Here is a 115,343-nt window from a genome sequence, read left to right as displayed (position 1 = left end):
TTTATTTCAAATGGAATATTTAGCTTGAATTTATTTATTTCTTCTTTTAAATATGGATTTAGTTGTTCAATTCTTTTTAGAGTGTTTAATTTTAATTTTCTATTGTTATATGGCTTTTTGCCTGTTATTTTTCTTAGATATTCTTTTATTATACTATAATCATAAGGTAATTGGTCGTAGTTAGATGATTTTATTCTATCCTTCTTATATTTTGGAATTATATATTCTCTCAAAACACTTGTATATCTCTTGGTAATTTCAATTTCATAAAGTTTGTAATTTTGTTTAGTATTATATCCATTTATATTAATATTTTCTCCTTCTTCCTTAATTTTGGATATTGTATATAACATTTCTAAACTGGACAACAATAAATGCAATTGACCCAATAGTTGTTCAGATGTTATATATATCTTTATTCTTCCATCTTTACTAACATATCCATCTCCACTAATCAAACCTCCTAAGAATGCCAATCTCATCTCTTTGTCTCCTTTTAATATAAACTCAGGAATGTTTTTGTTTATTGCCCCTCTATTTATATGTTTCTTTAAGAACTCATAAAATCCTTTATTTACAAACCTTATTGAATCGTCATATCTTTTAACTGTAATATTTTCATTTATATTTCCTTTTACAAATTTTTCAACAAATTTGGCGATTTCATCATCTTTTGTAGTTATTAAAATACCATTTTTAATGTAACTTCCTTCAGCAACAAATAACCCTATAAATTGGCAAAGTTCTTTAGTTATTTTTAATTTCTCTGGAATATCATTCTGTCTGCTGTTGTATTTTGAATCCGTTCTTTTATAGTTAGTTTCTATATAATCTCCAATTTTATATTCAGTATTGTATGGATTATCGAAATTTCTAATAATATGTTTCATTTCCAATGGCTTAACACAGATTAAGTTTCCATTTTCATCATAGTTAAATAGAGAGTGGTCTTCAGTTACAGTTATTGACGTTCCATCTTTACCAATAACTTTATATAGTTTCCCTATAGGTTTGTGTCTTGATAGAGCATAAACTTTTTTAAATTCTGCCTTTCCTGTTTTTATATTCACAGATATTGTATAAATGTCAGCAATTCCATCCAAATAAAGGATTTCCGTATCACCATTCATCATTATTTTATCTTTGTGTTTTTCCATAAATTCATCAATTATTTCCCCTATTTTACAAACCTTTAATTTATCTCCTTCTTTTATGAAAATTAATTCATCTTTAGCAAGAGATTGTCCTCCTCTTGCCACATACATTTGGTTTAATTCATAAATAAACATCTGCATCAATTGTTTTATCTTTTCATAACTTAATCCTCTAACATATGGGGCTAACCAAACATTAAATTCGTCTATACTTTGACCACCACTCATATTTGTCTGTGCTGCCATCATAACCTTTGCCGCATGTTGAATAGCAACTTCAGGATGCTTTGCAGGCCTTGAAACACTTGTATGTAATCCTGTTCCATCTACTTTTAATCCATACATAAAAAATGGTCTTAAATCGTGTTGTAGGCAAACAGGTCTTGTAGCGGCATACTCTAAATCGTGTAAATGAATATCCCCCTTTATATGGGCATCGGCAATATGCTTTGGAAATATTGCCAACAGTGCATACTGTTTCATAGTTTCGTCAGCAACCCATTTGTGAATAGATTCAGGATTATACATTAAGTTGGCGTTTTCTCTACTACCTTGCTTAATTAGTTTAGTGATATCATATACAGGTAGTCCTAATCTTGTATGCTTATGTCTTAAATCTTCATATCCATACTCTATTAATTTGTAATTAACAATTTCTCTAATCATTGGAGCAGTTAAGTATTTAACATTTAACTTTTTTAATTCTCTTTCAACTTCATCAGCTATTTTTTCTGCAGTTTCTTTATCTGCTCCTGCTTCTCTAATTAATGCTTTAACTATCTTCTCTTTATTGAATGGCTCAAATTCTTTTTCTGAAGTTCTAACTTTTAAAATAATTCCTTTTTTATAGTTATCAGCTACATCTTTATCAATCTTTTTTAAAACATTATAAACAATATCTTTTATCTCATCAGTAGTGATTCCATTGTAAATTTTAGAGCAAACCTCAGCTAAAACTCTATCTAAATCTCCATAATTTACCCCACTGTTTATTAAGGATTTTGCCAATTTATTTATGTTAAAATTTTCCTTTTTTTTGTTTCTTTTTATTACAGTCATGTTTGTAACTTTTTCATTAATGTCTTTAATACTTATCATATAACCACCTAAAAAATATATTATTAATATAAATTAATTTATCAATATATTAATGATATTCAAGAACAGTATGTAATATTTCACTATCATCATTAATAAAGATAACGGAAGTATTTCAGAGATTTATTTAAATAGGGTGTAACGATTTCTTAAAAGAGTATATAAAGGTATAAAAATCCTTTATTAAATTAAAGAACAATTTATATTAATTTATTAGATTAACGATATGTGATTATATGATTATATAGTTCCAAAATTTAATGATTTATTTTTTTAGTTGCTCTCCTATAATCTCATCTACCCTATTTAAGAAATCTTTAACTTTATCTTTTGGAACAACTGCCCCAGAGGCAACATTATGCCCTCCCCCAGTGCCTCCAAACTCTTTAGCCACAGCCATAGCAATACTTAAATCTAAACCTCTCTCAACTAACTCTCTATTACCTCTTGCTGAAAACTTAGCTAAATCACCCTCAATATGATACCCTATTACTGGCTTATCATCAACCAATATTGAGGCAATAATTCCAATCATCCCTTTTTTACCTTCAAAATAATAAATATTATTTAATTTCTTTAGTTTGACATTTTTTAACTCATTAACTAAGTTCTTTTTATATTCCCAAAGAATTTCATATCCTTTTTTTATACATTCATCATCTTCTAAGCAAATTCCTATACCTATAGCAAATAAACCACTTCTACCTACGGCATTTAACATTTCAGACAATAGCATAGCGTCATTAACTTTATGATTTATTAAATATCTGTCAATTATCAAATTTTCAATTTTTGGATACTTAAATATTATTGCAGATAGAAACTTTTTTCTATCAGAATCGTCAAATCTTTTTTTATTTGGATCTATACCTATATCTTTTAAGAATTTAAATGCTTTTACTTCAGAGGCTAACTCTGGAATATAAGGTTTAGTGCAGTATGCTATAGATTTATGTATCTCGACATCATAAATATTATAAATTAAGTCACTCACAATCTTAACATATCTATGCTCTCTTGCCTCATTTACTATAAACTTGTTTAATCCTAACAATGGACGATACTGCATATCTCCAATAATTCCTACAATTGCTAAACTACTCAAATCATAATATCCAAATTCTCTTGCTACTAAATAGCAAACTCCACTTGCAGTTAATTCTTTAGAGCCATCAACTCCAAAAATATGTGGATTTAGTTGAATGATATTTTCATTTACAAAACTTTCTTTAATTATTGGAGGGTGATGATCTAATATTATTGCATTAAAGTTATTCTCTATAATATTATCTATCTGCCCACTTCCCATATCTGCAAATATAAATAGAGGCTTATTTACTTCATTTTCTTTTGCTAATTTTTGAATAACATTATCCGACAAATGTTCTACAACAGTTAAATGAAACAATTTATTGGATCTCATCAACATCTTGGCTAAAATTCCTCCACTACTCAATCCATCAGGGTCATGATGAGTTATAACTCTAATATATCCATTATGATTAAGAATTTTTTCTTTAATTGATTTAGTAACATTTTCCATTTCTTTAATTTTTTCTATCATCGTACTCTCCCCACAAGTTTTTATGATTTTAAAATTAAGTTACATGTATATTTAAACATTTCTATAGTAATATATAAAAGTAATTACCATATAAACATTACTATACTATATGAATATGAAATAGGTGAATTTTTTGGAAAAATTAAATTTATTAAAAAATAATCTTAGAGAATTATTTAAAAACAAAAAAGTTATCGTTGCATATTCTGGAGGAATTGATAGCTTACTTTTATCAATTTTATTAAATAACATTACAGAAATATTGTGTATTTTTATAAAAACTCCATATATTTCAAAGTGGGCTTTAAATAATGCCATTATTAATGCAAAAAAGTATAACTTAAATCTAAAAATTGTTGAAGTAGATAAAATTATAGAAAATGTTCCAGAAAGATGTTATTTATGCAAAAAAATGTTTTTTGAAATTTTAAATAAGGAGAAAGAATATTATAGTTATGATATTATAGTTGATGGAACGAACTACGATGATCTTTTTGATGATAGACCAGGATTAAAAGCTAAAAAAGAATTTAATATAATTTCACCATTATCTGATTTAAAAATTCGTAAAAAAGATATAATTGAAATAGCCAAGTATTTAAATATTAACCATCCTCCAAAAGAAACTTGTTTATTAACGAGATTTGAATTTAATAGAAAAATATCAATTGAAGATTTAAGAAAAATTGAGTGTTTAGAAGATTTTTTAAGAAATTATACTAATGGAGCAATTAGAGTTAGAGATTTTGGAGATTTAGCAATAATTGAAGTAGAAAAAGATTTTGATAAATTTATTGAAAATAAAGATAATATTGTTAAAAAATTTAAAGAATTTGGATATAAAAAAGTGTGTATAAATTTAGAGGAATATATGAGTTATTGATTAATCTTAAATCTCAATATTGCCGCTATTCCTTTAAATGCATTTAATATCATTGCCCCTTCTTCTGTTTCTGAAGATACAGTTACAAGTTTAGTTCCACTTTGCTCACATAGTTCTGAAAGATATTCAATATAATCTTTTTTCTCAACTATACTTAACGCTCCTCCACACTTAGGACATTGAGCATTTTTAAGATCTTCCTCTAATTTAATAAGTTCGAGATTTGTGACTGTCTTTTCTTCCATATAATCACAGTTATTACATGCAATTTTTACTTTATATTTTTCTAAGTCTTCTGAGACAATTAAAGTATCAACTGCACCCATCATCAATGCCTCTAAAACCTCTTTCTCTCCATAACAGGCAAGTCCTCCATCTTCTTTAATTAGTTCTTTTAAAAATCTTTGAACAGCCTCTCTCTCTTTCATTAATTCAACATCTTTAAGTAATGGGGCAGCTTTCTCTAAGAGTTCCCTTATTCCAAACTCTTCAGTATAACATAAATCAAAAGTATCTAAAACAATCTTTTTAAGTTCGTGATGCAAGTAATCTCCTTCAACGAACTCATTTTTAGTATGTCCTGGTCCTCCAACTAATATTCCTCTAAGTTTTTTCTCCTGTAATAATGGCAAAAATTGCTCATTGGCCTTTTGCCCAACTCTCTGTAAAAATTCGTGAGCCGCTAAATCGATAAGCCTCTCTAATCTTCTTGCAGACTGCCCTCCAGCCTTAAACTTTCCGGGAACTCCACTTGTTAATTTCTTTAAAATGTTTATGTTTCTTCCTTTAACTGTTGCAATTGTTGCTTCATTTCTATCTACTAATATAATTCCATAAACATCTTTATCTTCTAAAAATTCCTCTAATGGCTCTAAATAAAATTCTGAATCACACCTATATATGTATGTTTTTATTGGTTCTGGTGGCTCTATAACATAAGTTTCCATTTTTTCAGTTCCAGGACCACTTCTTGGAATCATTCCTGCAAATATAACAACTCCTTTTTCAAGAGGCTCTTTTAATAATTTTAATCTCTGCAAAATTGCCTCTATTGCTGATTGAACATTTTTTCTTGTACTTTTACTTTTAATGTTTGATGCTTGAGACATCTCTTCTCTCAGATGTTGAGCTACATCAGATATTCTTCTACCTGCTGGGATATATAAACTGATTAGTTCAGTACCTTTACCTTTCTTAGATTTTAATTCTTTTAACATTTTTTTAAACATATATAATTGTTTTGAATCTTTTGAAGCCATAAATATCACCATTGTTTGAATTTATTTAAAATGACTTGTATCTTTTTACTTTAAAGGTTGTATAAAGGTATCCACTTTAAATTTAATGTGTTTAGTGGTTAGAATAGCAAAATATAAAATCAATGAACTAAAATTTAAAAATATGAATTAATGTTTTAAAAAAGATATAATTTATATAATTTTACTAAAACTATTTATTCTTTTCCATTCTTAATGAAATTTTTGACAAGATTTAATACATTTTCAGATATAACATATTTAGTGTTATCTTTTAATACATTGTTTGCTACTTCCAAAGCTTTGTAAAGTTGAGCTTCATCTTTAAAGTAATTTCTTGCTGCTTCAGCGACTATTTGTATTGCTTTAGCTTGTCCTTCAGCTTCAATTCTTAAACTTTCAGCGATACCTTCTGCTCTTAATATTCTACTTTGTTTTTCACCTTCTGCCTCTAATATTGCAGCTCTTTTTAGTCTTTCTGCCTTCATTTGCTGAGCCATAGCATTTTTAATATCTTCTGGAGGATCTATTTCTTTAACTTCAACTTTTTCAATTTTTACACCCCAAGCATCAGTTTCTCTATCTAAAATTTCTAATAACTTGGAGTTTATATATTCTCTTTTATTTAATACTTCATCTAATTCCATACTACCTATTATAGCCCTTAATGTAGTTTGTGCCAAATTTATTATTGCGTATTCGTAATCTTCCACTTCTAAGATAGCTCGCTCTACGTCTACTACTCTATAATAAACTACTGCATCTACTTTTACGACTGCGTTATCCTTTGTAATCATCTCTTGGGGGGGAATATCAGTAACTCTGGTTCTCATATCAACCTTAACAGGCACATCTAAGAATGGAATTACTATATTAATCCCAGGTTTTAGTTTTCCAATAACCCTACCTAATCTAAAAATTAACCCACCTTCATATTGATTAACGACAATTACTGACTTAACAACTATAAATAATAGTATAAGTCCTAATATTAACCAAAACCAGAATTCCATAATAATCTACCTCTATGCTTTTTTAACGATTAGTGAGACTCCTTCAATTCCAACAATTTCAACTTTGTCCCCATTTTTTATTTTATCATCTGACTTTGCCAACCATTTTTGATTTTCTATTTCTACCCATCCATATCCATTTTCATCAAAATCTTCTACTGCTTTTCCAATTTTTCCCACAAATCTTTCAGCCCCAATTTTTATATCCTTTCCTACTCCATAAACAAATTTATTTAATAATATAATTGTTATAATTCCTGAAATTATTGCTGAAATAAATGCATACTGGGGAAGTATCAACAATACAACACCATATATTAATAAGGCTATTCCTAATGCAGGAAGATATAAGCCAGGAGTTACAGTCTCTAATGCCATTACAATAAAACCTACAAGTATGAAAAAATATCCTAAGCCCTCCATAGAACATCACATATGTTAATTGTTTATTATAATATTTAAAATTTTTTGTTCTTTGTCGTTATATTTATATATGGCTTATATTAAAAATTATGAAAACCTTTTAACTAACTAAAAGGTGAAATAAATGGTAGAAAAAGGAAAATTAGTTAAGGTTAGTTATGATGGATATGTTGAAGGAAAACTATTTGACACTACTAATGAGGAATTGGCTAAAAAAGAGGGAATTTATAATCCAGCAGTAGTTTATGGTCCTGTTGCTATTTTTGCTGGAGAAGGACAGATACTCCCTGGATTAGATGAAGTAATATTAGAAATGGATGTTGGTGAAGAAAGGGAAGTTGTTTTACCACCTGAAAAAGCATTTGGTAAAAGAGATCCATCAAAAATAAAATTAGTTCCTATATCTGAATTTAAGAAAAGAGGAATTCAGCCAATAAAAGGTTTAACTGTATATATAGACAATATACCAGGAAAAATTGTTAGTGTAAATAGTGGAAGAGTTTTAGTTGACTTTAATCATGAATTGGCAGGAAAAGAGGTAAAGTATAGAATAAAAATTGAAGAAGTAGTTGAAAATAAAGAAGACATAGTAAAAGAGATTGTAAAGATGTATGTTCCAAGATTAACAGATGTAAATGTTACTATTGAGAATGAAACTGTTAAAATTGAATTACCAGAATTTGCTCCTTTTATTCCAAACATTGAAAGATTTAAAATGGCTATAGCAAATGAGATATTAAAGAGATTAGAAGATGTAGATAAAGTAGCATTTATTGAAACTTTTGAAAGAAAAAAAGAAAATATGGAAAAAACTGAATAATTAATATTTGAATATTTAGTTTAATTTAAAATAGTTACGGTAGCTTTTTATAGATTAAATTTTTATAATTAAAATTGTCCTTCAATTTTAATTTTTCATTTTTGTTCAGTTTAATTTTATAATTTTAGTTATATCAATATAGTGGATAGTTATGAAAGATAGATATGGAAGGGAAATAAGGTCGTTTAGAATTTCAGTAACTAACAAGTGTAATTTGCAGTGCTTTTATTGTCATAAAGAAGGACATAATTTAGATAACAATAATAATAGATATATAAAACCAGAAGAGTTTGGAGTTATAGTAAAAACTTCAACAAAATTTGGAGTTAGAAAAGTTAAAATTTCTGGGGGAGAGCCATTAATAAGAAATGATATTTGTGAGATTATTGAAAATGTAAAGGATAAAAAAATAAAAGAGATTTCTTTAACAACTAATGGAATTTTCTTAGAAAAATATGCTGAAAAACTTAAAGATGCTGGATTAAATAGAGTTAATGTGAGTTTAGATACTTTAAATCCAAAATTATACAAAGAAATTACTAAGTTTGGTGATGTAGAAAAAGTTATAAATGGAATAAAAAAAGCAATAGATGTTGGATTAACACCGCTAAAAATTAATTTTTTAGCTATGACTTTAAACATTAAAAATTTACCCGATATTATGAAATTTTGTAGAAATATTGGGGCTATTTTACAAATTATTGAATTTATTCCTTTAAATGAAGAACTTAAAAAATATTACTATGACATTTCTACAATAGAAAATGAAATTAAAGAAAAATCTGACAAGGTTATAACAAGGAAATTTATGCATAATAGGAAAAAATACATTGTAGATAATTTAGAAATAGAGTTCGTAAGACCCATGGATAACAGTGAATTTTGTATGCATTGTACAAGGATTAGATTAACTCATGATGGCTACTTAAAGCCATGCCTATTGAGAGATGATAATTTAGTTGATGTTTTAACTCCTTTAAGAAATGGAGAAAATTTAGAACCATATTTTATTGAGTGCATAAATAGAAGAGAACCCTATTTTAAATTCAATAAATTAAAAAATAAAAATAAATAAAAGTTAAATATTTTTCTTCAACTCTAAAATACGATTAAATATTTTTTCTATTTCTTTTGTAGATTTAGAATCTAAATTAATTGGTTTTCCTAAAAACTCACCTTCAATAACATTTTCATCATAAGGAACAAATCCTAAAATCTCTAAACCAAGTTCTTTCTCAACAATATTTTTTAATAATTCTTTATCTTCATTCCTAACTTTATTGATAATAACTTTAATATTTTTTATTCCTAAATCATTAGCCAATTTTTTCATTCTTTTAGCAGTTATTAATGACTTTTTAGTTGGTTCAATAACAATTAGCATTAAATCTACATCTTCAATGGTTTTCCTTCCAAAATGTTCTATTCCAGCCTCCATATCTAATATAACTACTTCATCTCTTTTTACTATTAAATGCCTAAGTAATCTCCTCAACAAAACAGACGCAGGACATACACAACCCTCCCCTCCCTCCTCTATAGTTCCCATAACTAATATAGTGATATTTCCTATCTTATATCCAACTTTATCGATTAAATCATCCACTTTTGGATTTAATTTAAAAATACTTCCATAAGTTCCAGGCTTTGCCCCAGTTCTTTCTTCTATTATATCATGCCTTTTTGATAAGGGTATAAGGGTATCTTCAATTCCAAAAGATAATGCTAATGTAGGATTAGGGTCACAATCGACTCCAATAACTTTAAAACCTTTTTTTTCAAATAATCTCATTAAAGTTGAAGCAATAAATGTTTTTCCTACTCCACCTTTTCCAGTTATTGCTATCTTCATTTTTATCACAAATTTATTATTGTTTTTAGAACTATTTCTTACAAGTTTTTTTATAAATTTCTATTAAATATTCATATTTATCTATATAAATTTTTATTCTTTTTAAAAAGTTGCAAACATTTACAACCTTTTTATTTAACAATCTAAAAATAATTTTATAGTCAAAATAAAATATAAAAAGATAAACTAAATTTTAAAGTATGAAACAATCGTTATAACCGTTTCATATCGTAAGGTATATATATTAGTTCACCTAAAGTTATAATCCGTAAAGTAAAACAACTATAAAAAATTTAGGTGATAAGATATGGCAATGAGTTTAAAGAAAATAGGGGCAATTGCAGTTGGAGGAGCAATGGTAGCTACTGCATTAGCAAGTGGAGTAGCTGCAGATGTAAATGTTGTTGGTGGAGATATAAAAGATATAAAAGATATTGTAGTTAAGGATGGACAGCCAAACTGTTATGTTGTTGTTGGAGCTAACGCTCCATCAACAATGGATGTAGTTTCAGCAGCAGACATCGCTGCAAAAATAGGTTCATTATGCTACAAAGAGGGTACTGTCGAAGATGGTAGTGCTGACTTAAAGATTCACGCTGAAGCTAATTCAGATGATTACAACATACTAAAGTCAGGAAATAATATTCCTCAAAACAACTATACAGTATTTGTTGCTGCTTCAGATAGTGACTATTCCGATGACATTAATGAAACTCTTGCTGATGCAGGTAACCTTACCGTAAATATGTTAAACTTAAATGGTTTAGGAACCGATGTAAATAAAGTCGTTAGCTTGGGAGATGTTTCCACAATGTTAAAAATTGAAGATATTGACCCATCAGATTGGTATGGTAGTGATGATGACGCAGGAGAACTTGTTGCTGTAGCATTAAAGAATGATAGTACTGATGAATTAACTATAGAGAAAAAAAGTGCTATTTATATGTCATTAGCATACAAAGATGACGAAAGTAACTTTACTAATACTATCCCATTAGATAGAGGTATGAGAATACCATTTTTAGGTCAAGAACAGGCAGTAATTGACATTGACGCTGATGAGGACACTATATATCTTGGTACCCCAGTATATGATGGTGTTTTAAAAGAGGGAGATACATACAATGTAGGAAATGGTTATGAAGTTAAAGTAGATTCAGTATTAAAATCCACAAAAGAGGGAGAATACAAGGTAACTATTGACATATTAAAAGATGGAAAAGTTGTTGCTACAAAATCTGATACTATAACAAATACAACATCAATGAAGGTTATATATGGAGATAAGGTAGGTGTTGTAGTACACAGTGCTTGGATGGATATTGGAGAACATTATGGATATGCTGAATTATTAATTGCAAGAGATGTTAAAGAATTAGATCTTGGAAAAGAATACATACCTGATTGGAAAATTTATGCAGTTGTAAAAGGAAGTAATGGGCTTACATTAGAAAAGAGTATAAGTAATAATGACAATGTAACAGGTATTGCTTTAAGATATGAAGGAGATAAATTAGACAATTTAGATAGTGGAGATGAGCTAGATATTGCAGATTATGTAACATTCAAATTAGACGATAAAGACAAAAATGACAAGCTATATGCATACTTCTCAATGGATAAAAGTGTTGAAACTACTTTAAATATTGGAGAAACAGTATCAGCATTAAATGCAGATGTTAAATTAAAAGGTATTAAAGCATTAGCAGTTGAACCATGTGCATTAACCGCACCAATCGCAAAATTAGATACTGAAGTTAGCTTAGACACAGCAGACAAGAACTTAGTCTTAGTTGGAGGACCAGTTGCAAACAAATTAACAAAAGAACTCCAAGATAGTGGTAAGTTACCAGTTCCAATTAACAACACATCAGGACCAGTTATCGAAATTGTCAAAGGTGCAGCAAACGGATACGATGTTGTTGTAGTTGCTGGTGGAGACAGAGATAAGACAAGAGAAGCTGCAGAGTACTTAATTAAAAACCTCTAAATCCTTTAACTTTTCTTTTTTTATTTAATTTTTTAATATAAAAGGATGGGATTTAATAAATAATTTTTATCTGTGAGCATAACAACAAATAATTTCATCATCTTTTTTATCAACTCTAACAAATCCAAATCTTTCAAATTGAACAATATCATCTACATTAACTATTTTAAAATCTTTTTCAGCAAAGCCCTCTTTTATTTCACCAGTAGGCATTAAAACCTTAACTTTTAGACTATCTTTTATAGGAATCCAATGTATAATTTTAGCCTTATTTTTTCTTGCTATTTTGAAGTCATCTGAGTGATATTTTGCTTTAATTATATCATTAATTTTTTCAACGACTATATTGAAGAGTTCCATTAATCTATACATCTTACCCTCTTCAATCTCATCTCCAACTACATAAACTTCTCCATCAAATATTAGTTCTCTTTTACCAAACTCTGGTCTGTCAGGATGCATTCTAAGATTTAAAATTCTCTTTTTAGCATTTTCAATAACGAGTTTTTTAGGATTCCAAACGAAGAAAAATCTTCTTGCATCTTTATCAATTAATTCTTTATTTATTGCATATAAATTCTCCCACGAAAATTTAACATCTGCCTGCTTAATACCAATTCTTTTCATTATCTCATATATCGCCTCCGCTTTAATTCCTCTCCTTCTTAAAGCTCTTAAAGTTCCCAATCTAACATCATCCCATCCACTATAAAGCCCTTCTTTAATTCCTTTATAAATTGATGATGTGCTTAAAACTGTATCTTCTATTTTTAAAATTCCATAATGTATAAATTCTGGCATCTTCCAATTGAAGTATTTATATATATAAGATTGCTTTTCAGTATTTACAATATGATCCTTTCCTCTTAAAACATGTGTCATTCCTAACAAGTAATCATCAATAGGCACTGAGAAGTTCATTAATGGATAAACAACATATTTATCTTCAGTTCTTGGGTGAGGGGTCTTTTCAATTCTAAATATTGGAAAATCTCTAATTGATGGATTTTTATGCCTTATATCTGTTTTTAACCTAACAGCAACATTTTCTATTTTTCCATTAAGCATTTTTTCCCAAAGGTCTAAATTTTCCTCAACACTCCTCTCCCTACATTTACAAGGAATTCCTTTATTTCTCAATTTTCTAAATTCTTCTGGCTCACATTCACAAACATAGGCATATCCCATTTCTATTAATTTTTTTCCATATTCGTAATAAATTTCCATTCTGTCTGATTGTATTACAATTTCATCAACTTTAACTCCCAACCAATCCAAATCTTCCTTAATCATATCATAAGCTTCAGGTAAAACTCTTTTTGGATCAGTATCTTCTAATCTCAAAATTAATTTTCCTCCATACTTTTTGACAAAGTAATCGTTTAGAACTGCCGCTCTTGCGTGTCCTATGTGTAAAGGCCCAGAAGGATTTGGTGCAAATCTCATAACAACCTTATCTTTTACATTTGGTAACTCTAAGTCCTTCTCCTTCTTACCTTTTTCTTCAACATTTACTCCCAAATCCTTTAGCATTTTTTTCAGATCATCTATAGATAAATTTTCTATTTCTTTGACAACTTTTTCTACAACTTGTGAAACTTCCTTAGCTTTTTTTCTATATTCTGGATTTTCTGCCAAAAATCTACCCAAAACTGCCTTAGGATTAGCTTTACCATTGTGATCTATAGCGTTTTTTAATGCAATTGCTAAAATCTTTTTTTTCACATTTTCCATATTCATCACCATTAACTTTAAAAACCTTAACTGATTATTATGAAAAGGATACTCTTATTTGAAGTTTATATATTTTAATTAGGTTTAATAAGTGTGGTGAATATTGATGGAGAGTATTAATAAAGTTATGGTTTTTGGTTCTGGACCAATAGTTATTGGACAGGCAGCAGAGTTCGATTTTTCTGGTTCTCAGGCTTGTAAAGCTTTGAAAGAAGAGGGAATTTATACTATTTTAGTTAATTCAAATCCCGCAACAATACAAACAGATATTGAAATGGCTGATAAAGTTTATTTAGAGCCATTACATCCAAAAATAGTTGAAAAGATTATTGAAAAAGAGAGACCAGACGCTATTTTACCAACAATGGGAGGACAGACTGGGCTTAATTTGGCTTTGGAGTTACATAGAAGAGGAATTTTAGACAAATACGGAATAAAATTATTAGGTTCAAATATAAGAACGATTGAAATAGCAGAAGATAGAGAGCTTTTTGCTAAGGCAATGGCTGAAATTAACGAGCCAGTTACAAAGTGTAAGGCAGTTAATTCAGTTGATGAGGCATTAAAATTTGCTGAAGAAATTGGTTATCCAGTTATTGTTAGACCTGCATTTACATTAGGAGGAACTGGTGGAGGAATAGCCCACAATGAGGAGGAGTTAATAGATATTACATCAAAAGGTTTAAAATATTCTATAATTAACCAAGTTTTAATCGATGAGAGTGTTTTAGGTTGGAAAGAATTTGAGTTAGAGGTTATGAGAGATAGAAAAGATACATGTATTATTGTTTGTGGTATGGAAAATATAGATCCAATGGGAATACATACAGGAGAGAGTATTGTTGTCTCTCCAATACAGACATTACCAGATGAGTTTTATCAAAAATTAAGGAATGCGGCTATAAAAATTATAAGACACTTGGGAGTTGAAGGAGGTTGTAATATACAGTTTGCTGTAAATAAGGAAATGACTGAGTATAGAGTTATTGAAGTTAATCCAAGAGTTTCAAGAAGTTCAGCTTTAGCAAGTAAGGCTACTGGTTATCCAATAGCAAGAATTGCCGCTAAAATAGCAATTGGAAAAACATTGGATGAAATATTAAATGATGTTACTAAAGAGACACCAGCAAGCTTTGAGCCTACATTGGATTATGTAGTTGTGAAAATACCAAGATGGCCATTTGATAAGTTTAAAACTGTAGATAAGAGATTAGGAACGAGTATGAAATCTACTGGGGAAGTGATGGCAATAGGTAGATCTTTTGAAGAAGCTTTACAAAAGGCTATTAGAAGTTTAGATATCGGAAGATTGGGATTAATTGGAGATGGAAAGGATAAGGATTACAGTGAGGAAGAAATTGAAGATATTTTGAAAAATCCAACTGATGAGAGGATTTTTGTTATAGCAAAGGCATTAGAGAAAGGTTGGAGCGTTGAAAAAATCTGTGAATTAACAAATATTGACGAATTTTTCATTAGAAAGATTAAGAATATTGTTGATATGAAAAATGAGTTAGAAAAACTTAAAGAGAATTTTTAAATATGGTGGTTCTATGGATAAAAAGAATAAATTGAAAGAAATTTTATTAAAGGCAAAAAAATTAGGATTTTCTGATAAACAGATATCTCATTTGTTAGGATTAGATGAAAAAGACATTAGAGAGTTGAGAAAGAAACTTGGAATAGTTCCAGTATATAAAATGGTAGATACCTGTGCCGCAGAGTTTGAGGCTAAAACTCCTTATTACTACTCTGCATATGAAACTTATGTATATAAAGAACAGGATGAAAGTAATCCCTCAGACAGAAAAAAGGCTATTATTTTAGGTTCTGGTCCAATAAGAATTGGTCAGGGAATTGAGTTTGACTATTCAAGTGTTCATGCAGTCTTAGCATTGAAAGAAATGGGAATTGAGGCAATAATTATAAACAACAACCCAGAGACTGTTTCAACAGATTATGATACATCAGATAAACTCTATTTTGAGCCAATAACTTTTGAAGATGTTCTAAATATAGTTGAAAAAGAAAAAGAGAGAGGAGAGTTTTTAGGAGTTATTGTCCAATTTGGAGGACAAACAGCAATAAACTTAGCTATGAAGTTAAAGGAGGCTGGTGTTAATATATTAGGAACGAGCCCAGAAAATATAAACGTTGCTGAAGATAGGGAAGAGTTTTCTAAATTGTTAAAGAAATTAGGAATTCCTCAAGCAGAAGGTGGAACAGCTTTTACAAAAGAAGAGGCTTTAAAGATAGCTAAAAGAATTGGATATCCTGTCTTAGTTAGACCTTCCTATGTTTTAGGAGGAAGGGCAATGCAGATTGTTTATAGTGAGGATGAGTTAATAGAATATATGGAAGAGGCTGTTAAAGTTTCAGAGGAACATCCTGTATTAATTGATAAATTTTTGGAAGATGCTATTGAGTTAGATGTCGATGCTGTTTGTGATGGAGAGAGTGTTTTAATTGGAGCAATAATGGAACATATTGAAGAGGCAGGAGTTCATAGTGGGGATTCAGCAACAGTAATTCCTCCTCAAACACTACCTAAGGAAATTATTGATAAAGTTATAGATTATACAGCAAAGTTAGCAAGGGAGTTAAATATAGTAGGATTATTAAATGTTCAGTATGCAGTTAAGGATGGAGTTGTTTATGTTTTAGAGGCTAATCCAAGAGCTTCAAGAACTGTTCCTTATGTAAGTAAATCTATTGGTATTCCTTTGGCTAAGTTGGCTACAAAAGTTATGCTTGGGAAAAAGTTGGAGGAGTTGATTAAAGATTACAACAATGTTGTAGAAGTCTCTGAGAAAGTTTGGATTGCAAAACCAAAGTATGTATCAATTAAAGAGGCAGTGTTCCCATTCCAAAAACTGCCAGGAGTTGATCCTGTCTTAGGACCAGAGATGAAATCAACAGGAGAGGCTATTGGAATAGATAAAGACTTTGGTAAAGCGTATTATAAAGCTCAACTATCAGCAAATATGGAGCTGCCAATAGTTGGGAATGTATTTATTAGTGTTAGAGATAAAGATAAAAAACATATTGTTGATATTGCTAAAAAATTACATGAACTTGGATTTACAATATATGCAACAGAAGGAACTGCTAAGGTTTTGAGAGAAAATGGAATTCCAGCAATATTAGTTAAGAAAATCTCTGAAAGTCCTAATGACAACATTTTAAAGTTAATGAAAGATGGAAAGATACACTTAATAATAAACACTTCCTCTGGTAAAAAGGCTAAATCTGATGGATATTATATAAGAAGAGCGGCGGTTGATTTAGGAATTCCATATATAACTACAATTCCCGGGGCAAAAGCGGCTGTAAAGGCAATAGAATCTGTAAGAACTGGGGAGTTAAATGTCTATTCCTTAAATGAACTTGATGCAAGTATAAAGAAAAGAGAATAATTATTACTATGGATGGAATGGGTAGCTTTTTATCATCTTTTCTCTGTATTGGGATTTATTTATTAAAATGCCCTCTCTTTCATAATAGTCGATAAATTCATCCACAATGTTTTTTACATCTTCTTCATCAATTCTTTGGAATAACCTTCTTCTTATAACTTCATAGATTTCCTCTCCAGAAACTGGAGTGTAGATTTTCTCTATTTTTCCAACAACCTTTTGGAGTTTTGCTAATAGTTCTTCTGCAACCTCTTCATCTGCATATTCAAGGACACTTGCTGGTAGAGTTATGACAAGGAGGGTATTGCTGAGAGATTTAACTGTTTCAGTTAGTTCTTGAAGGAATGCAATTGTTTGAGAGGCTAAGTTTATATCTCCAACTTTTATTCCTCTTGCTTTAACTACGTATGCTAAAACCTCATCCATTAAGATTAAAACAGTCTCATGCTTTTTTAACAATGCCCTTAACTTCTCACTTCCTGGAGATATTGGTGAGTTTAAGGTTTTTATTTCTCCTTCAAGCTGTTTCTCAATCTCTCCCCATAGAGTTCCTGTTATTTTATTATCTACATTCTCTGGAGTTATTGCAGTTCCAACAATTATGGTAATCTTTGCCTTTATTGGTTCTATATCTGGGATATATTTTTTAGCAATCTCTGGGTTTTTGAATGTGTGGTAGAGGACAATTAACGAATGGGTTCTCCCGCCCCCAAATGGTGTTTGTATTTGAATTATTGGCTCTCCTCCTTTTCCTTTCAATATCTTTGAGGCAATTTTTATTAGAGATTTTAGTCCAGAGGTTAGATATGTCTTTTTGAAGAATAACTCTGGGTCTCGGTAGTCTTCAGCACCCTATTTTAATAAACCTCCCACAAATCAGCAGCAAATCCATTCTTAATCTTCCCTCTAAGATATTAAGATATCTTTGTGTGGGACAGCTACTAAGTGGAACGGTTTCATAATCTCCCACTTAAATAACTTTTCTTATAGCATACCATTTTTTTATTGAAGTTGGTTTAATTATAAATTATACCATTGATAACATCATAAAATAAAATTTCATTTTTTATCAAAAATTTAACCTCATCCATAAGATTGTTTTTTATTATATCGTTGATATCAACTTTTATTTTATCTTCAAATAATTTCAAAGCTTTTTCTAAATTTTCAATCTCAAATTCCTTTTGAGTAGATATTAAATACAAAATCTTATTTCTCTCAATATTAATCCACTGTTTTATTGCTTCTTTAACAGATAAACGTAATTTTTTATTGTTTATTAACTGTGCAATTTCATAAGGTAAAATGTAGAATTTTGATAAATCTCTTCAATGAATAGAGTGTCAGAGGTTAAGCATATAACGTGGCAGAGATGTCTAACCTTTGTTAAATGGACAAATAGATTAAATAACTCATTTAATAATGATTTTCCATTATCATTTCCATTGAAATAGATGTTTTTTAATTTCTGCAATTCATCTATTATTAAAATTGGTTTTTTACCATCTTTTATAACAGTTTCAATACTTTCATAGATTTTATCAAAAACATCATTTAAAGATAAATTATTAAAGTCAAATTTATTTAAAAGATATTTCTTATCTCCTTTTTCAAAAAATATTTTTAAAAATTCTTCCTTTGTAGGAGTGGCATATCTCCTTAAATCATAATAGAAAAATACTATATCCTCCCTTTTAGATAGTTCCTCTATAACCCTAAGCATTACTGTCGTTTTGCCAGAAGATTTTGGCCCATAAACAAACAATATTGAATTCGGCTCTAATAAACAATAAATTTTTTAAAAAATTTACTTCTTCCTCTCGATTATAAAATTTCATTATTTCCACCCGAATATTTATTAAAAAAATAAAAATACAATCTTATAGGGAAGTATCCCAACCATAGGGGGCTATGCCCCCTATTGGTATACCCCCGAATATTTGCCTTTTTTGTTTAATTTTGAGTATCTCAATAGGGCGAAGCCCTATGGTTCGGGATACTCCCGATGCATTGCTTCCTTTAGGAAACAATGCCTCTTTTTATTAAACTAATACAATCTTATGGGGGAGTATCCCAATAGAGGGGGCATAGCCCCCTCTATGGTTATTTATTCTATATTTAACTTAAACAACTCTACAGCATTTTTATGAGCTACATTTGTGATAATCTCCTTCTCAATATTGTTAATTTTCATTTTTAAAACAGTTCTTGGAACTGCTAAGACATCAGATGCATTTGAAGAGCAATCACTATTTAACAATATCTTGTTTGCAAAATCTTTATATTCTTTAACTATTTCAACAGCTTCTAATGGAGTTAATTTTCCTGGCTGTATAGTTAATCCTACATAAAACCCTTTATCTAAAACCCATTTTGTTGTTTCTTTATTGCAATGTTCTATAACTATATTTTTATTTTTTAGATTTAGAGTATCTATTTCCTCCAGTATTATTTTAGTTACTTCTTCCTTATTTCTTCTTGGGGTATGAACTACAGCAGGCATGTTTAATTCTTCTGCCAACTTTAACTGCTTTATAAAAACTTCTTTCTCTTCCTTTGTGGCTTTTTCTAAACCAATCTCTCCAATACCTACAACTTTATCATATTTTACATATTCATTTTTTATTTTATTTAATGCTTCATCTATCTCTGGTGGAATAGCTCTTGGATGAACCCCAACACAAATAAATAAATTTAATCCTACTTTTTTAGCCCTCTCCAACTCATTGATTAATATTTTTTCAACATGTGCCTCCCAAACTTTAACATTTTTCATTTCAAATGGATCATGTGCCAATGTTATAACAGCATCTAAGCACATTGCCATTAACTCTAAATCCTCTAATCCCCTTGTATCTGAATGGATGTGAGTGTCTATCATATTCTCACCTATTTTTTTAAATACATTTTATTCCTCTGAAAGTGGAACTCCTACGGGCATTAATAGTAATGGATATTCATCAATGCCCAATATATTTTTTATTTCACTGTCATAAAATGCTCCTACTGACACAGTTCCCAATCCTAATGATGTAGCCATTAAATAAATATTCTGAGCTACATGTCCCACTTCCATATAAACATATCTAAATCCTCTATCTCCATAAACTCTTGTGGTTCTTTCAAAATCAGCGGCTATTATTATAACAATTGGAGCTACGGCAATAAACATCTGTTTTAATGATGCCAACGCTAATTTTTGCCCTACTTCTTCATCTAAAATTCTAACTATTGAATGTTTCTCTGGGATGTACTTATAAACTCCCTCCTCAAGATTTACAACATCCCTAACATTTACATAAATTTCTAATGGATATGTAGCTCCAGCAGATGGGACTGTTTTAAATCCTCTACTGTCAGTTATTCCATATGCGGCAAATAACAAATGGGATAGTTCCTTTAAAGTTAATGGAGTAGAACTGTATTCTCTAATAGACCTTCTTTTTAATAGAACATCTTCTAACTTTATCTCTTCAATTTCTGGTAGTAATATTTCCATATCTATCACTCTCTGATTATTAAATAAACAAAATATTTATTCCTTAGTCTTTATAAATATTATGTGATTGACAATTTTTAATTTTTTTGGTTTAACAGAAGAAAAGAATTTTTAATGATATTTTAAGAGCAATAAAATTTTTAAATGAAATATTTATATATAAGATTAACAAAATTAAATTGAAAATTGCAGAATATTATAGAAACTTAATATCTTTTGAAAATAACAGAACATATATTGAAGCATCTAATTTATTTAAAAAAGAAATGGAATTAATAAAAGGAAAATCTGGACTATTAGAGAAAATTATTATCAACCTATATGGGTTTATATCTGATTATGGAGAATCATTAGCAAAACCAATTTCTATATCGATAATTTTCATTTTTATTGTATACCCAATATTATTGTCTAATATTAGTTTAGGGTCAGTAATTAGTAATTGTATAAAATTCATAATTAAGCCAAATTATTATATTCACCTTTCATTAGAGCCTTTTAAAAACTTAATATTATACTATAACATATTACTTGAACAAACATTAAGAGCATTTTTCCAGTTAGGAATTAATTATGATGCTATAAATCAAACATCTGATAAAATACTAAAACACCAATTAAAAACATTATACTCTTGAGAGCCTGTTATAAGAATCATCTCATTGAGTTTGTTAGGTAGTTTATTTATAGCAATTAAAAGAAAATTAGAAAGAAAATAATAAATAATTTAATATAACACTATTTTAATATTGAATAATTTTTTGGTGATAATATGAAATGGAAAATTTTTCTTTTAATTTTTGTAATTTGTTTTGTAGCTTTTTGTGGATGCACATTTAACAAAAACAACAATGTAGAGGAAAATCGTGAATTCAAGGTGGTTCCTGCAAATGAAAAAACATTTAAAGAATTTGTTAAAAAATCAACAAATAATAATTATTATGGAGTTTATAATATATTTAGTGGTTTTAAAGTAGCGGCAACTAATGTAAAACAAAATGTAAATATAGAAGATATAAAATTTGGAGTTTCTCTAGATTCAAATATTGTAGAAAGATATTCAAAAACCAATGTGCAAGTAGAAGGAATTGATGAAGCAGACATAATAAAAACTGATGGAAATTATATTTATTTCACACCATTATGGAGTTATATTGTAAAATCTAATCTAAACTATCCCTATTCATACAGAGTAACATATATAATAAAGGCTCTTCCACCAGAATCAGCAAAAGTTATTAATAACATTTCAAAAGGAGGAAATCTATACCTATACAAAGATAATCTAATAATAATTAACTATAACAAAATATTAAACTACAATGTCTCAAATCCAAAAAATCCAGTATTAAAGTGGGATATGGATTTAAATGGCTCTTATGTGGATTCAAGGGTTTATAATGGAAAGTTGTATTTAATTGTATCAAAAAATGATTTAATCTGCCCAATCATTTGGAACGATGTAAAGATAAACTATAACAAATATTACATTCCAATAGTTCCAAACTCTATATTAAATAATTTTGATAGAACCTATATAATATCATCAATTGACATAGATAGCGGGAAAATAAATAATGTAATTGCCACATCCGGAACTTATGATACAACAGTGTATATGTCTAAAAATAATATATACTTTGCATATCATCTAATACCAAACGAAAACAAACTATTCCTTAACTTTTTAAAAGAAAATTCTCATAAATACTTCCCAGAAAATATTGCCAATCTAATTGATAAAATTTTAGAGGATAAACTCTTTGGAGATGAAGCAAAGTTTGTTGAAATTAGAACAATATTGAATGCATACTTCAAAACACTCCCAAGTGAAGAAAGATTAAACTTAATAAATAAAATAAACAAGGATTATGAAATATACCTTGAAAAACACTGGGAAGAATTGGAAAAAACTGGAATAATGAAAATAGATATAAATACATTCGAAGTTAAAAGTGGAAGCGTTCCCGGAAGATTAATAAATCAATTTGCAATGGATGAACATAATAATTATTTAAGGGTGGCTACAACAATTGGAAACTATTGGAAATTCAGAGATAAGACTACAAATAACATATATGTTCTCGATAAAAATCTAAATATAGTTGGAAAACTCACCAATCTTGAAAAAGGAGAGAGAATATATGCAGTTAGATTCTTAGGAGATAAGGCATTTGTAATTACATACAAAGAGACAGATCCATTACTTGTGATAGATTTGAAAAATCCAAAATCTCCAAAACTACTTGGAGAATTGAAAATTCCTGGATATACAACATACTTACATCCAATAGGGGATAATAAACTTATAGGCATAGGAAAGGATGATGATGGAAGAATAAAAATATCCTTATTTGATGTGAGCAATTACAGTAATCCAAAAGAGTTAGATAAATACAAACTTCCTGAATATTGGTCTCCAGCCCTTTACAATCATCATGCGTTTTTATGGGATGAAGATAAAAATATAATGGTAATTCCAGTAGAAACTCACGCTTATATATTCAAAATTGAAAATGATAGAATAACAATGGTAAAAGATGATAAACATAAATCAAATGTTTTAAGGTCTTTGTATATTAACAATTATATCTATACTTTCTCAAACAATGAAATGCATATAATTGATGAAAATAATTGGAGTGTAATTAAAAAAGTTGATTTTACATAAAAAATCAAAGAATAGAAGCTGTTTATAATCAACTTCTGGAATATATTCATAAATTTCTCTTTTAACTACATTCTAAGGAATAATGTCATTAAATTTTCTCAATTTTTACAGCACATACTTTAAACTCTGGAATCTTACAGTTTGGATCAAGGGCTGGATTGGTTAATTTATTTACAGGAGTTTCTGCAAAATGGAATGGCATAAATACAACTCCCTTTTTAATATCTTCAGTTATTCTTGCTTTTACTATAACTTCACCTCTTCTTGATGACACCTTAACTAAATCATTATTTTTAATGCCTAATTTTTTAGCATCTTCTAAATTTATTTCAATAAATCCTTCATTTATCTCATTTGTTATATGCTCACATTTCCTTGTCATTGTTCCTGTATGGAAATGGAATATTATTCTTCCAGTCGTTAAAAAAAATGGATATTCTTTATCTGGTAACTCATCTGGTTCTTTGTATTCAACTGGAAATATATTTCCTAAACCATCTGGAGTTAAGAATTTTTCAGTATATAAGATAGGAGTTCCTTTATGATTTTCATCTGGACATGGCCACTGTATTCCATCAACTCCCAATCTCTCATAAGTGATTCCTGCATATTGCGGAGTTACTTTTCTAATCTCCTCAAATACATCTCTTGGAGAATTGTAATTAAACAACTCTTTATATCCCATTTTTTCAGCAAGTTTTTTTATTATTATCCAATCCTCCAAAGCCTCTCCTGGTGGATTTACAGCCTTATTAATTTTTTGGACTCTTCTCTCTGTATTTGTGAATGTCCCATCTTTCTCCGCCCAGCATGCCGCTGGAAGAACAACATCAGCAAGTTGAGCAGTTTCAGTTAAGAATATATCCTGAACTATTAGGAAGTCAAGGGATTTTAATGCTTTTTCTACATGATTTATATCCGGATCAGAAACCATAGGATTTTCTCCCATTATATAGAGGCACTTTATCTCTTTTCCAGCTTTTTCAATCATTTCAGGTATGGTTAAACCAGATTCATTATTTAACTCAACTCCCCACAGATCTTCAAATTTTTCATAAGCAATATTTACTTTTTGATAACCTGGGAATACATCAGGTAAAGCCCCTAAATCGCAAGCTCCTTGAACATTGTTTTGTCCTCTTAGTGGATTAACTCCTGTTCCTCTCTTTCCTATATTTCCAGTTATCATTGCTAAATTGCATAATGCTTTAACAGCATCAACACCATGTGTGAATTGAGTAACTCCCATACAGTAAAGTATTGAAGATCTCTCAGCACTTCCATACATCTTCCCTGCTTTTATAATTAATTCAGGAGAAATATTACATATTTTTGAAACATACTCTGGGGTGTATTTTTCTACAACCTTTTTTAAATCCTCAAATCCTTTTGTTCTATTTTTTATAAATTCCTCATCTATTAACCCCTCTTTAATTATAACGTTCATTAAACCATTTATAAGTGCTACATTTGTTCCAGGATTTATTTGAAGGAACAAATCAGCATTTTTTGCAGTTATCGTTTTTCTTGGATCAACTACTATTATCTTAGCTCCTTTTTCTTTTGCTCTAACAACTTTTCTTGCAATTAATGGGTGTTGTTCAAAGGTGTTAGAACCAATTATTAATATACAGTTGGCATCTTCAATATCTTCAATTGAATTGGTCATGGCACCAGACCCAAAGGCTTCCCCCAAACCTTTAACAGTTGCTGAGTGTCAAAGCCTTGCACAGTGATCTATGTTGTTAGTTTTTAAAACAGTTCTTGCAAACTTTTGGAAAACATAGTTGTCTTCATTTGTGCATCTTGCAGATGCGATAAAACCAATCTCATCTGAAGAATATTCCTTTAACTTACTTGCAATGAAATCTAAAACTTCTTTCCAAGTAGCTTCAACAAACTCTCCATTCTTCTTAATTAATGGTTTTTTTAATCTATCTTTGCTATGTATAAATTCATAGCAGTAATTTCCTTTAATGCAAGCTTTTCCCTCATTTATAGGATGCCTTTTGAATGGATAAGTTCCTACAACCTTATTATCTTTAACAATTAAATCAATTCCACAACCTATTCCACAATATGGACATATTGTATGAACAATATTTAATTCCACAACTATCACCAATTTCTATTTTTGTAATTGGGAAGCCTTTGGGTCTTTTTTCGCCACCTGCTCCCAAAGAGGGTTCGCAGAGTGGCGGGTGCCCTTAGTATTAAAAAAGAAAAAATAAAAAAATTTTTAATTTAAAAATATAATATAGAACTATCAAAAAAGTTTTTAAACTTTAGAGATTAATCCAGTATTTTGTGAATATTCTTTATAATCTTTTATAAAAATTCTATATATGCTTCAGTTTCATTTTTTATGTATTCCTCAATTTTATCATATTGTTTATTTTCATACCACTCTTTTATAAATCCTCCATTATATTTCTTTTTTGTAAATCTATTCAAACTCGCTCCTCTAAATTTTCCATTGTTTAATAAAACAACAATCGGTTTTAGATCAATATATGGTCTATTATAGTAAATTTCTCTACTTGTAAGTTTAACTCCAAGATATTTATTAAATTTTGTCATTAAAAACTCCCATTCAAAATTTAAATTAAATCCTACTGGAATAAAGTCCCAAATACTTTTATCTTCACTAAAAAATTTCTTATAAAATTTAAAAACAATATCCCTCTCTGAAGATTCCCATTCTTTTAGTATTTTCAATTTTCCTTTTGGTTTTCCAGATCTTAAATCTATCCTTTGATACTGTATCGTTATAATTTTATCTGTTTCTGGATTTGACTTATCATTTGGAGAGTACGTCTCTATATCAAAATAATATTCAGCCATGTTCTCCCATTTTATTAAGTTTTATTTTAATTTTTCTATTTAAAACAAATCCTTTAAAATCCTAAAACCTAAATCAAAACTTAAAGATTTAAAAATTTTCATAATCAAAGGAGTTTGTATGTCCATATCTCCATAATTATTTATATAATCTATTAAATCACTTTTTGCCAATTTTTCTATAATTTTGTCTAATGTGTCATTTTCTAACTTTAAAAAAACATTTCTAAGAAGTAATCCTCTTTTTATTTCTTTTCCAAAACTTTCTTTCCACAGTTTGTCATAAAGCTCTAACCCCTCAATCTCTCCATTTAAATACTTAGTTATTACTTCTCCAGCAATTTTTCCTCCAATTGCTCCAAAACATAACCCTCCCCCACTCAAAGGTTTTATATGGCATGCGGCATCTCCAACTAACAAAACATTGTCTTTAACTGTTTTATCTAAATAACCAATTGGTAAAGAACCAGTAGAAAATTCAGTTATTGTTGCTTTCTCCAATATCTCCCTTGCAACTTCATTTTCATTTATAAATTTTAAAAGTTTGTTGTAGCAGTTTCCTTTATCTACTAATCCAACTCTAACTCTATCATTTCCCATAGGTATTATCCAGGCAAAAAAATTTTTTGAATACTTTTTATCCAAAAAAACATAGACAAAATCATCATCACAATTAGCATTAACCATCTCAAACTGACAACTTGACAAAATCTCCCTTTTTTTATTATTAACCAAACCTAACTTTTTACCTGTTAAACTTTTAGAGCCATCAGCTCCAACTATAACTTTTGGATGCAATTTTATCTCTTCTCCCAAGTGATTTATTTTCACATAATAACCATTTTTACACTTTTCAATCTCACCATAAGCTTTTAATAAAAAATCACATTTTTTTGACGCTCTTATAGCAATATCTTTGTCCATAACTTTTCTCTCAAAAACATAGGCTCTAATCTCTTCATTACCTATTTTTATCATATTATTTTTTGAATAAACACAAGCCCCTCTTACTTTATTAATGCAACCTTTTGGATTTCCCAATTCCTTAACTCCTCTTTTGCTTATCAAACCTGCACACTGCAGAGGAACTCCTATACTTTGATGCTCCTCAACAATAAGAACTTTATAGTTTTTTATGTTTTCTCCTGTTATACAGCCAATTGGACCTCCACCAATAACAACAACATCGTAATCTTCTTTATACAAATTTATCACCAGCATAGAAAGATTTATATTATAGTTAAATTTAGTTCTAATAGTAAAATCCAAGATTACCTAAAAATTGTTTAAATGGTGAAATTATGGATATTGCTCTATTTCTTGGATATATGTCAGTTCTTTTTGCTGGGGGTTCTATAATAGCAAAAATTGCTAAAAAGATAGGAATTCCAGATATTCCTCTATTGTTAATATTTGGACTTATTTTATCAGCTTTAAATGTTATTCCAAAGAATATTGTTGCAAGTTCTTTTGACTTTATAGGAAACTTTGGGTTAATAATTTTATTGTTTATAGGTTCTTTTGAAATGGAATGGAATGTTATGAAGAGAGTATTGGACGTAATTGTAAAACTTGATATATTAGCGTTATTAATTGTCTGGATTTTATCTGGAGTAGTATTTAACTTTGTCTTCCATCTTCCAATTTTATCATTAATTGGTTTGTTGTTTGGTGCTATAGTCTCTGCTACTGACCCAGCCACTCTAATACCAATATTCTCTAAGATGGACATAAATCCAGAAGTAGCAATAACATTGGAAGCAGAGAGTGTCTTTAACGACCCATTAGGAATTGTTGTAACGTTAATATGTCTATCAGCTCTTGGTTTAGCTAAATCTGAGAATCCAATTCTTGAATTTATCTCATTGGCTGTTGGAGGAATTATATTGGGACTAATTGCTGGTAAGTTTTATGAATGTATTATATCAAAAATTAAGTTTGAAGATTATATTGCTCCATTTACATTGGGTTTGGCTATTGCTTTTTGGTATTTTGCTGAGGGAATATTTCCATCAATAACTGGCTATGAAATTAGTGGATTTATGGCTGTGGCTATAATGGGGCTTTATATTGGAAATGTTATAGCAACTAAAAAAGAACATAAAGAAGATATGAAAAGAGTCTCAATATTTTTGGATGAGTTATCAATATTCATTAGAATACTAATCTTTATATTATTGGGAGCAAGTATCTCAATGCCTCTATTAGAAAAATACGCTGTTCCAGCACTTATATGTGCATTAGGTTCAATACTCTTAGCAAGACCAATTGGGGTTTTAATAGCTACAGCTATTCCACCAATTAGACCACTTGCTGAAAGAATCTACATAGCCTTAGAGGGACCAAGGGGGGTTGTTCCAGCAACATTATCAGCGATGGTTTATACTGAAATTATGAAGCATCCCAATATAGTTCCAAAGAGCGTGGCAAGTTTGATGCCCCCTACAGAATTAGCTGGAACTATATTAGTAGCAACTTTTATGACAATAATAGTTAGTGTTATATTGGAAGCTTCTTGGGCAAAACCTTTGGCAGATATATTACTTAAAAATAAATCATCTGGAAATAAATATTAATTTATATTAAATTTCTTTTAATTCATTTAAATTTAATTTTTTATAAACCAAAATTAAAAGACCTGTGAAATTATGATCTACATCGTTGGAATAGGACCAGGAGATAGAGAGTTTTTAACTCTAAAGGCATTAAAAATTGTTGAAAATGCTGATTTGATTGTAGGAAGTAAAAGAGCCTTAGAGTTGTTCAATATAGATAAGAATAAAAAAATAACTCTATCAAAAAATTTAATTGAGGAATTAAAAAATATCTTAAAAAATGAGAATATAAAAAACAAAAAAATTGCTATACTCTCTACGGGAGATCCATGCTTTAGTGGATTGCTAAAAACATTATTGAAAATTGGAGTTAGTGAAAAAGACATTGAAGTAATTCCGGGAATTTCTTCTGTTCAAATAGCAGCTGCAAGGTTAAAAATATCATGGGAAGATTACAATATTATAACTCTTCACGGAAAAGAAGAAAACTTAAAGAATCTATTAAATTTGCTAAAGAAAAAAGAAAAAGTTATTTTTCTACCAAACGATTTAAAAAAAGACGTAAAATATTTAATAGAAAATGGAATAGACCCAAATACTAAAATTTGGGTACTTGAAAATATAACATATCCTAATGAGAAAATTAGTTTAAAGTCATTAAAAGATATTACCAAAGAGAATTTTTCTTATTTAACAGTCTGTATATATAGGGGAGAAGATGATTAGAGAATTACTATTAATAGGAATTGGTGGATTTATTGGGGCCATATTTAGATTTTTAATTTCTGGGATTATCCCTACTAAATTTAATTTACCTACAGGAACATTGTTAGTTAATTTAATAGGTAGTTTTATATTAGGTTTTTTAATGTATAGTTCTATACTGCTTCCTATATCTAACGAATATAAATTGTTACTTGGAACAGGTTTTTGTGGAGCATTAACTACATTTTCAACATTTTCTTATGAGACATTTAATTTAATTTCTGAAGGTTTATTTTTAAATGCTTTAATAAACATATCAGTCAATGTCTTAGGATGTCTAATTATGGTTTATTTTGGAAGGGTTGTAGCTTTAGCTATCTTTAAATAATTGTTTAAATAATTAAATATTTTTAACTTAAATTAGGTGATATCTGTGAGAATAAATGCAAAAATCTTAAGAATATTTCTAAAAGAAGGGGATAAATATGAAGGAAAAGTAATGTATAAATATATTGTTAGTATGCTAAAAAAAGAGGGTATTAGTGGAGCTACAGTTTATAGAGGAATATACGGTTATGGTGTTAGAGGCATTAGTGACTTTGACATATTTAGATTATCAATAAATCTACCAGTAGTCATAGAATGTGTTGATATTGAAGAAAACATAAATAAAGTTTTACCTAAGCTATATGAAATCATAAAAGAAAATGGTTTAATAGTAATAACTGATGGATATGTTTATAAAGGTGAAAATTATGAGCAAAATGTTGGAGAAAATAAATAATTTATTTAAAGAAAAAGGTTGGATAAAAATTTTATTAATTGTATTAATGTTAATGTTTATTAGTTTTCAACTAAGGGCACAGCCAGCAGATATGAAATTCGCCCAAGATAACGAATTTTTAAAAAAGATGTTTTCTGATGAGCATGGAAGGATGTATCTTTTAGCGTTGGATCCTTACTACTATCTAAGACTAACTGAAAATCTCTATAATCATGGACACTGTGGCGAAACAATAAAAATAATAGATGGAAAACCTATGCCCTATGACTTATATCAATATGCTCCACCAGGGCATCCTATTTCCTGGGAACCTCCAGTAATTTGTTTAACTACGCTATTTATCTATTATATGTGGCATTCTATCGACGCAACAGTAACAATTATGAATGCCGCTTTCTGGGTTCCAGCTGTCTTAGGTATGTTGTTGGGAATTCCAATTTATTTCATAGTTAGGAGAGTTACAAACAGCAATATTGGAGGTATAGTAGGGGCTATTGCTTTAATATCCTCTCCTTCATTACTATACAAAACTTGTGCTGGCTTTGCAGACACTCCAATATTTGAAGTACTTCCAATATTATTCATAGTGTGGTTTATTCTTGAAGCAATCCATAATCAAGGAAATACAATATTATTCAATAGAGATATAAAAAATAATTTAAAAAAACCTATTTCCTTATTCGTAATTGTTGCAATATTATTTGAATTAATTGTTGGGTTTTATCTAAATATAACTACTGGAGAGAGCATAGTCTTTGCATCAATATTATTCTACGCAGTATCCTTAGCATTTGTAATAGTTGGTTTAATAGTATCTGGAATTAAAAAATTAAAAAATGAAGATGTAGGCTTTGAATTATTTGCTACAATGGCTTTAATATTGACAGTTGTGGCACCAAAAATGTGGGGTGCTTGGTGGTATGGATTTGATGTTATAACAGCTTTCTTAATAGTTTATACAATAGCGTTGATATTATTAAAATCTCAAACTACTATAAAAGAGATTATGGATGTTAAAAACTTTAAAAATGTAGTTTATTTATCAATCTTCTACATAGTAGGTTCTTTTATTCTATTAACGGCAACTTATGGTTTAAATATAGCAATTTCTCCAATTACAATGCCTTTAAGTATGAGTCAAGTTCTTTCAACTTACTCATTAACAACTGGATGGCCCAATGTATATACTACAGTTGCAGAGCTTGCAAAACCAAGTTCATTTAATGAAATATTTATAAATGCTATTGGGTCAACAACTATAGCGATTGCTGGAATTCTTGGAACTATACTGTCATTTATTTCATTAAGACAAGAAAAAATTAAAATTGATATAAAATATGCAATTCTATTGGCAATATGGTTGGGTGTAACACTATATGCGGCAACAAAGGGTATTAGATTTGCTTCCCTGGCTACTTCTCCATTGGCTATTGGTTTAGGAATCCTTGTAGGACAGATAGATAGATTACTAAAAATGAAAAATGAAATGGCATTGTTTGGATTGGGAATCCCAGTAGGAATATTTGGATCAATAGTATTATTAAAATACATTAACAAAATTCCTGAAATATTACTTCCTACAACTTATGTTCCAATAACTGCCTATGGATTTTTAATAGTATTAGGTTTATTGGCTATTTATAAAATTTTAGACATCTATACTTCAATAAACAATAAAAAGGATGCTATAATTAAAATATTATCAATATTACTATGCATTGGAGTGGTAATCCCTCCTCTCGCTAACGCAGTTCCATTTTCACCAGCTCCAACATTCAACAATGGATGGAAAGAGGGCTTAGATTGGATAAAAGAAACTACTTCAAAAAATTCAGTAATAACATGTTGGTGGGATAATGGGCATATTTATACTTACGAGGCTCGAAGGATGGTAACATTTGATGGAGGTTCCCAAAATAGCCCAAGAGCTTACTGGGTCGGAAGAGCTTTCGCTACATCTAACGAAAACCTATCTATTGGTATAATTAGAATGCTTGCTACAAGTGGAGATGCGGCATTTGAAAAAGGTAGCGTTTTGATGAATTATACTCACAACAATGTTTCAAAGGTTGTAAAAATATTGAACGAAATTTTACCAGTAAATAGAAGTTATGCCTATGAAATATTAACTAAAAAGTATGGTTTAAGTGATAAAGAGGCTAAGATGGTTTTAAATGCTACTCATCCAGAGCATCCTAATCCTGATTATTTAATAACTTACAATAGAATGACTGATATTGCCCCAGTTTGGAGTATGTTTGGTTTCTGGAACTTTTCTTTACCACCAAATACACCAAATGATAAAAGAGAAAAAGGAGCTTTCTTTAAGGGAAAATCATTTGTATTAAATAACCATAACAACACTGTAATACTTGCAAAGGTAAATCTAAATGGATATGATTATATTACCCTAATAAATGGTACAAAAATAACAACAATTATCATTAAATATATTAATGGACAACCTCAACCTGTTGGAACATTCAAAATCCATAAATTGTATATTAAAACTCCATACGGTGTAAAAGAGTTTATAATAAATAAAGATGGACAGTTATCAGAGTTTATTAGAATAGAACCATACGGTAGAGGTTGGGCGTGGTTATCAACAAGAAACTTAGAAGATAGTATCTATGCTAAGTTACATTTCTTAGATGGATATGGATTGAGGCATATAAAATTAGTCAAAGCTACAATAGACCCAACAAACTTTGGAGTTCAGCCAGGGTTTAAAATATATAAAGTAGATTATGGAACTGACTACTTAAAATAAATTTTTAAATTTTTTAAAATTTTATTTTAAATTTTTACTTTTTTATTTATTTAAAAAATAGAGGGGATTTTATGTATATTTTGGATCCTTTTTCAGGAATTAGTGGAGACATGTTTTTATCAGCTATGATAACCTTTGTTAATAAAGAAGAACTTGTAAATACTATTAAAAAAGTTGTTGATGTAGATATTGAAATAAAAAAAGTTAAAAAATGCCATATTATTGCAAACAAAGTTAATATAATTCCAAAAGATAAAGATTATAAAATGAACTCTTACAAAGAAATTGTTAAAGTTATTAAAGGGGCTAATATTTCAAAGAATATTAAAAATATTTCGTTAGATATATTAAAAATATTATCTGAGGCGGAAAGTAAAGTTCATAATGTTAAAATTGATGATGTTCATTTTCACGAAATTGGAAATTACGATACAGTTGCCGACATTGTTGGAGCGTCCTATATTATAAATAAATTAAAGTTAAAAGATAACTGCTTTTATAGACCAATAAATGTTGGAAACGGTTTTGTAAAAACAGAACATGGTTTATTCCCAGTTCCTGCTCCAGCAACATCTGAAATATTAAAAGGAATGAAAATATTTTTTTCAGATATTAATGAGGAATTAACTACTCCAACAGGAGCGGCGATAATAAAATATCTAAATCCAAAATTAATTGAAGATAGTTTTATAGTAAAAGAAATTTCTTATGGTGCTGGAGATAAAGATCTAAAAATTCCAAATGTTTTAAGAGTATTTAAAATAGAAGATAAAGTATTGGAGGAAATTGTATTATTAGAAACAAATGTAGATGATGTTTCGCCAGAAGTTTTAGGATATTTATATGAGGTTTTAGAAGGGAAGGTTAAAGATTTGCACTTTATTCCTACATATATGAAAAAAAATAGACCATCTTATACAATAAGAGCTATTGTTAAAAAAGATTTAGTTAATGAGGTTTCTAAAATTATAATGAGAGAGACAGGAACTTTGGGCATTAGAATTTATAAAATAAATAGAATAATTGCAAATAGAGAATTTAAAACAGTCAAAGTATTTGATGATGATGTCAGAATAAAAATAGGAAAAATAGATGATGAAATAATTTCTGAAAAACCAGAATATGAAGATTTAAAGAAAATTGCTAAGAAATATAATATTCCATTAAAAGATTTATATAAATTTATTATAAAGGGGAATTAATATGGTTGTTGAGGTTTTAAGATTAGGACATAGAGGAGATAGAGATAAGAGGATATCTACACATGTTGCCTTAACTGCAAGAGCTTTAGGGGCTGATAAAATAATATTTACAGTTGAAGATAAAGATGTTGAAAGTAGTGTTAAAAAAGTCGTTGAAAATTGGGGTGGTGATTTTAAATTTACTGTTGAAAAGAATTGGAGAAGATATATTAGAGAATTTAAAAATAGAGGAATAGTAGTTCATTTAACGATGTATGGTGCAAATGTTAATGAGATAATGCCAGAAGTTAGGGAGTTGAGTAAAGATAAAGATATATTAGTTATAGTTGGTGCAGAAAAAGTTCCAAAGGATGTTTATGAGTTGGCAGATTACAATATATCTATTGGCAATCAACCTCATTCTGAAGTAGCCGCTTTAGCAATTTTCTTAGATAGACTATTTGAAGGAAAAACACTTTATAGAGATTTTGAAAATGCAAAAATAAAAATTATTCCATCCAATGATAGAAAGGTAGTGATAAGAAATAAGTGAATTTTTAATAAAATATTAAGAATGAAAGATAAAAAGTTTATAATATTGAAATTATCTCCTCAGAAGCATCCGTAGGTTCCTTAAATCCATTATATACATCTTTAACTACTTTCCTTATAAATTTAATCTTATTTTCTTTAATTTTACAACTTTGAATACATAGAGGGCAATAATTTAAATAGAATTCATCTTTTTTCATCTTCATTGGAAAGAGTTCAAAAAAGTTTATAATTATTCCATTAGAATATTTAAATATCTTATAATCTAAGCAAGATGTAAAAATATACCCCTTTAAATTACTTTCAATTATTCTATCCTTTAAAAATCCACATGGAAATTTATTTATAAGATATTTGATTTCTTCTTTTGTTAAATTTAAGTCTAAAAATTCATAATTAACATTTTTTTGTTTTAAAAAATTTAAAATTTTCTCCTTAGATTTATTAGGGACTAAAGCAGGAAAATTGTAAATTATTACTTTAACATTAAAAATATTATTTAAAATATTAAGAGTATGTAAGTCATACTGACAGTGAATTAAGCATATTATATCTTTCTTTTTCTTAGGGATTTCATTGTATAAAAAATAGTTACAGATATCTTGAATTACCTCATCATCTCTAAATAAGGATTTTATTAATTTTACTCTCTCTTTAAACAACATATAGTCAGTGATATCTTCAACTTTTATAATTTCAAAATTTTTCAACTCTTCTTTTAGTTTTCCAACTACCCATCCTCCAGGTCCTATAATCGTAGATTTGTCACTTCTATTTTTTGTATAAATTGTTAATATATTATTATCAATTTTAACATCTACTATATCAAACAAAGCTTTATTTAACCCTAAACTTTCTCTAATTTTTAAGACTTTCTCTTTAATTTCATTAATTATTTGTATTTTTGACTGCGATAATTGTCTGTCCTGCATAAACTCTCTCTCCTATTTTAACTTTTATAGTGTAATTAGTTGGGATTATTACAGCTGTTTGAGAGCCAAGTTTTATTTTACCAATTCTTTCTCCTGCATATATATAATCTCCCTCTTTTATATTTAAAACACATCTTCTTGCTACAAAGCCAGAAATTTGTGCAACTCCTATATAGTCAGAACCATTTTTTATTATAACAATGTTTCTCTCATTAACTTTTTCAACATCATCTAAAAATGCTGGGTAAAAACTACCGTCTATATGCTTTATATATACAACTTTTCCACTTATTGGAGCTCTATTTACATGCACATCCAAAGGAGACATAAAAATGCCTACAATATAACAACCATTAGGAAAGTACTTTGAAACATTTAAAACATAGCAATTACCATCTTTAAAAACTTCAGCATTTCCATCTTTGTAGTATTTGATATACTCTACAGTTCCATCTGCTGGAGATAAAATAATATTATTACCTTTAGTTATATCCCTATCTGGATCTCTATTAAAATAAACCGTAAATAACAATAATGAACAAACAGCAATAGCAAAGAATTTTTTATACTTCATAGATATTCACCGTTTATTATTTAGATGTCTCATGAGATTCACACCATTTACATTTCTCATAGCCTAATGCTTTAGCATCTTCTTCAGAATAAAAATATATAATATTACTTTCTTTTAATCTTTTCCCATAGGGACAGTTATTTAAAGTGTGATACTTTTTACCATACTTTGAAGCATATATATTTGTAGGAGTTGGAGATAGATAAATGTCTCTATTAAAGTTTCTCTTTTCAATTAGTTTAAAGTTATTAATATTACCTAAAATAATTTGATATTTTCCATTATATACTGTAACCTTTCCTCTAACTTCTACATAATCCCCTTCTTTAATCATTGGATTATAACTCAATATATAATTTAATAAATCCTCTCTTGTTTTACCAAACGCTACAATATCTAAGTTTCCAGTTCCATCATTTATTACGATTCTTGAAATATTAATTACATGCCTATATTTGTCTCTCTTTAATTTTAAATCTTGGATATATCCTTTTATAATAACATAGTCCCCTTCTTTAATATCACATATTTTACTTTCTTTTGGTTGTATAGGGTTTAAAAATAGATATGTAGTAGATAGAATTACAAAACAAGTTAAAGCAAAAAGGATTATATTTTTCTCATTTAGTTTCATTTAAACACCCTTTTTTAATAGGAACATAATCTATAAAACTCTCTTTATAGCGTTCCAGACTAAAAAGCTTTGTGGTTTTAAATTGCCATCTATTGGATTTAGGAATAATATATTTTTTTTAATTAAAAACTCTCTAATTTTTTTAGGGATTTTAATATCTTCGATTATGTAATTTTCCTTAAATAGTGATAATGCCTTAACAACTTCTTTATAAAATTCTTCATTATCTTCTTTTACATCTTCTAAAAAATATTTCAATTTCGAAACTTCTATTTTTAACATTTCATTTAAAATTTCTCTCAAATCCTTAAACTTACTTTCCTCAATAACATATTTTATATCTTTTGGTTTTCCACCGACATAAGAATAAATTAATTCTCTCTCTTCATTAGTTAATTTTATATTATTTATTTCAGATAAAAAATCTATAAATTTTAAGGCAGTATCTTTATCAAAATCATCAACTAAGATATATTTGGCTCTTCCCTCCAACTCCCCAGCGTTATAAACATACTCAATAAACAAACTATCGGAAGAGATACAAAAGACATAACAGAGATGTTGGACTTTAGTTAAGGTAACTAAGAATTGGAACAAACTCCATAATAGTAATCTATCCCCATTTAGAGTTATTTCTTTAATCATCTGCAATTCATCGAATATTAGTATTGGCTTTTTCCCCTTTTCATTTAATTTAGCAAATAAATATTCTATATATTGATAAACATCTCCTGATTTATCTTTTTTATTGAAAATTTTATCAAAAAATGATTTGGGAATTTTTATCGGCATGCCTAAATAGTAGTTAGTTAATTCCTCAGAACCTTTAACTAACAAATCAGCCAAAGATTTAGCATACTCCCTAAAATCATCTACTTTCGATTTTTCATCCACTTCAAATAGGCATTCAATAAAGTTATCTACATTTACTATATTCCTCGCTCTAAAATCTATAAAAAATGGTATATACTTATTTTTATCCAATCTATTCGTTATAATCTCCCTTATCAGAGTTGATTTCCCACTATTTATAGGTCCAAAAATAAAATAAATATCATCTGGCTCTCTTTCTATAATATGGAGGATTTCATTTATCTCCTTTTCTCTATTGAAGAGTTTCATAATTATCTACCTGAATATTTCTAAAAAACAAACTAATATTTAAATCTATATTTAGGTTGAAAAATAGTTAGTTATGTATTTTCTTTTATTTCTTCTGTTTCAATTTCTTCTCTATAAGATTTAGGCATCCATTCTCTTATTCTTTCCAGTCTTAATGTAAGTTTGTCGTCCCATCTTCTATATATATCGTCTATAGTTAATTTTTTAGGTGGTCTTCCGTTTAATATTTCAAATTCGTCAGGAGGTATTTCATATACATCTTCTGTATATCCGGGATTCATTCCAACTTCATTCAATACAGGAATTAATTCTGCCAAAGTAAAATCTTTTAGTGCATCTATGAATCCGAGTTTTTTCAACAATGGATGTGCCATATATGTTCTAGCTCTTTCCCATCTTTTTTAAATTCTTTAACTACTCGTATATAATCTCCGACCTTAGCAATGTTTAAGTAATATCTTAGTTTTGTTAGATCTTTGGGTTTTCTATATAAAGGTTCTATATCACCTTCATAATCTCCTTTTAAACATTGCATAAAGTCTTCCTTATATTTAATTAAATGTTCAAAGTATTCTTCCAATAACGGTTCCCCCATAGGTTCAAATTCAGGAACGTATACTGGCTTTTTATATTCGCCTTCTAAGGCATTTTTAATTTCAGAATCATTTTCTAAGTATTTAAAAACATCTTTATATTTTTTACAGTATCCTTTTTCTAATATATACTTTGCGAATAAGTATTCAAATTGATTTAAGATTGTTCTATATATATCATATTTATTTCTATTATCATATTTAATACTTTTTACTATTTGTCGCATTGCTTGGATTTTGTTATGGTCTATTGAAGTGTTATCCTTCGTTGTATTAACTGCTTGTGTTTGATGTGTATTTCTCCTTTTCATTTCTTCGGTATTTTTGTATATTTTATATATAAAGTAGAAAAACGCAATTGTTGCTGCTAATGGAAGTATTATAAACAAAGAACCAAGTCCAATACCGAGTATTGTTAAGGTATCCATAATCACCCCCATTTAAGGAACTATTTACATTAATAATATAATTTTTACATATTTTAGAGTTATTAAAGTTTTCGATTATAAAACTCTTTTTATTGCATTCCAAACTAAAAAGCTTTGTGGCTTCAAAGTTCCTTCAATTGGATTTAAGAATAAAATATTCTCCTTAGCCAAATACATATACACTGGAGGTGGAATTTCTCTTTTTGAGATTTCATATTTATCTTTAAACATTTTTAATGCTTTAATTATATCATCGTTTTTAACCTCTATGATTTTATTTCTTATTTTTATTTTTGGCTCAATATAATCTAAAATATCTAAAAACATCTCCAACTTCGAAATCTCATCCTTAAGCATAAAATTTAATATCTCATCGAAATCCTCATACCTCATTTTATCGATAACTTTATAGATTAAAACTGGCTTCCCACCTACATAAGAATAGATTTTCTCTTTCTCTTCGTTAGAGAGATTTTTATTTAATATTTCTTTAGCTAAGAAGTCCATAAACTTTAAGGCAGTATCTCTATTAAAATCATCTACTAATATATAATCTGCTCTTTCTTCTAACTCCCCTGTATTATAAATATATTCGATAAACAAACTATCGGAAGATAAACAAAAAACATGACATAGATGTTGTTCCTTAGTTAAAGAAACTAAGAACTGGAATAACTCCTTTAATAAATATTTTTGTCCATTTACAACCACATCTTTAATCATTTGCAATTCATCTAATATTAGTATTGGTTTTTTACCGCTATTTTTCGTTTTTAATAAAATATCGTTAAGGTATTGAAAGACATCATTAATTCTCTCTTCAAACAATTTATTAAACTCCACTTCAGGGATTGGAATGCCCGTTAAAACCTTAGCCCCTTTAATTAACATATTTATAACTTCGGATTTACTCTTTATTTCTTCCAAAATATCTTCTTTTTTCGTGGTAAATATCGCTTCTATAAACTCTTTCTTCTCGGAAATTAAGTATCTCCTAAAATTTATATAAAATACCTTATAATTATCATCCAACCTATTGTTTATTACTTCGTTAATTAAGGCAGTCTTACCACTATTTATAGGACCAAAAATAAAATAAATAAAATTTGGCTCTCCTTCTATAATGGATAAAATCTTATTAATCTCTTTTTCTCTGTCAAAGAATTTCATAATTATCTACCTGAACTAATATTACAATATTAGCATAATATAAGTTTTTATTTTTGGAAAAATGGAAAAATAACTTAAAAAAATAAAATATATAATCAAAAAAATTAAAAGTTTCTTACTCCTCCCTCTTTTCAGCTGCAACTATAAGTAACATTCCAATTAAATCTCCTTTCTTTACTTCTCCATCAAATCCACAAGCAAAAGCTGCCATATCTACTTCTCTTTCAGCTTCTATAGGCATTGGAACTTCTTCCCCAACAGCAATAACATGTCCTACTCTATGCCTTCCATATGGACAAATTAAAAGGACTGACATTGGAGGTATTTTAATCTTTTTAATTCTTATTGGCTTTATATCCCCTTGCTTGAATTCTTTGTCTTCATCTGCAACTATTGGCTCAATTTTTGCTTCATTTTTAATTATTAAATCATATTTTAATTCTTCTTCTCTAATTTCCTTCTCTATTTCAGTTATCCTTCCAAGTATTCTAAATACCATAAACACCACCAAAAATAAGAAAATTATTATTAATTATTTAGTTTTTAATTCATTTATACTGTCTCTCCTTCAGCCTCTCTTTTCTCGATTCTTGATTTAATTAACTTCAACCTGAAGAAGTTCTCTCTTTCCATCTCATCCAATCTCATAGATATATACTTCTTCAATTCTTTTAACCTTGGAATTATAACATACTCCAAAGCATTAACTCTTCTCTTTGTTGTAATTATCTCTTCAGCTAATAATCTAATTGATGTTTCTATTTCTGCTAATTCAGTAATTAATTCCAAAGATTCTTCAAATTTCTTTGCCGCTTCGTCTAATTTTGAGCTAACGCCATAAGGTGAATATCCCCTTTCTCCAACTTTTCTTCTAACATTGTATATTTCAAAAGTAGGAACAGTAACTCCCATTATATTCTTTGTATCCATATCAACTTCTAATTTATCATTCTTTGCGGCAAATGACGCCTCTTTAACTGCCAATGTCCCCATAACAGTTTGAGCCATTATTAAATCTTTATAAGCCTCTGCCAATTTTTCTTCAACTTTATTTCTTAAATCTGATGCCTGCTCTATTATTTGAAAAAACTCCATAATTAAAGCGTCTCTTTTCTGCTTTAATAGTTTATGTCCTTTCTCTGCTAATTTTATTTTATTTTTTAACTTTAATAGTTCCATTCTTGTAGGATTAACTTTCTGCATATTAAATCCCTCTTTAAGATTTTAACAATCTTTAATAAAATGTTACAAAATAAAAATTTAATGGTTTGATTATTTAAACATTTCTCTAACTTTTTCATCAGACATATAGACTTTTTTCTTCATATTTTCCCTATACTCTTTTAATTTTTTCGCAAGAGTTTCATCTTTTAGAGATAAAATTTCTAAAGCCAATATTGCTGCGTTTTCTCCTCTATCAATTCCTACACCTGCAACAGGAATTCCAGGAGGCATTTGAACTGAGCTTAATAAAGCGTCTAAACCATCTAACTTTGCATCAACAGGGACGGCAATAACAGGCTTCGTTGTTAAACTTGCTATAACTCCTGGCAAGTGGGCGGCTAATCCAGCTATTGCTATGAAAACATCTGCCTTTGAATTTTTTACAATTTCTTCAACTAACTCAGGTGTTCTATGGGCAGATGCCACTCTAACCTCAAACTCTACATTAAATTCTTTTAAAACATTTACAGCCTTTTCTGCTATTTTTAAGTCACTTTCACTACCCATTATTATACATATCATTGCTACCACCAAAAATATCTTTGATTTTAGTTTTTACAATAAATTAATTATAAATAAATTATGGTAAAAATTATAAGATTAAAAACAATTATGTGAGGTGAATCTATTGGAATATGTGTTTAATGGGTTATCAAAAAAGGATGTTAAAAAGTTAAAAGTAGGAGATATAGTATATTTAAATGGAAAAATATATACTGCAAGAGATGAGGCACATCTAAAAATTATTAAAATGATAAAAAATAATGAAAAACTTCCTTTTGATTTAAATGAGGCAATAATATATCACGCTGGTCCAATAATGAAAAAAATAAATGATTCTTGGAAGTGTATCTCTATAGGGCCTACTACATCTGCAAGAATGAATAACTTAGAGGGAGAATTTATAAGATTAACCAATATCTCTGCTATTATAGGGAAGGGAGGAATGAAAAAAGAGTTATTAAGAGATTTTAAAAAATTTGGAACAGTATATTTAGCCGCTCCGGGAGGATGTGCCGCTCTGTTGGCTAATTCAGTAAAAAAAGTTAATAATGTATATTTCTTAGAAGAGTTAGGAATGCCTGAGGCTGTTTGGGAGTTGGAAGTTAATAACTTTGGTCCGTTAATTGTTGCAATGGATACCTATGAAAACAGTTTATATGAAGTCGTAAATGAAAATGTTTATAGGAATCTTCAAAAAATATTACCAGGTTATAAAAATTTATAAAAATAAAATTAAAAATTATAACAACTCTTCTAATTTTTTAATAACTTCATCTTTTTTAATATCTCTAATTAATATAGTTTTTTGAGGATTTAACTTGCCAGAGACAATTTCAACATCTTTTTTAAAGATATCTTTAAAGAATTTGATTATCTCCTTATTTGCCTTCCCTTCTATTGGTGGGGCTTTTATTTTTACATTTAACCTTTTTCTCCATTCATTTATTCCAGTAATCTCATTTTTTTTAGATCCTGCTTGAACATCTATGTCAATTAAGATTCCTTCTTTACTTTCTTTAATAATCTTCTCTATCATCTTCATCATTTCCCATTTTATGCATTTTCTTCCATTCTTCTAAAGGAATTGAAAATTTCTCCTCTACTTGTGGTCTATATATTGTATTATAGGAACAGAATGGAATTATTCTATTGTCTGGAGTTGCGTAATGGATACAACATCTACTAACTCTCCTTACATCGAAGTTATATGGATCCATAAAGTGCATACAGCTTATCATTAGCATATGATAATGTAACTTAGCCAATGCGTTATAATCACTTTTTAAAACTCCTATAATTAACTCAATTATTGTTTTGATATTTATTGACTTTGGTGCCTTACTCAAATCAATTAAAGATGGTAATTTTAAAGCAATTTCTCCTAAAACTTTGGCGTTATGTATTTTTGAATCAGTAATTTCATCAATCTTTTCCTTAACTAATTCTAAGAATCCTTCAACATCTATAAATCTTGGTAATGGAATTAATTTTCCATCTTCATCAACAAAAACATAGGTTGATGTTCCACAGTGTTGATGAGAACTTAATACTGGCTTTTTATCGTTGGTTAGTTTTTCAACTAATACAGAAATTGGAGCAACAGATGGAACAGGATAGAAATCATCTACACAAATTTCTCCATCAGTTTGTTCTTCAACTAACTTTATAAAGTCAGGAATTGTAATTCTTCCCTCTAACCTCGTCTTTTCATCAACTCTTCCAGTAAATGAAACTGGTTGGAAATTAACTCCTCTAACTATATCAACATTTTTAGCAGCATATTTTATAATTCCTCCAACCTCATTATCATTAACTCCTCTAACTAATGTAGGAACCAAAACAACACTATCAAAACCTACTTTTCTACAATTTTCAATAACTTTTTGTTTTAAAGGTAGTAAGTTTCTACCTCTTGCAACTAAGTAAGGTTTTTCAGAGATTCCATCAAACTGTAAATAAATGGTGGATAAACCAGATTCTTTTAATTTTTTAAGGTAATTTATATTTTTTAATTTTATTCCATTCGTTGCCAATTGAATATGTAAGAATCCTAATTCTCTTGCTGTTTTTATTAACTCTGGTAAATCATGCCTAACCGTTGGCTCTCCCCCTGCAAATTGAATTGCCGGTGTTGGAGGAATTTCATTTCTTAAATTTATCATCATTCTCTTTATATCTTCAAATGATGGCTCATAAACCTTTCCTGATTTATTGGCGTTGGCAAAACATATTGGACAGTTTAGATTACATCTATTAGTTACATCTATATTAGCCAATATAGTCGTTGATTTGTGATTTGGACATAATCCACAATCAAATGGACAGCCATTTTTTATTTCTGTATTGGTCACTACAACTTTGTTTATAAATTCATATCTATCAAATTTTTTATATAGTTCTGCATTTCCCCAATACACATCTTTAAATTCTCCATGCTCTGGACAGGTTTTCTTTATAATAATTTTTCCATCTTCTTCAGTAATTATTGCTGGAATTCTTTTTAAACATACAGGACAAAGTGACAATGTTTTTTTCTTCATCTCATTCACCATAACCATAATTGAATCATATTATTCATTTTCTAAGATTAATAAAAAGTTTAATTATAACTAATACTTAAACTTAATAGTTGTTATGTTTATTGTATTTTTTATTTAATTTTTAAGGAGGGATATATGTGAAACTTGGTATTATTAGTTTAGATAGAGATGACATTATTAATGATTTAATAAAATCTTGTAATAAGTTTGGAGTAGATTATAGAGTTATAAATCCCAAAAATATAGTGGCAGGGTTTAACCTAAATTTTAATATAAAGTATTATAGAACATTGTTAAATACTTTTGATGTTTTCTTTGTTAGAAATCTTGGTTGGGACAGTTTTTTTAGATTTGATGTTTTAAAATATTTAAATAAATATGTTCCTGTTATTAATCCTCCTAATAGTATAGATATTGCCTCAAACAAGTTTTTAACATCAATGTATTTAGAGTTAAATAATCTTCCTCAGCCAAAAACTGTTGTTACAGAGAATATAAATGAGGCATTACATTGGATAGACACTTTTGAAGATGTCGTTATAAAGCCAATATTTGGATGTGGGGGAGAGGGAATTATTAGAATCAAAAAAGATATGCCTATAATAACTAAACTACAGATGTTAAATGAATTTCAGAAAAAATACAAAACATTCTATATTCAGGAATTTATAGAGCCCGTTGGGAAATATTATAGAGATATAAGAGTTTTTGTTATAGATGATGAAGTTGTAAGTGCTATGTATAGAATTGGTGGAGAAAATTGGAAAAATAATGTTTCGCAGGGGGCTAAGATAGAAAAATGTAAAATAACTAAAGAAATTGAAGATTTAGCATTAAAAGCAAAAGATGCTATAGGTTTATTTTATGCAGGAGTTGATTTAATAGAGTCAGATGAAGGTTTAAAAGTATTAGAGGTTAATTCTACACCATCTTGGAGAGGTTTATCTAAACTTTCAGATGTTAATATATCTGATAAACTTTTAGAAAAAATAATTCAGTATATAAAAAAATAAATATAAAAACAATTAAAAATATTTATTCATTTATTTTTTTTACAATAATTTCCAATGCATTCATAAATGCATCTTTTTCTGGGATTATAACTGCAACAGGGATATTAACAATTTTTTCAATTGTAGCACTAACGATAGGAGCACATACTATTCCTTTAACTCCCTCTCTCTCTGCCCTAACTGCGGCAACAATACACTCTTCTAAAGAACCTGCAGGATACTCTTTTAGTAAATAACTTTTTCCATTAATTTCAATTTTTCTTGTAGTAATTCTATTCAATGCAGGTCTCGCTGCAATAATCGCTATAGTATTAGTATCTTCCTCTTTCTCAAAGGATCTTATAGTTTTTAAAATTTTTACAAGGGTTGAAACTCTAAAATCTTTTCCTTGAATTATTTTATATAATGTGCTGTATGGTATTCCAGAAATTTCAGAAAACTCCTTCAAAGTTAGACCCATCTCAAGTAAAATCCTTTTAAACTCTTCTACAAATTTTTCAGGAGATTCTATCTTTAATAACAATCTCTCACAAGCCTTCATATAAATCCCTATCTTAAAATCTTAAAAAATTATCGAAACAACGTTATAACCTAAAAAATACAAAAATTATAAACAAAATCTGTAAATAAAAATTTTTATAAAAAAGTAGTATCTAATAGCCAAAAAATTAAATAATAGTCTGTAAATTATTATACTATAAAGTCTATGTTGCATTTTTTATATTCTTTTTTAGTATTTTTATTATTATTTGTTTTAGGTATTAATCTCTTTGGTTTTGTATCTTTGCCTATGATATTTGGAGATTTTACTCCTGTAATTATAGCCATAACTCTTATACAACCTTCCATCTCTGGATCTATTCTTGCACCCCATATAACATTTGCATCTGGATCAAGTTCCTTAGTTATTCCTTCACCAATGTCATTAGCCTCTTTTAATGTTAAATCTGGCCCTCCTGTTATGTGGATTAAAGCTCCTTTAGCTCCTCTATAATCAACATCTAATAAGGGACAACTTAATGTTTCTCTTACTACATTTTGAACCCTATCTCCTCTATCATTGCCATCCACTTCTCCAACACCTATCATCGCTACTCCTCCACCACCCATAACTGCCTTGACATCTGCAAAGTCAATATTTATTAAACTTGGAACTGCTATAGTTTCTGTTATTCCTTTAACTGCCTGTGCAATAATTTCATCAGCCACTTTAAACGCATCATTTATTGGTAAATTTGGGACTAAATCTAAGAGTTTATTATTGTCAATTATAATTACAGTATCGCAAACTTCAGACATTCTTGCAATACCCTCATCGGCCTTTTTCATTCTTGCTCGTTCAATTTTAAATGGATAGGTGACAACACCTACAACTATTGCTCCATTTTCTTTGGCTATTTCAGCAACAACTGGAGCTGATCCCGTCCCTGTTCCTCCACCCATTCCTGCAGTGACAAATACTAAATCAGCCCCTTTTAACTGCTCTTCTAATATATTTTTAGCCATTTCAGCTGCTTTTCTACCAATTTCAGGATAACCTCCTGCACCTAAACCTCTTGTTAATGTAGAACCTATTAAAATTTTTTTATCTGCCTGTATTACTTCTAAATGTTGTTTATCAGTGTTAATCGCTATTGTTTCTGCTCCTTGAATTCCAATTTCCATTAATCTATTAATTGTATTGTTTCCTGCACCACCACATCCAACTACTACAATTCTTGCCTCTCCAAATTCATCCTTCAAATATCTTGTAGTATCATTTCTTGATAAAGCATCTTTTACAAGTTTCATAATTATCATCCTTGAATTAAATTTAAATTAACTATTTTTAAATTTAAATTACACAATAATTATAATAATCAGTTTTCTATCGAAATCTATATTTTTTAGTTTTTGACATTAATATTATATATATTTAACTTTCATTAATTAAAAATTAAATAATTTTAATATCTCCATAATAATTTCTGTATATTATTTTATGTTTATATTTAAATTATAAATTCTGTATGTTTATATATATGTTTATATATTTAGTAAATTATTAATAATTAAATTAATAGATATATATTAAATTATGCACTATAAACAAAGGGGAATTAAAATGATTGGAGATATTCCAGTTTTAGTTTTAATGAAAAAACCTATAGTTGTTGGTGGAAATATATCAGTTTATGATGTTGCTAAACTCATGGTTAAGGAAAATATTCATTCTGTTCTTGTATTAACTCATAAATTAAACTATGAAAAAATTGAAGTTGCTACAGATAGAGACATAATAAATAAAGTATTAATTAAAAAACTACATCCTGGCAAAATAAAAGTTGAAGACATATCATCAGATAAATTAATAACCATCTCTTCAAATACTACTATTGACGAAGCATTAAAAATTATGAGTAAGCATAAAACTAATGAATTGTATATAGTTGATGAAGAAGGAAAAATTATCGGATTGATATCTGACGAAGATATTATACATATTACTCCTGAAATTATTTCTACCTTAAGGGAACTCGTAGATTATTTACTAAAAATAATTAATGAAGTTACTAATGAAAATATTCCTAAAATTAAAAATAATAGCCAAATAAACTACAAAAAGTGTAAGAATATAAAAAAAATAGTTAGTTTCAAATGATAATAAATAATTTTTAAAATTTATTTATGGTGAATCCTTTTGGTGAAAGTAAAAATTTGTGGAATTACAAACAAAGAAGATATGGAGTATATATCAAAAAAAGTTCATGCAGTTGGAGTTATAATAGATGTTCCTGTAAAAACTCCAAGAAAAATATCCTTAGATAAAGCTATAGAATTAAAGAAATATATGGCTCCATTTACATCTTTAGTTTCTGTATTAATGCCAAATGATATAAAAGAAGTATTAGAAGTATATGATGCTTTAAAACCAGATGCTATACAACTACACGGTTTTGAAAGTTTAGAATTTGTTAAAGAGCTTAGAAATTTAAAAAATAATAGTATATTAGATTCATATATAATTAAAGTCATTCATATCCCAAAAGACGAAGAAATTGAATTTAAATATTTATTAAGCATTGCTAAAGATTATGAAAAATATGTAGATGCAATTTTAGTAGATACAAAAATAGAAAATGTAAAATTTGAGGGAAAAACTCACAACTGGGCAGTGTCTAAGAAGTTGAGGGACTCCTTAAAAAAACCATTAATCTTAGCAGGAGGTTTAAACAAAGACAATGTATTAGATGCTATAAAAACAGTTAAACCCTATGCCATAGATGTATCTTCTTCATTAGAAAAATATGGGGGAAAAAAAGATTTTAAAAAAGTTGATGAATTTTTAAGTATGATTAAAGCACATATATAAGACTGTATATTCTTTTACAAAAAGGCTCATATTCAAAATTATTCTAAAAAGTTCAATTCAAATTTTACATAAATTTATGTATTTAAATTTATTTAAAATATATTAAAATTAATCAATATATCAAAAGGTTTAAATACCTTTAAATACAATTATATATTTTGAATTTAGTATTAAAAAAACTTATTATGGTAATAATATGGCAAAAATATTGGTAGTAACTGACGGAGTGTATGGATATAGAATCCAAGGAACTGTAAATTCATTTGGGAAGAAAAATAAGTTTATAGGAATATATAAAATAGAAAAACCACAAGATATAATAGTAGATGAAATAGAACTTCCTGAAGAGTTAATAGAAAAATTCAAAGAAGCAGATATTTTACTTGTTTATACTCAACATCCTGACAATACTTATGAAGTTTGTAGAAATGCAAGAGAAAAGAATCCAAACATTGCTATAATTGTTGCTACCTGTAGTGGTGAGGGGCAGAAAAAAGAATTATGTAAATTTGACGCTATATGTCCAGAAGAGATGTGCCTGTTAGATGAAAACATGGTTGGAGATTTAATAAACAAATATCCAAAATTAAAAGAGTTCTTAGAAGAATTTGGCTCTCCAAAGGTTGAAGTATATATAAAAAATAATAAAGTTGAAGAAGTTAAAGTTATTAGAACATCTATATGTGGCTCAACTTTATTTATGGCTAAGTTGATGAAAGGACTTGATGCAAGAGATATAGAAGAGCTAAGCAGGAAATCTGCAATGTTTATACAAAGATACCCTTGCGTTGCTGGAAAAATAAAATTATTCAAAAAAGAGTGTAAAAAACAGATGGCTTTGGAGATTCACAGAAAGGCTGTGTTAAATGGCATAAAAATAATCTAAGATTTTTCTAAATAATAAAGATTTAAATAAAGCTCTCTGCATTAACTTTATTCTTTATCTTCAAAATTATCTCAGGAATCATAGAACATATATATGTTTTGTCTGCATTTTTAACAACTTCATTATCATTACCATTGCATTTATAGGCATTTATTCCAAATTCATTTAATATTTTAACTGTTGCCTCCTCAACCCACTTATTTGCATCGCTAACATAAACTTCCTCTGGCATCGTTCTTTTTACAATACCCCATGCTATGTATCTTCCACCCAATAATCCCAACTTTTCTCCATTATACTCTTTTTCAACATCTTCCAAATTTTTTCTTATTTTAACTTTATCATGCAGTTTGCTGTTTTTAACTGCAACCCAATGAGCATCTCCAATAAACATACCCCCAAACATTTCTGGATATATAACATTGCCTAAAAACTTGCTACTCCTTGCTATGGCAATTAAGTCATTTTTATTTATTAAATTCACATCATTTATATTTTTTAATTCTTCTTTAATTATTCTCATAACTCTCGGCAAACCAAAATTACCCCTCTTCGCTGTTTTAGGAGAATAGCCGCACATATAACCGTGGTGGTTTCCACTAAATCCACTTATAATTACATTAAGCCCACTTCTTAAACCAATTCTACATTCGTCCTCATAAGCCCCATTAGTGGCAACAACTCCTCCCTTAACTAAAATCCTCGAAACTGCTATCGCCTTAGCAAATGCCTTTAATCTATCCTTAGCCCTATTAAATGGAGCCCCTTCTATAACTAAAACATCTACATCTAAGTCAATGCATGCTTTTAATCCGGATATTAAATCATCATACCCATCTCCAACATGAAAAATTCCCTCCAACCCTTTTCCATATTTTTTTGCCGCCTCTGCAACGATAGCCATCTCCTCTAATGGGGCTGCATGCTCTTCTCCTCCTTGCTCTTCAACTACATTTATACATACAGTTGAAACTAACTTTATCCAATCTTCAAATTCATGAGCATATAGTTTTTCTTTATCAATTAACCTCTTGTGTATCCTTCCTCTTGGACATCCTTTATATGGTGGGCCATTGTAGTAACACTCCCCCATACAGTGAGTTATCTCCCTTGGAAATCTCATAGGTCCATATTTACCAAAGTGATCCAAATCTAATGGAACATCAACAGTTTCATAAACCTTTTTTAAAACCTCTAATGGTGTAATCCCCTCTTTCTCACCAATATCAGCCAACGCATAAGCACAAACATGTAGAGGTAATCCCATATAGTCAGTTAAGATACAGTTCTCTATGAATTGAGTTAATGTTAGAGATGAAGCACATGCCCCTACAGCTACCTCAATCAAATCACATCCCATAGGAAATTTTCTTAAGTTACTTCCCAATTTTTGAATCTCATTTAAAGATAAATCATCAACTGCATCAACAATCTCAATTATGTCACTTTCTTTTAATTTTTTCTCCATTAATTTTTTTATAACTAATTTTCTTAACTCTAATGCTGAATTTAAATCATTTACTGCGTCTTTGATAAGTTCTCTCATGAAAATCCCTCAACTTTTGTATAATTTGCAAATATCTATCTTCAATTCTTTCTATTAATCTCAAGTTATAATTATGAGTTTTTAAAATTATGACTTTTGCATTATTTTTATTATTCTTATAATTTTGATTTTTTAAAAAGTAGTCTGGGACTATTAAAACTCCATTTTCAGATATTTTCAAATTTAAATCTTCTACAATTTTTTTAACGAACTCTGTTATTGGATTAACCTCCACATTTAAATCTTTTAATAAATTCTTTGCCAATTCTTTTATTTTCTTTTCTTTGTATTTTAGAAGTTTAATTGAGTAATTTATCTTATTCTCATCACCAATTTTTAATTTTTTTATATCCTCAAGGGTTTCAATTAAATCTCTAAAAGTGGCTGACTTAACTTCAAAAATTTCTGAATTAGGATTTAATCTCTTAACTTTATCTTTGTATCCCTTAGATATAATTAATAAGTCGCAATCTACTTTCTCATTGTAAGGATTAACAATTTTATAATCTTTTAAGCCGATCAATTCAGATATTTCTTCATACATTTTAGTAATTCCAATTTTCATATTTCCACTATCATTTATTTCCATATTTCTCTAAATATTCCTCATATTTCTTCCAATCCAATTTTGGTTTTACCCCTAATTCTTTTATTAACTTAACAACCTCCTCTAAATTCCCAGTTTTTGGATTTCCAACACCTTTAATGTTTATAGGATGATTTCTTGGAATTACTGTTGCCACATTACTCGCTCCTCCCAATAAAGCAAATTGAACTAATTCAGCCCCAATTGTTGGTGTTGGTGAAGTTATTCTTATATTTGGAAATAACAATCTTGTTATTGCTATAGTTTTTGCCTGTTCTAATGCAGAACATCTTGGATGATTCTCCATTGGAGTTCCTTTGTAAGGATTGAAGCCCATTATTGGAATTTCTCCAACATTTAACTCATTTTTTAAATAAAATAAATGCTCTACTCTGTCCTCATAACTCTCTCCAATCCCTATTAATAAACCAGACGATAACTCTATATTATATTTATTAACCAATTTACAAACTCTTATTCTATCCTCCAATTCCTCTCCTGGTTTTACTTTTTTAAAGAGATTTTCATTTATAGTTTCTAAATTACAACATATTGTATCAATGCCATATTTTTTAAGATCCTTTATAGATTTTTCAGTTAAATCTGCCCCTGCATTTATCAAAACTTCCAAGTTGGTATTTTCTTTAACTATCTTTAAAGCTCTTAAAACTTCTTTCCCTTCATAACCATGTGCAGAAGAACAACTAACTCTATAAATTCCACTTTCCTCAATAGCTATTGCCGATTTTTTAATTTCTTCATCACTCAACCTAAATGGTTTATAGTATCCCTCTTTTGATGTCCCAGCGGCAAATCCACAGTATAGACATTTTGGATTAACTTTACAAATGTTAGTTATGTGAATTGTTGATGTAATCTCAATCTCTTTTTTAAAATAATCTCTAACTCGTGAGGCAATGTCAAATAATTTTAAATAATCCCTCCATTTATCTATTTTAAATAATTTCAATGCTTCATCTTTATCAATTAAGCCCTCTTTAATTATTTTTTTATTCCCCTCTTTTAATTCTTTAAAATTCTCATATATCTTTTCAAATACCATTAAACCACCATTTTCAGAAAAATAATGTGCATAATTTAAAATATAACTTAAAATCTTTAAATTAATAAATATTTCACACAAAATAAAAAAATAAATTTATTAATGTAAAAAATTAACAATAATTATTTTATTTACTCTTTTTTGTATTTCTCTAATACTTTCAATGCAGTTGGTAAAATATCTGCTAATGGACCAAAGCACATACTGTCAGCTGTTCCTAATAATGCAGCTGGGTCTAAAGCTTCTTCCATGTTTGCAATTCCTTTTTCTTTCATTAAGTTGTGTATTTGAGTTAAAGCCTCGTCTGCCATCATTTGAGCGAAGTCTGCTGGAGCTCCTAAAATCTTTGTTACTGCTTCTCTGTAAGCCAATAAACCAGCATAGACTGTTGCTGTAACTGCTGAACACATGTCACATACTGGACCTATTAAGTTTGCAGGCATCTTAAATGCCTGTCCTCTTGCTTTTTTACCTATTTCGTATAATTTATTAATTGCCTCTTCACTTGCATAACCTTCAGCGATATAAACTTGACCTTTCATTTCTGGGACACATCCTGGGTGGTATGAAGTTATGTTTAAGTCATCTCTTCCTAAGTCTTTGAATATTTTAGCGAATTTTGTTGTAGGAATTGTACATGCGTGAGTTACAATAGCTCCTTCTGGAATAGCATCAGCAAATTTCTTAATAATTTCTGGTTGTTTATTTCCTTTTGGTAACCATGTTATAACTATGTCTGCATCAGCTACAGCCTCTCTATCATCTGCTGTTACTTTTAAACCTACATCTTCTGGATGGACTAAATGGATACATGCCTTTGGTGGTTTTGGCAATTCTTTTGCTTTTGCTTTAACTACTTCTCTAATTTTTGGCATTATACTTTCTGGATTACCACTTAAGTGTGCTTCCATAACTTCTTTAGGATCAAATTCGTCAATAACAACTAATCCTGGCTCTTCTGCAAAGCATGGATCTGAAACAATAACTTCATCAACTTCTGGAATTAAGTGTAATAACTCTGCTCCATAGGTTATTGATGAGTGGGTTAATGCAATCTCTGGTTTACCTACTTCCTTAGCAACTTGACATGCTCTCATAAAGTTTGTAATTCCTGCTGCTGCGTGAGTTCTGTAACATCCTGCTCCAAGTATTGCTATCTTCATTCTATCACCTATTAAGTTTTATCAGGGTTTTTATTAGGGAGTATCTGTTAATAATTAATGATAATGAGGCAATATATAAAATTAACTATTTTTTTTCAAAAATAATATTCATAGTAATTAAAAATAATATTACATGTTAATAAAATTATTAATACCAAATTGTAATAATTTATGGCTTAATAGCAATACATCTTATAGGCGAAGCATCAATATCATATATCTTTAACGGCAACCCTAAAAAATAAAACCCCTTATTAATCAAAAATTTTAAATTTTCATTTAAATTTTCAATAATTAATATATTCTTAGATAATAGCTTTTTATGCTCCTCAAATCCACCAATTGTGCATGCATCTATACCAACACATTTTATATTGCTTTTAATAATATCATCTAAAAAATAAATATCTGGAATTTTTTCAAAATACTCTTCTTTTCCCCAATATTTAGAAAATCCTGTATAAATTAGTAATATATCACAAACAGGTAACTTATTTATCTCAAAATCATTCAAAGATATGCAATATCCTATTCCCTCAATTATCAAATCTTTAGAAAAAATTATATTTTCTAAGCCAATATGTTTTGGATAATCCACATGAGTAGAGAGATGAGAACCCATAACTATCTCTGATATTATAAACCCATCCATCTTTTTTTCAGTGATTTTTAATTCGGGATCTCCAGGATATGGAAAGTTAATTAATGGCTGAGTCAGATCTAAGATTTTCATATTTTACACCATTATATTCATCTTTGCATTTTTATATTTAAATATATATCAGTTAAGTATATATAACCCTCCAAGATACTAATATATAAAGTTTTCGAAAGCTATATATAAGCTATATATATAATGTTTGTAATAAAGAAATATCAAAATATATAGAGGGAGTAATTTGAAAATAAAAATACTTCACAAAACTCCTAAAGGTTTTTTGATAGGAAGAGGCATTAGAAATGTAAAAATTAATTCAGTTGTTACTTACAAAAATAAAAAAATTGGTAAGGTTATTGACATTTTTGGGCCAATTACTAATCCTTACATAAAAATACGCCCTATTAATAAAGATATTGAAGTTCCTGAGATTGTATATATTAAAAACGATAAATCCAAATATAAAAATACTAAAAAAAGAAAAAAATAAAATCAATGGTGTAGGAATATGGAAACATTAAAAACTTCTGAAAAAGTAGACAGCAATAAAAATACTAAAAAAGAAGAAAAAAAAATTATTAAAAAATCTGAAACTTCCAAAGAAAATAAAGAAAATCTTACTAATAATGAAATAGTATGTCCTATTTGTGGAAGTACTAAAGTTATTATAGATTATGAAAGAGCAGAAATCGTTTGTGCTAATTGTGGATGTGTTATTAAAGAGAAGTTGTTTGATATTGGACCAGAGTGGAGAGCATTTGACCATGAACAAAAGATTAAGAGATGTAGAGTTGGAGCTCCAATGACTTACAGTGTAGATTATAATGAACCTATCATAATTAGAGAAAATGGAGAGATAAAAGTTGTTAAAATTGGAGAACTTATAGACAAAATCATTGAAAATGCAGAAAATGTTAGAAGAGATGAAATTTTAGAGATTGCCAAATGTAAAGGAATTGAAGTTATTGCCTTTGATAGTAGCTATAAACTAAAATTCATGCCTGTTTCAGAGGTTTCAAGACATCCAGTTAATGAGATGTTTGAAATTGTTGTTGAAGGAAATAAAAAAGTTAGAGTTACTGGAAGCCATAGTGTCTTCACCATAAAAAATAATGAGGTTGTTCCAATAAGAGTTGATGAGCTAAAAGTTGGAGATATACTGGTTTTAGCAAAAGAATTGCCAAATGTTGAAGAAGAAATTGAGATTAAGTTAAATAATATAAAAATAAAGGTAGATGAGGAATTTGCTAAGATATTAGGATATTTCATTGCTGAAGGACATTATGATGATAGAAAAATTGTATTTTCATTTGGCTCTCATGAGAAAGAGTATATAAAAGAAGTTGTTGATTACTTCAAATCCTTAAACTTAAATCCAATCGTTTATGATAAGGGCTTAAATGTAAAAATTGAGATAAACAGCAAAATATTGGTTGAATTATTCAAAAAATTAAATATAAAAAGTGGAGCAAAGAACAAAAGAGTGCCGCCAATTGTATTCAAATTCCCAGCAAACTTAAAGAAAGCCTTCCTTATAGGATACTTCAATGGAGATGGCAATCTATACATCAATGAGAAGTATTCAACAGTTCAGTTAAAAGCGGTTTCTGCATCAAAAGAACTTATTGAAGATTTAGCATTCTTACTATTGCAGTTAGGAATTAATGCAAACTATGGAGAAGAGGTTATTAGAGGAATTAAATCATATATGCTAATAATAACAAATCCAGAAGACATAGAAAAATTAGGATACATAAGCAATTATCAGAAAGAAAACAAAAAACCTCCAATTTCTGAGTTAATTCCGGCTCCTTATGAGTATAGAAGAGAATGGAAATTTAGAGATAGGGATAAAATAAGTAGAGACCTTGCATTGAAAATTGCCAAAAAATACAACGATAGAAAACTCGAAAAACTCATGAACTCTGATTTCGTATTCTTAAAGATTAAAGAAATTAATAAAGTTCAACCAAGTAGCAACTATGCTTATGATTTAACTGTGCCTAATGCTGAAAACTTCGTTGCTGGATTTGGTGGATTTGTATTACACAACACAATACATGACAAAGGTTTATCAACAGTTATTGATTGGAGAAATAAAGATAGTTATGGAAAGGACTTATCTGCAAATAAAAGAGCTCAGCTCTATAGATTAAGAAAATGGCAGAGAAGAATTAGAGTCAGTGATGCCTCCGAAAGAAACTTGGCATTTGCTTTATCAGAATTAGATAGAATTACATCAAAACTTGGACTGCCAAGACACGTCAGAGAGAATGCAGCTATAATTTACAGAGGAGCTGTTGAGAAAGGACTAATAAGAGGTAGAAGTATAGAAGGAGTAGTTGCAGCTGCAATTTACGCAGCTTGTAGAAGATGTAGAGTACCAAGAACATTAGATGAGATCGCTGAAGCTTCAAGAGTAGATAGAAAAGAAATTGGTAGAACATATAGATTTTTAGCAAGAGAATTAGGTATAAAATTAACTCCAACAAATCCTATCGATTATGTTCCAAGATTTGCCTCTGAACTTGGTTTGCCCGGAGAAGTTGAATCCAAGGCAATACAGATATTGCAAAAAGCTGCTGAAAAAGGATTAACAAGTGGTAGAGGTCCTACAGGAGTTGCTGCTGCGGCAATATATATAGCAAGTGTTCTTCTTGGTTGTAGAAGAACTCAAAGAGAAGTTGCTGAAGTTGCAGGAGTAACAGAAGTAACAATAAGAAACAGATATAAAGAATTAACTGAACACTTAGATATTGATGTGACATTGTAATTCCAATTTTCTTAATAGTAGTATTTAACATCCTATCTATTATTTTAGGTGAAGATTATGGGACTATTGGATAAAATCCAGAAAAAAAATGTTGAAAATATTAAAAAACCACTATCAAAAGATATAAATTTAAAAAAACATTTAAAAGAAAAAAAATTAAAAAGTGATGAATATAGTAAGGGAGAGGTTTTAGATTATTATACAGTAACTGTAGATGAAATAACTGTAGATATTTTAATAAAAAAAGAAAAAGGGTATATATATTATATAATCCCTGAAATTGAGAAAATAAATGCTGCCCTGTCTTCACTTACAAAAGATTATATAAATCTAATAAAAATACAGATTGGTGATTTGGGTTTAACAACATATAACCAAATAAGAAACTATATTTCAGATTTTTCCATGAAATATAACTTACACATTCCTCATATAAATTCTTTAGCAAAATATTTTTATTTAATATCCGGTAGATTAGGTTTATTAGAAATACCAATAAATGATGATAGATTAGAAGAAATTATGGTTAACGGATATAATCTTCCTGTTTATGTATTCCATAGAAAACATCAAATGTGTGAAACAAATATTATATTAGATACAAACGAAGTAAATAGAATTATTGAAAGTATCGCAAATTTAGTTAATAGACCTATAGATTCAAGATATCCAATGCTTGATGCATTTTTACCAGATGGGAGTAGAGTCAACGCTACAACACATGATATTACAATGAATGGAGCTACTTTAACAATAAGAAAATTTTTAAAAGATCCACTAACTGTTATAGACTTAATAAACTTTGGAACTTTAGATTTAGATACTGCCGCTTTTTTATGGCAGGCAGTTGAAGGTTACTTTGGAGCTAAACCAGCTAATACATTAATTGTCGGAGGTACTGGTTCAGGGAAGACAACATTACTAAATGTTTTATCCTTATTTTCAATGTATAACGAGAGAATTATCACTATAGAAGATACTCCTGAATTGCAAATTCCCCACAAACATGTTATAAAAATGGTTACAAGACCTGCAAGGCCTGGAATGCAAGAATATGAAATAACTATGGATGATTTAATTAAAAATGCTTTAAGAATGAGACCTGATAGAATATATGTTGGAGAAGTTAGGGGATCTGAAGCACACTCACTTTTAGTAGCAATGAACACAGGACATGATGGATGTTCTGGAACATTACATGCAAATAGTGCTGAGGAAGCAATTTTAAGATTAACAAGCCCTCCAATGAATGTTCCCGAAATTATGCTCACAGCATTAAATTTTATCATCCACCAGCAGAGAATTAGAAGAGCTGGAAAAACTGTTAGAAGGATCTTAGAAATTGTTGAAATTGTTAAAGGAGGGGGAGAAAATCATCAAATAGCTAAAACTAAACTTTATGAATATAATGGTTTAAAGGATTCCTTAGAAAGAGTAGGGATATGTATGTGGGAAGAAGAAGTTTGTGAAATTGCTGGAATATCAAGAGAAGAATTATTGAGAGATAGAGAGAATCGAAAGAAAGTTTTAGAGTACTTATATATTAATAATATTAGACAATTAGAAGAAGTTGCAGAATATATTATGAAATATCAAATAGATCCTGAAAATTTATTAAAATCATTATAAAAATAGTAAAATATTAGTAATTGGGGATTTAGATGTCAAATTTAAAAGAAAATTTCAAAAAACTCAGAATAAAAATTAATATTCTACTCTATAGATGGGGGCTTAAACCACTAGATGCTTCTATTATTAATGAATTGAAAAAACAAAGCCATGATTTGGGTGTAGAAATCCCTATATTTCATGAGGTGTATGTTGAACCTGAGGAATTATTTCTATCTGATAAATATAAAGAATATGAATTTTTATTTTATGAAGAAGAATTTATTAAAAAACCAGCTGAATATTTATCAAATATTTTAAAAAATTTAAGATTTTTTTCAAAGAATTTATTAAGATATATAGGATATGATAATGAGATTGATTATTTTAAAAAGGTTATTGTGTATATGATTGCAGTGTTTATAGGATTATTCTTATTGGGAATTTTGGATGGAAATATTTTTGGAGGATTAATCAGTGGAATTATCGGGTCATTAATTGTATTTATAGTTTCAATATTTTATCCAAAACTTAGGTTAATATTATTTAAAGGAGAAATAAAAATCCAAGTATTATTCGCTCTAATTTATATGATATCTTTACTAAGGTCTGGAGCTTCTCTTCCAGAAGTTCTTGAAGTTATCTCAAAAAGTAATGAATATGGAATAGTGTCTTTTGAAGTAAGAAGTATAATTAGAGATATCACAGTTTCTGGATATAGCTTAGTAGAAGCTTTAGAGAGAGCTAAATTAAGAACAGAAATACCCATATTAAAACAACTATATGACCAACTAATAATAGGATACAATAAAGGTAACTTAGATTTATTATTAGAAAAACTATATGAAGATATTGTTAGAACTTCCTTAGCTAAATTAGATACATCAAAATTTTTAATTCAAAATTTAGGAAACTTAGCATTTGGTGTGGGGTTAATTCTACCATTTAGTGGAATGATAATATCAGCTATGATGTCAAACCAAGGATTTAGTGGAATATTAAATACCATAGACCTCTTATTAACAAAAATTGGCCCAATGTTAACATTAATATTTGGAATATTTGTTAAATTAAAAATTGAATAAAAAAATGAATAGTAAAGTGATATTTATGAACAAATATATAGAATTTATATATTATAAAACTATTAAAAGGAATATTATAATTTTAAGGAAACTTGGGAGAAATATTGATGAAAAAATGTTTTTAATGTTTATATTATTTGTTCTATGTATTTCAGTTTTTATTGGAGTTTATTTCCATTTATCCTTAAAAGGAATAGCAATATTATCTTTTCTATATACTGGAACAGCTATTTCATTACCAACAATTTTATATGAAAATAAAATTGAGGCACTTGAAAATAACATTCCAAAAGCATTGTATGTTATGATATTAGCTCTTGAGTCTGGAAGATCTATAAACGAAGCACTTGATGAAGTCGTAAAAAGTAATATAAAAGAAGTTAGCACTGTTTTTAAAAGAGTTTTATATTTAATGGAAAAACAGAAAATAAGTTTTGAAGAAGCTATAACAGTCGTCTCCACATTATACGGTTCAGATGTTTTAAAAATGTTATCTAAAATTTTAATTGAGAATAGAAAATACGGGGGAGATTTAGCAGAACCTTTAAAAATTTTAGCAAAAACTCTTGAAGATTTAAAACTTTATAAAAGGCAGTTATTAAGTGTTACAGGTACTGGCTTAGCTTTAGGATTTATTATATTATGTGGTGTTGTTCCTGCTATATGTGGATTATTAGGTGCATATTTTATAGCCACATCAAAAATGTTAAGTGGAATGTCTCCCTTACCACCAGTCACTCCTGAAGACATCTCAAGAGGTTTAGAAATTATACAGATGGGAACTGTAATAATAGGAATGCTATTTGCAATACCAATATTTGGACTAAAAATTGAAAGAATGTTTTTAATATCCTCTATAACTATGACTTCTGGTATTTTAGTGTATTATGGAATTCTTAAAGTAGCTTCTGGATTATTCACTTAATAAATTATTTTAAATAACTATTTATTTCATCATTTAGTTTAATTATTCTAATAATTGATGGGTGATTTTTTCCAACTCTTTTTTCAAATTTTTTTATAACATCGTCAATTTCTACTCTCTTGGTTCCAAATATTAAGTTATCTGCGTGAGCTACAATTTTTTCTTCTAAGGTTATTGGCAAATAATTTTTAGGTGGTAGTCCAAGTTTTATAGCCTCTTCTTTAGTAATTCCAGCCCCTATATGTCTCTCAGCTATTAATGCTATTCTTTCATCAAATCCATATATTCTTAAAATATTAGCCCCAACAACTCCATGCTCTATTCCATGAGTTTTACTCCTTCCAATGTCATGTAATAAACCCCCTAATCTAACCAGTTCAACATCAACACTATATCCATTGTTTTTTATAGCTAAAGATAACTCATAGGCATATTCAGAAACAGCTAAACAATGCCCTACAACATTCTTAGGACATAGATTTTTTAAAATAGACAATGCTTTTTCAAAATTCATAATCTCCCGTAGTTTTATTTTTTTTATTATAAATTTTTTAAATAAGGATTATTTTTTAATTCATCCTTTAAAAATTTTATTTGCTCCTCTAAATCTTTAATTATTTCTCTATTATCAAATTGTTGTAGCATATTTCCACAACTTGGGCATTCAAAGTTGTAATCCATAGACTCATCAAATGTAAATCTAATATTGCACTTTGGACAATAAAAAAATATGTTGTTTTTTTCAAACTCCAATTTTTTTTCAAGGTCATTTATTAACTCAGTTATTTTTTTTCTAACAACATAAGGAAGTTTTTCAAGTGTGGGTAGCCAAGTATATGAATACCAATTAGTATCCTCATCCTTCCATCTTTTGTAATCAACTAATCTTGCATCATACAATTTATAAAGTAACTTCCTAACTACATTAAGTTTTACTCCTAATTCTTTTGCTATTTCCTCCTCTGTAGTTTCATTCTTTTCTAATAAAATATAGATAATATCAAATCCTCTCTCATCTCCTTCAAATATGTTAAATAGAACTTCCTGTATTAATGGATCATTTAGCATTTCATATATTTTTTTTATCTTCTTCTCTTTTTTCATACTCTACACACTCCTTATAAACTCTGTTTATTATTGATTTAATATTTTCTTTTGCAATTACTGTAACTATTGGTTCCCCTTTTTCGATAATTGCATTTTTTTTGGGAATATCATAAACAAAGTCTCTTTTTGATATATTAGTAATAATTTTTTCTTTAGCAAACAGTATTCTCTTTATATATCTCTCTTTTAATCTAATTTCACTAAGATATTTATTGTCTAATAAAACTCTTGCTAAATTTTTTGATGAACTCATCTCTATACTCTCATAAGTTCCTAAAATTCGAGGATTTATATCAACGATATATGGCTCATTATCTCTAATTAAAAAATCGATGCCATTCATACCTTTTAATTCAAAAACTTCTATAATATCTTTAAATATATTAATATAATTATGGGATAATTTTAAATATGGAGTTAAATTTCCAGCATACATTCCATTAATAATAATTTGTTTGTTAAAGGTTATAAATTTATTGTCTATGAAGTTAGCACTAAAACTTTTTCCTTCAATAAATTCCTGAGCAATAACTGGAAATTTAATTTTATTAATTATTTCTTTTTTGAAATCATTTAAATTTAGTTTTAATAAATATCCACCACTCCCATAAATTGGTTTTAATATACAACAGTTAAATTCTTCTAAAAATTTATATAATTGATTTTTATTATTGATTTTTTTAGTTATTGGAATATTGTATCCTAATTTTTCTAATTTTTTGTATGTTTTGAACTTGTTAGATATCTCTTTTATCTTTTTTGGCTCGTTTCCCACAACCTTATCCCACTTTGATATTTTCGAATTTTCAGATTCAAAAACACCTGATGTTATAAAAACATAATCAACATTATCAATTAATTCATCAGCCTTTTCAATTAATTTATTCTCATCATAGTTTTCTCTTAATTTTCCATGATTGTAAGGATCTATAAAATAATATTTTACATCTGCATTTAAATCTTCTGGTGAGTAGTATGAGACAGAATATACAAAAAATCCTAATTTTTTTAAAGAATTAACCACTGATCTTGTGTTTATTCCAACAACTAAGGCTTTCAAATTATCACTCATAAATTCATAAATTGTTTTCCTTATTTCTTATCTTATTATGAAAATAAAAATTTAAATTAATAAAAATTTATCTTTACTCATTTTCTATTTCTCTTCTAAGTTCTCCAAGTGTAGATACTTTTTCAGCATAGGCATCATGCCTGTGGATACTTTCCATATTAATCTGTCTAATTAAGACTTTTGTTTCATCAGGTAGATGTTTAAACTTTTCCACAATTCTCTTAGCCATCTCCCTAACACAGTCTTCAACAAATTTAGGATTTTTATGACTCTGCTCTACTACATAAGCCTCATCAGCCCTCTTTAAAATCCCACAAATTTCTGCACTCATTGATTTTTTAATTATATCAATAATCTCCATAATTTCTATGTCGTAACCTGTAGGAACCTCCAATATAATTCTTCCAATTCCTCTCTGATTATGTGTAGCAAAAATAACAGAATCAACGATTTTTTCTATATCATCATCTGAAAAACCTTTCTCCTTCAATCTTTTAATAGATATCTCTTTTATTAAATTTTGCGCACATGGGCAGGCTGTGATTCCAACAACCTCTGCTCCAACAATTTTTGTTAATTCAATTTTATCTCCTTTTTTTATTCCTCTTGCTCCTCCCATAATTTTATGAATTTCTTGAGAATATTTCTCAGATATAGGACTTTTTTCTTTTGTCATAAAGTCACTAACCATAAAAACCTCTGCCTCTGTAGCATATTCATGTTTTTCAAATAATCTTTTAACAATCTCTTCACAAATAGTTTCCATCTCATAACTATCCATTTCTAAGGCTTCATCAATTATTCCCTCTATAACTTCTGGATTTCTTGACATATGTATTCCTTTCTGAGAACTTGGAAGATTAACAAAAACCTCAAAAGTTGATAATAAAATTATAGGTCTTTTATTTTTTCTTTTCAATCTAACGAGTTTTTTTAAGTTTGTAATTCCCACTCTCGTCAATGATATTTTAACATCTGGCTCAAAATTTTGAATGTCACATTTCCAATTCATCATTGTCTTCACCTATTAAAACATCCCTAAGTTCTTTAGATAGTCTATAATAAACATTGTTTCCATCCCGTTCTTTATAAATATATCCCATCTCATAAATGTCAGATAAGTGGGTTCCAATAGTGCTTGGAGATTTTTTTAGATACTCTGAAAGTTGAGTTACTGTTGCAGACCCACCAAGTTTTGCCATGGCCTTAACAATTTCAGACTGTGCTGGAGTTAAGTGATTTAAAATCTGATGTCCTACACTAATTCCAAGAGAATGTATTGCCTTTTTTACTACATCTTCATCAATTTTTGTTAAGCCATGTTTTATTGCTATAGAAATTGACTCAGAGCAAGTCATTATTATCTTTCTTGGAATTCCGTCACATTCTTCAACTATTCTATGTATAGCATCTTCAGTAAATGGGTCTAATTCATCAGCCCCTTCAACATGAGCATCTTCTAATCTCCTTATAATTAAATCATAAGATTCATCTTTAGACAATGGAGGCATGTTTATTATTTTTGGAATTCTATCTTTTATTGGGGGAGATATTTTTGTTAAATCATCCATCAATGTTGGAGATCCTGCCATAAATGTCAATATTCCCTCCTCATATAAAAATGAATGGAAAAATTGTAATAAAGATAAACAGCTCTTTTTTGCGAATTGATCTGCCTCGTCAATTAATATAATACACAATCTATCTGGACTTTTAACTTCGTTTATTAAATATTCTAAATCTCTTTCTATTCTTTCTCTTGGATAATGTATTGGAACCTTATCTCCGTAGTTGTTTAATTTTCTATACATATCTAAGATTCTATTAGAATGCTCCATATAATCAGTTTTTATAGTTCCACTCATCGTAATAATGTTTTCAGTTAAGATATTGTATAATAGTTGTATTAAAAACTGTCTTGGAGTTACTTGAGATGCAGTCATCTCTACTACCCAATGTCCCTGCTTTTTTGTTGCATAGTATATAATGTTAAGCATTGAACTCTTTCCTATACCCTTAGTTCCAACTATTGCCGCATTTGCCACACTTCCATGTAAGGCTGATCCTAAAATCTCTCCAATTTCTTTCAACTCACTAACTCTCCCTACAAAAAACTTAGTGTTTCCTCTTATGGGCTTTTCAGAAAATGGATTATATTTTAATTTTAACTTGTGCATAGTACTCGCTATTGAACTCGCAGACATTTGTATAAACTCTATTGGGTCCATATCCCTCTCACCAAAATAAATGTATGTTTTTCGAATTTTTGTTTTGACTATTTTATATATATTTCGAAAGTTAGAATCTTCCAAATTTTAATTAATTTTTATATATAAATTAACTATAAGCATAGATAATTTTAAATTACTTGTGAATCTAATAATAAAATATAAGAAATATTGTGAATCTAACTTTAAATTATGTAAAATCACAATCAAACATTCTCAGAATTAAACTTGAACAAAGATTCAAATTATATATATATTATTACTATGAAATAAAGATTTTTTGAATTTTTCTCATAGAAATAAAATAAAAACTTGAACTTTAAAAGATCGTGAATCTAAAAATTTTATATAAAATAACTATGAACCAAAAATTATATATAGTATTAACAATACTTAAAAATTTTGATAGAAAATAATATTAGAATAGTAGTTGAGATATATTCCAAAAAAGAGATATATATTTGAGATAAAAGAATTATATAACTTAAAAATTCTCCAAAGGTTAGTAATACTACATTGCGTAATACTGGGGAAAATTAAAGTCATGAATCAAAAACTTTATAAATGATTAGTTTAAAAATAATTGAGTAAATATGAAAATTTTGATTTAAATTTTATAAAATAATAAATAAAGGTGTTTTGAATGGAAAGACTTCCATACGAATTAGTATCAACTATATTCAGAAAGGCTATTCTACATTATGTGTTAATACGTGGCACAACTTATCCACAATCACTTTCAAAAAATTTAAATATATCGAAAGGTCTTGCCTGTTCTTTTTTAAGGCTATGCTCGGCGTTAAATGTAATGAAAAGGGAAAGGGCTGGACATAAAGTATTATATTCATTTACAACCAAAGGATTGGCTATATTAAAAAGATTAGCCCCAGAAGTATTCGATTTGAGTTTTTCGAATGTTTTCGAACATTTACATAAAAAGAAAATTGCCACTAAGTATTACCCACTAAGTAAGATAGGGTTTGAAGTCAAATGGAAGAAGGATAAACTTGGTGGATACATATTTTCCTTCTTTGATTCCAATGGAGAGCATTTAGGAGATGTTTTTAGAAGCAATAATGGGCAATGGTGGTGTGTTATCTGCCAGTGTGATAACTGCAAACATATTGAGTATCTGAAAAAACTTTATAAAATATTGGAAGATCAAAATAAATAAATTTCGAATTTTCGAGTTGCATGTATGTATAGGGTCATTGAATTTGAAAAAATTCTATAAGTTGAGAATAATCACAAGAATAAGATAGTAGTAATTATGTTTTATTTTGTAGAATAGATAGTAATAATCAGATTTTTCATTAGAATAAGCAGTTTATTATTGTTATTTTTTATAAATATTAGAAGTTTAATAATATTTTTATTAAATATTTATAAAGTATATTTTAATTAATATTATCTTTATTTATTTTTTGTTTTTAACATATATAGAGAAACATAATATAATTATGTAAAACATTAGTTTGTGATAATCTAACTAAAATTTAATTAGGTATACCATCTGGAAGTATATACATACATGCAATTCGAAAATTCGAAAATCTTATAAGAAATTTATATTTAAATTAATTTCTAAAAATATAAAATTTATGTCAAAAAAGAAAAACAAAAAAATGTCACAACTATGCACAATACATAAATAATAATAAAATATAACTATTTTGTATGATTGTAAAATTTTTGTTATATGTAACTCGAAAATTCGAAAATCCGTATATTCCAAGGTATGCTGTCTAATAAGTAAATGGAAAACCAAGATTTGTAATATTCTTTATATTTTTGGATTAAATCCAAAAGAGTGCTTCTATTTAGTTTTAATCTAAATCTTAATTTTCCTTTGTATTTTATTTTTGTTAAAATCCCTAATTTAACTAAATCATCCAAATATTTGTATAATGTAGATAGTTTGTAATTAACTTTATATATAATATCTTCAATTTTAAACCTTCTTAGTTCAACAATAACTTCAACCAATTTTCTATATTTCGAATTAACTATATATGGTAAAATTTTAAGCCAAGGTATTTTTAATTCTCTAAGTGTCTTTATATTTCTTTTTGAATGCTTTAATATAATATAAATCATATCTAAGTTTCCGTTAGTTATTTTTAATAAGTAGGATGCTACTTTTTTACTTATATAATATCCATGAACTTGTGCAAAATATTTTATTGTTGCCTCAGTATTTAAAATACCTTCTGGGAAAATCCTTTTAATTATTTTATGGCAATCAATTGGATACCTTAAAACAACACTTATATTGTTTTTTCTCAATACTTTAACAAAGTTTATAAAACTCTTTTTATAGTGCCACATTCTTATATCATGTATTTCTAAAACTAATATTGGATTTAAAGCTCTTAATAAAGAAATTACTTTTCCTATTACTTTTTCAAATTCCCATTTCCTTATATTTTTAAATAGATCACCTATTCCTCTATACCACGCTTTTTTTGCCCTATAATATTTATCAAATTTTATTTTTTCATCAATATATTCTAAAAGATTTTTTAGCCAATGAGCATTCTTATAATTCCTAAATAAGTAATATTTATCTTTAATTTGATAAATTAGTTTAGATATTGTTTTTTTTAAGTTAGGAGTGGCTAAAATTCTAATTATGGGTATATTTTTATCTACTATAAATTCTCCATTTTCATCTAAATTTAGCAAGTTGTATCTATCAGTTGGAATTAAGTACAATCCATTTAAAAACTCTTCAGGAACTGTTTTTACAATTTTCATTTTTTAACCTTTTTTATTATTGCTAAGGATAGATAATCATTGAATTCATCAAAATTTAATTCATCAAATTTTCCAATGGCAACTTTTTCGTCATCAAATGTAACTCTTTTTACTAAGCCTATTATATAATCATCTTTATTTTTTATTTTACTTAAGGCCTCTTTTAAATTTTTTGTTTTCATTACAATTATAGTGTCAAATTCATCAATATATTTTTCTAAGTCTTTTCCTTGTGGAAGAATACAAAGTTTTTCGTCTCCTTCGACTAATGGAATGTTTAAAGCAGAGGCAGAGGCAAATATTGAAGATATTCCGTTAATTATTTCTACATTAATTCCATTTTCTTTTAAAAGTTTCCATATATATGAGAATGTGCTATATAAAGTTGGATCTCCTATAGTAATTATCGCCACTTCACCGTCTTCATTTAAAATTTTTTTTAGTGCATCGTTCCAGTATTCTTTTAATTTTTCTTTATCTTTAATCATTGGAAATAATAGTTCCTCTACATCTTTATCTTTAATGTAGTCCTTTACAATTTCATAAGCGATAGATTTTTTTCCTTTTTTAGATATTGGGACAAATACTTTATTAACTTTTTTTAAAACTTCTAATGCCTTTAAGGTTAGTAATTTTTCATCACCAACACCTACTCCAACTCCATAAACTTTTTCTACCATTTAAGCTCACCAATGACATTCTATCTAAAAACATCTTCTTCTTTTGGTCTAATTAAATCTTTTCCTTTTCCATCACCTAATGGGACTTTAGCCCCTCTAATTATCACAACAGGAATTCCTTCATCAGCTTCTCCCATAACAACATTTGCCATACTTGCCAACTCATCGGCAATAGCAACTTCAGTAGTTTTTAACGCTCTTCCAAATAAATCTTTTTCTCCTTTTCTATCCCACAATGCAATAATTCCACTAACACCTATTGCTATACCAACTGAACCTTTTCTAAAAGGTCTTCCAACACTATCAGATATTATAACCCCAACTTTTTTTCCTGTTAATTTTTCAATGTCTTTTCTAATTTTTTCAGCACTTTCGTCAGGGTTTTTTGGTAGGGTTTTTATTCCATTTGATACATTGCTCTCATCAACTCCGCTATTTGCACAAACAAAACCATGCTTAGTTTCCGTAATAATAAAATTCTTTCCAACCTTAACGATCTCTTTGGCCTCATCTAATATAACTTGAACAACTTTTGGATCTTTACCAGTTTTTTTTGCTAATTCAATAGCTTCTTTTGATGGAATTATTTTGTCTTTATCTATTACGTTTCCTTCTAATTTTGAGATTAACGTTTCTGCAATTACAATAATATCCCCATCTTCAATTGGATATTGAGAGATTAATTCTGCTATATTCACATTTTCATTTCCTTTAAATATTGGTAGTTCTAAGCCAATAACCTCCACTTTTATCTTTTCTTTAATCATATAAACCACATCTACATTTTTTTATGGCATCAAAGGTCATTATTGTGTTTATTTCCTGCGAAAGTTCTATTATAGCTTTGTACAAAAGTATCTTAAATAAAATAAGGCATTAAAGAATTCCTTCCAAAAGGAAGGCATTCAAATTTTTCCAATGTTTATTTTATTTTGAACAAAGCTATATAGTTCCACTATATTAAATTTTTGCAATATTAAAAAGCTTAGATTAGAATCCAAATTCCCAGTAGTATTAATATTGTCCCTGATATAGGATTTACTATTTTAGGATTAATTTTTGATAATATCTCTTTTCCTTCAACACCTAAAGAGCTTAATATAATTATTGGAATACCAAAACCAATTGCATAAACAAATAATGCAAAAAATCCATATAATATATCACCTTTTGTTGAAATATATGATAAAATGCTAACTAAAACTGGATCTGCACATGTGTTTGCCAAAACTCCATAACAGAAACCAAATAAAAAAGAACTTAAATATTTAAATTTTCTATTTTTATTTATCACATAAAGGGCTTTATTCCAGATTTTTCCTTTAGCACTAAAATTAAAGATTTTTATGTTATAGTTTAGAATAATCAAAACTCCAAAAATAATTGCTAAAATTCCAGCAATAAACTTTAATCTATACAAATTAAATACTGAACCAAATAATGAAAATAAAACACCTAAAATACTAAATATAACTGCCAATCCTAAAACAAAAAATAGTGACACAAAAAACCCATCTTTTTTATTATTTGATATGCTAAAAGTGTATGCAAGAGATATCGGCAAAATACTTAAAACACACGGTCCTAAAGCTGTAAAAATCCCAGATAAAAAAATTAAAAGTAAGTCCATATTCTCACATTTATCCCTTTAACTGTTTTGCTTTTTCTCTTATCTCTTCTGGATTATATCCAACTGTTACATCAATTATTTTTCCATCTTTTACATAAAATATTGTTGGTACAGCTCTAATTCCATATTTTTCAGCAATATCTCTATTTTTGTCAATATCTATTTTAATCACTTTATATCCTTCTTTTTCTAATTCTTCAATTGTTGGTTCTAATTTTTTACAATAGCCACACCACTCAGCAGTAAATTCTACAATACATGTTTCATTAATATCAAATTTTTTATTTTCTATGTTTTCATTAATATTTATACATCCACAAAATAAAATTCCAATGGAAATGAATGTTAATATAGATAGTATGTACTTTTTCATTATACCACTGGTTGTGTGTGAATGTGTATTAACTATTTATCTTATTTTATATAAAACTATGTTATTAAATATTAACAAATTTATCACAAAAATTATGTCAAAAATCTATGTGAAAATAACAAAAGTTTATATACTGTAAAATCGAAAAGTTTATATATGTGGTAGGTACATAATGTTTGTTCGTAGATAATACACAACTATGAATATCTAAAAGTGTCTTATGATTATTAGGGTGGTATAAATGATAAGAAAGTTTAAAGTTAAAGGGTTAAGAAGTCCATCTTTATTAATAGATATGATATTAAGTGACACAAAAGAAGGTATTTTAATAGTTGAAACTGATGGAGAAGAACAAATAAAAGATATTAAAAGCTTATTAAAGAAATACAACCTAAAATATGACGTTGAAGGAAATACCGTTAAGATTTATGTTGGGGAAATTCAAGCAGATAAAACTATAAATGTTGTAGGAGCTACATGTCCAGGACCAATAATGATGGTCTCTGATATGTTATCAAAAATGAAGAATGGAGAAATATTAGAGATTATCTGTGGAAAAAATGCCTTAACTGATTTAACAGAAGGATTAAAAGGAATGGGTAATGAAATAATAAAAGTTGAAGATAGAGGGGATGGTACATATAGAATATTAGTTAAAAAAGGAGAAAAGAAAGAAGAAAAAGCAGCAGCAATAACAAAAATTGATGAACTCTTCATCATTAATACAACAGGAACAGGAAACGCTGAAAAGGCTTATGCAACATTCATGATGGCAGATGTTGCTTTAAAAATGAACTTAAAGCCAACAATATTCTTAATGATGGATGGTGCAAGTTTAGCTTTAAAGGGGGAATGTGATAAAGTTAAGCATCCAGCATTTCCAAAATTAGGAGATTTAGTTAGAGATATTCTAAAAAGAGGAGTAAAAATATATGTTTGTGAATTAAGTGCAGAGTTTAGAGGAATTAATGAGAGTAATTTAGAGGAAGGCTTTGAAATTGCAGGAGCTCCAACATTCTTAAACTATCTATCAAAACCAAATGTTAGACCTGTATGGTTATAAGTGGTGATAAATATGTCCAAAGAATATTTAAAAAAAGACGATGTTAATTTATTTTTATCTGCCTTATATTATTCAATAAATAAATCTATTGGAGAAGTTGTGGGGACTGGAGGGATGGTTTTAGGTAGAAGAGCATCTAAGGAAATGATAAATTTTTTTAGAGAAGAGGGGATATTAAAAGATGATATGAGTTTTGATGATATAAAAGAGTTATTTGTTAATAAATTTGGACTATCAGAAGATCTAAAGATTGAAAATAAAGAGGATAGTGTTATATTTTATGTAATAAAACCCACACTTTCAAAGTTTTTACAAAAAATTAATGAACATAATTTAAAACCTTATATATGTCCATTTATTCATCTTCTATCATATCTATATGAAGAACTTAATAACCATAGGTTTAGATTAATGCTTGCCGATGTTCAGCAAGAATATGATACTGATACTGTAAAGCTAATATTCAAAAAGATAAACTAAATCCCATTTTTAATTATTTAATTATCATAACCATAAACTATATATATTAAATGATTAGCAAATTATATATTAAATAATTAACTAACCTAAAATATTTAGAGAAATTTAACTAAAATTATAAGGGTGAATAAAAAATGAGAGAGGGTGAGAATATTTTATTATCAGCATTATATTATGGAATAAACAAAGCAATTAGTGAAGTTTTAGGTCCAGGGGGAATGGTAGTTGGTAGAAGAGCATCTAAGGAAATGGTTAATTTTCTAAAAGATGAGGGAATACTAAAAGATGATATGAGTTTTGATGATATTAAAAAGTTATATGTTAATGAATTTGAATTATCAGAAGATTTATCAATAGAAGATAATGGAAAAGAGGTTATATTTACAATAATAAAACCTACTCTAACAATATATCGTGAAAAGATGAAAGACGAAAAGATTGAACCTTATGTATCACCATTTATCTATTTACTTGCTGACATTTATGAAAAAATTAATAATGGAAGATTTAAATTAACATTAAAGCAAGTTGACTCACAATCAGATAGTATAAAAGTAGTCTTTAAAAAAATAAATTGTTAATAAAAAATGGAGGGATAATTTATGGACAAAATAATCTTTTTAATATCATTATCTGTAATATTTGGGGCGATGCTTTCAGGATTTGCTACCTTTAGATTGACAGGAATGAGGTTAATGCCACACTTTATTTCATTAATTATAGCTTTTATATTAACTTTACTATCCCTAATAATAAATAATGACATAGTTGGATACTTAGCAATAGCTTTTCAAATATTAACGCCATTAACAATTTGTAATACAATATGTAACATATTAAAAACTCAATTTCAAAATACTGGAATATATTCTGCTCATTTGGCATTAATGGGAATGTTATTTATATTGGCATTAGGAAACTTATTTATATCTTAAAAATTTTATTTATTATTTTTACTTAAAAACACTCTTATAGCCTTTTCAACACTATTAATAGCAATGTATCCTGCCTTATGTAAAATAGTGTCATTTAATTCTTTGTCTATTTCCATACTACCTAAGCAAGGATAGTTGTGATGAGCATTAGCAATCTCTTCTTTTAAATTGTCTAAAGAAATCCCTTTTAATCTTTTAGCTATGTAGTATGTTTCTCCACAGGGAGCAGAGATTTCAACTTTAACATCTTTAATAATATTATTTTCAATATAAACAGTTAATTTTGGCTTTCCTATTCTAAAATAGTCAATAAATTCATTTATAACCTTATTGTTTTCTTTTTTTTCTAATGAGCAAAAGGGTTTCGGGTTTTCGAACTCAATATTGAGTTCGTTACAAACTCTTTTTAAATCTCTTCTTAGTGCAAGAGATAAATCATGAGGAGTTTCAGAAGGAACTATTAAGGCTTTGTAATTTTTTTCTTTTAACAATAATGGTAATTCATACAATAGATCTTCATGCAATTGAGCTATGCAAATATCACCCTCTGGAAGATCTGGAAGATATTTATAAGGATCTTCAACAAACTCCTCATAAACATTTTCAACAACAACATTTTTTACATCATTCTTAAAACTCCAATCTCCTCTACAATTATAACAATCTTCACAAATCCTACAAAAATCTACTTCATTTAATAAATTTTTATAGAATTTTTCCATCCTCTCGTTTCCTTTGTGGTAAATAAATATAGCTTTCATATCAATTCACCTAAATATTCAAAATATTATAAATTAATAGTATAAGTTACAATCTATAAAATTCTTTTGCGTTTTTAAATGTTGAATTAATTATCTTTTTTTCATCAACACTAATTTTTTTCATATACAACTTAGTTCTTGGTAATGCATATATATCTGCTTTTAAACTTCCTAAATCACTGCTTAAAATGAATTTTTTATCATAATCTTTTATAATTTCAGCCGCTTCCTCATGACTTAATTTCATTGATGGTTGGACGGTTAAACCAACAAAAACATCCCTATCTATTAATTCTACAGTCTCTTTGTTTATGTGATCAATCATAACCAAATCATCCTTTATTTTAACCTCATCTAATATCTTTAAAATTTCAATTAATGCCTCTTTCTTATTTTTCTCTGGCGTATGAATAATTATAGGCATTTTATAATCTTTTGCTAAAATTAACTGCTCTCTTAAAAGATTTTTCTCATCCTCTGTTAAATAATGTAATCCGGTTTCTCCAATAGCAACGACATTCTCATTTTCTAAAAATTCAGGAAGTTTTTTTATTAAAGGCATCCAATTCTTTGGATATCCCATAGGATGAACTCCTACTGCTACTTTAACACTAACACCAGCCATTTTGCCTCTTTTTACCTCTAAATTAATTAATCTATCCCAGTGATCTAAATAGACATCAGGAGAGCTCATTTTGTATGGGTCATGGGCACAGGTTATAATTGTTTCAATCCCACATAATGCCATTTTTTCCAAATCTTCAAAACTCCTAACATCTAAATGTGTGTGGGCATCAATCATCATTATTTCACCTTAAAGTTTTTAATCTAAAAAATAAAAATAAAAAAATAATTTTTGGATTTATTTTATTTTAGATAGAAATAAAATCTTTCATCCTTTGTAAGGCAGTGTATTGTAGTCTGTCTAATTCCAAAGGTCATTCCACATTCCTTTATAAGTTTTTTCTCTAATTCAATAGTCTCTTTTAAAATCTCTTTTATGTCTCCATCTAATTCAACTTTTATATTTGGTTTTTCTCCAATATACATAAGGTATTTTTCATAAAGTGTCTCAACATCCTTCATTTGGCTATTTGCAATATCTTCATATAATTCATTCTTATATTCTTCTATTGATTTAAATTTACACATTAAGAAGAGTTTTATTTTATTTGAAATTATTTTCTCCATTAATTCTTTTACCTCCATAATTCCACCTTTTATAAAAAATATTTAAAAAAGAGAGAAAATTATTCACACTTTATAGGTTCCTCTGGAGCATTTAATTTCTTTGGATGAGGTGCCTTTATAACAAAGAACTCTAATATATCAGAGTTTAAATTTTGAATGAGCATCTTTACATTGTATGGAATATAAACAATATTTCCTTCTTTGTAGTTGTGAGGTTCTTGGTCTTCTAAGGTTAAAGTCATCTCCCCCTTAACGATTATTAAATGCACGTATGAGTTTGAATAGTGTTTAGGCATCTGCTCTCCTTTTGGAAGAACGATGTGATTGATTTGAACATGCTCGGTATTGACAATTTTTTCAACAACCTTTGCTGTAGAATCTTTTTTAAACTCATAAACCTTTTCTATCATAATATACCTCATCAAAATTTTTAAAAAATGTTAAAAATTTATCCAACTAATCTCTTAATATCTTCATCAACTGTTGAGATTGTTGAGATTCCAAACTTCTCAACTAATACTTTCACTACATTTGGTGATAGGAAAGCAGGCAATGTAGGACCTAACACTATATTTTTAACTCCTAAGTAAAGTAATGCCAATAATACAGCAACTGCCTTTTGCTCATACCATGAGATATTATAGGCTATTGGGAGTTCATTTATGTCATCTAATCCAAGAACTTCTTTCAATTTCAATGCAACTACTACTAATGAGTAACTATCATTACATTGCCCAGCATCTAATACCCTTGGAATTCCATCAATGTCTCCTAAGTCTAACTTAATGAATCTGTATTTTGCACATCCACATGTTAATATTACCGTATCTTTTGGTAACTTCTTAGCAAATTCTGTATAATACTCTCTTGTTTTATGTCTTCCATCACATCCAGCCATTACAACAAACTTTCTAATCTTTCCGCTTTTAACCGCCTCAACTATTTTATCTGCCAATGCCAATACTTGGTTGTGAGCAAATCCTCCAACGATTTTTCCTTCTTCAAGTGGTGTTGGTGGCTTACATTTTTTAGCGTGTTCAATGACTTCTGAGAAATCTTTAGTCCCATCTTCTTTTATTGGGATTTTCTTCAATCCTGGGTAGCCTACTTCATTTGTTACATAAACTCTATCTTTGTATGAATCTTTTGGTGGAACTAAACAGTTTGTTGTTAATATTATAGGTCCGTTAAATTTCTCAAACTCTTCTGTTTGGTGTGGCCATGAACCTCCGTAGTTTCCAACGAAATGCTCATACTTCTTGAAGAATGGATAGTAATGTGCTGGTAACATCTCACAGTGTGTATAGACATCTACCCCTGTATTTTTAGTTTGCTCTAATAACTGCTCTAAATCTTTTAAATCATGCCCACTAATCAATATTCCTGGTCTGTCTCTAACTCCTAAATTAACTTCTGTTATTTCTGGATGTCCATAGGTTTCAGTATGTGCCTTATCTAATAATGCCAATGTATCTACTGCATACTTTCCAGCTTCCATTGCTAAATTGAAAAGTTCATCTACATCATTGCACTCAACAAGTTTTGCCAATGCTTTAATTATAAATTTGTGAATTTCCTCATTGTTATAACCGAGATGCATTGCATGGCTTAAATAAGCCCCAATTCCCTTAATTCCATAAGTTATGAGTTCCTTTAAAGACCTTATATCCTCATTATCTTCTGCTAAAACACTAACTTCCTTTGCTTTTGATAATTCTATTATGTCATTCTCATCATTATAAGTCCATGTAGCACAGTGAGGAAGTTCTTCTTTATTTAAATTAGCTTTTTCAATAACTTTTTCTCTCAACTCTACTCCTTTCTTTATATAATCAATAACATCCTTATCATCAAAATTGACATTTGTTATTGTTACAAATAAAGCCTTTGGAATATATTCCATAACTTCATCATCTAAGTAGTTAGATTTGTTACATACATAGCATAAACCTTTTATAGTATAAATTAACAAATCTTGAAGGTTTGCTACATTATCTTTTTTTCCACAAACTCCCACTACTGTACATCCCTCATTTCTTGCAGCTTCCTGGCATTGGAAACAGAACATCTTTGTAGGTCTTGGAGTAAATTCCATAGATTTCACCATTTCTTTTTGATTTTTTATTTCTTTTACATCTGATTATATCTTTAATTTAATTTATATAAAAAGATTTTTGATAATTTTAAATTTTATAGGAGACATAACTAGTATATATATTAATATAATCTTTTAGCATAATTATTATGAAGAAATTTAAATAAAATTAGATAAAGTAATAAAAATAAATCTAAAATATTACAATTTTATCGTAAATTTTTTTGTCAATCTTTGATATTTGTTCATAAAATTCATAAATTTTTTCTGCATTTCCCTCAACAACAAAAATTTCTACTTTTTTATTTTTTCCACAGGATGTTGTTATATATGATTGATTTATTGTTTTAACTATTTCATTATATTCAAAATATAACTTACTCATTTTTTCCATTGACTCTTTTGTAGGAGTATATACAACTGTAATAATCCCACTGATTAACCCATCTTTATCTAAGTCATTTTCTAAAATATACTTTCTTACAGCGTCTCTTATTAATTCACTTCTACTTGAATAGCCTTTCTTCTTAACAATCTTGTCAATCTCTTTTAAAAGATACTTTGGAAATGAGATACTAATTCTTTCAACATTAACCATTCTTTCACGAATCTTAATTTTTTTAAGACTAATTATATTAATATTGTTTTTATAAAATTTATGCTATAACTATATATTCAAATATATAGATATATTTAAAAATAAAAATTAGAAATTATTTAAAATAAAGATGGGCATACTGCAAAGTATGCTGAGCATTTATTTATCTCTTCATTTTTCATTTTGATGTTTTCTAATTTTTTAACCATATTTATATCAACTGTTTCTTTAACTTCAATTAAATCTCTCTCAATCATTTCATTTATTATATTTTCAACTTTTTTGTTCCTTACAATTACGGTGTTCCATCCATCTTCACTTCCAACACTTCCAACTGATACATCAGCATATTTGGCAGAGAAATCTATACATAACCTACATCCTAAGTTACATAGTTTTTCAATCTCTTTTATTGGAATTTCATAAACAACTTTTTCTGAATGAGATAAATCAGACCTTTTTAAAGTTTCAACGATAAACTTACCTTTTGATATGTTCATTTTAATGATTTCATCTATACTAATATTAAATTTTTCTTTTATGATATTTTTTAACACATCATAGGAAAAGTTTTTAGTGCAGAATAAACCAACTTTTAATTCTAAACTATATTGCAAACCTCCTAATATATGGCAAGGCAAACCAACTAATCCAACTTTATCATAATTTTCAGTAGCATATTCTAACAACTTGTTGTTTGGTGAGATAGAGTATTTACTCTTTGGAGATTCTAATAATTCAACAGTGTTTGTGGCTAAATAAGCAAGTGGTTTCCAATTTTTATCTTTGACTACTACTACTGCATCTAATATTTCACTTTCTAAGCAATAACCTAAAAATGTTGTAGTGAAACCCCCATCTTGGGCATCAATATTTAACTTTGATTTTGCTGAAAGATATTTCATTTATCATCACCCCAGTGTAAGAATTTTATTAAAATTTAATTATAGAACTTCTTTTACCCTTATACAGTTGAGGAAACATTTTCTAATACCCATAGGGCTTTACCTTATTGGAATACTCAGGATGCACTACCTCGCTTCGCTCGGTAGTGCCTCTTTTACTCTTATACAGTTGAAGAAGCAAGTTCCACACTTAATGCACTTACTTATATTGACTTTTGGCTTTTCATCAATTGTTAAAGCGTTTGCTGGACATTTAGCAACGCATGTTCCACATCCAGTGCAGAATTCGTAATTTATTGGAGCATCGTCACATCCTAAACATAGTTCTTTATTTGAGGTTAGTAAAACTTCATTAACCTTCATATACGCGTCAATAATTGGCTTTCCAGCAATTATCTCGTAAGGTTTTAGTATTAAATATGAATCAACAATTTCTTTATCTTTGTTTAAAACAGCTTCAACTACCTTTTCAACCTCTTCTTCATCTGGAGGACATCCTATTATTGCGTAATCTACTTTAACAACATCCCCAATTCTTACAAATCTCTGAGGAAATCCATTTTCTAAGCCAATTAGCATTCTTTGGAAGCCACCACTTACAGCACAACTTCCAACAGCTATTAATATATCTGAATTTTTTCTAATTTCTTTTATTTTTTCTACTTCCTCTTTATCGTCTAAATTAACAGCCCCTCCAACTAATGCAATCTTTTTTTCTTTTAATTTGTCATAATATTTTTTTTCAATACTTTTGATAATTTTTCCACAATACCCACAACCTACCATAAAATCACCTTAAATAAATTTTATAAGTAATAGCATCTTTCACAGAGTTGGATTATCCTTTTACCTTCATCGTTATCTACACTGTCTAATACTGCCTTGTTGAAATTCTCACTCGTTAATATTGTGTAATCTAAAATTTCTCTTCCAATTAACTCAACTCTATGATATACTATTCCCTCTCCTCCTTCTATAACTGCCTCTCCAATGGCCTTACCATCCTTTATAATTGGCTCCATATATGGATAAGTTAATTTTAATTTATTTAATAGGTTTTTAATTTCCATTAAAGAGTGTTCTATTTCAATAACTCTTGCAGAGAGAACATCCCAAAGATTTTTTGATTTTATTAATCCTTTGTTATACATTCTTGATAATGCTCCACTATAGACAACTTTACCGTCATATAGGGCTATTTTTGGGTATCCATTAGTTTCTACCTTATTTATGTCAAAGTTATAGGCATCGATTAATTCAACATCTGGGAGAGAGATTTTCTTCTTTCTTTCTTCAACTAAGTTTATAAATTCTTTATCTACTAAATTTAAACCTTCATTAGCTAATTTTAATAATTTTTCTTTTCTTTTATCACTTATATTTTGTAAAACTCCACCAACTGCCAAATATTTACCTTTTTTTCCTAAGATTGACTTTATTTCATTTCCAATATCTTCCAATTTCTTTGTATTTATAAATTCACTTAACTTTATTGCATCAACTTCAATAATTTCTCCCAATCTTGCGATGTCTCTCAAATACTGCCCTTCATTAGGAACTGTTATATTATATGCCTTCTCAACAGCAGTAACTCCTGCCAAGGCATGAGATATTTCATTTAAATAGCATAACCTTGTCATACTTGGGACAATAAAATCTATATCCCTTCCCATCATTGAAGTTTCAAATCCCCTTATTTTCATAATTCCACCCATAAATTTAACTTTCAATGTTCAATATTTGGCATGATAAAAATTAATTAGAAGATAAAAGAAAATATTAAAGATTAAATTCCGAGTTTTTTCCTTTTCTCCATAATTACACTTTCTAATATCTCAGCGGCTTTGTATGGGTTTGGCTCTGGAATTAATCTTCCTCCTGTTAAGCTCTCAACATCGCATGTTAAAACTTTTGTTACCAATTCACTGCCAGTTACGAATGGAACTGGTGAAACATGGACGGTGAAACCCATATCTATTGCATAGGTTGCATCTGCCAATGCCTGCTCTTCTAACCACTGAGGTGCTGAAGCTGCAACTGGTAAATCTGGAATATCAACTCCTAACTCTTCAGCAATTGCAACAGCAACTTGCTCAATTCTTGCAATACTCAAACATGCTCCAAAGTTTAATACTGGAGGAATTCCTAATGATTTACAAACTTCTTTTAAGTTATCTCCTGCCAATTCAGCACTTTCTGGGTTAAATAAGCCAGCGTGTTTTAATGGGCTATTTACACAACCACCTGCTAAGACTAAGATATCTCTCTTGATGAGCTCTTTTGTTAATGTAACAATTATATTGTCATGTCCTCCACTTGCTAAGTTAGAGCATCCAACAACTCCAACAACTCCTTTAATCTTTCCATTAGCAATTAAATCAATTAATGGCTTTACACTACCTCCTAAGAATTCAACTAATGATTCTTCTCCAACACCAACAACTGATTTAACTTTTTCATCGTAGTAATCCTTCTGTATATTCTTTCTTTCTTTAAATGCTTCAATTGCCTTTTTAATGATTTCTTTTGCCTTTTCATAAGCATTTTCTGGCTCCCATGGGATATATTCAGCTCCTTCAATGTAAGCCATATCATCAATACAGATTAATTTTGTTTTGGTTTTTTCAGCAACAAACTTTAAGCCGTGGAATGTACAGTTAAATTCTGAAACAACAGCATCAATTAATCCAGTAGCAACCAATGGCTCTGTTGTAAAGTTGTTTGCTATGTAACCAACAAAACTCTCTGGTAAATGGGCTATTCTTGTCTCCATATCTTGCCCATTACATGTTGCCCCAATAATTTTTATACTATCAGCTCCAGCTTCTTTTGCCATTTTTATTAATTCCTCATCCATTGCCGCCTCACATAATGGCTGAATTAATGCATGCTGGTGTCCTGTTATCATTATATTTACATTGTTTGGTTTGACTGAACTGAAACCATTTTCTACAACTGTGATTTTTGGAGATCCAAATAATATGTCATTTAACCAACATGTCATTAAAAGCCCTGTAAATCCAGCATGCAATCCTAATCTAAGGCAATGAACCAACAAATCCATTGGATTGCTGTTTAAGTTTGTTGAAGTCTTTGTTAATGCATCAACAATCTCTCCTTTTGCTCCTCCTGGAAGGATATCTAACTTTTTAAATACTTCTAATCTCTTTTCTGGACATAATTTAGGGACTAATTCACTCTTTTCCCATCTTGGTTTATACATATCATCTAATATGAACTCTGCAATTTCAACAGCCAACATCTTAGCATCTTTATTTGCATCAAAGCCAAGTTTTTTTGCTAAGAATCTTAATTTTTTCTCATTTCTTATTTCATAAGAACCTTCTCCTTTTCCAGCAGATAATAATGCTCTTGCGGCATTTTCAGCACAGTGGACATAACAAGAAGTTCCAGCGGCAACTGCTCTACATAGGTTTCTTGCTACAATGACATCTGCTGTTGCTCCACAAACCCCATAAGGAGTTTTTTCAGTTATTCTACAAGGTCCGTTAGCACATAATATACAGTAAACCCCCTTTAATCCATAAGGACATTTTGGGAATTGATTTGGGAATCTTGTGTGAGGAGTTTCTATCCCTTTTAACTTTGCCTTTTCAACCATCTCCTTAATTTCTGGAATTGCGGCAATGCAATTTTTCATACATATCACCACGTTTCTTTAACTTAACTTACGATAATCATTAATATAGTAACGAATAAATATCATTAACGGTTCGAAATTAGTCATTAAAGAGTTTAATAAAAACGATATTCAGATTTCACTCATATATTCAAATTAATTGATTAAATGATTAAAAAATAAAAATAAAATATAGGAATAAAATTTATTTTTCTACTTTCTGTTTTTTCATTTCTATGTGCTTTAAAATAACCTTCTCTATATCCTCTGGCTTATATAGAACTTCAATTCCTTCCATTCTTCTAATTCTCTCAACATTTTCAACATCTACATCTCTTATGTATAATGTTAATTTTTTATTTCCCGGGAGTATTGTCTCTATTTCCCCTTTTTTATTGTCTGGTGGATATATATAGACAGGGACTCTTGCCTTCATTGCTTGTGCCACTGAGTTAGTTATTAAAGTGTCTGCAATTCCATAGGCAATTTTTGCAGTTGTGTTTGCTGTTGCAGGAGCTACTAAAAATAAATCGTATTTTCCAGTTTGCAATTTACCTACTAAAAATGGAGCATTAGCATTGACTTCAACTCTTAAATCATAGAATTCATCCTCTAAAACTTGCCAAAGTTTATACCACTTTACAACAATCTTTGCATTTTTTGATAAATAAACATCTACATCTAAATTATATTTATTTTTTAATTCTCTCATTATTTCAACAACTTCTGGCAGTTTATCTCCGCATCCAGTAATTCCCCAAGCAATTCTTAACATTATTATCCCCTTTTTATCCTTCTACTTTTTCCTTTAAAACATCATAGAATCTTTTAAGTGTTTTTCTTAAAACTCTCAATCCTTCCTCATCTTCTTCAATTCCTTTTTTTCCTTTGTCCTTAGACCAAAATGTAGCTCCTAAGTTTGCACCAAAAGAGCCCCCTCCCACAGGAATCATCTCATTTATTATAAAAAAGTCGTGTATTGTTCTTAAAGCAATCTCTTGTCCTCCGTTTCTATCTCCACCAATAGCAATACCCATTCCAATTTTTCCTCTCAGTATCTTAGGGTCTTTAGCTAAGATAGCCCTGCATCTATCCATTAGTGTCTTTAACTGCCCTGTTACATTTCCTTGATAAACTGGAGTTCCTATTATAACCCCATCAGCCCAGATAAGGTTTTTATAAACCTCTTCCATATCATCCTTATGAATACATCCTTCTTTCTTTTTTATACAATAGTCACAATGAATGCAAAAATTTATTTTCTTTTTATGAACAGAGAAGTATCTAACATCTACTCCCTTATCTTTTAAATATTGTAGGGCATAATTTACTGCAAAATGAGTTCCTTGTAATCTTGGACTTCCACTGATTCCAAAAACCTTCATACTCTCACCACAATTTATAGGTAACTAAAAGTATAAAAAATTATATAGATAAAAAAATAAACAATAAAATAAAAATAAAAAAAGATTAAATATTTTTAAATATTATAAATCTTCTTCTGCCAATTTTTTACCAAATTCATAACATTTCTTTAAATCTTCTTTTTTTGGAGCAAATCTTACTTTTAAACAATCATCCTCAATTATCTTGTAATTTAATTTTTTGAAAACATCTTTTATTTTTTCAGTAGCCATCTCCATCCATCCATAAGAACCAAATGCAACTCCTATTTTATTTGTGATTCTTAATCCCTCCATATATGCTAAAAATTTAGCAATGTTTGGCAGGATATTTTGATTTAGAGTTGGAGAGCCAATGAGTATATATTTAGCGTCGACCATCTCTCTGATAATTGTATTCATAGGAGTTTCTAAGATTCTATATACTTTTACATTTACACCCCTTTCCATCAAACCGTTGGCTATTGCATGTGCCATCATCTTTGTGGAATTATACATTGTGTCATAAACAATAACAGCCTTATTTTCTACTTTATCACTTGCCCAATCAATATATTTTTTTATAATCTTATCTTTCATCTCTTTCCATATAACTCCATGAGAAGGACAGATAAGTTCTATATCCAAATCTTTTAAGGAGTTTATTGCATTAGGAATTAACATTTTATAAGGCATTAATATATTTGCAAAGTACTCTTTTGCATATTCAAAAATTATGTCTCCAACTTCATAATCAAATCTTTCAGATGTTGCAATATGTTGCCCAAATGCATCATTAGAGAATAAAATTTTATCTTCTATACAGTATGTTAGCATATTGTCTGGCCAGTGGAGCATTGGAGTTTTTATAAACTTTAAGGTTCTGTTTCCAATATTTATTTCATCTCCAGTATCTACAATAATAAAGTCCCATCCTTCTGTATCATAATATAAAGATAAATGTTCCTTTCCCTTCTCATTCGTAATTACTGTTGCTCCACTGAGTTTAACAATCTTATCTACACAACCGCTATGGTCAGGTTCCACATGATTTACAACGACATAGTCAATTTCCTTAGGATTAATGACTTTGTTAATTCCTTCAATTAGTTCATCAAACATATAACTTTTTGCAGTATCTATTAAAACATTTTTATTATCTTTTATTAAATATGAATTATATGTAGAACCATCCTGCGTTATATATCCATGAAAATCTCTGACTTCCCAATCAATTACTCCAACCCAAAATATATCTTTTTTAATTTCTAATACCATAATAATCACTTTTTAAAGTTCAATGATTTGATAACCTTCATCTAAATATTTCTTTAAACTTATATGTCCAAATAGATCATTTTCTAACTTTAATTTTCCTTCAATTTCATTTTTAATGTTAAACATACTTGCACATGCTTCACAAACTACAAAGTCATCTTTTAATTTTTCAAAGTGATTTTTCAATGGATGGTTCTCACTTAATAAATCCTTTGCCCATAAAACCCCTTCTCCTTCTAATATAATCTTCACTACATCTCCTTTTTCTTTTAACTCATTTGCAAATAACAATGTATGAAACATTACTGGAATGTTTGGACTGTTTTTATGTAAATATGAGAAAATTAAAAATGCAACTTTCATCTTTATCCCCCACTTTAATATTTTTCGCATTTAACCATAAAGTATTTTCTTGGATGAGAACATGAAGGACATTCTTCTGGTGGTTCATTTCCTACATGAACATAGCCGCATTTTTTACAAACCCATTCTACATTTTCATTTTTCTTATATAATGTTCCGTTTTCAAGTTCTTTTAACAATTTTTTAAATCTCTCTTCGTGATGCTTTTCTGCTATTGCAATTGCTCTCAATCTTTCAGCAATATCTTTTAATCCCTCTTTTTCTGCGATTTCTGCAAACTTTGGATACATTTCTGTATATTCATAATGTTCTCCTTCAATTGAAGCCTTTAGATTTTCAGCAGTATTACCTAAAACAATAGGAACTTCTACATTATCAACTTTTATTGAATTTTCATTAATGTTATATTTCATTTTCAATTCAGTTATTAGGTAATATAGCCATTTAGCATGTTCTCTCTCATTTTCAGCAGTTAATAAAAATATATCAGATATAATTTCATAACCTTCATTTTTTGCAATTTTTGCATAGCAGGTATATCTATTCCTTGCTAAACTCTCTCCAATATATGCCTTTATTAAGTTTATTAAAGTTTGTTTCATAAGAATTCACCAAAAATAATAAATATTTTAATCGAATTCTACCCATTCATCTAATGGTTCAAAGTATTCTTTACCTACTTTTCCTCTGCAAACTGGACAAACCCAATCGTCTGGAAGTTCTTCAAATGGGGTCTTTGGTGGTATGTTTTGAGAAGGATCTCCTTTTAATGGATCATATACCCATCCACAAACTCTACATCTATATTTTCTATATTTTGGTTTTTCACAAGTACCATCTAATTTACAGGCAATTTTAAGTTCTACCATGGTTATCAGCCTCAATAAAATTTAAAAATAAAAAATTTGGATTAATCTAACTTTTTATAGCAGAACCACCAATCTAAGCATTCAATTTCTCCTTTTTCACAGGCCTCTTTTCTTTTCTTAATTTCTTCTAATGATGATGCCGGTGGAATTATTACTTTATCTCCAATTATGTCGTTTTCTGGCCAGTTTGCAGGCATTGCTACTCCTTTTTCGTCAGAAACTTGTAATGCTTTAACTAACCTTACGATTTCATCTAAGTTTCTACCAACTTCTTGTGGATAGTAAATTATAGCTCTAATAATTCCTTTGTTATCTACGACAAAAACTGCTCTAACTGTGTTATCTCCTTTGTATGGACTTATCATTCCTAATTTCTCTGCTAATTCCCCTCTATCATCAGCAATTATTGGGAATTCAATTTCTACATTTAATTTTTCTTTAATCCACTCAGTCCATTTTAAGTGGCTGAATACTTGGTCGATACTTAAACCAATTAATTCAGTATTTAATTTTCTAAATTCATCATATCTTTTTTGAAACCCAACGAATTCAGTTGTACAAACTGGGGTAAAATCAGCGGGATGGCTAAATAATACAAACCATTTACCTTTTTCTACATAATAATCTGGTAATTTAATAGTTCCATGAGTGGTTTTAACTTCTACTTCTGGAAATTTCTCTCCAATAACTGGCATTTTTCCTTCACACATATTTTCTCACCTCTAAATATTTTAATATTTATAATTTACTTTCTTCATTTGGATTTCTTGCAACTAATTTAGGATCGTAACCTTTAAATCCACACTCAGGAGTGTAGCAGGTTACATCATAAAATGTACATTTAGCTCCACAATTTGGACATTTTTCTGGAGGTTTGTCTGCTTCAAAAACATAACCACAATTTGAACACTTCCACCAAGTCATATTTTCACCTAAAGAATTAAATTTTCTCTGTTATTGGAGAAGTATATACTCTCTGTCCAAGATCTTTATCGAGCATAAATAATCCTCTTTTATCATCACCAATTAATTTTAATTTGTCTAAAATTTCTGAAAAAGATGCCTCTTCTTCAACTTGTTCATTTACAAACCATTGTAGGAAATTTACTGTTGCGTAGTCCTTTTCAGAAACTGCCAAATCCATTAAATTGTTTATTGATTCGGTCATGAGTTGTTCATGTTTGTATCCATCTTCGAACACTTCAATAATTGACATCCAATCATTTTTTGGTTTTTCTATGGCATATAATTTTACTCTCCCACCCCTTTCTATAACATAACTATATATCTTCATTGCATGATCTAATTCTTCCTGACTTTGAACTTTAAACCACTGGGCGAATCCTTTTAAACCAAGAGATTCCGCATAGGCTGACATGGATAAATAGAGATATGCTGAGTAAAATTCTTTATTTATTTGTTTATTTAAGGCATTTAAGATATTTTCTTTAATCATCCTATATTCACCAACTTATTCTTTCTTTTCAATTAGACATTTATTTGCTAATTTCATTGCTAAATCTTCTGCATCTTTTATTGGAAAGTCGTTATCTGTCAATAGTTTAACCAACTCTCCTGCCTCAATAGTTCCGCAAGGCAATGATAAATCACAAGGTAATGCTTCAGCTAATTCTACTTTACTTTTTATAGGAAAAACATCTTTATCTTTGAAGTACTCTACTAATCTTAATTTAAAGTCTTGAATATCTTTCAAAGCCTCATATAGTGGATGGTTTGTTGTTATCATAGTTTATCACCTATTCTTCTATCTTTCTAAAAGCGTTTTTTCCTAATCCACATTGTGGACATCTAAATGTATCAGGTAAATCTTCAAATTTTGTTCCAGGAGGTATATTTTGAGAAGGTTCCCCCACATCTTCATCATAAATCCAACCGCACATACATTGATATTTTGCCATTTTTTCACCTTTTTAACCTTTTTATTGTCGATTGATATTATGCTATTATGATTTTATTATAATTTTGATACATATACTTAACCTGACTAAATTCGTTAAAAAATTAAAGAAATTATTCTAATTTAATCTCTTTTATATATTCCCACACTCCATGTAAGTTACATCTCATCAAAGCCTTTAAGGTAAATTTTTCATGACCTTCTGAAGGAGCTTTTACCATTAACTTTACCTCTGGCTTCATAAATTGTGTAAAATCTACCCTCGCTAAATAAATATCTCCCATAAATAACTCAATCCATTGAATAAAATGACTATCTTCCATAGGATGAGGAATTCCAGGAGAAATTTTAACTTCAAAATACTCTTCACTTTTAACAATGTCTGGACATTCAATAAAAGGAGTGTGCTTTTTTTCAAAATCGTTGCCCTCTTTTATCCTATTTATTCTGCAAAAATAGTTCATAATGTCCCTCCCCCACATTATTAATATTTTATAATTCTTTTTCAATTTCATTTAAAATTCTCATAGCCTTTGTAAATGCTGGCATACCACTTGTTAATAATACAACTTTTAAAGCATCTATAATTTCTTCTTTTGTAATACCTAATTCTTTAATTCCACTTATCATCTGTTTTTTTGTGGCAATTTCATCACATTTTGCAGCAACAATTGCTATAGCAATTAATTTTTGCGTTTTGTAATCTAAAACTTTTCCAGTGTATGCTACATCGTTTAATTTAACTATTACCTCATACAAATCAGGATATTTTTCTTTGACAACTTTCATTCCCTCCCCATAGAAAACTTCATTTTTCATAATAACACCCAAAAAATCAATTGTTTTTTAACTTTAGACATATAATTTTATATTCTTACATCTATTTAAGCTTTTCGATGAGTTTGTCAGTTGAGACAAAATGTAAATCCAAAGCAACATCTTTTGGTGACATACCCATAGATAATCCTAACAGTTGAGAATAGTGTATTACTGGAACATTGTATTCCTTACCAAACTTTTCTTTTATTTCTACTTGTCCTCTATCAAACTGCAAGTGACAGAATGGACAAACATCAGTAATACAATCTGCACCTGCTTCTTTTATATTTTTTAATTTCATTTCAGTCATTTTTAAAGCAACATCAAGATTTCTTGCTCTAACACCTCCTCCTGCTCCACAACACATATTTTTATCTTTATAATTTATTGATTTAGCTCCGAGTGCTTCAACAAGTTCATCAAAAGATTTAGGCCTTTCAGAGCTTTCTAACTTTTTTATATCAGTTGGTTTTAAGTAATGACAACCATAATGAACTGCAACATTTATATTTAAAGGTTTTTTTACCTTTTCTCTTATTGCATCTACCCCTAAATCAAAATATAATACTTCAGGTAAATGTCTAACTTTAACGGTCCCTTTATATTCTAATCCATATTTTGATAAAATTTCATTAACAAACTTTCGAGCTTTTTCATTATCTTTAAGAATATGATTTGCTTCAAATAAAGAACCATAGCACCCATTACATATTGTTAATATATCTAATCCCATTTCTTCGGCAACGCACAAGTTTCTCGCGGCAAGTGTAAGCCATGTCTTTAAATCGAAAGAACCAAATACCCCTGGAGCAGGACAACAGGATGCTTTTTCAAAGGGATGTAATTTTATTCCCAATTTTTCTAATGCAATGTATGTTGCTTTTTCAATTCCTGGGTATCTATTAGGAGCAATACATCCTAAGAAAAAAACAAATTCCATAATACTTCACCTAATTATATTTATTCTGACATATCTTTCCATTGTATTGGTTTTAATTCCATAGTCTCTGTGCAGATACCTACCATATCACAAAATTTTAAATCAATCATAATACCTCTTATAATCTCTAATACTTCTGGATATTTATGTGTTGTTGGAGGAATTTCAGGTAAACCAATAGATTTTCTTGCTTCTTTTATTTTATCATTTATTGGAACTGCATGCCCAGTTTTAAATACATATAGAGCAGTTTTTTTATGAGGTTCAGCCATTCTGCCTTCTCTTGCAGCAATATTTCTAATGATTTTAATAATATCAGTTATTTTTACTTCTCTTGGACATCTTTCGTAGCATTCATAACATGTAGTGCACATCCATAAATCTTCACTTTCCACAGCAAATTTTCTCATACCACATTGAGCATATCTTATTAATTTTCTTGTTCTAAATGCTGTTATTCTACCACTAGGACAACTACCAGTACAAGTTCCACATTGATAGCATGCTTTAAAAGAAGCAACATGATTTTCATCTAAAATGTCTTTACCTGTATTTATTATTTCATTTATAAAGTTATTATCAAATATTTCATTAGTTTTTAAGACCATTTTAATTCACCACAACATATCTTTAACTTATTCTATTCTTTTATAATATTTATATTTTGTTATTCTTTTATAATATTTATTTATAAATTAGAACTTATTAGAATTATTATTGTTTATTATATGGAGGTTGAAAATATGAAAATTAAAGATGTTATGAACAAAAATCCAATAGTTGTTTCTCCAAATGATATTGGTGGAGAGGTTGTTCAATTATTATATAAAGAAGGAAAATATTATGCACCAGTTGTAGAAGATGGTAAATTAGTTGGATGGATTACTGCCCTGGATCTACTTGCAGGATGTAAGCATTCAAAAATTGAAGATTTGATGTTATTAATTGATGAAATAAAAATTTTAAATGAAAATGATGAATTAACTAATGAATTGATAGATGAAATGGTTAATAATGAAATAATTGCTTATCCTGTTATTAATGATAAAGAGGAACTCGTAGGAACTTTAAGTATTTTTGATTTATTTAAATATAAAGATAAACTAATTAAAAAATAGATTATCTCTTTTAAAATTTTTCTAAATTTTTTCAAAATTCGTAAATTTTTTGACTATTTTATACGAAAATAGGATGACAAAGATTATTATCTTTAAAATAAAAATATAATTTACTTTAATTTTTATAGTTTATGAGGTGATATTTATGCAGATTCATCTAAAATTTAATAAAGAGTTGGGAGAATTTTTTGAAGATATTTTATGTAAAGAGGATAATATTGGCAATAAATTTCCAAATGACGATGAATTAGTTTGTGAGGTTGTTGAACATTTAAAAAAAGGATTCAATAGAGAAAAAATGACATTTGATGAGGAAAAATATACAGATAGAAAGATCAAAGGATACATTCCATTAGAGATTTTTAGAATTATGATTTATATATTAATGAAAAAGATTAAGGAGAGGGGTTCAGAGATAACTTTATATGAAATGGGATATGAATTTGGTAAATTCTTAGAGCCAAAGAATTTTAGAGAGTTAAAAAAATTTTTTAGAAAAAATAATTTAGGAATATTAGAAATTGAAAGTAGAAAACCATTAATTATTAAAGTTAAAGAATGTGCAATGTGTGGTGGCTTAGAGGAAAAAGAGCCAATGTGTCACTTTGATGCTGGACTACTTGCTGGGGCTATGGAGTGCATATTAAAAAAAACTGTTGTGGTTAATGAAATAAAGTGTATGGCTCAGGGTTATGATGCCTGTTATTTCGAGATTGAAATAATAAAAAATAAAAAATAATTAATAATTAAATTTATTCCTCAATGTTGTAAGGATTTTTACTATAAAATTCAACTGTTTTTATTGCAGAACTTACTACCATCTCTCTAATATTTGGAATCTCTTCTTCCAATTTTTCTAAAATCTCGTGACATCTTCTCCTAATGCTATCTCCTCTATCTCTACTATATGGGCAAATATCTTTATCTTTGTAATACTCTATATTACACTCCTCAAGAGCCTTTATTATATCCTCCTCCAATACTGGAAGCATGGGTCTAATTATTATACATTCCTCTAACTGAATCTTTAAATCTTTATAATTAACTACATTACTCTTAAATTTTGTTAAAGGTCTCATAAACTTTAATCTCTCTCCTTTAAAGATATTTGCTAAAATTGTATCTGAATTATCATCTAAATTATGTCCATAAGCTATTTTAACTTTCTCGTAAGGAATATTTTCTTTTTCAGAGATTTCTTTTGCTAATTTTCCTAATAAATGCCTTTTAATTACAGAACAAGAAAAGCAAGGAGAAAATTCCATCCCTTTAGAAGTTTTTGTTAAAATTTCTGAGAGTTCAACTACATCTAAATCACTTTTTAACAATAGATGAGGAATATTTAGCATTTCACAGTGGTGTTTTATTAATTTAACCCCCTCACTATCTTCTTTCCAAGGTCTCACTCCACCTATATTGACATCAACAGTAACCGCTATTAACTTTATTCCATACTTCCTTCTATAAACTTCTAAAAGATGTAATAATAATAAACTATCTTTACCTCCACTAAGCCCAACAATAATTACATCTCTTGGGGATATAATCTTATGCCTATTGATAAATCTCCCAACTTTTGTAGAGACATATTCATAAGTTTTTGAATAAATTACTGGAATTCCAAAATCCTCCTCAATTTTGTTCATTTTAGTTCTTGATAATCTTGCCATTCTTTTATTATTGACTAAAATTTTGTCCTTTCTTATTGTTAAAAAAAATGGATTTGCATATTTTTTTAATTCTCTTAAATTGATCATATTAATCCCTCTAAAAAACTAAATTATTTGAGATAAATCCACATTTTTTTCTAAAACTTTGGCAAAGTAGTTTAAACTTTTTTCTATGCTATCTTTATATAAATCTCCTTCAATTTTCTCTAAACCTTTTTTCTCTCTAATTTTATTAATAATGTAATTTCTAAATTCACAATTTTCAAAAATTCCATGGAAGTAAGTTCCTATAACTAAACCATCACCAATTTTTTTAATTGAGCCATCAAATCCATTACCACAGTTTCCAAAACCTCTTTCGATTTTTATTAATGGTTTTTCTTTACTGTATGTAATTCCTTCGTGAATCTCATAACCACAAACTTTAAATGTTTTATCATCTATATCCAAATAACCATAAGAGTTTTTAACGACCTTGTCATTTCCAAAGTATGTTTTAGCGTCAAAAATATTTAAACCTTCGATACTTCCAATATCTGACTCTTTAAAATCTTTATCAATGAGTTTTTTCCCTAAAACTTGATAGCCTCCACATATTCCAATAACTATTCCACCATCTTTTAAAAATTCTAAAATCTTTTCATCAAAATTATTTTCTTTTAAATAATATGCCTCTTTCGTTGAACTTCTTGATCCTGGGAGAATTAAAATATCCCCAGAAATATCATCTTTGAAGTCAATAAATTTTATTAATGCGTCGTATCTTAAAGGGTCTAAGTCAGTAAAATTAGATATTTTTGAAAATCTAACAACATTAACTTCAACTCCACTCTTAGCATTTCCAAAACTTCTTATGTTTTGTAATGCCTGACTATCTTCCTCTGGTAATACAAGATTTTCATCATAAGGCATAACGCCTAAAACTGGAATTCCCGTTAATTCTTCAATCTTCTCAATTCCATCTTTTAAAACATCAATATTTCCCCTAAATTTATTTATTATAATACCTTTAATAAGATTTCTCCATTTTTTTGGGAGTAGTTTTATAGTTCCATAGATTGAGGCGAAAACTCCTCCTCTATCAATGTCTGCAACTAAAATTGCATTAGCATTAACCATTTCTGCAATTCTTAGATTTGCTATATCATCCTTTAATAAATTTATTTCACAGCAACTTCCTGCACCTTCCATAACAACATAGTCATACTCCTTATTTAGAATTTCCAAACTTTCTTTAATTTTTTTCAAAAAGAAATTTTTATTTCTTCTATATTCGTTATAATCCATATCTTTATAAACCTTTCCATGAACTATAACCTGTGAAATAAAATTTCCTTTTGGTTTTAATAGTATTGGATTAAAATGAACAGATGGTTCTACTCTGGATGCTAAACTTTGTGTATATTGAGCCATTGCAATTTCTCCATCTTCTTTTGTTACTCTTGAATTTAAACTCATATTTTGAGATTTAAATGGGGCTACTTTATAACCTTTATTTGCTAAAAGCCTACACAATCCTGCAGCTATTGTAGTTTTTCCACTGTTGGATGATGTTCCAACTACCATTATAAACTTTGCCATTTGAGTCACCAAAGGTTTTATAATCAAAAACTAAAATTTTAGGTTATGGATTATCCACTCCAATATTCAACAAAGATTTAAATATTTGCTATTATTTTGAAGTTATCATATTATGTAACTTTGTTATTATGTTATGTTATTTAGCATACTCATATTTATAATAAATTTAAGGGGTTGAATAACTATTAACATGCCTAACACTTTCAGTATCAATAATATACAATGAATCATCTTTATTGTTAAATCCATATATTTACTCATTTGATAAAAACTAAGGTATAAAAAATAAAAATAAAAAAATATACAAAGATATATAAATAAAAATAAAAAATAATAATATTATAGGAATTTACTGCATTTGCTAAGTACTTGTGGGGGGAATATGACAGACAAAGAATTCATTCCAGAATTGCATGATATTGGAAAGCTTGTTGATGATAAAGTTAAGGACGAAATTAAGAAAATTATTGGAAAATCTTGGAAAAGCCATTGTTTTATTGATTTTAACTTTCAGGAATTACAGAATAATGGTTATTCTTTTACTAAGCCATCATCACCATCATGGTGGGGACAATATCACCATGAAATTAAAGTATATAAGGATATAAAAGAATGGGATGATATACCTGAAAAATATAGATATGATGTATTTTTATTAATCCTCGCAGATCACATAGCTTCGTCTATCTCAAGAGCAATTAGCGATAATAATGAATTCGAAGAATTAAGCAATATAAAACTTAAATATAATGATTTATTTGGAGATTCTTATTCAGATAAAAAAGATAAAGAGTATAAAGGGATTTATAAACTTTGGAATACTAAATTCTATATTAATATGGAAAAAACTGGAAAATACTGGGCTAAATTTAGGAGTATTAATGATTTAAAAACCGTATTTAATGAAATTGACAATTGTATAGCTGGAGAGGAATTTTTAAACAAATATAAAGAGAATCTTCTTTTAACTCCAGAAGATAAAAGTATTTTAAGAAATATAACTTCTCTTTATACCCATATTGAATTAGTTGGTAAAATATATCGTATTTTAAAAAGAAATACAAATTTTAATATAGAATCTGATGGCTCGATGACAGTTGAATATGAAGATAAAAAAGTTAATACAATTAATGATGCTGAAACTAAATGGGAATGGAGGTTAGTAAAATGTTGGATTAAGTTTCCTCATTCGTTTGTTAGATTACAGGACATAAACTTAGTAAAAAAAAGAAAAGAACTTATAGAACATCTCACAAATAATTTTAAGGATGAAGTATTATTTGCTACATCAGATTTTGTTATGTTGTTTTTACCATTAAATCAAGATTTAAATGAAATATTTAATAAATTTTTGGATTATGGATTTTATATTGAAGTGGATGAAATTATATCAAAGTTAAAGTTGCTTGAATCAACGTTAGATAAAAAAATACATAAAATGAGAAAATCAAATGCAAATGATATAGATGCCAAAATTTATAAGAAATATCTTTTACCAGATATGCCTAATGAATTAAATCCTCCAATCTGTGATATATGTCAGCAAAGAAAAGGTATAGAACGAGAAAAAGAAAATATTAAAGAATGGATATGTGATAAATGTTGGGAAATTAGAAATATGGGGGATCCATTTGAAGAATATGCAAAAATATGGGAAAAAGAAGGAGTTAAGGTTGGTTGGTTTAAGTTTTCAATAGACCAAAGAAAATTAGAAGAATGGTTAATAAAAGCGTTTGAAGATTATATTGAGTGGATATATCCAAAAATTTTTGATGATGTAAATAAAAGATATTATTCAATTAAATCGGAAATAGATAAAGTTGAGGAAAAACAAAATGAATTAAAGGAAAAAGAGAAAGAGCAAAAAATGTTAATTAATAAAGTTAAAAAAGGTTGTAGAACTGAAGAAGTAACTAATAGACTAAACGAATTGTCTCAAGAAATTAAAAATCTTAAAAATAAACTTAAAAATCTTAAAAAGAAAATTAAAAAATTAGAATCACAAGAAAATAAATTAAAACTTTTAAAGGAAAAAATAAACAACCCTAATTATTATATAAAGAAGACTTTAGATGAATTTAGACCATTAGCACCACAAATTGACTTTAATAAAGATTATGAAGAAATGTTAAAAGAGTTTTGGAAAAAATTTGAAGATAGAGATGATATTAAAAAGCCAATATCAGATTATAATGAATTGGGAGTATTTAAATATTCTCCTAAATTGACTAAGGAAATTATTGAAACATATTTAGAAGTTTTTAATAAATATTTCCCAGATGTTAAGGGAGATGATTGTTGTCCAATTTGTCTATCTTTAAGCATTGCAAATATAAAATATCCAATTAGAGAACATTGGAGATTTTTTGAAAAAGAAGAAAAAAGTTTCCTAAATATAAGAAAACATAACGCATTTATTGAGAGATATACAAAAGATGATGTTTATAAGATACTTAAAGTAATCAATGATATTGAATCAAGTTCTTTCTTATACAAACTCGTTCAGTTAGATAATTCATTGAATTCTGAAATATACCTAACAATAGAAATTTTCAATAATAGAAAGAAATATCCTGAAGTTCATAAATTATTTTCAGAGAATATAGCTCCTTCTAAGATTTTGAATCTATATAGGATCATAGGGGATACCAATGAATAAAATAAAACTTCTTGAATTATATCTCGAAATTGATTCTATTATTATTGGTGAGAGAATTAAAGGGGGAGTTTATAGGCCTTGTCAAGAATTAATACCCTCATCTACAATTGAGGGGGCGATAAAACACTATTTTGGTGTAGAAGTTCCTGCAGTGGGAATATTTGAGAAAGGTAGTTACGAGTTTGATGAATTTGTTTATTCAGTTAGAGATAGAGTTTTTGAAACTTCTAAGTTGCCAATATTTACCGAATATTTGAAACCAAAGAATGGAGATAAAATTAAAGCAAAAGTATATATTCCAATCAAAAAAGCAGAAGAAAAAGGATTAAATAAGGAGATATTGGAAAGTGTTGAATTTCAAATGGGAGCATTGAAAAGCAGGGGATTTGGATGGACAAAAATTGTAGATGTTAAAGAAATTGAATCAGAAATAAAACAAGGATTTCTAAATGTTAAATTATTTGAGGATGAAGCCATAGATTTTGGAATTGAAATAATTTCCCCAATATATGGTTATTTGTTTAAGCCAAAGAATTTTGTATGTGGAGTTTATAAAAGAGCATTATTCCCTGGAAGTTTAGTTAAAGCTCCAGATGTCTTATTAAAAGATAGGGAGGGGACGTATTATGATGAGTAAAATGGATGAAATCTTTAAGAAAGTTTTGAATGATAGGGATATATTTGATAGTCCTTATGATACACATAAAAAAGAACATATTCCCAAACTTTTTGAGGAAAATGATTGGAAAAAACTTGGAGAACTATTCAAAAATGGTAAAAAAGACGAATACGAAAAAATGATTCAAGATAGAATTAATCAAATAAAATATAATGAGCAAAATGCTGATGATTGGAGGAAAACAAAAATTGATGAATTAGAAAAAAGAGCAAAATGGCTAATAAACGCATACGATAATAAACAACATCTTTTAAAACAATTATTTGAAACTCTTGAATGGTATGGACTTGTAGAATGCTATTTACCAAATATGAACGATTATGGCAAGGTTATTGAAAGATATGATAAATCAATTGTTATAGAGTACTTTATGGACAAAATAAAAAAATCTCAATTCCCAAGAAATCGTGCATTAGAAAAAGTTCTTAATTATGTTGTAGAATTGTATGATGCAGGAGTTCCAAGAGAAAAAATAGCATTTTTTGTTAGAAAACTTAATTCACTAACAAAATATTGGGAGGTAATAAAATGAAAATAAATGTGGGGGATAGAAAAATAGAACTTAAAGAAAACTCCTTAGGATGGGCTAAAGTATTAGAGATTCCAATAAAAATAGAGGTTTGTGAAGATAGCTTTTTACATATTGGAGCAACTCCCTCACCACTTAGTGAAAAGAAAGCACCAATATTTAAAATAAAAGGAAAACCTGCAATACCTGCAAGTAGTTTTAAAGGAGCTCTAAGACATCAGTTGGAGTTATTATTTATTAATAATATTGAAAAATTTGCCGAGAAATTTAATATTCCTGATGATAAGAAAGACGTATTAAAACCTTGCATACCTTCTCCAAATCCAACAAAAGCAGAACAAGAATTGTTAAACTTAAAGATGTATAGAGGAAAAATGGAAGGAAAAAAGTATGTTGGACATTGTGAAATTAAAGTTGAAGAAGACAAGATAAATGTTGGTGATTTAGGAATATGTCCAGTTTGTTATTTCATGGGTGCTACTGGAATTATGGGATTCTTAAGAGTTGGAAATTTTATCATGGAGGGAGAATCTGATATAATAAACCAGACAAATATAAGAATTGATAGAAAGACAGGAACTGCTGCTAAGGGAGCAAAAGTTGAAGGTGAGCAAGTAAAACCAGGTTCTGTTTTTAAAGGAAAAATTGAGGTTGTACTATCAACCCCCATTCTTGAAATGCAAGGTATTAAATTTGGGGATGCAAGAAAAATCAGTGATGTAGTAATTGACAAATGGCTTGAATATTGGGAAGAAAAGAATAAAGAACAAAAAGCAAAAATTTTAATTGAGGAGATATTAATTCCCGCAATACAAAATATAAGAATACTAGGGGGACAAAAAAGTAGAGGAGCTGGGAAAGTCAGTGTTAGTATATTAAGTGAGTGAGGATTAATGAATATATTCTAATTATATCTTTATTTTGCATTTTACTTTAAATTCTTACTTTTGAATTAAATGATGGATATGCTGGCATTATAGTCAGTATCTATGTTACAGAATTATTTCAATCTCACTATGGTCTGATTTTAACAGTAAGAGCAGTATATTGAGTTATATGGGAAAGATGACTAATTTCTATCCATAATATCTGATTCTAACCATTTTATTAATTAAATTTAATTAATTCATTAAATATCTTTTGTGTGATACTTATGTTTGACTTAGAGACCAATAAAGTTATAAAAGAGATAGAGAATTTAAATAAAAAATGTCCTAAAATTGTATTTCAAGCTCCAGAAGGCTTAAAATTATATGTTGAAAAAGAGATTGAAAAAATTAAAAAATATTTTAAGAATAGAGGAAAAAATGTTGAATTGTTTTTATGGGGGAATTCTTGCTTTGGAGCCTGTGATTTAATTGATGATTATGTTAAAAAATTAGATGTTGATTTAATTGTTCATTATGGACATGAAGAACTTAAATATGCTAAACCAGAAATTAAAACTTTATTTATTCCTACATATCATATATTTGATAAAGAAGATGAGAATAAAATACTAAATGACATAGAAAACTTTATAAATAAGTATAATTTAGAAGGAAAAAAAGTGGCTATAACTACGACTGTTCAATATAAAAAACTTTTAAAAAAATTTAATCCTTATATAATCTTAGGTTGCAGAGGAGAAATTAAAGATGAAGACATTATTTTATTCGTTGGAACTGGGAGATTTCATCCTTTAATGTTAGCATACAAATATCAAAAAGAAGTTTATATATACAATCCTATTTCCAAATGTTTTGATAAAATTTCTAAGGAAGAGGTTGATAAATTTATAAAGAAAAGAATTACAGCAATAACTAAGTTAATGTTAAATAAGCCAAAAAAGATTGGAGTAGTTTTATCAGTAAAAAAGGGACAGTTTAGAAAAAAGGTTTTTGATGAAATTACAAAACTATTAGAAAAAAATAATATAAATTATCTCCCAATTATTGTTGATAATGTGTCCCCAGAAATATTATTCTATGATTTAGATTGCTATATAATTGTAGCATGTCCAAGAATTGTCTTAGATGATTACATTCTATATAAAAAACCTATATATACGCCAGAGGAGTTTAGACTATTTTTAAATAACTCTTTAAATTATAAATTTGATGAAATCAAAAAGGAAGATTTTTATTAGCAGAATGTTCTATTTGTTGGAGGGATACATAAGGTTTTATTACAGTTTGGACAATTTATAGTAACCTTTTCAAGTTCATAGTATGCCTTAAATGGTTTTTTACAGTATGGACAAAAATATATTTTTTCTCCAGTTTTCTTGCATTCACCAACTTCGCCAACAGTTGGATATCTTTCAAATGTTATGTCACTCTCTGTATTTTGATATTTGAAAAATTTTTTAACCATAGTTATGTAAAGATTAACTGCCTCATCATTTATACAATCTCCTCCACAGTATGGGCAACTATACATAAATTATCACCTCAGGAAATCTATTTATTCTTAGTTATATATATCATTTTTTTGTAATCTTTTTATATTACTTCTGTATTGTTAAATTTGCATAATTTTATTAAGTAATATAATAATGTTAAAATAAACTATTTTTATAAAGTTGGTGAAATTATGTGGAAAAAGTTAGAGAATTTGACAAGTAAAATTTACGAAAAGGCTTTAAAAAGAAGAGGAGAACATAGAATCGCTTTACTAATTGATGGACCTAATATGCTCAGAAAAGAGTTTAACATTGATTTAGATAAAATTAGAGAAGTTTTAAGTGAATTTGGAGACATTGTTATAGGTAGAGTTTATTTAAATCAATATGCGTCAGATAAGTTAATAGAGGCCGTTATAAATCAAGGATTTGAACCAAAAATATCTGCTGGAGATGTAGATGTTGAAATGGCTGTTGATGCCACCGAATTAGTGTTTAATCCAAATATTGACACTATTGCCTATGTAACAAGAGATGCTGATTTTCTTCCAGCAATTAGAAAAGCTAAAGAAAGGGGGAAAAAAGTTATTGTTATTGGGGCTGAGCCTGGATTTTCAAAGGCTTTGCAAAATATTGCTGATTATGTAATAAAAATCGGAGAAGAGTTTCAATTAGATAAAGAAAAGTTAGAAAAAAAGAAAAAAAGTAAAAAAGTTGAAGAGAAACAATTAAGTAAAAATAATAAAGATGATAATATAGAATCTTCTGAGATAAAAGAGTAAAGATATAGAAAATTATAAAGTTTATTTTATTCCAAATATTTTTCTTAAAACTGTTGATGTTGCGAATGAACAAAGTATATACCACCCTAACCATCCTAAGGCTGTATTAGATACTATTTTAAATCCTCCTTTGTAAATTAATGAGCCTAACCAATGCCAGAAATTAATTAGAAGAATCTTAGAGATTATTGTTGGTAAATATACTACAACACCATTCCAATTAGGATGTAATTCCATATAAACTCCACCAAATCCATAAACGTGTCTTAAATAAATAAATATTAGAATTATTGGAAGCCAAGTATATATCATTGGTTTAAAACTCATTTTCATCAATTCAGCATTTAGTTGCATAATTCTTTGATATTCTTCTTGGAGTTTTTCTAACATTTCTGGATTTTTAGCCATCTTCTTAGATTTTATTTGAAATTCTTGAATTTCCTTTTTTAATTCAGCAACTCTCTCTTGATCTACTAAAAGTTTTGTAGCAATATTAATAATTAAAGACACAATTATGGCAATAACTAAAATTGCCATAGCTGGATGTAAAACCTTTATTATTGGCATAAAAATTGCATCTAATGATGTATAAAAAAGATTTGTTATTGACTCAAACATAGATTCACCTTAAAAAATTGTATTTAAATTATTTAAGAACTTCAACAAGTTCTTTAACTGCTTTATCTAATAAGAAGTCTCTGTTTTTAATTATCTTAACTGTAGCTCCTGTTAAAACTGCATAAGTCATTGCAGCACATCTATTCATGAATATATGCTCTCCTATATCAACAGTTGATTCGAAATCTCTCTGTCTTGTTTCATCTGATAACCTTCTCATTAATATTTCATCAGTTTCAGCCTCAATTAAAACAATGATATCAGGCTGTAATTCTTCTAAGACCCATGCAGGAAGTCCTGGTAGATAACCCTTAGGAGTTTTTATAGTGCTGTGAGTATCGACTACAATATTCGCCTCTTTTGCCATTTCAGCTATTTTTTTACCTGCTAACTTTTGTATTCTTTTCTGGACATCTGGAGGTAACTTTCTTAACTGGTCTCTATGCTCTACTAAACCTTCTTCTTTAGCAATTTCAAACATTACTGTTCCAAAATTAACTATTTTATATTCTATTCCTTCTTTTTTTAGTTCTTCTATTGCCTTGTTTGTAACTGTTGTTGACCCTACTCCTGGAACTCCTACTATTACTACGACCTTATTTTTCATAATAGTATCACCTCACAATTTCTTTATTATTAAAACTTTAATTATTTTTACTTATTTAACAATTTTGCTATTGATGGATGTAATTCTTTTACTTTATCTTTTAAAATCTGCTCATACATTCTATACACAATAGAAACTGTTAATAAAACCCCGGTTCCTCCACCTAATGCTCCAATAAAATCAGCTATAGCGGCTAAAAATCCAACGAAGGCTGAACTCATTACAGTTAATGGAGGAATATATCTTCTCAATCTCTGCTCGATAGCCTTTTCACTTTTTCTAAATCCTTTAATAGCCATACCCAATGAGCCAATTCTTTTAGCCATACTCTTTGGATCTAATCCAGTAGTTTCTACCCAAAATATACCAAAGAATATACAACAAACTATCATTGCTATCATATATACTAAAGCATGTAGAGGATCTGTAAATACACTTGTTAGTCCATAAGGTGTTGATAAATAATATGCTATTCCATCAACAGGTCTTCCACTTACATAGTGTCCAAGTAATGGGATACCTAATCTACTTAACACTAATCCCCAGAGTTGAATATTAGCAAATAATGCCGCAGATAAGATTACTGGAATGTTTGAAGTATAAACAAATCTTATAGGGTATTTACCAACAGCACCTTTAATTCTACCATGAGCTAAAGGAATTTCTACTCTTAAACATTCAGCATAAACAACCATTAAGAATACTATTATTGTTCCAAGTATTGGTGCAAGATATTCAAAATTAGGCATTCCATTAATTAGACTTCCAAAAAATCTCCATAAATATCCTTCAGGACCAAATGCTCCAACAAATATTACTTGTGAAACTCCTGCGGCAATAAATAATCCAATTCCAGAGCCAATTCCATACTTTGAAACGATTTCGTCTAAATATATTAAGATTATCGAACCTATTGCTATTTGTATAATTACTAAAAGTGCCAATAAAATAGGTAGATGTCCAAAAGCTCCAGCTCCAACGAACATAACAGCCTCAACAAAACACATGATTATAGATAATAGTTTTTGACAACCTTGAAATAAAGCCCGATTTTCAGGAATTGACAAGTCCATTTTTATAATTCCAGCCCCAACTAATAACTGCATAATAATACCAGCAGTAACAATTGGACCAATACCTAATGTAATTAAGGTCCCTATTCTGGATGCAGTTACTGTTTGCCAAAATTGAAATATTGCAGGGATTTGGGCTCCTCCTGTATAAACATCAATAGTTCCCATAATGAAATATAGAACCAAAACTATTCCAGTCCATTTAAGTTTTTCTTTGAAAGATAATTCTCTAATAGGTAAGTCTACTTCAGGAATTTTTTCTAATATCGGAATTAATTTTTTCATAAATTCTTCCAATATCTCACCTTTTCAAACATTAAAAACTATATTATTAAAGTTAAGATAAAGAGATTATTCTAATAAAATAGTCTTAACATTTATATAAATATTTTATCAAAAATCTATAAGAAAAAATTTTTAAAACTATTAATTTGAATTAATTAATAAAATGAAACATAAAAAAGAAATAAAGAGATTTTATAGCTCTACAACTTCTCCACCAACAGCTTCAATTTTTTCTCTTGCCTTTTCTGAAACTTCAATTGCTTTAACTATCATTGGAATTGTTACTTTTCCTTTACCCAAAACTTTTTCATATCCCAACTCAATAACATCAACAATAAATTTGTCATTTTCTTTTTCGAATTTATCAGGGTTTTTCAATACAATTTCTTCAAGCTCTCCAACGTTAATTGTTTCTAATTCTTTAACTAAACTTGGATGTCTCTTAAATCCATATTTACCAAAGTGATCTGGCTTGTATTTTATAATCCAAGTCCATTTGTGTTTAAGACCTCCAGCTAACCCTCTACCTCCTCTGTTCCCTGCTCCTCTTCTCTTTTTGTGGCTACCTCCACCACATGTTCTTGAACCTCTAATTTTTTTAACTTTTTTCTTTTTTCTAATCATAAATTATCACCTTACATCATCTTTTCTAAAAGTTCATTAATTTTTTCTCCTCTGTATCCTAAAGCTCCTCCAACACTAAATGGTTTCTTAATACCCTTTCTTTCAAATCCTTTTCTTGGAGGATGTAATCTAAATACAGGTTTTAATGGAGTTTCTTTTAATTTAATTTCTCCCTTTATAAGTTTTTCTGCTAACTCTTCAACATCCATTCCAGTTAATTCCTTTATAATTTCTGGAGTAATTCTCTTATTTCCTGGAAGTCTACCTCTTTTTAAGATTAATTTAACTAAGGTATCTTTATCAATTTCTCCCCATGTTACATAATCTTTAACTTTTTGTAACATTCCTTTAAATGTATCTGTTTCTGGAACAATTACACAGTGATTAACCTTATGTAGCCTTAACATTTTTAAGGTGTCTGCTATGTCTCTTCTTACTCCAATTCTACCTCTTATTCTAATAACAGCATAAGCCATATTTCTCACCTTAATTATTATGGAATATAAAATAATAATTTAAATAAAACTTTAAAATAGTTGGTTTTTCAAAATAAAAATGATTTACAATACTCTACCTTCAATAATTCCTAATTTCTTTTTACTCTTATCCATAACTCTTACAAAATTCAAACTCTTTAAAGCTTCAAATGTAGCCATTGCAAAGTTGTAAGTAGTTCTTGTTTCTCCAAATGTTTTTGTCCAAACGTCTTTAATTCCTGCCAATCCTAAAACTGCCTTAGCGACATCTCCAGCAACTAAACCAACACCTTTTGGTGCAGGTAATATCTCTATTGCAGTACTTCCACACTTTCCATAACCTTTGTATGGTATTGAGTGAGGAGTTCCACAACCACACTCCCAGGAACCACAACCTCTCTTAACTCTAATAATATTTTTCTTTGCTTGAGCTATAGCTTTTCTTATTGCTGGCCCAACTTCTTTAGCCTTACCTTTTCCTACACCAACATAACCATTTCTGTTTCCTACAACAACAGTTGCTCTAAATCTTGCTCTTCTTCCAGACTTGTGCATTCTCTGAACTAACTTAACATCTAAAACTTTCTCTTCCAAATCTGGAAGAAGTGCATCAACTATTTCAGGCTCTAAGATTGGTAAGTTATTGTCTAATATGTAATCAATGTCAGTTATTTGTCCTTCTTTAACCATCCTTCCAATGGTTGTTTTTGGTTCCCACTCATCTATATTAAATCTCATTATCTCACCTTAGAACATGCTATCAATTTTTGCCTTAATTTCCTCAAAGTGTTCTGGTAATTTTTCTGGTTCTAAACCTTTCTCTAAGTATTTTGAAAACTGTCTTTTGTATTTTTCCTCATCTTCTTCTTTTAACATCTCAGCATAAGCCTTTATGTGTTCTCCTCTTATTCTATCTTCTGATGGTAATATCTCCTCTCCATGTGGAATATTCATACCAGCATCTAAAGCTCCTTTTAGCATTGCAAATACTGCTGCTCCTTTTGTAGCTCTATGCAACCCAATATCTAAAACTGCCTCGGTATAACCCTTAGCTAAGGCTTTTTTACCTAACAAGTAGCCTGTTAAGTATGCTGAAGGCAAGTTTCCGGTATGTCCTTTATAACCCAACTTAATTAATTCTCTTGAATGAGCAGATACAACTGTTTTGTCACCTTTTTCATCATACAATACTATTTGAGCTATACAATGATTCAAAGATTTCCTTACAACCAATCTTGGCTTTCTTGATAATAATAATTTTAATCTTTTTCTGTAATCAGTTTTTGCTTCTCTTCTTCTTCTAAATTTAACTCTATAAGTTGGACCTGTAGCCATAACATCTCACCCTGTTAAATTAAAAATTATTTATTGTTTTAAAAGGTCGTGTTCTTTCATATATAGGAAGAGGTGGCTCTTACTTCTGAATGCTCCACCTTTAGCCATTCTGTAAAGTTTTCTATAAACTTTTCTATCAATTTTTCCAGAATCTCTTAAATATTTTAATGTTTTTCTCAAAGCTCTAATTGTAGCCATCCATCTTTCTTTTGGAGGAGTTCTTGCCCCTGCAGCTCCTCTTCTTGAACCAGGACCTCTTCTTCTACCTTTCTTTTTTTGCTCTTTTAATTTTTTAACTCTTGCACTACTTATACCCTTTTTCTGTTTTTTCTTAATAACTCCATCTTTAATTAAAGATCTTATATCATCTCTTGTCATTGCCATTTTAACTCTTTCTAACTGTGTTGGATCTATCCAAACTCTATCAATACCACATTTTAATATTTCAGCAGCTAATTTTCTTTGAACTGATACGTCCATAACTCTCACCTTATAAACTAAGAGGGTATTAAATATTAAAAAAGCTTAGTTATTCATTTTCATTGTTGTTATTTAGTTTTTCAGCAAATTTTAATAATTCTTCCTGTTTCTCTTCTGATATATTTAATATTCTTATTCCTAACTCTCTTGCTCTTTTGATGATTTCAATTTTCTTTCTCTTACCAACTGTTGAAGCAATCCTTGCTCCCTGTGTTTCAGGGTTTAATTTTTCTAAATCTTTAACATTATAAACTAAAACATCCTCTAAACCACTTGGGTGTAATCCTCTAACAGCTTTTGGCATTCTGTATCCAATTTCAACGACAGGAGGCTTTTCTTTCCATTTTAATCTCATCTTACTATGTCTTCCTTTAGGTCTTCTCCATTTTTCTCCTAACCTTTTATGTCTGTGTGCCTCTTGTCTTATAAAGTCAGGCTTTTTCATTTTTAATTTGAATCTTAATCTTAATAGCCTATCCATATTATCTCCCTCTTATTTAAATTTTTAGATGACCTTTCCAGCCTTCTCTACAATATAAATTCCATCCTGGAAAACTCTTGGATCTCTATTTTTAATTCTTGTAGCCTGTTCTATATTGGCGGCGGTTTGTCCTACTTTTTCTTTATCGATTCCAGTAACTATAACATCCTCTCCACTAACTTTGACTGTAACTCCTTCTAAGATTTTTGCTCTTCTTGGGTGTTTTTCTCCTAAGAAGTTTTCAATGATGACTTCATTACCCTTAACACTAACTTTCATTGGGAAGTGAGCATATCTAATTTTTAGTTTGTATGTAAATCCTTCTGTAACTCCTTTAATCATGTTATTTATGTGTGCTGTTATAGTTCCAATCATTGCTTTATCTTTTCTTCTTGGATATTCGCAAGATACAACAATTTCATCTCCTTCTTTTTTAATTACAATTTTTGGATGTTCAAATTTTCTCTTTAATTCCTTCCCTCCACTTTTAACAACGATTTCATTATTGTTTATTTCTACTTGAACATTTTCTGGAATTTTAATTCTTCTCTCAAGATAGGCGGCAACAGGCATAAACTCACCTCAAAATGTAGATTTAATTTTGTTTCTATTATAATTATTATAATTAACATCCGTGTTTAATAGACATAGGCTAATAATCTTCCACCTAATCCTCTTTTCTTAGCTTCTTCGTGGCTCATAACTCCCTGAGTAGTTGAGACAATTAATATTCCAAAATCTCTTGCTGGCAAGTATCTTTTTTCAAACTTTTCATATCCAAATTTTTTAACAGGGAATCTTGGCTTTATAGCACCACATTTGTTGATCTTACCTACTAATTCAACTTTATAAATTCCTCCTCTTCCATCTTCTATAAATTCAAATTCTCCTATATATCCATGATCTTGCATAACTTTTAAGACTCTTCCAATTAACTTAGATGCTGGTTTTATATACACTACCTTTTTACCCACTCTCTCACAGTTGGAAATATGGTTTAATGCATTTGCTAGTGGGTCCATTAAACTCATGTTTTCCCTCCAAAAGAATTTTTAAATGTTTTAAATTAAGTTTAAATTTTTAATCTAATTTCTTAAATCCTAATTTATGAGCTATTTCTCTAAAACATTGTCTACAAAGGTTTAACCCATACTTTCTAATTAATCCTGGCCCTACATGACCACATCTTTGGCATGGTCTAATACCATACCCATACTTTTTTTTCCAAGGTTTTTTAGCCATCTACATCACCCTTTTTCTTATTGTGTTTCTTCTTCCTCTAAAACTCTCTCAACTTTAATTCCAAAGGTTTTTTCTATAAATTCAATAGCCTCTTCTCTTGTTAATCTATGTCTTCTTGGAACTTTTGCTCTACATCTTTTTCTTCTTTTTACTCTAAATCCAGGTCTTTCTAATGTTACACAAACATCCATCCCAAAAATTCCAATCATTGGGTCATATTTTTGTCCAGGGAAATCTATATGTTCATGGATACCAAATGAGAAGTTTCCGTAATCATCAAATGAATAATCATATAATTTTTTACCTTCTTTTTGAAAAGCCTCAAAAGCATTTTTTAAAAATTCTTCTGCTTTTTTACCTCTCAAAGTAACTTTTAATCCAATAGGTAATTTTTTTCTGATACCAAATGTTGGGTTTGTTTGCTTAGCTCTTGTTCTTATAGGTTTTTGTCCAGTTAATTCCTCTATAACCTTTTCTCCTTTTGTTAATCTATCTCCACTTTCTCCTACTCCAAAATTAACAACAACTTTTTCAATTCTTGGTTTTAACATAGGATTTTTTTGCCACAATTCTTCAAAGCTCATGTTTCTCCCTCATTACTTTATAATAACAAATTTACAACTTAATTATTGGTTCTTCGTCTCCAACGACAAAGACATAGTCTTTAACTGTCTTGAATTTGTCTCCTTCTAAGTTCTCTAATGTAACTATGTCTGGATAAATTCCTCTTTTCTCAATTTCAACGATTCTTGCAAAGTCTCCAACGTGTTTTCCTCCGGTAATGTATGCTAACTTACCGACTTCAAATGGAATATGTGCTTTAATTTCTTGATCTGGGATTGTAATTAATAGAGTGTCTCCAGTTTTATATACATCCTCTTTAGGGTTTGTAGGATCTGAAACTCTAATTAATATGTTTCTACCATCGTGTAAGTTTAGTTGAATATGACCTCCTTTAACAACAGTTTTGTTTTTAATTTTACATAATTTTAAATCTGGATTTTCTGTTGGATTTAATTTAATTCTTCCTTTTCTGTCAAATAATACTCTGTAATTTTCATTTGCATCAGGTAATGAGACTACATCCATCAATCCAACAGGTAACTTCTCTTCTTTTCTAACTCTACCATCAACTAAAACTTTACCCATCTTAATAATTTTTTTAGCCTCTCTTGCATTGTCAGCATATTTTAAAATATCTCTAATAATAAGTAAGAGAGGTAATGACTCACTCATTGGGTGAGCTCCTGGTAAAGGTCTAACAGTAAATTTAGCTACTTTTCTTGGCAATTCCCATCTAACTGGAGCGGCTAATCTTTTCAAATGTCTTTTTGGACCTTTTTTTCCCATTCTTTCACCTTAACATATTTTTAATTCTTGTTTTACTTTTTAATATGTTTGAATCTTCTTTCATCTTTGTCATAGAGTTTAATAATCATAACATTTGATGGATGAATTGGATATGGAACTTCTTTTCCATCCTGTCTTTTGTTGTAAGCTCCTTCAACATGGATTCTGTATCTTTTTAAATCAACTTTTGTAACTTCTCCTTCCAACCCTTTAAAGTCTCCTCTCATTATTCTTACAACATCTCCCTTTCTAACCGGAATGGCGTTTTTACCTAATTTTTCCTTTAACTCTTTTGATAACATTGCAGACATAACCTTTCTTCTCAAATGAAGTGGTGCATTAAATAATGCTTTTCTTTGTTTTCTTGGCTGTTTTGACTTAGTAAAAGCCATAATTTCACCTTTGATTATAGGTTTATTTTATTATTTATTTAGATTATTATTTTAGCAATTCTTGCAATACCTGGCCATCTTTCTGCTGCTTCTTTAGCTACAGGTCCCTTAATATCAGAACCTTTTGGGTTTCCGTCTGGAGTTACTATAACAACTGCATTATCTGCAAACTTAACTCTTGTTCCGTCTGGTCTTCTAATTTCTTTTCTTTGTCTTATTACAACTGCCGGTAAAACCTGTTTTCTCATCTCAGGAGTTCCCTTTTTAACGGTAACGATAACCATATCCCCTACTCTTGCAGTAGGTAATCTTCTTGCTACACCTTTATAGTTTCTCACAGCAATAATTTCTACTTCCTTAGCTCCAGTGTTATCAGCACATATACATCTTGCACCTACTGGTAGAGCCCTTACAGGTTTTGAACCAATTGCTTTCATATTTTTTCACCTATTAGATTTTTACGAGTTAAATTATTTTTGTTCATTTGATGCTTCGTCTACTCTTCCTAATTTTTCAACAACAACAAATGATTTTGTTTTACTTATTGGTCTGCACTCCATAACTCTTACAATATCTCCAACTTTTGCATTTATACATGGAGGGTTGTGAGCAACTAATTTTGAACTTCTTCTTTCATATCTTTCATATTTTTTAATGTACTTTATAATTTCCCTTTTAATTATAACAGTCTTGTGTGGTTTGTCACTAACTACTACACCTACGAAACTTTGTCCTCTTACTGGTAGAGAGCCGTGAAATGGACAATGTTTATCATCACACTCTACTTCTGGAGCTTTTACAGGGATTCCTATATTTTTTGCTACCATGGTCTTTACCTCCAATTTTGATTATTGTTTATAAATAAGGCATAGTTTATAATAAAAACTTATAACATAACATTAACAGTTGTAGAAACTGTGAAAGACTTAATGTTAAAAACCTATATATTACTTTAACGGTTGGGGCAAAAAAGAACAAAAGATTTTAATTAATATGGATACATAATTTTTACCTTTTTTTTCAATCTTTCTTCAGGTCTACCTATTAACAATCTACCATCAACTTTCACTTTACAGTTTTTTAGTTCAAACATAAAGGTTGCAATGTTTTTTGGAATTATTACTTCTTTACCATTTTCTTTTTCTATTATTAAAGTATTTCTTGTCTCATCTACTACTTTGCCTTTAATGCCAATCATTGACTTATTTTTTGAATCGATAATAGTAACTCTAAGACCTATAAGCTCGTGTTTTAATATATTGTAAGGTGTTATCATAATATTTGCCCCAACCGTTTTATGGGGACGGGGTGTGCCCTATAAAAGGGCATCCGCGTCCCCATTTTATTTAACTACTAAGAAATAAAATAAAGGATTGATTAAGATTATCTAATTTCAATAGAATCCTTCGAGAATCCCATCTTAACTAAAATTTCAGCAACTTTTTTCCTATGATCCCCTTGAAGTTCAATAGTATTATCTTTAACAGTTCCTCCACAGGCACAGATGTCCTTTAATTTTTTAGCAAGTTCTTTTAAGTCAATAACACTTGCATCAAAACCTTCGATTATTGTCATTAACTTACCAAACCTTCTCTTTGTAACATATATTTTTATTTTTTGTTCTTCCTTAGCTATTTCTTCACAAACACATAGTTCTTTAGGCAAACCACACCTTGGGCAAATTTCTGGCATTACTGCACCTCTAAGTTTTACTCTTTATATGGGTAGAAATATATTTTATAATATCTATAGGAAGTATTTAAATTTTTCCAATATAAAGTTATTTTGATTACTGTTGTTGTGAAGCCATTCTTTTCTTTTCATTCATTATTGTTAATATTCTTGCAATAGTTCTTTTAATTTCTCTCAATCTTCCCGGATTTGTTGGTGATCCAGAAGTAGCTATACTAACTCTTTCCTTTAACAACTCTCTTTTAAGTTCTACAAGTTTTTCTTTTAATTCATCAATAGACATTTCTCTTAACTCATTAGCTCTTAATATTGCCATAAGCTCTCACCTTTATTGTTCCTCCTCTTCTACTACATGCTTAACTTCTGCATCTTCTTTAATTATAATCTCATCAGGTAATAAGACATCTGGTCTCATAATTTTTACTGTAACTCCAATAATCCCAGGCTTTGTTTTTGCAATAGCTCTTCCCTTATCTACTAAATCCTCAGCAGGCTCTCCACAGTGTTTCATATATCCAGCCATAAATTTCTCAGTTCTTGCTCTTTCTCCAGTTAATTTTCCAGAAATAATTACTACAACTCCCTTAGCACCAGCATTCATAACTCTTCTTACAGCAGTGTGTCCAACTCTTCTGAAATGTAATCCTCTCTCTAATGACTGAGCTATTTTTAAAGCGACAACTTGAGCATCCAAGTCAGGATTTTCTACGGGTTTAACATCGATTTGTGGTTTTTCAACACCAAACTCTTTACTTAATGTTTCAGTTAATTCTCTTATTCTACTACCTCTTCTACCAATAACAAAACCAGGTTTTTCAGCATATATTATAATCTTTGTTCCTATTGGTGTTTTTCTTATCTCACAGTGACTGTAACCTGCTCTACTTAACTCCTTTTTAAAGTATTCATCAATTAACAACCTTTTAACATTTTCTTTAACAAATACTCTTTCAATCATCTTTCCACCTTTTATAAATTATTTATTATTTTTAGTGGTATTCTTCTAAGATAACTTGTATATGAACGGTTTCTTGGAACTTAGGAGTGGCTCTACCAAAAGCTCTTGGCATGTATCTTTTTATTGTTATTCCTTTATTTGTTGAAATATGTTTTATTCTCAATTTTTCTACATTTAAACCTTTATATTCAGCATTTGCCTTTGCATAGTTTAATATCTTTAAGATTGCCTTAGCTGCTTTAACTGGGTATCTTCCTGCAGGCCATCCTAATTTACCTTTTCTGTGTCCTACTTTTTTGCAGTGTCTTCTAAATAGAACTGGTCTTTTCATTGCAATAACATCTTCTAAGAATTTTATAGCTTCATCTAACTTCATTCCATTTATTGATTTACAAATCTCTCTTGCGTGCTTTCTTGATATTGGAATGTTTCTTCCCATAGCTCTTGCAGTTTTTTCAGGATTAACCTGTATTTTATATTTTAATTTACCCATAATATACCACCTTTAATAATGTTTAAGGCTAATAAATTTTAATTGTTTCTTTAAGTAATAATATATCAATAGATTGAATTAAGTCCATAATAATTGAAAGAGATAGAATTTTAGAATGTAAGAATATAGAATTTTTAAAGTGTTATATATAATTTACGAATAAACGAAATAACAAAATAAAAGTGAATATTGCTTAAATAATTTAAAAAAGTTACAAAATTTATGCTAATGAAACTTCTACTGTTTCAACACTCTCAACATCGTCAATTTCAGCTAAAGCATTCTCTATAGGTTCTGTTCCTCCTTCTCTTTCTTCCATTTCAATAACTACATATACTGTGTATAATCCAAAAGCTAATGGCTCATCAAATAATCCTCTTATAGCAACATCCTGAGTTTCTAAAACTTTTTTTACTTTTTCTTTTAACTGTTCTTTATCAACTTCTGGACTTTTTGGCATAATTTTTATTTTTGCTAACACTGACGCCATTATTTCACCACATTATTTTTATTATGGTCCCTCAAATCCACACTTTGGACACTTGTAAGGGTTGTTTAATTTTCTACATCTTTCACATCTTACTATCTCTACCTCTCCACAGTTTGGACATAAAAACTTTGTTGATTTCTCTCTTGGAGCTATTTCAGCATTACAGCTTATACAAATGTATTTCATATTTTTCACCCAATTTTCTAATTTTTAAATTTTTTAATTTTTATTTATGTTTATAATTTGTTTAAATTTTATTGTAATATTTTGTGTTTGTAATCTTAATCTATGACAATTTTTGTATATATGTTAGGTTTTCCTTCTAAGATGTCAATAACTCTTTGCGGATATTTGCCATTTACAACATAAGCAGTCATTTTAAATTTTTTTAAGAGAATAGGAAAAGTTTTATCTACAGAGGTTAAGCCTTGTATTTCATTCGCATTAATAATATTTAATAGTTTCCCTCCAGGAAACTTATCATATATTCCATCAACATCTGTAGCTATTATTATTTCTTTAACATCTAATAGATTTCCAATATATAAACTTAATGAGTCTGATGTTACGTCCCAAGAATGTTCAGATATGTCAGTGGATATTAAAATTTTTGAGGGTAATAATATTGCTATTTTTTCTTTATTTATTTCTCTTTTTAAATTAAACAATGTATCATATGCTTTAATATTTCCTATTTCAGAGTAAATTTCTCCAATTAAGTCCATACATTTTATTGCTAATTTGTGAGATAATGAATTTGAAAGATTTAAAAATTTGTCAATTTTTCTAACTACATTTGCGAATTCTCCTCCTCCTGGTATTATGACAATATTTTTATTATTTTCTTTAGCATAATCTTTTAGTGTTTTTAATAAAGGTTTGGCATCATAGGTTAAAGAACCTCCAATTTTTACAATGTGCATACTCTCACTGTTTTAAAATTTCATAGAAAACCTTAGCCATTTTTACTAAATCCTCTATTTTAATGTATTCATTAGGTTGATGGGCAGTTTCTTCACCAATACCCCAAACTCCTACTTTATAACCCTTATATCTTAAAAATGCTGCAACAGTACCTCCGCCCATTCCACAAAGTTTTGCTTCTCTATTTAATACTTT

General features: G+C 28.7%; 133 protein-coding genes and 3 pseudogenes (2 of these 136 cut by a window edge). 39 read left to right on the top strand and 97 right to left on the bottom strand.

Going from position 1 to position 115,343, the window contains the following annotated elements:
- Both nrdD and KMP69_RS01620 read right to left on the bottom strand, forming a co-directional pair.
- A protein-coding gene (gene nrdD, locus KMP69_RS01625; RefSeq protein WP_214400233.1) for an anaerobic ribonucleoside-triphosphate reductase crosses the window boundary here: on the bottom strand, positions 1-2,252 show its 5' portion. 1,396 nt of this gene lie to the left of the window's left edge; the window shows 2,252 of its 3,648 coding nt (coding positions 1-2,252); it begins with the start codon at positions 2,250-2,252; its stop codon lies off the left edge, out of view.
- Between the two features lie 265 nt (positions 2,253-2,517).
- Positions 2,518-3,816 (bottom strand): DHH family phosphoesterase, encoded by a 1,299-nt coding sequence (locus tag KMP69_RS01620; protein ID WP_214400232.1) that lies wholly within the window; start codon positions 3,814-3,816, stop codon positions 2,518-2,520.
- Between the two features lie 124 nt (positions 3,817-3,940).
- On the opposite strand from KMP69_RS01620, the gene larE reads away from it, so the two are divergent.
- Complete coding sequence (gene larE / locus KMP69_RS01615; RefSeq protein ID WP_214400231.1) at positions 3,941-4,699, top strand: ATP-dependent sacrificial sulfur transferase LarE; 759 nt, start codon at positions 3,941-3,943, stop codon at positions 4,697-4,699.
- Here the strand turns inward: larE and prf1 are convergent.
- From prf1 to KMP69_RS01600, 3 genes are all read right to left on the bottom strand, one after another.
- Positions 4,693-5,958 (bottom strand): peptide chain release factor aRF-1, encoded by a 1,266-nt coding sequence (gene prf1, locus KMP69_RS01610; RefSeq protein ID WP_250543611.1) that lies wholly within the window; start codon positions 5,956-5,958, stop codon positions 4,693-4,695. The genes larE and prf1 overlap by 7 nt on opposite strands.
- Before the next feature lie 194 nt (positions 5,959-6,152).
- Positions 6,153-6,968, bottom strand: coding sequence for an SPFH domain-containing protein (locus tag KMP69_RS01605; protein ID WP_214400229.1), 816 nt, complete (start codon positions 6,966-6,968; stop codon positions 6,153-6,155).
- 12 nt (positions 6,969-6,980) lie between these two features.
- Complete coding sequence (locus KMP69_RS01600; RefSeq protein WP_214400228.1) at positions 6,981-7,391, bottom strand: NfeD family protein; 411 nt, start codon at positions 7,389-7,391, stop codon at positions 6,981-6,983.
- Between the two features lie 124 nt (positions 7,392-7,515).
- Between KMP69_RS01600 and KMP69_RS01595 the strand changes: the two genes are divergently transcribed.
- Together KMP69_RS01595 and moaA are read left to right on the top strand one after the other, a co-directional pair.
- On the top strand, positions 7,516-8,211 hold the full coding sequence (locus KMP69_RS01595; protein WP_214400227.1) for a peptidylprolyl isomerase: 696 nt from the start codon (positions 7,516-7,518) through the stop codon (positions 8,209-8,211).
- 151 nt (positions 8,212-8,362) lie between these two features.
- Positions 8,363-9,286, top strand: coding sequence for a GTP 3',8-cyclase MoaA (gene moaA, locus KMP69_RS01590; RefSeq protein WP_214400226.1), 924 nt, complete (start codon positions 8,363-8,365; stop codon positions 9,284-9,286).
- A 3-nt stretch (positions 9,287-9,289) separates the two neighbouring features.
- Here the strand turns inward: moaA and KMP69_RS01585 are convergent, their stop codons facing one another.
- Complete coding sequence (locus KMP69_RS01585) at positions 9,290-10,063, bottom strand: ATP-binding protein (protein WP_214400225.1); 774 nt, start codon at positions 10,061-10,063, stop codon at positions 9,290-9,292.
- 307 nt (positions 10,064-10,370) lie between these two features.
- Between KMP69_RS01585 and KMP69_RS01580 the strand changes: the two genes are divergently transcribed.
- The gene (locus KMP69_RS01580; RefSeq protein WP_214400224.1) at positions 10,371-12,053 is read left to right on the top strand and encodes an S-layer protein; all 1,683 of its coding nucleotides are present in this window, start codon (positions 10,371-10,373) and stop codon (positions 12,051-12,053) included.
- A 66-nt stretch (positions 12,054-12,119) separates the two neighbouring features.
- Here the strand turns inward: KMP69_RS01580 and gltX are convergent, their stop codons facing one another.
- Entirely contained in the window at positions 12,120-13,778 is a 1,659-nt protein-coding gene (gltX, locus tag KMP69_RS01575) for a glutamate--tRNA ligase (protein WP_214400718.1), read from the bottom strand.
- A 115-nt stretch (positions 13,779-13,893) separates the two neighbouring features.
- Here gltX and carB (KMP69_RS01570) point away from each other — a divergent pair, with 115 nt between their 5' ends.
- Positions 13,894-15,327, top strand: a complete 1,434-nt coding sequence (gene carB / locus KMP69_RS01570) for a carbamoyl-phosphate synthase large subunit (RefSeq protein WP_214400223.1) — start codon at positions 13,894-13,896, stop codon at positions 15,325-15,327.
- Between the two features lie 13 nt (positions 15,328-15,340).
- Complete coding sequence (gene carB / locus KMP69_RS01565) at positions 15,341-17,203, top strand: carbamoyl-phosphate synthase large subunit (protein ID WP_214400222.1); 1,863 nt, start codon at positions 15,341-15,343, stop codon at positions 17,201-17,203.
- Positions 17,204-17,209: 6 nt separating this feature from the next.
- Here carB (KMP69_RS01565) and KMP69_RS01560 read toward each other — a convergent pair whose 3' ends face one another.
- The 4 genes and pseudogenes from KMP69_RS01560 to KMP69_RS01545 all read right to left on the bottom strand — a co-directional run bounded on the left by KMP69_RS01560 (position 17,210) and on the right by KMP69_RS01545 (position 20,702).
- On the bottom strand, positions 17,210-17,962 hold the full coding sequence (locus KMP69_RS01560) for a DUF499 domain-containing protein (protein ID WP_214400221.1): 753 nt from the start codon (positions 17,960-17,962) through the stop codon (positions 17,210-17,212).
- Positions 17,963-18,173: 211 nt separating this feature from the next.
- A pseudogene (locus KMP69_RS01555) lies at positions 18,174-19,041 on the bottom strand (ATP-binding protein).
- A gap of 269 nt (positions 19,042-19,310) precedes the next feature.
- Positions 19,311-20,084: a TatD family hydrolase gene (locus tag KMP69_RS01550; RefSeq protein WP_214400220.1), complete on the bottom strand. Its 774-nt coding sequence runs from the start codon at positions 20,082-20,084 to the stop codon at positions 19,311-19,313.
- 27 nt (positions 20,085-20,111) lie between these two features.
- Entirely contained in the window at positions 20,112-20,702 is a 591-nt protein-coding gene (locus KMP69_RS01545; protein WP_214400219.1) for a SagB/ThcOx family dehydrogenase, read from the bottom strand.
- A gap of 179 nt (positions 20,703-20,881) precedes the next feature.
- On the opposite strand from KMP69_RS01545, the gene KMP69_RS01540 reads away from it, so the two are divergent.
- Together KMP69_RS01540 and KMP69_RS01535 are read left to right on the top strand one after the other, a co-directional pair.
- Positions 20,882-21,340, top strand: coding sequence for a hypothetical protein (locus KMP69_RS01540; protein WP_214400218.1), 459 nt, complete (start codon positions 20,882-20,884; stop codon positions 21,338-21,340).
- Between the two features lie 134 nt (positions 21,341-21,474).
- Positions 21,475-23,373 (top strand): beta-propeller domain-containing protein, encoded by a 1,899-nt coding sequence (locus KMP69_RS01535; protein ID WP_214400217.1) that lies wholly within the window; start codon positions 21,475-21,477, stop codon positions 23,371-23,373.
- Between the two features lie 88 nt (positions 23,374-23,461).
- Here the strand turns inward: KMP69_RS01535 and fdhF are convergent, their stop codons facing one another.
- The 3 genes from fdhF to KMP69_RS01520 form a co-directional block, all read right to left on the bottom strand.
- Positions 23,462-25,486: a formate dehydrogenase subunit alpha gene (gene fdhF, locus KMP69_RS01530; RefSeq protein ID WP_214400216.1), complete on the bottom strand. Its 2,025-nt coding sequence runs from the start codon at positions 25,484-25,486 to the stop codon at positions 23,462-23,464.
- A 215-nt stretch (positions 25,487-25,701) separates the two neighbouring features.
- Positions 25,702-26,217, bottom strand: coding sequence for a 3'-5' exonuclease family protein (locus tag KMP69_RS01525; protein WP_214400215.1), 516 nt, complete (start codon positions 26,215-26,217; stop codon positions 25,702-25,704).
- 39 nt (positions 26,218-26,256) lie between these two features.
- Positions 26,257-27,420 carry a geranylgeranyl reductase family protein gene (locus KMP69_RS01520; protein ID WP_214400214.1) on the bottom strand — a complete coding sequence of 388 codons (1,164 nt, stop codon included), beginning with the start codon at positions 27,418-27,420 and terminating at the stop codon, positions 26,257-26,259.
- A gap of 95 nt (positions 27,421-27,515) precedes the next feature.
- Between KMP69_RS01520 and KMP69_RS01515 the strand changes: the two genes are divergently transcribed.
- The 7 genes from KMP69_RS01515 to KMP69_RS01485 all read left to right on the top strand — a co-directional run bounded on the left by KMP69_RS01515 (position 27,516) and on the right by KMP69_RS01485 (position 34,765).
- Positions 27,516-28,790 carry a cation:proton antiporter gene (locus KMP69_RS01515; RefSeq protein WP_214400213.1) on the top strand — a complete coding sequence of 425 codons (1,275 nt, stop codon included), beginning with the start codon at positions 27,516-27,518 and terminating at the stop codon, positions 28,788-28,790.
- 72 nt (positions 28,791-28,862) lie between these two features.
- A complete protein-coding gene (locus KMP69_RS01510) occupies positions 28,863-29,495 on the top strand; it encodes a cobalt-precorrin-7 (C(5))-methyltransferase (RefSeq protein ID WP_214400212.1) in 633 nt (210 codons plus the stop codon).
- Positions 29,488-29,862, top strand: a complete 375-nt coding sequence (gene crcB, locus KMP69_RS01505) for a fluoride efflux transporter CrcB (RefSeq protein WP_214400211.1) — start codon at positions 29,488-29,490, stop codon at positions 29,860-29,862. Before KMP69_RS01510 ends, crcB begins: the two co-directional genes overlap by 8 nt.
- Before the next feature lie 45 nt (positions 29,863-29,907).
- Entirely contained in the window at positions 29,908-30,258 is a 351-nt protein-coding gene (locus tag KMP69_RS01500; RefSeq protein WP_214400210.1) for a DUF190 domain-containing protein, read from the top strand.
- Positions 30,230-33,031 (top strand): STT3 domain-containing protein, encoded by a 2,802-nt coding sequence (locus tag KMP69_RS01495; protein WP_250543610.1) that lies wholly within the window; start codon positions 30,230-30,232, stop codon positions 33,029-33,031. The genes KMP69_RS01500 and KMP69_RS01495 overlap by 29 nt, the downstream gene beginning before the upstream one ends.
- A gap of 71 nt (positions 33,032-33,102) precedes the next feature.
- Entirely contained in the window at positions 33,103-34,233 is a 1,131-nt protein-coding gene (gene larC, locus KMP69_RS01490; RefSeq protein ID WP_214400209.1) for a nickel pincer cofactor biosynthesis protein LarC, read from the top strand.
- A 1-nt stretch (position 34,234) separates the two neighbouring features.
- Positions 34,235-34,765, top strand: coding sequence for a tRNA (cytidine(56)-2'-O)-methyltransferase (locus KMP69_RS01485; RefSeq protein ID WP_214400208.1), 531 nt, complete (start codon positions 34,235-34,237; stop codon positions 34,763-34,765).
- 37 nt (positions 34,766-34,802) lie between these two features.
- Here KMP69_RS01485 and KMP69_RS01480 read toward each other — a convergent pair whose 3' ends face one another.
- From KMP69_RS01480 to purE, 10 genes are all read right to left on the bottom strand, one after another.
- Positions 34,803-35,696, bottom strand: coding sequence for a hypothetical protein (locus KMP69_RS01480; protein ID WP_214400207.1), 894 nt, complete (start codon positions 35,694-35,696; stop codon positions 34,803-34,805).
- The gene (locus tag KMP69_RS01475; RefSeq protein WP_214400206.1) at positions 35,653-36,270 is read right to left on the bottom strand and encodes an archaetidylserine decarboxylase; all 618 of its coding nucleotides are present in this window, start codon (positions 36,268-36,270) and stop codon (positions 35,653-35,655) included. The genes KMP69_RS01480 and KMP69_RS01475 overlap by 44 nt, the downstream gene beginning before the upstream one ends.
- 16 nt (positions 36,271-36,286) lie before the next feature.
- A complete protein-coding gene (locus tag KMP69_RS01470; RefSeq protein ID WP_214400205.1) occupies positions 36,287-36,904 on the bottom strand; it encodes an OB-fold nucleic acid binding domain-containing protein in 618 nt (205 codons plus the stop codon).
- Positions 36,905-36,934: 30 nt separating this feature from the next.
- A complete protein-coding gene (locus tag KMP69_RS01465) occupies positions 36,935-38,026 on the bottom strand; it encodes an ATP-binding protein (protein WP_214400204.1) in 1,092 nt (363 codons plus the stop codon).
- Positions 38,027-38,097: 71 nt separating this feature from the next.
- Positions 38,098-38,400 carry a hypothetical protein gene (locus KMP69_RS01460; protein WP_214400203.1) on the bottom strand — a complete coding sequence of 101 codons (303 nt, stop codon included), beginning with the start codon at positions 38,398-38,400 and terminating at the stop codon, positions 38,098-38,100.
- Positions 38,382-39,047 (bottom strand): hypothetical protein, encoded by a 666-nt coding sequence (locus KMP69_RS01455; RefSeq protein ID WP_214400202.1) that lies wholly within the window; start codon positions 39,045-39,047, stop codon positions 38,382-38,384. Before KMP69_RS01455 ends, KMP69_RS01460 begins: the two co-directional genes overlap by 19 nt.
- 75 nt (positions 39,048-39,122) lie before the next feature.
- Entirely contained in the window at positions 39,123-40,217 is a 1,095-nt protein-coding gene (locus KMP69_RS01450; protein WP_214400201.1) for an ATP-binding protein, read from the bottom strand.
- A gap of 115 nt (positions 40,218-40,332) precedes the next feature.
- The gene (locus KMP69_RS01445) at positions 40,333-40,716 is read right to left on the bottom strand and encodes a DUF22 domain-containing protein (RefSeq protein WP_214400200.1); all 384 of its coding nucleotides are present in this window, start codon (positions 40,714-40,716) and stop codon (positions 40,333-40,335) included.
- Between the two features lie 53 nt (positions 40,717-40,769).
- A complete protein-coding gene (locus KMP69_RS01440) occupies positions 40,770-41,420 on the bottom strand; it encodes a V-type ATP synthase subunit D (RefSeq protein ID WP_214400199.1) in 651 nt (216 codons plus the stop codon).
- Between the two features lie 69 nt (positions 41,421-41,489).
- Entirely contained in the window at positions 41,490-41,963 is a 474-nt protein-coding gene (gene purE / locus KMP69_RS01435) for a 5-(carboxyamino)imidazole ribonucleotide mutase (RefSeq protein ID WP_214400198.1), read from the bottom strand.
- A gap of 106 nt (positions 41,964-42,069) precedes the next feature.
- Between purE and KMP69_RS01430 the strand changes: the two genes are divergently transcribed.
- Positions 42,070-42,669, top strand: a complete 600-nt coding sequence (locus tag KMP69_RS01430) for a FumA C-terminus/TtdB family hydratase beta subunit (RefSeq protein ID WP_214400197.1) — start codon at positions 42,070-42,072, stop codon at positions 42,667-42,669.
- A gap of 15 nt (positions 42,670-42,684) precedes the next feature.
- On the opposite strand, the gene KMP69_RS01425 is transcribed toward KMP69_RS01430, so the two are convergent.
- Positions 42,685-42,981, bottom strand: coding sequence for a DUF167 family protein (locus KMP69_RS01425; protein WP_214400716.1), 297 nt, complete (start codon positions 42,979-42,981; stop codon positions 42,685-42,687).
- The gene (tes, locus tag KMP69_RS01420) at positions 42,962-44,485 is read right to left on the bottom strand and encodes a tetraether lipid synthase Tes (RefSeq protein WP_214400196.1); all 1,524 of its coding nucleotides are present in this window, start codon (positions 44,483-44,485) and stop codon (positions 42,962-42,964) included. The genes KMP69_RS01425 and tes overlap by 20 nt, the downstream gene beginning before the upstream one ends.
- Positions 44,486-44,622: 137 nt before the next feature.
- On the opposite strand from tes, the gene mptN reads away from it, so the two are divergent.
- Positions 44,623-45,498 (top strand): tetrahydromethanopterin:alpha-L-glutamate ligase, encoded by an 876-nt coding sequence (mptN, locus tag KMP69_RS01415; RefSeq protein WP_214400195.1) that lies wholly within the window; start codon positions 44,623-44,625, stop codon positions 45,496-45,498.
- 22 nt (positions 45,499-45,520) lie between these two features.
- Here mptN and KMP69_RS01410 read toward each other — a convergent pair whose 3' ends face one another.
- Together KMP69_RS01410 and ftsZ are read right to left on the bottom strand one after the other, a co-directional pair.
- Positions 45,521-46,039 (bottom strand): helix-turn-helix domain-containing protein, encoded by a 519-nt coding sequence (locus tag KMP69_RS01410; RefSeq protein WP_214400194.1) that lies wholly within the window; start codon positions 46,037-46,039, stop codon positions 45,521-45,523.
- Between the two features lie 149 nt (positions 46,040-46,188).
- Positions 46,189-47,289 (bottom strand): cell division protein FtsZ, encoded by a 1,101-nt coding sequence (gene ftsZ, locus KMP69_RS01405; protein WP_214400193.1) that lies wholly within the window; start codon positions 47,287-47,289, stop codon positions 46,189-46,191.
- A gap of 313 nt (positions 47,290-47,602) precedes the next feature.
- Between ftsZ and KMP69_RS01400 the strand changes: the two genes are divergently transcribed.
- The 3 genes from KMP69_RS01400 (at position 47,603) to KMP69_RS01390 (ending at position 49,736) form a co-directional block, all read left to right on the top strand.
- The gene (locus KMP69_RS01400) at positions 47,603-48,139 is read left to right on the top strand and encodes a CBS domain-containing protein (protein WP_214400192.1); all 537 of its coding nucleotides are present in this window, start codon (positions 47,603-47,605) and stop codon (positions 48,137-48,139) included.
- A gap of 39 nt (positions 48,140-48,178) precedes the next feature.
- Positions 48,179-48,850: a phosphoribosylanthranilate isomerase gene (locus tag KMP69_RS01395; protein ID WP_214400191.1), complete on the top strand. Its 672-nt coding sequence runs from the start codon at positions 48,179-48,181 to the stop codon at positions 48,848-48,850.
- Positions 48,851-49,046: 196 nt separating this feature from the next.
- The gene (locus KMP69_RS01390) at positions 49,047-49,736 is read left to right on the top strand and encodes a DUF166 domain-containing protein (protein WP_214400190.1); all 690 of its coding nucleotides are present in this window, start codon (positions 49,047-49,049) and stop codon (positions 49,734-49,736) included.
- A gap of 22 nt (positions 49,737-49,758) precedes the next feature.
- Here KMP69_RS01390 and hmdC read toward each other — a convergent pair whose 3' ends face one another.
- The 5 genes from hmdC to KMP69_RS01365 all read right to left on the bottom strand — a co-directional run bounded on the left by hmdC (position 49,759) and on the right by KMP69_RS01365 (position 54,827).
- Positions 49,759-51,282 (bottom strand): 5,10-methenyltetrahydromethanopterin hydrogenase cofactor biosynthesis protein HmdC, encoded by a 1,524-nt coding sequence (gene hmdC / locus KMP69_RS01385; protein WP_214400189.1) that lies wholly within the window; start codon positions 51,280-51,282, stop codon positions 49,759-49,761.
- Entirely contained in the window at positions 51,251-51,847 is a 597-nt protein-coding gene (locus KMP69_RS01380; RefSeq protein WP_214400188.1) for a hypothetical protein, read from the bottom strand. Before KMP69_RS01380 ends, hmdC begins: the two co-directional genes overlap by 32 nt.
- Before the next feature lie 10 nt (positions 51,848-51,857).
- Entirely contained in the window at positions 51,858-52,931 is a 1,074-nt protein-coding gene (hmdB, locus tag KMP69_RS01375; protein WP_214400187.1) for a 5,10-methenyltetrahydromethanopterin hydrogenase cofactor biosynthesis protein HmdB, read from the bottom strand.
- A 131-nt stretch (positions 52,932-53,062) separates the two neighbouring features.
- Complete coding sequence (gene hmd, locus KMP69_RS01370; protein WP_214400186.1) at positions 53,063-54,094, bottom strand: 5,10-methenyltetrahydromethanopterin hydrogenase; 1,032 nt, start codon at positions 54,092-54,094, stop codon at positions 53,063-53,065.
- 169 nt (positions 54,095-54,263) lie between these two features.
- Positions 54,264-54,827, bottom strand: coding sequence for a cyclase family protein (locus KMP69_RS01365; protein ID WP_214400185.1), 564 nt, complete (start codon positions 54,825-54,827; stop codon positions 54,264-54,266).
- Between the two features lie 166 nt (positions 54,828-54,993).
- On the opposite strand from KMP69_RS01365, the gene KMP69_RS01360 reads away from it, so the two are divergent.
- The 6 genes and pseudogenes from KMP69_RS01360 to KMP69_RS01340 all read left to right on the top strand — a co-directional run bounded on the left by KMP69_RS01360 (position 54,994) and on the right by KMP69_RS01340 (position 61,143).
- Positions 54,994-55,242 carry a Gar1/Naf1 family protein gene (locus KMP69_RS01360; protein WP_214400184.1) on the top strand — a complete coding sequence of 83 codons (249 nt, stop codon included), beginning with the start codon at positions 54,994-54,996 and terminating at the stop codon, positions 55,240-55,242.
- A gap of 18 nt (positions 55,243-55,260) precedes the next feature.
- Positions 55,261-56,775 (top strand): annotated as a pseudogene (locus KMP69_RS08075) (LAGLIDADG family homing endonuclease); the annotation flags it as partial.
- A gap of 30 nt (positions 56,776-56,805) precedes the next feature.
- A pseudogene (locus tag KMP69_RS08070) lies at positions 56,806-57,525 on the top strand (transcription initiation factor IIB); the annotation flags it as partial.
- 57 nt (positions 57,526-57,582) lie between these two features.
- Positions 57,583-59,154, top strand: coding sequence for a type II/IV secretion system ATPase subunit (locus KMP69_RS01350; protein WP_214400182.1), 1,572 nt, complete (start codon positions 57,583-57,585; stop codon positions 59,152-59,154).
- Positions 59,155-59,186: 32 nt separating this feature from the next.
- Entirely contained in the window at positions 59,187-60,218 is a 1,032-nt protein-coding gene (locus KMP69_RS01345) for a type II secretion system F family protein (protein ID WP_214400181.1), read from the top strand.
- A 25-nt stretch (positions 60,219-60,243) separates the two neighbouring features.
- On the top strand, positions 60,244-61,143 hold the full coding sequence (locus tag KMP69_RS01340) for a type II secretion system F family protein (RefSeq protein ID WP_214400180.1): 900 nt from the start codon (positions 60,244-60,246) through the stop codon (positions 61,141-61,143).
- Positions 61,144-61,147: 4 nt separating this feature from the next.
- Here the strand turns inward: KMP69_RS01340 and KMP69_RS01335 are convergent, their stop codons facing one another.
- The 5 genes from KMP69_RS01335 to KMP69_RS01315 form a co-directional block, all read right to left on the bottom strand.
- Complete coding sequence (locus tag KMP69_RS01335) at positions 61,148-61,657, bottom strand: TIGR00295 family protein (protein WP_214400179.1); 510 nt, start codon at positions 61,655-61,657, stop codon at positions 61,148-61,150.
- 26 nt (positions 61,658-61,683) lie between these two features.
- Positions 61,684-62,247, bottom strand: coding sequence for a transcription factor E (gene tfe, locus KMP69_RS01330; protein WP_214400178.1), 564 nt, complete (start codon positions 62,245-62,247; stop codon positions 61,684-61,686).
- On the bottom strand, positions 62,213-63,310 hold the full coding sequence (locus tag KMP69_RS01325; protein ID WP_250543609.1) for an ATP-grasp domain-containing protein: 1,098 nt from the start codon (positions 63,308-63,310) through the stop codon (positions 62,213-62,215). The genes tfe and KMP69_RS01325 overlap by 35 nt, the downstream gene beginning before the upstream one ends.
- An 85-nt stretch (positions 63,311-63,395) precedes the next feature.
- Positions 63,396-64,334 (bottom strand): GTP cyclohydrolase MptA, encoded by a 939-nt coding sequence (mptA, locus tag KMP69_RS01320; protein ID WP_214400715.1) that lies wholly within the window; start codon positions 64,332-64,334, stop codon positions 63,396-63,398.
- The gene (locus KMP69_RS01315; protein WP_214400176.1) at positions 64,318-65,550 is read right to left on the bottom strand and encodes an ArsR family transcriptional regulator; all 1,233 of its coding nucleotides are present in this window, start codon (positions 65,548-65,550) and stop codon (positions 64,318-64,320) included. Before KMP69_RS01315 ends, mptA begins: the two co-directional genes overlap by 17 nt.
- Before the next feature lie 643 nt (positions 65,551-66,193).
- On the opposite strand from KMP69_RS01315, the gene KMP69_RS01310 reads away from it, so the two are divergent.
- The gene (locus tag KMP69_RS01310) at positions 66,194-66,724 is read left to right on the top strand and encodes a MarR family transcriptional regulator (protein WP_214400175.1); all 531 of its coding nucleotides are present in this window, start codon (positions 66,194-66,196) and stop codon (positions 66,722-66,724) included.
- A 521-nt stretch (positions 66,725-67,245) separates the two neighbouring features.
- Here KMP69_RS01310 and KMP69_RS01305 read toward each other — a convergent pair.
- From KMP69_RS01305 to KMP69_RS01285, 5 genes are all read right to left on the bottom strand, one after another.
- Positions 67,246-68,307: a transcriptional regulator gene (locus KMP69_RS01305; RefSeq protein WP_214400174.1), complete on the bottom strand. Its 1,062-nt coding sequence runs from the start codon at positions 68,305-68,307 to the stop codon at positions 67,246-67,248.
- Positions 68,304-68,987: a precorrin-2 C(20)-methyltransferase gene (gene cobI / locus KMP69_RS01300; protein WP_214400173.1), complete on the bottom strand. Its 684-nt coding sequence runs from the start codon at positions 68,985-68,987 to the stop codon at positions 68,304-68,306. The genes KMP69_RS01305 and cobI overlap by 4 nt, the downstream gene beginning before the upstream one ends.
- Before the next feature lie 20 nt (positions 68,988-69,007).
- Positions 69,008-69,754, bottom strand: a complete 747-nt coding sequence (locus KMP69_RS01295; protein ID WP_214400172.1) for a coenzyme F420-0:L-glutamate ligase — start codon at positions 69,752-69,754, stop codon at positions 69,008-69,010.
- 218 nt (positions 69,755-69,972) lie between these two features.
- Positions 69,973-70,617 (bottom strand): cytochrome c biogenesis CcdA family protein, encoded by a 645-nt coding sequence (locus tag KMP69_RS01290; RefSeq protein WP_214400171.1) that lies wholly within the window; start codon positions 70,615-70,617, stop codon positions 69,973-69,975.
- Between the two features lie 10 nt (positions 70,618-70,627).
- Positions 70,628-70,990, bottom strand: coding sequence for a thioredoxin family protein (locus tag KMP69_RS01285; protein ID WP_214400170.1), 363 nt, complete (start codon positions 70,988-70,990; stop codon positions 70,628-70,630).
- A gap of 241 nt (positions 70,991-71,231) precedes the next feature.
- Between KMP69_RS01285 and KMP69_RS01280 the strand changes: the two genes are divergently transcribed.
- The 4 genes from KMP69_RS01280 (at position 71,232) to KMP69_RS01265 (ending at position 73,468) form a co-directional block, all read left to right on the top strand.
- Positions 71,232-72,053: a DsrE family protein gene (locus tag KMP69_RS01280; protein WP_214400169.1), complete on the top strand. Its 822-nt coding sequence runs from the start codon at positions 71,232-71,234 to the stop codon at positions 72,051-72,053.
- A 12-nt stretch (positions 72,054-72,065) separates the two neighbouring features.
- Positions 72,066-72,533, top strand: a complete 468-nt coding sequence (locus tag KMP69_RS01275; RefSeq protein WP_214400168.1) for a hypothetical protein — start codon at positions 72,066-72,068, stop codon at positions 72,531-72,533.
- Between the two features lie 134 nt (positions 72,534-72,667).
- Entirely contained in the window at positions 72,668-73,114 is a 447-nt protein-coding gene (locus KMP69_RS01270; protein WP_214400167.1) for a hypothetical protein, read from the top strand.
- Positions 73,115-73,135: 21 nt separating this feature from the next.
- Entirely contained in the window at positions 73,136-73,468 is a 333-nt protein-coding gene (locus KMP69_RS01265) for a DUF5400 domain-containing protein (protein ID WP_214400166.1), read from the top strand.
- Between the two features lie 5 nt (positions 73,469-73,473).
- Here the strand turns inward: KMP69_RS01265 and KMP69_RS01260 are convergent, their stop codons facing one another.
- From KMP69_RS01260 to hdrC, 25 genes are all read right to left on the bottom strand, one after another.
- Positions 73,474-74,229 carry a DUF166 domain-containing protein gene (locus KMP69_RS01260; protein ID WP_214400165.1) on the bottom strand — a complete coding sequence of 252 codons (756 nt, stop codon included), beginning with the start codon at positions 74,227-74,229 and terminating at the stop codon, positions 73,474-73,476.
- A 46-nt stretch (positions 74,230-74,275) separates the two neighbouring features.
- Positions 74,276-75,031 carry a TatD family hydrolase gene (locus KMP69_RS01255; protein ID WP_214400714.1) on the bottom strand — a complete coding sequence of 252 codons (756 nt, stop codon included), beginning with the start codon at positions 75,029-75,031 and terminating at the stop codon, positions 74,276-74,278.
- Between the two features lie 65 nt (positions 75,032-75,096).
- Complete coding sequence (locus KMP69_RS01250; RefSeq protein WP_214400164.1) at positions 75,097-75,438, bottom strand: hypothetical protein; 342 nt, start codon at positions 75,436-75,438, stop codon at positions 75,097-75,099.
- Positions 75,439-75,479: 41 nt separating this feature from the next.
- Positions 75,480-75,830, bottom strand: coding sequence for a cupin domain-containing protein (locus KMP69_RS01245; protein WP_214400163.1), 351 nt, complete (start codon positions 75,828-75,830; stop codon positions 75,480-75,482).
- Positions 75,831-75,868: 38 nt separating this feature from the next.
- The gene (gene hcp, locus KMP69_RS01240; RefSeq protein WP_214400162.1) at positions 75,869-77,515 is read right to left on the bottom strand and encodes a hydroxylamine reductase; all 1,647 of its coding nucleotides are present in this window, start codon (positions 77,513-77,515) and stop codon (positions 75,869-75,871) included.
- 193 nt (positions 77,516-77,708) lie between these two features.
- Positions 77,709-78,113, bottom strand: a complete 405-nt coding sequence (locus tag KMP69_RS01235) for a CopG family ribbon-helix-helix protein (RefSeq protein WP_214400161.1) — start codon at positions 78,111-78,113, stop codon at positions 77,709-77,711.
- Positions 78,114-78,232: 119 nt separating this feature from the next.
- Complete coding sequence (locus tag KMP69_RS01230; protein WP_214400160.1) at positions 78,233-79,018, bottom strand: Coenzyme F420 hydrogenase/dehydrogenase, beta subunit C-terminal domain; 786 nt, start codon at positions 79,016-79,018, stop codon at positions 78,233-78,235.
- Positions 79,019-79,144: 126 nt separating this feature from the next.
- Positions 79,145-79,804, bottom strand: a complete 660-nt coding sequence (locus tag KMP69_RS01225; protein ID WP_214400159.1) for an NADH-quinone oxidoreductase subunit B family protein — start codon at positions 79,802-79,804, stop codon at positions 79,145-79,147.
- Positions 79,805-79,824: 20 nt separating this feature from the next.
- Entirely contained in the window at positions 79,825-80,721 is an 897-nt protein-coding gene (locus KMP69_RS01220) for a nickel-dependent hydrogenase large subunit (protein ID WP_214400158.1), read from the bottom strand.
- 83 nt (positions 80,722-80,804) lie between these two features.
- On the bottom strand, positions 80,805-82,679 hold the full coding sequence (cooS, locus tag KMP69_RS01215; protein WP_214400157.1) for an anaerobic carbon-monoxide dehydrogenase catalytic subunit: 1,875 nt from the start codon (positions 82,677-82,679) through the stop codon (positions 80,805-80,807).
- A 184-nt stretch (positions 82,680-82,863) separates the two neighbouring features.
- Positions 82,864-83,433, bottom strand: a complete 570-nt coding sequence (afpA, locus tag KMP69_RS01210; RefSeq protein ID WP_214400156.1) for an archaeoflavoprotein AfpA — start codon at positions 83,431-83,433, stop codon at positions 82,864-82,866.
- 13 nt (positions 83,434-83,446) lie between these two features.
- Positions 83,447-84,043, bottom strand: a complete 597-nt coding sequence (locus KMP69_RS01205; RefSeq protein WP_214400155.1) for a flavodoxin family protein — start codon at positions 84,041-84,043, stop codon at positions 83,447-83,449.
- Positions 84,044-84,145: 102 nt separating this feature from the next.
- A complete protein-coding gene (locus KMP69_RS01200; RefSeq protein ID WP_214400154.1) occupies positions 84,146-85,318 on the bottom strand; it encodes an FprA family A-type flavoprotein in 1,173 nt (390 codons plus the stop codon).
- Positions 85,319-85,330: 12 nt separating this feature from the next.
- On the bottom strand, positions 85,331-85,681 hold the full coding sequence (locus KMP69_RS01195; protein ID WP_214400153.1) for a DsrE family protein: 351 nt from the start codon (positions 85,679-85,681) through the stop codon (positions 85,331-85,333).
- Positions 85,682-85,695: 14 nt separating this feature from the next.
- Positions 85,696-86,283: a rubrerythrin gene (gene rbr / locus KMP69_RS01190; protein ID WP_214400152.1), complete on the bottom strand. Its 588-nt coding sequence runs from the start codon at positions 86,281-86,283 to the stop codon at positions 85,696-85,698.
- Positions 86,284-86,310: 27 nt separating this feature from the next.
- Positions 86,311-86,550, bottom strand: coding sequence for a rubredoxin (locus tag KMP69_RS01185; protein WP_214400151.1), 240 nt, complete (start codon positions 86,548-86,550; stop codon positions 86,311-86,313).
- A 41-nt stretch (positions 86,551-86,591) separates the two neighbouring features.
- Complete coding sequence (locus KMP69_RS01180; protein ID WP_214400150.1) at positions 86,592-87,260, bottom strand: peroxiredoxin; 669 nt, start codon at positions 87,258-87,260, stop codon at positions 86,592-86,594.
- A gap of 28 nt (positions 87,261-87,288) precedes the next feature.
- Positions 87,289-87,474: a rubredoxin-like domain-containing protein gene (locus KMP69_RS01175; protein ID WP_214400149.1), complete on the bottom strand. Its 186-nt coding sequence runs from the start codon at positions 87,472-87,474 to the stop codon at positions 87,289-87,291.
- 16 nt (positions 87,475-87,490) lie between these two features.
- Positions 87,491-88,006, bottom strand: coding sequence for a ferritin (locus KMP69_RS01170; protein ID WP_214400148.1), 516 nt, complete (start codon positions 88,004-88,006; stop codon positions 87,491-87,493).
- Positions 88,007-88,021: 15 nt separating this feature from the next.
- Complete coding sequence (locus KMP69_RS01165; protein ID WP_214400147.1) at positions 88,022-88,297, bottom strand: MTH865 family protein; 276 nt, start codon at positions 88,295-88,297, stop codon at positions 88,022-88,024.
- A gap of 10 nt (positions 88,298-88,307) precedes the next feature.
- Positions 88,308-88,469: a rubredoxin gene (locus KMP69_RS01160; RefSeq protein ID WP_214400146.1), complete on the bottom strand. Its 162-nt coding sequence runs from the start codon at positions 88,467-88,469 to the stop codon at positions 88,308-88,310.
- A 112-nt stretch (positions 88,470-88,581) separates the two neighbouring features.
- Entirely contained in the window at positions 88,582-88,932 is a 351-nt protein-coding gene (locus tag KMP69_RS01155; RefSeq protein ID WP_214400145.1) for a desulfoferrodoxin family protein, read from the bottom strand.
- 28 nt (positions 88,933-88,960) lie between these two features.
- A complete protein-coding gene (locus KMP69_RS01150; RefSeq protein WP_214400144.1) occupies positions 88,961-89,287 on the bottom strand; it encodes a carboxymuconolactone decarboxylase family protein in 327 nt (108 codons plus the stop codon).
- A gap of 61 nt (positions 89,288-89,348) precedes the next feature.
- Entirely contained in the window at positions 89,349-90,227 is an 879-nt protein-coding gene (gene hdrB, locus KMP69_RS01145; protein WP_214400143.1) for a CoB--CoM heterodisulfide reductase subunit B, read from the bottom strand.
- 20 nt (positions 90,228-90,247) lie between these two features.
- On the bottom strand, positions 90,248-90,835 hold the full coding sequence (gene hdrC / locus KMP69_RS01140; protein WP_214400142.1) for a CoB--CoM heterodisulfide reductase subunit C: 588 nt from the start codon (positions 90,833-90,835) through the stop codon (positions 90,248-90,250).
- Positions 90,836-90,970: 135 nt separating this feature from the next.
- Here hdrC and KMP69_RS01135 point away from each other — a divergent pair, with 135 nt between their 5' ends.
- Complete coding sequence (locus tag KMP69_RS01135; RefSeq protein WP_214400713.1) at positions 90,971-91,345, top strand: CBS domain-containing protein; 375 nt, start codon at positions 90,971-90,973, stop codon at positions 91,343-91,345.
- A 145-nt stretch (positions 91,346-91,490) separates the two neighbouring features.
- Positions 91,491-92,084 carry a V4R domain-containing protein gene (locus KMP69_RS01130; protein WP_214400141.1) on the top strand — a complete coding sequence of 198 codons (594 nt, stop codon included), beginning with the start codon at positions 91,491-91,493 and terminating at the stop codon, positions 92,082-92,084.
- Between the two features lie 13 nt (positions 92,085-92,097).
- Here KMP69_RS01130 and KMP69_RS01125 read toward each other — a convergent pair whose 3' ends face one another.
- Both KMP69_RS01125 and cobQ read right to left on the bottom strand, forming a co-directional pair.
- On the bottom strand, positions 92,098-93,102 hold the full coding sequence (locus KMP69_RS01125; protein ID WP_214400140.1) for an ATP-binding protein: 1,005 nt from the start codon (positions 93,100-93,102) through the stop codon (positions 92,098-92,100).
- An 18-nt stretch (positions 93,103-93,120) separates the two neighbouring features.
- Positions 93,121-94,596, bottom strand: coding sequence for a cobyric acid synthase CobQ (gene cobQ / locus KMP69_RS01120; protein WP_214400139.1), 1,476 nt, complete (start codon positions 94,594-94,596; stop codon positions 93,121-93,123).
- Positions 94,597-94,978: 382 nt separating this feature from the next.
- Here cobQ and KMP69_RS01115 point away from each other — a divergent pair, with 382 nt between their 5' ends.
- The 5 genes from KMP69_RS01115 (at position 94,979) to KMP69_RS01095 (ending at position 100,591) form a co-directional block, all read left to right on the top strand.
- Positions 94,979-97,255, top strand: coding sequence for a hypothetical protein (locus KMP69_RS01115; protein WP_214400138.1), 2,277 nt, complete (start codon positions 94,979-94,981; stop codon positions 97,253-97,255).
- Complete coding sequence (locus KMP69_RS01110; protein WP_214400137.1) at positions 97,248-97,892, top strand: hypothetical protein; 645 nt, start codon at positions 97,248-97,250, stop codon at positions 97,890-97,892. Before KMP69_RS01115 ends, KMP69_RS01110 begins: the two co-directional genes overlap by 8 nt.
- Positions 97,882-98,466 carry a hypothetical protein gene (locus tag KMP69_RS01105; protein ID WP_214400136.1) on the top strand — a complete coding sequence of 195 codons (585 nt, stop codon included), beginning with the start codon at positions 97,882-97,884 and terminating at the stop codon, positions 98,464-98,466. The genes KMP69_RS01110 and KMP69_RS01105 overlap by 11 nt, the downstream gene beginning before the upstream one ends.
- Positions 98,463-99,350 (top strand): RAMP superfamily CRISPR-associated protein, encoded by an 888-nt coding sequence (locus KMP69_RS01100; protein WP_214400135.1) that lies wholly within the window; start codon positions 98,463-98,465, stop codon positions 99,348-99,350. Before KMP69_RS01105 ends, KMP69_RS01100 begins: the two co-directional genes overlap by 4 nt.
- A gap of 266 nt (positions 99,351-99,616) precedes the next feature.
- Positions 99,617-100,591 carry a diphthamide synthesis protein gene (locus tag KMP69_RS01095; RefSeq protein ID WP_214400134.1) on the top strand — a complete coding sequence of 325 codons (975 nt, stop codon included), beginning with the start codon at positions 99,617-99,619 and terminating at the stop codon, positions 100,589-100,591.
- On the opposite strand, the gene KMP69_RS01090 is transcribed toward KMP69_RS01095, so the two are convergent.
- Positions 100,588-100,884, bottom strand: a complete 297-nt coding sequence (locus KMP69_RS01090; protein ID WP_214400133.1) for a hypothetical protein — start codon at positions 100,882-100,884, stop codon at positions 100,588-100,590. The genes KMP69_RS01095 and KMP69_RS01090 overlap by 4 nt on opposite strands.
- Positions 100,885-101,037: 153 nt before the next feature.
- On the opposite strand from KMP69_RS01090, the gene KMP69_RS01085 reads away from it, so the two are divergent.
- Complete coding sequence (locus KMP69_RS01085; RefSeq protein ID WP_214400132.1) at positions 101,038-101,628, top strand: TIGR00288 family NYN domain-containing protein; 591 nt, start codon at positions 101,038-101,040, stop codon at positions 101,626-101,628.
- Positions 101,629-101,649: 21 nt separating this feature from the next.
- Here KMP69_RS01085 and KMP69_RS01080 read toward each other — a convergent pair whose 3' ends face one another.
- From KMP69_RS01080 to KMP69_RS00955, 26 genes are all read right to left on the bottom strand, one after another.
- A complete protein-coding gene (locus KMP69_RS01080; RefSeq protein WP_214400131.1) occupies positions 101,650-102,246 on the bottom strand; it encodes an EMC3/TMCO1 family protein in 597 nt (198 codons plus the stop codon).
- 28 nt (positions 102,247-102,274) lie between these two features.
- The gene (locus KMP69_RS01075; RefSeq protein WP_214400130.1) at positions 102,275-102,853 is read right to left on the bottom strand and encodes an adenylate kinase; all 579 of its coding nucleotides are present in this window, start codon (positions 102,851-102,853) and stop codon (positions 102,275-102,277) included.
- Between the two features lie 47 nt (positions 102,854-102,900).
- Positions 102,901-104,211: a preprotein translocase subunit SecY gene (gene secY, locus KMP69_RS01070; protein ID WP_214400712.1), complete on the bottom strand. Its 1,311-nt coding sequence runs from the start codon at positions 104,209-104,211 to the stop codon at positions 102,901-102,903.
- Positions 104,212-104,403: 192 nt separating this feature from the next.
- Positions 104,404-104,835, bottom strand: coding sequence for an uL15m family ribosomal protein (locus KMP69_RS01065; protein ID WP_214400129.1), 432 nt, complete (start codon positions 104,833-104,835; stop codon positions 104,404-104,406).
- An 11-nt stretch (positions 104,836-104,846) separates the two neighbouring features.
- Complete coding sequence (rpmD, locus tag KMP69_RS01060) at positions 104,847-105,311, bottom strand: 50S ribosomal protein L30 (RefSeq protein ID WP_214400128.1); 465 nt, start codon at positions 105,309-105,311, stop codon at positions 104,847-104,849.
- 84 nt (positions 105,312-105,395) lie between these two features.
- Positions 105,396-106,049 carry a 30S ribosomal protein S5 gene (rpsE, locus tag KMP69_RS01055; protein WP_214400127.1) on the bottom strand — a complete coding sequence of 218 codons (654 nt, stop codon included), beginning with the start codon at positions 106,047-106,049 and terminating at the stop codon, positions 105,396-105,398.
- 9 nt (positions 106,050-106,058) lie between these two features.
- A complete protein-coding gene (locus KMP69_RS01050) occupies positions 106,059-106,646 on the bottom strand; it encodes a 50S ribosomal protein L18 (protein WP_214400126.1) in 588 nt (195 codons plus the stop codon).
- Between the two features lie 30 nt (positions 106,647-106,676).
- Positions 106,677-107,126, bottom strand: coding sequence for a 50S ribosomal protein L19e (locus KMP69_RS01045; RefSeq protein WP_214400125.1), 450 nt, complete (start codon positions 107,124-107,126; stop codon positions 106,677-106,679).
- A gap of 49 nt (positions 107,127-107,175) precedes the next feature.
- Positions 107,176-107,607 carry a 50S ribosomal protein L32e gene (locus tag KMP69_RS01040; RefSeq protein ID WP_214400124.1) on the bottom strand — a complete coding sequence of 144 codons (432 nt, stop codon included), beginning with the start codon at positions 107,605-107,607 and terminating at the stop codon, positions 107,176-107,178.
- Positions 107,608-107,631: 24 nt separating this feature from the next.
- Positions 107,632-108,180 carry a 50S ribosomal protein L6 gene (locus tag KMP69_RS01035; RefSeq protein WP_214400123.1) on the bottom strand — a complete coding sequence of 183 codons (549 nt, stop codon included), beginning with the start codon at positions 108,178-108,180 and terminating at the stop codon, positions 107,632-107,634.
- A gap of 65 nt (positions 108,181-108,245) precedes the next feature.
- A complete protein-coding gene (locus tag KMP69_RS01030; RefSeq protein WP_214400122.1) occupies positions 108,246-108,638 on the bottom strand; it encodes a 30S ribosomal protein S8 in 393 nt (130 codons plus the stop codon).
- 49 nt (positions 108,639-108,687) lie between these two features.
- Entirely contained in the window at positions 108,688-108,849 is a 162-nt protein-coding gene (locus tag KMP69_RS01025) for a 30S ribosomal protein S14 (protein ID WP_010869970.1), read from the bottom strand.
- A 17-nt stretch (positions 108,850-108,866) separates the two neighbouring features.
- Entirely contained in the window at positions 108,867-109,433 is a 567-nt protein-coding gene (locus KMP69_RS01020) for a 50S ribosomal protein L5 (RefSeq protein ID WP_214400121.1), read from the bottom strand.
- A 31-nt stretch (positions 109,434-109,464) separates the two neighbouring features.
- Positions 109,465-110,199 carry a 30S ribosomal protein S4e gene (locus KMP69_RS01015; protein WP_214400120.1) on the bottom strand — a complete coding sequence of 245 codons (735 nt, stop codon included), beginning with the start codon at positions 110,197-110,199 and terminating at the stop codon, positions 109,465-109,467.
- A 32-nt stretch (positions 110,200-110,231) separates the two neighbouring features.
- Entirely contained in the window at positions 110,232-110,591 is a 360-nt protein-coding gene (gene rplX / locus KMP69_RS01010; RefSeq protein ID WP_214400119.1) for a 50S ribosomal protein L24, read from the bottom strand.
- 38 nt (positions 110,592-110,629) lie between these two features.
- A complete protein-coding gene (locus tag KMP69_RS01005; RefSeq protein ID WP_010869966.1) occupies positions 110,630-111,028 on the bottom strand; it encodes a 50S ribosomal protein L14 in 399 nt (132 codons plus the stop codon).
- 33 nt (positions 111,029-111,061) lie between these two features.
- Entirely contained in the window at positions 111,062-111,418 is a 357-nt protein-coding gene (locus KMP69_RS01000) for a 30S ribosomal protein S17 (protein ID WP_214400118.1), read from the bottom strand.
- 161 nt (positions 111,419-111,579) lie between these two features.
- Positions 111,580-111,867 carry a ribonuclease P protein component 1 gene (rnp1, locus tag KMP69_RS00995; protein ID WP_214400117.1) on the bottom strand — a complete coding sequence of 96 codons (288 nt, stop codon included), beginning with the start codon at positions 111,865-111,867 and terminating at the stop codon, positions 111,580-111,582.
- Positions 111,868-111,974: 107 nt separating this feature from the next.
- The gene (yciH, locus tag KMP69_RS00990) at positions 111,975-112,283 is read right to left on the bottom strand and encodes a stress response translation initiation inhibitor YciH (RefSeq protein WP_214400116.1); all 309 of its coding nucleotides are present in this window, start codon (positions 112,281-112,283) and stop codon (positions 111,975-111,977) included.
- A 97-nt stretch (positions 112,284-112,380) separates the two neighbouring features.
- Complete coding sequence (gene rpmC / locus KMP69_RS00985) at positions 112,381-112,599, bottom strand: 50S ribosomal protein L29 (RefSeq protein ID WP_214400115.1); 219 nt, start codon at positions 112,597-112,599, stop codon at positions 112,381-112,383.
- Positions 112,600-112,611: 12 nt separating this feature from the next.
- Complete coding sequence (locus KMP69_RS00980; RefSeq protein WP_214400114.1) at positions 112,612-113,241, bottom strand: 30S ribosomal protein S3; 630 nt, start codon at positions 113,239-113,241, stop codon at positions 112,612-112,614.
- 31 nt (positions 113,242-113,272) lie between these two features.
- Positions 113,273-113,734, bottom strand: a complete 462-nt coding sequence (rplV, locus tag KMP69_RS00975) for a 50S ribosomal protein L22 (RefSeq protein ID WP_214400113.1) — start codon at positions 113,732-113,734, stop codon at positions 113,273-113,275.
- Positions 113,735-113,954: 220 nt separating this feature from the next.
- Positions 113,955-114,224, bottom strand: coding sequence for an elongation factor 1-beta (locus KMP69_RS00970; RefSeq protein ID WP_214400112.1), 270 nt, complete (start codon positions 114,222-114,224; stop codon positions 113,955-113,957).
- A gap of 21 nt (positions 114,225-114,245) precedes the next feature.
- On the bottom strand, positions 114,246-114,410 hold the full coding sequence (locus KMP69_RS00965; RefSeq protein WP_214400111.1) for a zinc finger domain-containing protein: 165 nt from the start codon (positions 114,408-114,410) through the stop codon (positions 114,246-114,248).
- A 95-nt stretch (positions 114,411-114,505) separates the two neighbouring features.
- Positions 114,506-115,147, bottom strand: coding sequence for a [5-(aminomethyl)furan-3-yl]methyl phosphate kinase (gene mfnE, locus KMP69_RS00960; RefSeq protein WP_214400110.1), 642 nt, complete (start codon positions 115,145-115,147; stop codon positions 114,506-114,508).
- 4 nt (positions 115,148-115,151) lie between these two features.
- Positions 115,152-115,343, bottom strand: the end of a protein-coding gene (locus KMP69_RS00955) for a M20 family metallo-hydrolase (RefSeq protein WP_214400109.1). It continues 1,044 nt past the right edge of the window; the window shows 192 of its 1,236 coding nt (coding positions 1,045-1,236); its start codon lies off the right edge, out of view; the stop codon is at positions 115,152-115,154.

Source organism: Methanocaldococcus lauensis (assembly GCF_902827225.1).
Taxonomy (GTDB): Archaea; AGJL01; Methanococci; order Methanococcales; family Methanocaldococcaceae; genus Methanocaldococcus; species Methanocaldococcus lauensis.
Note: the sequence above shows the minus strand (reverse complement) of the source record. Positions and strands in the feature narration are given on the sequence as shown.

Bases quoted from the DNA above. Each gene is read 5' to 3' on its own strand.
- KMP69_RS01620 (WP_214400232.1), bottom strand. From the start codon at position 3,816: ATGATAGAAAAAATTAAAGAAATGGAAAATGTTACTAAATCAATTAAA.
- prf1 (WP_250543611.1), bottom strand. From the start codon at position 5,958: ATGGCTTCAAAAGATTCAAAACAATTATATATGTTTAAAAAAATGTTA.
- KMP69_RS01605 (WP_214400229.1), bottom strand. From the start codon at position 6,968: ATGGAATTCTGGTTTTGGTTAATATTAGGACTTATACTATTATTTATA.
- KMP69_RS01600 (WP_214400228.1), bottom strand. From the start codon at position 7,391: ATGGAGGGCTTAGGATATTTTTTCATACTTGTAGGTTTTATTGTAATG.
- KMP69_RS01595 (WP_214400227.1), top strand. From the start codon at position 7,516: ATGGTAGAAAAAGGAAAATTAGTTAAGGTTAGTTATGATGGATATGTT.
- moaA (WP_214400226.1), top strand. From the start codon at position 8,363: ATGAAAGATAGATATGGAAGGGAAATAAGGTCGTTTAGAATTTCAGTA.
- KMP69_RS01585 (WP_214400225.1), bottom strand. From the start codon at position 10,063: ATGAAGATAGCAATAACTGGAAAAGGTGGAGTAGGAAAAACATTTATT.
- KMP69_RS01580 (WP_214400224.1), top strand. From the start codon at position 10,371: ATGGCAATGAGTTTAAAGAAAATAGGGGCAATTGCAGTTGGAGGAGCA.
- carB (WP_214400223.1), top strand. From the start codon at position 13,894: ATGGAGAGTATTAATAAAGTTATGGTTTTTGGTTCTGGACCAATAGTT.
- carB (WP_214400222.1), top strand. From the start codon at position 15,341: ATGGATAAAAAGAATAAATTGAAAGAAATTTTATTAAAGGCAAAAAAA.
- KMP69_RS01550 (WP_214400220.1), bottom strand. From the start codon at position 20,084: ATGATAGACACTCACATCCATTCAGATACAAGGGGATTAGAGGATTTA.
- KMP69_RS01545 (WP_214400219.1), bottom strand. From the start codon at position 20,702: ATGGAAATATTACTACCAGAAATTGAAGAGATAAAGTTAGAAGATGTT.
- KMP69_RS01535 (WP_214400217.1), top strand. From the start codon at position 21,475: ATGAAATGGAAAATTTTTCTTTTAATTTTTGTAATTTGTTTTGTAGCT.
- KMP69_RS01525 (WP_214400215.1), bottom strand. From the start codon at position 26,217: ATGGCTGAATATTATTTTGATATAGAGACGTACTCTCCAAATGATAAG.
- KMP69_RS01515 (WP_214400213.1), top strand. From the start codon at position 27,516: ATGGATATTGCTCTATTTCTTGGATATATGTCAGTTCTTTTTGCTGGG.
- KMP69_RS01510 (WP_214400212.1), top strand. From the start codon at position 28,863: ATGATCTACATCGTTGGAATAGGACCAGGAGATAGAGAGTTTTTAACT.
- crcB (WP_214400211.1), top strand. From the start codon at position 29,488: ATGATTAGAGAATTACTATTAATAGGAATTGGTGGATTTATTGGGGCC.
- KMP69_RS01495 (WP_250543610.1), top strand. From the start codon at position 30,230: ATGAGCAAAATGTTGGAGAAAATAAATAATTTATTTAAAGAAAAAGGT.
- larC (WP_214400209.1), top strand. From the start codon at position 33,103: ATGTATATTTTGGATCCTTTTTCAGGAATTAGTGGAGACATGTTTTTA.
- KMP69_RS01485 (WP_214400208.1), top strand. From the start codon at position 34,235: ATGGTTGTTGAGGTTTTAAGATTAGGACATAGAGGAGATAGAGATAAG.
- KMP69_RS01480 (WP_214400207.1), bottom strand. From the start codon at position 35,696: ATGCAGGACAGACAATTATCGCAGTCAAAAATACAAATAATTAATGAA.
- KMP69_RS01475 (WP_214400206.1), bottom strand. From the start codon at position 36,270: ATGAAGTATAAAAAATTCTTTGCTATTGCTGTTTGTTCATTATTGTTA.
- KMP69_RS01470 (WP_214400205.1), bottom strand. From the start codon at position 36,904: ATGAAACTAAATGAGAAAAATATAATCCTTTTTGCTTTAACTTGTTTT.
- KMP69_RS01465 (WP_214400204.1), bottom strand. From the start codon at position 38,026: ATGAAACTCTTCAATAGAGAAAAGGAGATAAATGAAATCCTCCATATT.
- KMP69_RS01460 (WP_214400203.1), bottom strand. From the start codon at position 38,400: ATGGCACATCCATTGTTGAAAAAACTCGGATTCATAGATGCACTAAAA.
- KMP69_RS01455 (WP_214400202.1), bottom strand. From the start codon at position 39,047: ATGGATACCTTAACAATACTCGGTATTGGACTTGGTTCTTTGTTTATA.
- KMP69_RS01450 (WP_214400201.1), bottom strand. From the start codon at position 40,217: ATGAAATTCTTTGACAGAGAAAAAGAGATTAATAAGATTTTATCCATT.
- KMP69_RS01445 (WP_214400200.1), bottom strand. From the start codon at position 40,716: ATGGTATTTAGAATACTTGGAAGGATAACTGAAATAGAGAAGGAAATT.
- KMP69_RS01440 (WP_214400199.1), bottom strand. From the start codon at position 41,420: ATGCAGAAAGTTAATCCTACAAGAATGGAACTATTAAAGTTAAAAAAT.
- purE (WP_214400198.1), bottom strand. From the start codon at position 41,963: ATGATATGTATAATAATGGGTAGTGAAAGTGACTTAAAAATAGCAGAA.
- KMP69_RS01425 (WP_214400716.1), bottom strand. From the start codon at position 42,981: ATGATAGAGAAGATTATTAAAGAAAGTAAAGAAGGAATCTTAATTGAC.
- tes (WP_214400196.1), bottom strand. From the start codon at position 44,485: ATGAAGAAAAAAACATTGTCACTTTGTCCTGTATGTTTAAAAAGAATT.
- KMP69_RS01410 (WP_214400194.1), bottom strand. From the start codon at position 46,039: ATGAAGGCTTGTGAGAGATTGTTATTAAAGATAGAATCTCCTGAAAAA.
- ftsZ (WP_214400193.1), bottom strand. From the start codon at position 47,289: ATGAAACTTGTAAAAGATGCTTTATCAAGAAATGATACTACAAGATAT.
- KMP69_RS01400 (WP_214400192.1), top strand. From the start codon at position 47,603: ATGATTGGAGATATTCCAGTTTTAGTTTTAATGAAAAAACCTATAGTT.
- KMP69_RS01390 (WP_214400190.1), top strand. From the start codon at position 49,047: ATGGCAAAAATATTGGTAGTAACTGACGGAGTGTATGGATATAGAATC.
- hmdC (WP_214400189.1), bottom strand. From the start codon at position 51,282: ATGAGAGAACTTATCAAAGACGCAGTAAATGATTTAAATTCAGCATTA.
- KMP69_RS01380 (WP_214400188.1), bottom strand. From the start codon at position 51,847: ATGAAAATTGGAATTACTAAAATGTATGAAGAAATATCTGAATTGATC.
- hmdB (WP_214400187.1), bottom strand. From the start codon at position 52,931: ATGGTATTTGAAAAGATATATGAGAATTTTAAAGAATTAAAAGAGGGG.
- hmd (WP_214400186.1), bottom strand. From the start codon at position 54,094: ATGAAGATAGCAATACTTGGAGCAGGATGTTACAGAACTCACGCAGCA.
- KMP69_RS01365 (WP_214400185.1), bottom strand. From the start codon at position 54,827: ATGAAAATCTTAGATCTGACTCAGCCATTAATTAACTTTCCATATCCT.
- KMP69_RS01350 (WP_214400182.1), top strand. From the start codon at position 57,583: ATGGGACTATTGGATAAAATCCAGAAAAAAAATGTTGAAAATATTAAA.
- KMP69_RS01345 (WP_214400181.1), top strand. From the start codon at position 59,187: ATGTCAAATTTAAAAGAAAATTTCAAAAAACTCAGAATAAAAATTAAT.
- KMP69_RS01340 (WP_214400180.1), top strand. From the start codon at position 60,244: ATGAACAAATATATAGAATTTATATATTATAAAACTATTAAAAGGAAT.
- KMP69_RS01335 (WP_214400179.1), bottom strand. From the start codon at position 61,657: ATGAATTTTGAAAAAGCATTGTCTATTTTAAAAAATCTATGTCCTAAG.
- tfe (WP_214400178.1), bottom strand. From the start codon at position 62,247: ATGAAAAAAGAGAAGAAGATAAAAAAAATATATGAAATGCTAAATGAT.
- mptA (WP_214400715.1), bottom strand. From the start codon at position 64,334: ATGAATTGGAAATGTGACATTCAAAATTTTGAGCCAGATGTTAAAATA.
- KMP69_RS01315 (WP_214400176.1), bottom strand. From the start codon at position 65,550: ATGGACCCAATAGAGTTTATACAAATGTCTGCGAGTTCAATAGCGAGT.
- KMP69_RS01310 (WP_214400175.1), top strand. From the start codon at position 66,194: ATGGAAAGACTTCCATACGAATTAGTATCAACTATATTCAGAAAGGCT.
- KMP69_RS01305 (WP_214400174.1), bottom strand. From the start codon at position 68,307: ATGAAAATTGTAAAAACAGTTCCTGAAGAGTTTTTAAATGGATTGTAC.
- cobI (WP_214400173.1), bottom strand. From the start codon at position 68,987: ATGGTAGAAAAAGTTTATGGAGTTGGAGTAGGTGTTGGTGATGAAAAA.
- KMP69_RS01295 (WP_214400172.1), bottom strand. From the start codon at position 69,754: ATGATTAAAGAAAAGATAAAAGTGGAGGTTATTGGCTTAGAACTACCA.
- KMP69_RS01290 (WP_214400171.1), bottom strand. From the start codon at position 70,617: ATGGACTTACTTTTAATTTTTTTATCTGGGATTTTTACAGCTTTAGGA.
- KMP69_RS01285 (WP_214400170.1), bottom strand. From the start codon at position 70,990: ATGAAAAAGTACATACTATCTATATTAACATTCATTTCCATTGGAATT.
- KMP69_RS01280 (WP_214400169.1), top strand. From the start codon at position 71,232: ATGATAAGAAAGTTTAAAGTTAAAGGGTTAAGAAGTCCATCTTTATTA.
- KMP69_RS01275 (WP_214400168.1), top strand. From the start codon at position 72,066: ATGTCCAAAGAATATTTAAAAAAAGACGATGTTAATTTATTTTTATCT.
- KMP69_RS01270 (WP_214400167.1), top strand. From the start codon at position 72,668: ATGAGAGAGGGTGAGAATATTTTATTATCAGCATTATATTATGGAATA.
- KMP69_RS01265 (WP_214400166.1), top strand. From the start codon at position 73,136: ATGGACAAAATAATCTTTTTAATATCATTATCTGTAATATTTGGGGCG.
- KMP69_RS01260 (WP_214400165.1), bottom strand. From the start codon at position 74,229: ATGAAAGCTATATTTATTTACCACAAAGGAAACGAGAGGATGGAAAAA.
- KMP69_RS01255 (WP_214400714.1), bottom strand. From the start codon at position 75,031: ATGATTGATGCCCACACACATTTAGATGTTAGGAGTTTTGAAGATTTG.
- KMP69_RS01250 (WP_214400164.1), bottom strand. From the start codon at position 75,438: ATGGAGGTAAAAGAATTAATGGAGAAAATAATTTCAAATAAAATAAAA.
- KMP69_RS01245 (WP_214400163.1), bottom strand. From the start codon at position 75,830: ATGATAGAAAAGGTTTATGAGTTTAAAAAAGATTCTACAGCAAAGGTT.
- hcp (WP_214400162.1), bottom strand. From the start codon at position 77,515: ATGGAATTTACTCCAAGACCTACAAAGATGTTCTGTTTCCAATGCCAG.
- KMP69_RS01235 (WP_214400161.1), bottom strand. From the start codon at position 78,113: ATGGTTAATGTTGAAAGAATTAGTATCTCATTTCCAAAGTATCTTTTA.
- KMP69_RS01230 (WP_214400160.1), bottom strand. From the start codon at position 79,018: ATGAAATATCTTTCAGCAAAATCAAAGTTAAATATTGATGCCCAAGAT.
- KMP69_RS01225 (WP_214400159.1), bottom strand. From the start codon at position 79,804: ATGGTAGGTTGTGGGTATTGTGGAAAAATTATCAAAAGTATTGAAAAA.
- KMP69_RS01220 (WP_214400158.1), bottom strand. From the start codon at position 80,721: ATGAAAATAAGGGGATTTGAAACTTCAATGATGGGAAGGGATATAGAT.
- cooS (WP_214400157.1), bottom strand. From the start codon at position 82,679: ATGAAAAATTGCATTGCCGCAATTCCAGAAATTAAGGAGATGGTTGAA.
- afpA (WP_214400156.1), bottom strand. From the start codon at position 83,433: ATGTTAAGAATTGCTTGGGGAATTACTGGATGCGGAGATAAACTGCCA.
- KMP69_RS01205 (WP_214400155.1), bottom strand. From the start codon at position 84,043: ATGAAGGTTTTTGGAATCAGTGGAAGTCCAAGATTACAAGGAACTCAT.
- KMP69_RS01200 (WP_214400154.1), bottom strand. From the start codon at position 85,318: ATGGTATTAGAAATTAAAAAAGATATATTTTGGGTTGGAGTAATTGAT.
- KMP69_RS01195 (WP_214400153.1), bottom strand. From the start codon at position 85,681: ATGAAAGTTGCATTTTTAATTTTCTCATATTTACATAAAAACAGTCCA.
- rbr (WP_214400152.1), bottom strand. From the start codon at position 86,283: ATGAAACAAACTTTAATAAACTTAATAAAGGCATATATTGGAGAGAGT.
- KMP69_RS01185 (WP_214400151.1), bottom strand. From the start codon at position 86,550: ATGGTAGAACTTAAAATTGCCTGTAAATTAGATGGTACTTGTGAAAAA.
- KMP69_RS01180 (WP_214400150.1), bottom strand. From the start codon at position 87,260: ATGTGTGAAGGAAAAATGCCAGTTATTGGAGAGAAATTTCCAGAAGTA.
- KMP69_RS01175 (WP_214400149.1), bottom strand. From the start codon at position 87,474: ATGACTTGGTGGAAGTGTTCAAATTGTGGTTATGTTTTTGAAGCAGAC.
- KMP69_RS01170 (WP_214400148.1), bottom strand. From the start codon at position 88,006: ATGATTAAAGAAAATATCTTAAATGCCTTAAATAAACAAATAAATAAA.
- KMP69_RS01165 (WP_214400147.1), bottom strand. From the start codon at position 88,297: ATGATAACAACAAACCATCCACTATATGAGGCTTTGAAAGATATTCAA.
- KMP69_RS01160 (WP_214400146.1), bottom strand. From the start codon at position 88,469: ATGGCAAAATATCAATGTATGTGCGGTTGGATTTATGATGAAGATGTG.
- KMP69_RS01155 (WP_214400145.1), bottom strand. From the start codon at position 88,932: ATGAACTATTTTTGCAGAATAAATAGGATAAAAGAGGGCAACGATTTT.
- KMP69_RS01150 (WP_214400144.1), bottom strand. From the start codon at position 89,287: ATGAAAAATGAAGTTTTCTATGGGGAGGGAATGAAAGTTGTCAAAGAA.
- hdrB (WP_214400143.1), bottom strand. From the start codon at position 90,227: ATGGAATTTGTTTTTTTCTTAGGATGTATTGCTCCTAATAGATACCCA.
- hdrC (WP_214400142.1), bottom strand. From the start codon at position 90,835: ATGGTCTTAAAAACTAATGAAATATTTGATAATAACTTTATAAATGAA.
- KMP69_RS01135 (WP_214400713.1), top strand. From the start codon at position 90,971: ATGAAAATTAAAGATGTTATGAACAAAAATCCAATAGTTGTTTCTCCA.
- KMP69_RS01130 (WP_214400141.1), top strand. From the start codon at position 91,491: ATGCAGATTCATCTAAAATTTAATAAAGAGTTGGGAGAATTTTTTGAA.
- KMP69_RS01125 (WP_214400140.1), bottom strand. From the start codon at position 93,102: ATGATCAATTTAAGAGAATTAAAAAAATATGCAAATCCATTTTTTTTA.
- cobQ (WP_214400139.1), bottom strand. From the start codon at position 94,596: ATGGCAAAGTTTATAATGGTAGTTGGAACATCATCCAACAGTGGAAAA.
- KMP69_RS01115 (WP_214400138.1), top strand. From the start codon at position 94,979: ATGACAGACAAAGAATTCATTCCAGAATTGCATGATATTGGAAAGCTT.
- KMP69_RS01110 (WP_214400137.1), top strand. From the start codon at position 97,248: ATGAATAAAATAAAACTTCTTGAATTATATCTCGAAATTGATTCTATT.
- KMP69_RS01105 (WP_214400136.1), top strand. From the start codon at position 97,882: ATGATGAGTAAAATGGATGAAATCTTTAAGAAAGTTTTGAATGATAGG.
- KMP69_RS01100 (WP_214400135.1), top strand. From the start codon at position 98,463: ATGAAAATAAATGTGGGGGATAGAAAAATAGAACTTAAAGAAAACTCC.
- KMP69_RS01095 (WP_214400134.1), top strand. From the start codon at position 99,617: ATGTTTGACTTAGAGACCAATAAAGTTATAAAAGAGATAGAGAATTTA.
- KMP69_RS01090 (WP_214400133.1), bottom strand. From the start codon at position 100,884: ATGTATAGTTGCCCATACTGTGGAGGAGATTGTATAAATGATGAGGCA.
- KMP69_RS01085 (WP_214400132.1), top strand. From the start codon at position 101,038: ATGTGGAAAAAGTTAGAGAATTTGACAAGTAAAATTTACGAAAAGGCT.
- KMP69_RS01080 (WP_214400131.1), bottom strand. From the start codon at position 102,246: ATGTTTGAGTCAATAACAAATCTTTTTTATACATCATTAGATGCAATT.
- KMP69_RS01075 (WP_214400130.1), bottom strand. From the start codon at position 102,853: ATGAAAAATAAGGTCGTAGTAATAGTAGGAGTTCCAGGAGTAGGGTCA.
- secY (WP_214400712.1), bottom strand. From the start codon at position 104,211: ATGAAAAAATTAATTCCGATATTAGAAAAAATTCCTGAAGTAGACTTA.
- KMP69_RS01065 (WP_214400129.1), bottom strand. From the start codon at position 104,835: ATGATTAGAAAAAAGAAAAAAGTTAAAAAAATTAGAGGTTCAAGAACA.
- rpmD (WP_214400128.1), bottom strand. From the start codon at position 105,311: ATGGCTTATGCTGTTATTAGAATAAGAGGTAGAATTGGAGTAAGAAGA.
- rpsE (WP_214400127.1), bottom strand. From the start codon at position 106,049: ATGAGATTTAATATAGATGAGTGGGAACCAAAAACAACCATTGGAAGG.
- KMP69_RS01050 (WP_214400126.1), bottom strand. From the start codon at position 106,646: ATGGCTACAGGTCCAACTTATAGAGTTAAATTTAGAAGAAGAAGAGAA.
- KMP69_RS01045 (WP_214400125.1), bottom strand. From the start codon at position 107,126: ATGGACGTATCAGTTCAAAGAAAATTAGCTGCTGAAATATTAAAATGT.
- KMP69_RS01040 (WP_214400124.1), bottom strand. From the start codon at position 107,607: ATGGATAGGCTATTAAGATTAAGATTCAAATTAAAAATGAAAAAGCCT.
- KMP69_RS01035 (WP_214400123.1), bottom strand. From the start codon at position 108,180: ATGCCTGTTGCCGCCTATCTTGAGAGAAGAATTAAAATTCCAGAAAAT.
- KMP69_RS01030 (WP_214400122.1), bottom strand. From the start codon at position 108,638: ATGAGTTTAATGGACCCACTAGCAAATGCATTAAACCATATTTCCAAC.
- KMP69_RS01025 (WP_010869970.1), bottom strand. From the start codon at position 108,849: ATGGCTAAAAAACCTTGGAAAAAAAAGTATGGGTATGGTATTAGACCA.
- KMP69_RS01020 (WP_214400121.1), bottom strand. From the start codon at position 109,433: ATGAGCTTTGAAGAATTGTGGCAAAAAAATCCTATGTTAAAACCAAGA.
- KMP69_RS01015 (WP_214400120.1), bottom strand. From the start codon at position 110,199: ATGGGAAAAAAAGGTCCAAAAAGACATTTGAAAAGATTAGCCGCTCCA.
- rplX (WP_214400119.1), bottom strand. From the start codon at position 110,591: ATGGCTTTTACTAAGTCAAAACAGCCAAGAAAACAAAGAAAAGCATTA.
- KMP69_RS01005 (WP_010869966.1), bottom strand. From the start codon at position 111,028: ATGAAAGCAATTGGTTCAAAACCTGTAAGGGCTCTACCAGTAGGTGCA.
- KMP69_RS01000 (WP_214400118.1), bottom strand. From the start codon at position 111,418: ATGGTAGCAAAAAATATAGGAATCCCTGTAAAAGCTCCAGAAGTAGAG.
- rnp1 (WP_214400117.1), bottom strand. From the start codon at position 111,867: ATGATAACACCTTACAATATATTAAAACACGAGCTTATAGGTCTTAGA.
- yciH (WP_214400116.1), bottom strand. From the start codon at position 112,283: ATGCCAGAAATTTGCCCAAGGTGTGGTTTGCCTAAAGAACTATGTGTT.
- rpmC (WP_214400115.1), bottom strand. From the start codon at position 112,599: ATGGCAATATTAAGAGCTAATGAGTTAAGAGAAATGTCTATTGATGAA.
- KMP69_RS00980 (WP_214400114.1), bottom strand. From the start codon at position 113,241: ATGATTGAAAGAGTATTTGTTAAAGAAAATGTTAAAAGGTTGTTAATT.
- rplV (WP_214400113.1), bottom strand. From the start codon at position 113,734: ATGGGTAAATTAAAATATAAAATACAGGTTAATCCTGAAAAAACTGCA.
- KMP69_RS00970 (WP_214400112.1), bottom strand. From the start codon at position 114,224: ATGGCGTCAGTGTTAGCAAAAATAAAAATTATGCCAAAAAGTCCAGAA.
- KMP69_RS00965 (WP_214400111.1), bottom strand. From the start codon at position 114,410: ATGAAATACATTTGTATAAGCTGTAATGCTGAAATAGCTCCAAGAGAG.
- mfnE (WP_214400110.1), bottom strand. From the start codon at position 115,147: ATGCACATTGTAAAAATTGGAGGTTCTTTAACCTATGATGCCAAACCT.